General features: G+C 74.6%; 106 protein-coding genes and 2 pseudogenes (1 of these 108 cut by a window edge). 58 read left to right on the forward strand and 50 right to left on the reverse strand.

The features are described from left to right. Nucleotides 1-216 precede the first annotated feature (216 nt). From ACFU9E_RS15005 to modA, 3 genes are all read right to left on the reverse strand, one after another. Nucleotides 217-1338, reverse strand: a complete 1122-nt coding sequence (locus ACFU9E_RS15005) for an ABC transporter ATP-binding protein (protein WP_380686394.1) — start codon at nt 1336-1338, stop codon at nt 217-219. Nucleotides 1339-1432: 94 nt separating this feature from the next. After that, on the reverse strand, nt 1433-2299 hold the full coding sequence (locus ACFU9E_RS15010) for an ABC transporter permease (RefSeq protein WP_380686392.1): 867 nt from the start codon (nt 2297-2299) through the stop codon (nt 1433-1435). Continuing rightward, nucleotides 2296-3144, reverse strand: a complete 849-nt coding sequence (gene modA / locus ACFU9E_RS15015; protein WP_380686390.1) for a molybdate ABC transporter substrate-binding protein — start codon at nt 3142-3144, stop codon at nt 2296-2298. Before modA ends, ACFU9E_RS15010 begins: the two co-directional genes overlap by 4 nt. A gap of 414 nt (nt 3145-3558) precedes the next feature. Here modA and ACFU9E_RS15020 point away from each other — a divergent pair, with 414 nt between their 5' ends. The 3 genes from ACFU9E_RS15020 (at nt 3559) to ACFU9E_RS15030 (ending at nt 7059) form a co-directional block, all read left to right on the forward strand. Beyond that, nucleotides 3559-5016: a cytochrome P450 gene (locus tag ACFU9E_RS15020; protein ID WP_380686388.1), complete on the forward strand. Its 1458-nt coding sequence runs from the start codon at nt 3559-3561 to the stop codon at nt 5014-5016. 404 nt (nt 5017-5420) lie between these two features. Further along, complete coding sequence (locus ACFU9E_RS15025) at nt 5421-5933, forward strand: RNA polymerase sigma factor (RefSeq protein ID WP_380690126.1); 513 nt, start codon at nt 5421-5423, stop codon at nt 5931-5933. A 43-nt stretch (nt 5934-5976) separates the two neighbouring features. Next, entirely contained in the window at nt 5977-7059 is a 1083-nt protein-coding gene (locus ACFU9E_RS15030) for a hypothetical protein (RefSeq protein WP_380690128.1), read from the forward strand. A 120-nt stretch (nt 7060-7179) separates the two neighbouring features. On the opposite strand, the gene ACFU9E_RS15035 is transcribed toward ACFU9E_RS15030, so the two are convergent. Beyond that, nucleotides 7180-8613 (reverse strand): cation:dicarboxylate symporter family transporter, encoded by a 1434-nt coding sequence (locus ACFU9E_RS15035; RefSeq protein ID WP_380683954.1) that lies wholly within the window; start codon nt 8611-8613, stop codon nt 7180-7182. Nucleotides 8614-8902: 289 nt separating this feature from the next. Between ACFU9E_RS15035 and ACFU9E_RS15040 the strand changes: the two genes are divergently transcribed. The 4 genes from ACFU9E_RS15040 to ACFU9E_RS15055 all read left to right on the forward strand — a co-directional run bounded on the left by ACFU9E_RS15040 (nt 8903) and on the right by ACFU9E_RS15055 (nt 13606). After that, nucleotides 8903-10657: an ATP-binding protein gene (locus ACFU9E_RS15040; protein ID WP_380683952.1), complete on the forward strand. Its 1755-nt coding sequence runs from the start codon at nt 8903-8905 to the stop codon at nt 10655-10657. Continuing rightward, nucleotides 10654-11445, forward strand: coding sequence for a response regulator (locus ACFU9E_RS15045; protein ID WP_380683951.1), 792 nt, complete (start codon nt 10654-10656; stop codon nt 11443-11445). The genes ACFU9E_RS15040 and ACFU9E_RS15045 overlap by 4 nt, the downstream gene beginning before the upstream one ends. Before the next feature lie 132 nt (nt 11446-11577). Next, nucleotides 11578-12564 (forward strand): trypsin-like serine peptidase, encoded by a 987-nt coding sequence (locus tag ACFU9E_RS15050; protein WP_380683950.1) that lies wholly within the window; start codon nt 11578-11580, stop codon nt 12562-12564. 136 nt (nt 12565-12700) lie between these two features. Further along, nucleotides 12701-13606 carry an NADP-dependent oxidoreductase gene (locus ACFU9E_RS15055; protein ID WP_380683949.1) on the forward strand — a complete coding sequence of 302 codons (906 nt, stop codon included), beginning with the start codon at nt 12701-12703 and terminating at the stop codon, nt 13604-13606. A 10-nt stretch (nt 13607-13616) separates the two neighbouring features. Here ACFU9E_RS15055 and ACFU9E_RS15060 read toward each other — a convergent pair whose 3' ends face one another. Then, nucleotides 13617-13982, reverse strand: coding sequence for a PH domain-containing protein (locus ACFU9E_RS15060; protein WP_355365681.1), 366 nt, complete (start codon nt 13980-13982; stop codon nt 13617-13619). A gap of 64 nt (nt 13983-14046) precedes the next feature. Continuing rightward, entirely contained in the window at nt 14047-14844 is a 798-nt protein-coding gene (locus ACFU9E_RS15065; RefSeq protein WP_380683947.1) for a class I SAM-dependent methyltransferase, read from the reverse strand. Nucleotides 14845-15093: 249 nt separating this feature from the next. Between ACFU9E_RS15065 and ACFU9E_RS15070 the strand changes: the two genes are divergently transcribed. Then, complete coding sequence (locus tag ACFU9E_RS15070; protein ID WP_380683946.1) at nt 15094-16464, forward strand: diaminobutyrate--2-oxoglutarate transaminase family protein; 1371 nt, start codon at nt 15094-15096, stop codon at nt 16462-16464. Further along, nucleotides 16461-18077 (forward strand): pyridoxal phosphate-dependent decarboxylase family protein, encoded by a 1617-nt coding sequence (locus ACFU9E_RS15075; protein WP_380683945.1) that lies wholly within the window; start codon nt 16461-16463, stop codon nt 18075-18077. Before ACFU9E_RS15070 ends, ACFU9E_RS15075 begins: the two co-directional genes overlap by 4 nt. Nucleotides 18078-18463: 386 nt before the next feature. Here ACFU9E_RS15075 and ACFU9E_RS15080 read toward each other — a convergent pair whose 3' ends face one another. After that, nucleotides 18464-19261 (reverse strand): inositol monophosphatase family protein, encoded by a 798-nt coding sequence (locus tag ACFU9E_RS15080; RefSeq protein WP_380683955.1) that lies wholly within the window; start codon nt 19259-19261, stop codon nt 18464-18466. A gap of 311 nt (nt 19262-19572) precedes the next feature. On the opposite strand from ACFU9E_RS15080, the gene ACFU9E_RS15085 reads away from it, so the two are divergent. Next, nucleotides 19573-19974: a VOC family protein gene (locus ACFU9E_RS15085; protein ID WP_380683944.1), complete on the forward strand. Its 402-nt coding sequence runs from the start codon at nt 19573-19575 to the stop codon at nt 19972-19974. 99 nt (nt 19975-20073) lie between these two features. Here the strand turns inward: ACFU9E_RS15085 and ACFU9E_RS15090 are convergent, their stop codons facing one another. From ACFU9E_RS15090 to ACFU9E_RS15110, 5 genes are all read right to left on the reverse strand, one after another. Beyond that, nucleotides 20074-20781, reverse strand: a complete 708-nt coding sequence (locus ACFU9E_RS15090) for a bleomycin resistance protein (RefSeq protein WP_380683942.1) — start codon at nt 20779-20781, stop codon at nt 20074-20076. A gap of 349 nt (nt 20782-21130) precedes the next feature. After that, nucleotides 21131-21661 (reverse strand): GNAT family N-acetyltransferase, encoded by a 531-nt coding sequence (locus ACFU9E_RS15095; protein WP_380683941.1) that lies wholly within the window; start codon nt 21659-21661, stop codon nt 21131-21133. Between the two features lie 70 nt (nt 21662-21731). Beyond that, a complete protein-coding gene (locus tag ACFU9E_RS15100; protein ID WP_380683940.1) occupies nt 21732-22202 on the reverse strand; it encodes an NUDIX domain-containing protein in 471 nt (156 codons plus the stop codon). Between the two features lie 104 nt (nt 22203-22306). Further along, nucleotides 22307-23164 carry a hypothetical protein gene (locus ACFU9E_RS15105; protein WP_380682365.1) on the reverse strand — a complete coding sequence of 286 codons (858 nt, stop codon included), beginning with the start codon at nt 23162-23164 and terminating at the stop codon, nt 22307-22309. After that, nucleotides 23161-23574, reverse strand: coding sequence for a hypothetical protein (locus ACFU9E_RS15110; protein WP_380682364.1), 414 nt, complete (start codon nt 23572-23574; stop codon nt 23161-23163). Before ACFU9E_RS15110 ends, ACFU9E_RS15105 begins: the two co-directional genes overlap by 4 nt. A 176-nt stretch (nt 23575-23750) precedes the next feature. Here ACFU9E_RS15110 and ACFU9E_RS15115 point away from each other — a divergent pair, with 176 nt between their 5' ends. Continuing rightward, nucleotides 23751-25808, forward strand: a complete 2058-nt coding sequence (locus tag ACFU9E_RS15115) for an SMI1/KNR4 family protein (protein ID WP_380682363.1) — start codon at nt 23751-23753, stop codon at nt 25806-25808. 74 nt (nt 25809-25882) lie between these two features. Here the strand turns inward: ACFU9E_RS15115 and ACFU9E_RS15120 are convergent. The 3 genes and pseudogenes from ACFU9E_RS15120 to ACFU9E_RS15130 form a co-directional block, all read right to left on the reverse strand. Next, nucleotides 25883-26377 (reverse strand): annotated as a pseudogene (locus tag ACFU9E_RS15120) (GNAT family N-acetyltransferase); the annotation flags it as partial. Between the two features lie 24 nt (nt 26378-26401). Continuing rightward, nucleotides 26402-27391, reverse strand: coding sequence for an ABC transporter substrate-binding protein (locus tag ACFU9E_RS15125; RefSeq protein WP_380682362.1), 990 nt, complete (start codon nt 27389-27391; stop codon nt 26402-26404). A gap of 150 nt (nt 27392-27541) precedes the next feature. After that, a complete protein-coding gene (locus ACFU9E_RS15130) occupies nt 27542-28318 on the reverse strand; it encodes a MerR family transcriptional regulator (RefSeq protein WP_380682361.1) in 777 nt (258 codons plus the stop codon). Between the two features lie 180 nt (nt 28319-28498). Between ACFU9E_RS15130 and ACFU9E_RS15135 the strand changes: the two genes are divergently transcribed. From ACFU9E_RS15135 to ACFU9E_RS15145, 3 genes are read left to right on the forward strand one after another with little or no spacing between them, the layout of a single operon-like run. Beyond that, nucleotides 28499-30244, forward strand: coding sequence for a flavin-containing monooxygenase (locus ACFU9E_RS15135; RefSeq protein ID WP_380682360.1), 1746 nt, complete (start codon nt 28499-28501; stop codon nt 30242-30244). After that, the gene (locus ACFU9E_RS15140; RefSeq protein ID WP_380682359.1) at nt 30241-31284 is read left to right on the forward strand and encodes an alpha/beta fold hydrolase; all 1044 of its coding nucleotides are present in this window, start codon (nt 30241-30243) and stop codon (nt 31282-31284) included. Before ACFU9E_RS15135 ends, ACFU9E_RS15140 begins: the two co-directional genes overlap by 4 nt. Further along, nucleotides 31281-32174 carry an SDR family oxidoreductase gene (locus ACFU9E_RS15145; protein ID WP_380682358.1) on the forward strand — a complete coding sequence of 298 codons (894 nt, stop codon included), beginning with the start codon at nt 31281-31283 and terminating at the stop codon, nt 32172-32174. The genes ACFU9E_RS15140 and ACFU9E_RS15145 overlap by 4 nt, the downstream gene beginning before the upstream one ends. A 140-nt stretch (nt 32175-32314) precedes the next feature. Here the strand turns inward: ACFU9E_RS15145 and ACFU9E_RS15150 are convergent, their stop codons facing one another. The 4 genes from ACFU9E_RS15150 to ACFU9E_RS15165 form a co-directional block, all read right to left on the reverse strand. After that, on the reverse strand, nt 32315-33409 hold the full coding sequence (locus ACFU9E_RS15150) for a serine hydrolase domain-containing protein (protein ID WP_380682357.1): 1095 nt from the start codon (nt 33407-33409) through the stop codon (nt 32315-32317). Next, nucleotides 33410-34387: a DUF6895 family protein gene (locus ACFU9E_RS15155; RefSeq protein ID WP_380682355.1), complete on the reverse strand. Its 978-nt coding sequence runs from the start codon at nt 34385-34387 to the stop codon at nt 33410-33412. Next, nucleotides 34384-35280 (reverse strand): hypothetical protein, encoded by an 897-nt coding sequence (locus ACFU9E_RS15160; RefSeq protein ID WP_380682354.1) that lies wholly within the window; start codon nt 35278-35280, stop codon nt 34384-34386. The genes ACFU9E_RS15155 and ACFU9E_RS15160 overlap by 4 nt, the downstream gene beginning before the upstream one ends. Nucleotides 35281-35411: 131 nt before the next feature. Beyond that, entirely contained in the window at nt 35412-35612 is a 201-nt protein-coding gene (locus ACFU9E_RS15165; RefSeq protein ID WP_355365744.1) for a hypothetical protein, read from the reverse strand. A 187-nt stretch (nt 35613-35799) separates the two neighbouring features. Here ACFU9E_RS15165 and ACFU9E_RS15170 point away from each other — a divergent pair, with 187 nt between their 5' ends. Continuing rightward, nucleotides 35800-36573, forward strand: a complete 774-nt coding sequence (locus ACFU9E_RS15170; RefSeq protein ID WP_380682353.1) for an SDR family NAD(P)-dependent oxidoreductase — start codon at nt 35800-35802, stop codon at nt 36571-36573. 262 nt (nt 36574-36835) lie between these two features. Beyond that, nucleotides 36836-38650: an ABC transporter ATP-binding protein gene (locus ACFU9E_RS15175; RefSeq protein ID WP_380715047.1), complete on the forward strand. Its 1815-nt coding sequence runs from the start codon at nt 36836-36838 to the stop codon at nt 38648-38650. A gap of 124 nt (nt 38651-38774) precedes the next feature. Here ACFU9E_RS15175 and ACFU9E_RS15180 read toward each other — a convergent pair whose 3' ends face one another. Then, nucleotides 38775-39443 (reverse strand): lysophospholipid acyltransferase family protein, encoded by a 669-nt coding sequence (locus ACFU9E_RS15180; RefSeq protein WP_380682351.1) that lies wholly within the window; start codon nt 39441-39443, stop codon nt 38775-38777. 215 nt (nt 39444-39658) lie between these two features. On the opposite strand from ACFU9E_RS15180, the gene ACFU9E_RS15185 reads away from it, so the two are divergent. Then, nucleotides 39659-39871, forward strand: coding sequence for an EF-hand domain-containing protein (locus ACFU9E_RS15185; RefSeq protein WP_380682350.1), 213 nt, complete (start codon nt 39659-39661; stop codon nt 39869-39871). Nucleotides 39872-40016: 145 nt separating this feature from the next. Here ACFU9E_RS15185 and ACFU9E_RS15190 read toward each other — a convergent pair whose 3' ends face one another. After that, nucleotides 40017-42227, reverse strand: coding sequence for a CDP-glycerol glycerophosphotransferase family protein (locus ACFU9E_RS15190; protein ID WP_380682349.1), 2211 nt, complete (start codon nt 42225-42227; stop codon nt 40017-40019). 666 nt (nt 42228-42893) lie between these two features. Between ACFU9E_RS15190 and ACFU9E_RS15195 the strand changes: the two genes are divergently transcribed. Together ACFU9E_RS15195 and ACFU9E_RS15200 are read left to right on the forward strand one after the other, a co-directional pair. Beyond that, nucleotides 42894-43169, forward strand: a complete 276-nt coding sequence (locus ACFU9E_RS15195) for a hypothetical protein (protein WP_350542760.1) — start codon at nt 42894-42896, stop codon at nt 43167-43169. A 221-nt stretch (nt 43170-43390) separates the two neighbouring features. After that, entirely contained in the window at nt 43391-43840 is a 450-nt protein-coding gene (locus ACFU9E_RS15200) for a YjbQ family protein (RefSeq protein WP_355365762.1), read from the forward strand. Nucleotides 43841-43870: 30 nt separating this feature from the next. Here the strand turns inward: ACFU9E_RS15200 and ACFU9E_RS15205 are convergent, their stop codons facing one another. Then, nucleotides 43871-44608 carry a DUF1990 family protein gene (locus ACFU9E_RS15205; protein WP_380682348.1) on the reverse strand — a complete coding sequence of 246 codons (738 nt, stop codon included), beginning with the start codon at nt 44606-44608 and terminating at the stop codon, nt 43871-43873. 67 nt (nt 44609-44675) lie between these two features. On the opposite strand from ACFU9E_RS15205, the gene ACFU9E_RS15210 reads away from it, so the two are divergent. Continuing rightward, nucleotides 44676-44939, forward strand: a complete 264-nt coding sequence (locus ACFU9E_RS15210; protein WP_380682347.1) for a hypothetical protein — start codon at nt 44676-44678, stop codon at nt 44937-44939. Nucleotides 44940-45052: 113 nt separating this feature from the next. On the opposite strand, the gene ACFU9E_RS15215 is transcribed toward ACFU9E_RS15210, so the two are convergent. Beyond that, nucleotides 45053-48235 carry an AAA family ATPase gene (locus ACFU9E_RS15215; RefSeq protein WP_380686523.1) on the reverse strand — a complete coding sequence of 1061 codons (3183 nt, stop codon included), beginning with the start codon at nt 48233-48235 and terminating at the stop codon, nt 45053-45055. After that, nucleotides 48232-49401 (reverse strand): exonuclease SbcCD subunit D, encoded by a 1170-nt coding sequence (locus ACFU9E_RS15220; RefSeq protein WP_380686521.1) that lies wholly within the window; start codon nt 49399-49401, stop codon nt 48232-48234. The genes ACFU9E_RS15215 and ACFU9E_RS15220 overlap by 4 nt, the downstream gene beginning before the upstream one ends. Before the next feature lie 429 nt (nt 49402-49830). Here ACFU9E_RS15220 and ACFU9E_RS15225 point away from each other — a divergent pair, with 429 nt between their 5' ends. The 4 genes from ACFU9E_RS15225 to ACFU9E_RS15240 all read left to right on the forward strand — a co-directional run bounded on the left by ACFU9E_RS15225 (nt 49831) and on the right by ACFU9E_RS15240 (nt 53136). Further along, a complete protein-coding gene (locus ACFU9E_RS15225) occupies nt 49831-50679 on the forward strand; it encodes a hypothetical protein (RefSeq protein ID WP_380686519.1) in 849 nt (282 codons plus the stop codon). Nucleotides 50680-50896: 217 nt separating this feature from the next. Continuing rightward, nucleotides 50897-51712 (forward strand): hypothetical protein, encoded by an 816-nt coding sequence (locus ACFU9E_RS15230; RefSeq protein WP_380686517.1) that lies wholly within the window; start codon nt 50897-50899, stop codon nt 51710-51712. 41 nt (nt 51713-51753) lie between these two features. Further along, nucleotides 51754-52095: a glyoxalase gene (locus ACFU9E_RS15235; RefSeq protein WP_380686515.1), complete on the forward strand. Its 342-nt coding sequence runs from the start codon at nt 51754-51756 to the stop codon at nt 52093-52095. A 240-nt stretch (nt 52096-52335) separates the two neighbouring features. Then, entirely contained in the window at nt 52336-53136 is an 801-nt protein-coding gene (locus ACFU9E_RS15240; protein WP_380686513.1) for an SGNH/GDSL hydrolase family protein, read from the forward strand. Nucleotides 53137-53315: 179 nt separating this feature from the next. Here ACFU9E_RS15240 and ACFU9E_RS15245 read toward each other — a convergent pair whose 3' ends face one another. The 4 genes from ACFU9E_RS15245 to ACFU9E_RS15260 form a co-directional block, all read right to left on the reverse strand. Next, nucleotides 53316-54155 (reverse strand): protein phosphatase 2C domain-containing protein, encoded by an 840-nt coding sequence (locus ACFU9E_RS15245; protein ID WP_380679050.1) that lies wholly within the window; start codon nt 54153-54155, stop codon nt 53316-53318. Next, nucleotides 54149-54631: a hypothetical protein gene (locus ACFU9E_RS15250; RefSeq protein WP_380679053.1), complete on the reverse strand. Its 483-nt coding sequence runs from the start codon at nt 54629-54631 to the stop codon at nt 54149-54151. The genes ACFU9E_RS15245 and ACFU9E_RS15250 overlap by 7 nt, the downstream gene beginning before the upstream one ends. A 238-nt stretch (nt 54632-54869) precedes the next feature. After that, nucleotides 54870-56045 carry a polysaccharide deacetylase family protein gene (locus ACFU9E_RS15255; protein WP_380679056.1) on the reverse strand — a complete coding sequence of 392 codons (1176 nt, stop codon included), beginning with the start codon at nt 56043-56045 and terminating at the stop codon, nt 54870-54872. A 227-nt stretch (nt 56046-56272) separates the two neighbouring features. Then, nucleotides 56273-58117 (reverse strand): AMP-dependent synthetase/ligase, encoded by a 1845-nt coding sequence (locus ACFU9E_RS15260; protein WP_380679059.1) that lies wholly within the window; start codon nt 58115-58117, stop codon nt 56273-56275. 99 nt (nt 58118-58216) lie between these two features. On the opposite strand from ACFU9E_RS15260, the gene ACFU9E_RS15265 reads away from it, so the two are divergent. From ACFU9E_RS15265 to ACFU9E_RS15290, 6 genes are all read left to right on the forward strand, one after another. Beyond that, nucleotides 58217-58357, forward strand: coding sequence for a hypothetical protein (locus ACFU9E_RS15265; protein ID WP_380679062.1), 141 nt, complete (start codon nt 58217-58219; stop codon nt 58355-58357). Nucleotides 58358-58650: 293 nt separating this feature from the next. After that, nucleotides 58651-61602 (forward strand): nitrate- and nitrite sensing domain-containing protein, encoded by a 2952-nt coding sequence (locus ACFU9E_RS15270; protein ID WP_380679065.1) that lies wholly within the window; start codon nt 58651-58653, stop codon nt 61600-61602. An 81-nt stretch (nt 61603-61683) separates the two neighbouring features. Beyond that, nucleotides 61684-62103 (forward strand): roadblock/LC7 domain-containing protein, encoded by a 420-nt coding sequence (locus ACFU9E_RS15275; RefSeq protein ID WP_350542745.1) that lies wholly within the window; start codon nt 61684-61686, stop codon nt 62101-62103. Nucleotides 62104-62339: 236 nt separating this feature from the next. Continuing rightward, a complete protein-coding gene (locus tag ACFU9E_RS15280) occupies nt 62340-62669 on the forward strand; it encodes a DUF742 domain-containing protein (protein ID WP_380679224.1) in 330 nt (109 codons plus the stop codon). After that, complete coding sequence (locus ACFU9E_RS15285; RefSeq protein ID WP_380679068.1) at nt 62650-63327, forward strand: ATP/GTP-binding protein; 678 nt, start codon at nt 62650-62652, stop codon at nt 63325-63327. The genes ACFU9E_RS15280 and ACFU9E_RS15285 overlap by 20 nt, the downstream gene beginning before the upstream one ends. 960 nt (nt 63328-64287) lie before the next feature. Beyond that, nucleotides 64288-65166 (forward strand): winged helix-turn-helix domain-containing protein, encoded by an 879-nt coding sequence (locus tag ACFU9E_RS15290; RefSeq protein ID WP_380679071.1) that lies wholly within the window; start codon nt 64288-64290, stop codon nt 65164-65166. Nucleotides 65167-65230: 64 nt separating this feature from the next. Here the strand turns inward: ACFU9E_RS15290 and ACFU9E_RS15295 are convergent, their stop codons facing one another. Then, nucleotides 65231-66013, reverse strand: a complete 783-nt coding sequence (locus ACFU9E_RS15295; protein WP_380679074.1) for an IclR family transcriptional regulator — start codon at nt 66011-66013, stop codon at nt 65231-65233. Between the two features lie 397 nt (nt 66014-66410). On the opposite strand from ACFU9E_RS15295, the gene ACFU9E_RS15300 reads away from it, so the two are divergent. From ACFU9E_RS15300 to ACFU9E_RS15325, 6 genes are all read left to right on the forward strand, one after another. Next, nucleotides 66411-67472: an ABC transporter substrate-binding protein gene (locus tag ACFU9E_RS15300; protein WP_380679077.1), complete on the forward strand. Its 1062-nt coding sequence runs from the start codon at nt 66411-66413 to the stop codon at nt 67470-67472. Nucleotides 67473-67626: 154 nt separating this feature from the next. Then, on the forward strand, nt 67627-68646 hold the full coding sequence (locus ACFU9E_RS15305; RefSeq protein ID WP_380679080.1) for an NrtA/SsuA/CpmA family ABC transporter substrate-binding protein: 1020 nt from the start codon (nt 67627-67629) through the stop codon (nt 68644-68646). 17 nt (nt 68647-68663) lie between these two features. Next, nucleotides 68664-69533 (forward strand): ABC transporter permease, encoded by an 870-nt coding sequence (locus ACFU9E_RS15310; RefSeq protein WP_380679083.1) that lies wholly within the window; start codon nt 68664-68666, stop codon nt 69531-69533. Further along, a complete protein-coding gene (locus ACFU9E_RS15315; protein ID WP_380679086.1) occupies nt 69530-70330 on the forward strand; it encodes an ABC transporter ATP-binding protein in 801 nt (266 codons plus the stop codon). The genes ACFU9E_RS15310 and ACFU9E_RS15315 overlap by 4 nt, the downstream gene beginning before the upstream one ends. A 114-nt stretch (nt 70331-70444) precedes the next feature. Further along, nucleotides 70445-71383: an ABC transporter substrate-binding protein gene (locus ACFU9E_RS15320; protein ID WP_380679089.1), complete on the forward strand. Its 939-nt coding sequence runs from the start codon at nt 70445-70447 to the stop codon at nt 71381-71383. A gap of 3 nt (nt 71384-71386) precedes the next feature. Next, entirely contained in the window at nt 71387-72463 is a 1077-nt protein-coding gene (locus ACFU9E_RS15325; protein WP_380679092.1) for an LLM class flavin-dependent oxidoreductase, read from the forward strand. Here ACFU9E_RS15325 and ACFU9E_RS15330 read toward each other — a convergent pair. Together ACFU9E_RS15330 and ACFU9E_RS15335 are read right to left on the reverse strand one after the other, a co-directional pair. Continuing rightward, nucleotides 72434-72601: a hypothetical protein gene (locus ACFU9E_RS15330; protein ID WP_380679095.1), complete on the reverse strand. Its 168-nt coding sequence runs from the start codon at nt 72599-72601 to the stop codon at nt 72434-72436. The genes ACFU9E_RS15325 and ACFU9E_RS15330 overlap by 30 nt on opposite strands. A gap of 207 nt (nt 72602-72808) precedes the next feature. After that, the gene (locus tag ACFU9E_RS15335; RefSeq protein ID WP_380679098.1) at nt 72809-73801 is read right to left on the reverse strand and encodes an aldo/keto reductase; all 993 of its coding nucleotides are present in this window, start codon (nt 73799-73801) and stop codon (nt 72809-72811) included. 209 nt (nt 73802-74010) lie between these two features. Here ACFU9E_RS15335 and ACFU9E_RS15340 point away from each other — a divergent pair, with 209 nt between their 5' ends. The 4 genes from ACFU9E_RS15340 (at nt 74011) to ACFU9E_RS15355 (ending at nt 76748) form a co-directional block, all read left to right on the forward strand. After that, nucleotides 74011-74577: a TetR/AcrR family transcriptional regulator gene (locus tag ACFU9E_RS15340; protein WP_380679101.1), complete on the forward strand. Its 567-nt coding sequence runs from the start codon at nt 74011-74013 to the stop codon at nt 74575-74577. A 130-nt stretch (nt 74578-74707) separates the two neighbouring features. Further along, on the forward strand, nt 74708-75283 hold the full coding sequence (locus ACFU9E_RS15345) for a DUF4865 family protein (RefSeq protein ID WP_380679104.1): 576 nt from the start codon (nt 74708-74710) through the stop codon (nt 75281-75283). A gap of 17 nt (nt 75284-75300) precedes the next feature. Then, on the forward strand, nt 75301-75792 hold the full coding sequence (locus ACFU9E_RS15350) for a carboxymuconolactone decarboxylase family protein (protein ID WP_380679107.1): 492 nt from the start codon (nt 75301-75303) through the stop codon (nt 75790-75792). Further along, complete coding sequence (locus ACFU9E_RS15355) at nt 75789-76748, forward strand: phosphotriesterase (protein WP_380679110.1); 960 nt, start codon at nt 75789-75791, stop codon at nt 76746-76748. Before ACFU9E_RS15350 ends, ACFU9E_RS15355 begins: the two co-directional genes overlap by 4 nt. 235 nt (nt 76749-76983) lie before the next feature. Here ACFU9E_RS15355 and ACFU9E_RS15360 read toward each other — a convergent pair whose 3' ends face one another. After that, a complete protein-coding gene (locus ACFU9E_RS15360) occupies nt 76984-77748 on the reverse strand; it encodes an SDR family NAD(P)-dependent oxidoreductase (protein ID WP_380679113.1) in 765 nt (254 codons plus the stop codon). A gap of 126 nt (nt 77749-77874) precedes the next feature. Here ACFU9E_RS15360 and ACFU9E_RS15365 point away from each other — a divergent pair, with 126 nt between their 5' ends. Both ACFU9E_RS15365 and ACFU9E_RS15370 read left to right on the forward strand, forming a co-directional pair. Then, nucleotides 77875-78495, forward strand: a complete 621-nt coding sequence (locus ACFU9E_RS15365; protein ID WP_380679116.1) for a TetR/AcrR family transcriptional regulator — start codon at nt 77875-77877, stop codon at nt 78493-78495. Nucleotides 78496-78700: 205 nt separating this feature from the next. Then, nucleotides 78701-79849, forward strand: a complete 1149-nt coding sequence (locus ACFU9E_RS15370) for an alpha/beta hydrolase (RefSeq protein ID WP_380679119.1) — start codon at nt 78701-78703, stop codon at nt 79847-79849. Between the two features lie 124 nt (nt 79850-79973). On the opposite strand, the gene ACFU9E_RS15375 is transcribed toward ACFU9E_RS15370, so the two are convergent. Next, entirely contained in the window at nt 79974-80303 is a 330-nt protein-coding gene (locus ACFU9E_RS15375) for a hypothetical protein (RefSeq protein ID WP_344337676.1), read from the reverse strand. Nucleotides 80304-80608: 305 nt separating this feature from the next. Further along, nucleotides 80609-81406 (reverse strand): IclR family transcriptional regulator, encoded by a 798-nt coding sequence (locus ACFU9E_RS15380; protein WP_380679123.1) that lies wholly within the window; start codon nt 81404-81406, stop codon nt 80609-80611. Between the two features lie 130 nt (nt 81407-81536). Here ACFU9E_RS15380 and ACFU9E_RS15385 point away from each other — a divergent pair. Next, a pseudogene (locus tag ACFU9E_RS15385) lies at nt 81537-82444 on the forward strand (hypothetical protein). 78 nt (nt 82445-82522) lie between these two features. On the opposite strand, the gene ACFU9E_RS15390 reads toward ACFU9E_RS15385, so the two are convergent. The 7 genes from ACFU9E_RS15390 to ACFU9E_RS15420 all read right to left on the reverse strand — a co-directional run bounded on the left by ACFU9E_RS15390 (nt 82523) and on the right by ACFU9E_RS15420 (nt 86903). Beyond that, nucleotides 82523-82663, reverse strand: a complete 141-nt coding sequence (locus ACFU9E_RS15390; protein ID WP_380679125.1) for a hypothetical protein — start codon at nt 82661-82663, stop codon at nt 82523-82525. Between the two features lie 160 nt (nt 82664-82823). After that, nucleotides 82824-84209: an 8-oxoguanine deaminase gene (locus ACFU9E_RS15395; protein ID WP_380679128.1), complete on the reverse strand. Its 1386-nt coding sequence runs from the start codon at nt 84207-84209 to the stop codon at nt 82824-82826. A 44-nt stretch (nt 84210-84253) separates the two neighbouring features. Next, on the reverse strand, nt 84254-85189 hold the full coding sequence (pucL, locus tag ACFU9E_RS15400) for a factor-independent urate hydroxylase (protein WP_380679131.1): 936 nt from the start codon (nt 85187-85189) through the stop codon (nt 84254-84256). A 28-nt stretch (nt 85190-85217) separates the two neighbouring features. Next, entirely contained in the window at nt 85218-85553 is a 336-nt protein-coding gene (gene uraH / locus ACFU9E_RS15405; RefSeq protein WP_380679134.1) for a hydroxyisourate hydrolase, read from the reverse strand. Nucleotides 85554-85603: 50 nt separating this feature from the next. Continuing rightward, nucleotides 85604-86107, reverse strand: a complete 504-nt coding sequence (gene uraD / locus ACFU9E_RS15410) for a 2-oxo-4-hydroxy-4-carboxy-5-ureidoimidazoline decarboxylase (RefSeq protein WP_380679137.1) — start codon at nt 86105-86107, stop codon at nt 85604-85606. Nucleotides 86108-86247: 140 nt separating this feature from the next. Beyond that, nucleotides 86248-86628 (reverse strand): helix-turn-helix domain-containing protein, encoded by a 381-nt coding sequence (locus ACFU9E_RS15415; RefSeq protein ID WP_380679140.1) that lies wholly within the window; start codon nt 86626-86628, stop codon nt 86248-86250. Further along, nucleotides 86625-86903 carry a thiamine-binding protein gene (locus tag ACFU9E_RS15420; RefSeq protein ID WP_380679227.1) on the reverse strand — a complete coding sequence of 93 codons (279 nt, stop codon included), beginning with the start codon at nt 86901-86903 and terminating at the stop codon, nt 86625-86627. The genes ACFU9E_RS15415 and ACFU9E_RS15420 overlap by 4 nt, the downstream gene beginning before the upstream one ends. A gap of 232 nt (nt 86904-87135) precedes the next feature. Here ACFU9E_RS15420 and ACFU9E_RS15425 point away from each other — a divergent pair, with 232 nt between their 5' ends. From ACFU9E_RS15425 to ACFU9E_RS15460, 8 genes are all read left to right on the forward strand, one after another. Beyond that, the gene (locus ACFU9E_RS15425) at nt 87136-88281 is read left to right on the forward strand and encodes a glycerate kinase (protein ID WP_380679143.1); all 1146 of its coding nucleotides are present in this window, start codon (nt 87136-87138) and stop codon (nt 88279-88281) included. Nucleotides 88282-88416: 135 nt separating this feature from the next. Beyond that, a complete protein-coding gene (locus ACFU9E_RS15430; protein ID WP_380715058.1) occupies nt 88417-88854 on the forward strand; it encodes a DUF6882 domain-containing protein in 438 nt (145 codons plus the stop codon). A gap of 114 nt (nt 88855-88968) precedes the next feature. Then, nucleotides 88969-90345, forward strand: coding sequence for an allantoinase AllB (gene allB, locus ACFU9E_RS15435; protein ID WP_380679149.1), 1377 nt, complete (start codon nt 88969-88971; stop codon nt 90343-90345). Between the two features lie 528 nt (nt 90346-90873). Next, nucleotides 90874-91653, forward strand: coding sequence for an IclR family transcriptional regulator (locus tag ACFU9E_RS15440; RefSeq protein ID WP_380679152.1), 780 nt, complete (start codon nt 90874-90876; stop codon nt 91651-91653). Between the two features lie 208 nt (nt 91654-91861). Continuing rightward, nucleotides 91862-92776 carry a metal-dependent hydrolase gene (locus ACFU9E_RS15445; RefSeq protein ID WP_380679155.1) on the forward strand — a complete coding sequence of 305 codons (915 nt, stop codon included), beginning with the start codon at nt 91862-91864 and terminating at the stop codon, nt 92774-92776. A gap of 214 nt (nt 92777-92990) precedes the next feature. Next, nucleotides 92991-94079, forward strand: a complete 1089-nt coding sequence (locus ACFU9E_RS15450; protein ID WP_380679158.1) for a PDR/VanB family oxidoreductase — start codon at nt 92991-92993, stop codon at nt 94077-94079. A 14-nt stretch (nt 94080-94093) separates the two neighbouring features. After that, on the forward strand, nt 94094-95071 hold the full coding sequence (locus ACFU9E_RS15455) for a M24 family metallopeptidase (RefSeq protein WP_380679161.1): 978 nt from the start codon (nt 94094-94096) through the stop codon (nt 95069-95071). Next, complete coding sequence (locus ACFU9E_RS15460) at nt 95068-96822, forward strand: SDR family oxidoreductase (RefSeq protein ID WP_380679164.1); 1755 nt, start codon at nt 95068-95070, stop codon at nt 96820-96822. Before ACFU9E_RS15455 ends, ACFU9E_RS15460 begins: the two co-directional genes overlap by 4 nt. Before the next feature lie 63 nt (nt 96823-96885). Here ACFU9E_RS15460 and ACFU9E_RS15465 read toward each other — a convergent pair whose 3' ends face one another. Together ACFU9E_RS15465 and ACFU9E_RS15470 are read right to left on the reverse strand one after the other, a co-directional pair. Next, a complete protein-coding gene (locus tag ACFU9E_RS15465; RefSeq protein ID WP_380679167.1) occupies nt 96886-97326 on the reverse strand; it encodes a VapC toxin family PIN domain ribonuclease in 441 nt (146 codons plus the stop codon). Next, nucleotides 97323-97601, reverse strand: a complete 279-nt coding sequence (locus ACFU9E_RS15470) for a CopG family transcriptional regulator (protein WP_380679170.1) — start codon at nt 97599-97601, stop codon at nt 97323-97325. Before ACFU9E_RS15470 ends, ACFU9E_RS15465 begins: the two co-directional genes overlap by 4 nt. 144 nt (nt 97602-97745) lie before the next feature. Here ACFU9E_RS15470 and ACFU9E_RS15475 point away from each other — a divergent pair, with 144 nt between their 5' ends. Continuing rightward, nucleotides 97746-98663, forward strand: coding sequence for an SDR family oxidoreductase (locus tag ACFU9E_RS15475; protein WP_380679173.1), 918 nt, complete (start codon nt 97746-97748; stop codon nt 98661-98663). Here the strand turns inward: ACFU9E_RS15475 and ACFU9E_RS15480 are convergent. Beyond that, nucleotides 98654-99676 (reverse strand): helix-turn-helix transcriptional regulator, encoded by a 1023-nt coding sequence (locus tag ACFU9E_RS15480; protein ID WP_380679230.1) that lies wholly within the window; start codon nt 99674-99676, stop codon nt 98654-98656. The genes ACFU9E_RS15475 and ACFU9E_RS15480 overlap by 10 nt on opposite strands. Before the next feature lie 117 nt (nt 99677-99793). Between ACFU9E_RS15480 and ACFU9E_RS15485 the strand changes: the two genes are divergently transcribed. Both ACFU9E_RS15485 and ACFU9E_RS15490 read left to right on the forward strand, forming a co-directional pair. Continuing rightward, entirely contained in the window at nt 99794-100012 is a 219-nt protein-coding gene (locus ACFU9E_RS15485) for a cold-shock protein (RefSeq protein ID WP_380679176.1), read from the forward strand. A gap of 77 nt (nt 100013-100089) precedes the next feature. Further along, a complete protein-coding gene (locus ACFU9E_RS15490) occupies nt 100090-100746 on the forward strand; it encodes a LysE family translocator (RefSeq protein WP_380679179.1) in 657 nt (218 codons plus the stop codon). Between the two features lie 63 nt (nt 100747-100809). Here ACFU9E_RS15490 and ACFU9E_RS15495 read toward each other — a convergent pair whose 3' ends face one another. Continuing rightward, nucleotides 100810-101103 carry a hypothetical protein gene (locus ACFU9E_RS15495; RefSeq protein ID WP_380679182.1) on the reverse strand — a complete coding sequence of 98 codons (294 nt, stop codon included), beginning with the start codon at nt 101101-101103 and terminating at the stop codon, nt 100810-100812. A gap of 180 nt (nt 101104-101283) precedes the next feature. Between ACFU9E_RS15495 and ACFU9E_RS15500 the strand changes: the two genes are divergently transcribed. After that, complete coding sequence (locus ACFU9E_RS15500; RefSeq protein ID WP_380679185.1) at nt 101284-101580, forward strand: hypothetical protein; 297 nt, start codon at nt 101284-101286, stop codon at nt 101578-101580. An 11-nt stretch (nt 101581-101591) separates the two neighbouring features. On the opposite strand, the gene ACFU9E_RS15505 is transcribed toward ACFU9E_RS15500, so the two are convergent. From ACFU9E_RS15505 to ACFU9E_RS15520, 4 genes are all read right to left on the reverse strand, one after another. Beyond that, nucleotides 101592-102839, reverse strand: coding sequence for an XdhC family protein (locus ACFU9E_RS15505; protein WP_380679188.1), 1248 nt, complete (start codon nt 102837-102839; stop codon nt 101592-101594). A 245-nt stretch (nt 102840-103084) separates the two neighbouring features. Beyond that, complete coding sequence (pucD, locus tag ACFU9E_RS15510; RefSeq protein WP_380679191.1) at nt 103085-105457, reverse strand: xanthine dehydrogenase subunit D; 2373 nt, start codon at nt 105455-105457, stop codon at nt 103085-103087. Then, complete coding sequence (locus ACFU9E_RS15515; protein ID WP_380679233.1) at nt 105454-105987, reverse strand: (2Fe-2S)-binding protein; 534 nt, start codon at nt 105985-105987, stop codon at nt 105454-105456. The genes pucD and ACFU9E_RS15515 overlap by 4 nt, the downstream gene beginning before the upstream one ends. After that, nucleotides 105984-106877: an FAD binding domain-containing protein gene (locus ACFU9E_RS15520; RefSeq protein ID WP_380679194.1), complete on the reverse strand. Its 894-nt coding sequence runs from the start codon at nt 106875-106877 to the stop codon at nt 105984-105986. The genes ACFU9E_RS15515 and ACFU9E_RS15520 overlap by 4 nt, the downstream gene beginning before the upstream one ends. 423 nt (nt 106878-107300) lie before the next feature. Between ACFU9E_RS15520 and ACFU9E_RS15525 the strand changes: the two genes are divergently transcribed. Next, nucleotides 107301-108914 (forward strand): PucR family transcriptional regulator, encoded by a 1614-nt coding sequence (locus ACFU9E_RS15525; protein ID WP_380679197.1) that lies wholly within the window; start codon nt 107301-107303, stop codon nt 108912-108914. 105 nt (nt 108915-109019) lie between these two features. Here the strand turns inward: ACFU9E_RS15525 and ACFU9E_RS15530 are convergent, their stop codons facing one another. Continuing rightward, complete coding sequence (locus tag ACFU9E_RS15530) at nt 109020-110141, reverse strand: alpha/beta hydrolase (RefSeq protein WP_380679200.1); 1122 nt, start codon at nt 110139-110141, stop codon at nt 109020-109022. A 372-nt stretch (nt 110142-110513) separates the two neighbouring features. Here ACFU9E_RS15530 and ACFU9E_RS15535 point away from each other — a divergent pair, with 372 nt between their 5' ends. Together ACFU9E_RS15535 and ACFU9E_RS15540 are read left to right on the forward strand one after the other, a co-directional pair. Next, on the forward strand, nt 110514-111527 hold the full coding sequence (locus ACFU9E_RS15535; RefSeq protein ID WP_380679236.1) for a substrate-binding domain-containing protein: 1014 nt from the start codon (nt 110514-110516) through the stop codon (nt 111525-111527). Continuing rightward, on the forward strand, nt 111524-111897 hold the beginning of the coding sequence (locus ACFU9E_RS15540; protein WP_380679203.1) for an ABC transporter permease. It continues 667 nt past the right edge of the window; the window shows 374 of its 1041 coding nt (coding positions 1-374); it begins with the start codon at nt 111524-111526; its stop codon lies beyond the right edge, outside the window. Before ACFU9E_RS15535 ends, ACFU9E_RS15540 begins: the two co-directional genes overlap by 4 nt.

The following is a 111897-nucleotide window of genomic DNA, read 5'->3' on the forward strand; positions in this document are numbered from 1 at the left end:
GGATCGCGCGCGCGGCGCCCATGACGTCCCAGGCGTCGAGCAGCCGGATCGCATCTCCTGCTTGCCCGACTACCGCCCCCACACCGCCGGTCGACCGTTGATCGAGTGTCCGGCCGGTCCGGGGGCCCCATCGGCCGTCACAGCCCCCTCGGCCGTCATGGCCCGCGTCGTCCTCCACCCACCTCGACCTGTCCGCAGGCCCTCGGAAGCAGGTGGTCAGGCCGGGTAGGCGTGCGTCTGGGCGGCCTTGACGGCGGCCCAGACCGTCGAACCGGGGGCGAGCCCGAGCTCCGCGGCGGCCGCCGGTGTCAGGTCGGCGGCCATCGGGACGGCGCCGGCCAGGTCGGCCCGCACCTGGTCGCCGTGCAGGTCCAGGCCGTGCACCGTCAGCTCCCAGACGTTGCGCGCGCTGCCCTCCGGCCGTGACCGGTGCAGGGTGACGGCGGACGGGGGGAACGCGACGAACGCCGGGCCGGACAGGTCCTCGTCCGTCGTCAGCACGGCGCCCTGCGGCAGCGTCACCCGGTGCCCGTCCGCCGTGCCCCGGTAGAGGTTCAGCCCGACCAGCCGGGCGATGTAGTCGGTGCGCGGCCGGCGCGCGATCTCGGCCGGAGCGCCGGACTGCACCTCGCGCCCCTCCTCGATCACCACCAGCCGGTCGGCCAGCACCATCGCGTCCAGCGGGTCGTGCGTCACCAGCACCGCGACAGCCTCGAACGCGGCCAGGTGGCGGCGCAGCTGGGCCCGGACGTCGAGCCTGGTGCGGGCGTCCAGCGCGGCCAGCGGCTCGTCCAGCAGCAGCAGCCGGGGCCGGACGGCCAGCGCCCGGGCCAGCGCCACCCGCTGCGCCTGGCCGCCGGAGAGCCGACCCGGCCGGGCGTCGGCGTGCTCGGCCAGGCCCATCCGCTCCAGCCAGCCGGCCGCCTCGGCGCGCGCCTCGCGCTTGGAGCGCCCCTGGCAGCGCGGGCCGAACGCCACGTTGTCCAGCGCGCTCAGGTGCGGGAAGAGCAGGTAGTCCTGGAACACCACGCCGACCGGGCGCTCCTCGGCCGGGGTGTGCAGCCGTCGAGCCGGGTCCTCCAGGACGCGGCCGTCCAGGCGCAGATGGCCGCCGCCGAGCGGGAGCAGTCCGGCGAGCGCGCGCAGGGCGGTGGACTTGCCGGCGCCGTTGGGACCGAGCAGCGCAACCACCTCGCCGGGGGCGGCGGTGAGCGCGAGGTCCAGTGCGAAGGCGGCACGCTCGACCCGCAGCCGGGCGTCCAGGCCGGACGCGGCGACATCGGAAGCGCCGGCACCGGGCGCGGCGGCACCGGCAGCGGGGGGATCGGTGGGGGTCATCGGCGGGATCTTCCGGGATCGGGGCCCGGTCGGGCCGGCGGCAGGACAGAGGACGCGGCCGGCCCGACGGCGGGCATGACGGCGGGCACGGGCGTCACGGCGTGGACATCCAGCGCTCGCGCAGCCCGGCCAGGACCGCGATCGACACCACCAGCAGCACCAGCGAGAGCGCGATCGCCGCCTCCGGATCCGACTCCATCGCGAGGTAGACGGCCAGCGGCATGGTCTGGGTACGGCCGGGGAAGTTGCCCGCGAAGGTGATCGTCGCGCCGAACTCACCGAGCGCCCGCGCCCAGGCCAGCACCGCCCCGGCCCCGATCCCAGGGGCGATCAGCGGCAGCGTCACCCGGCGGAAGACGGTCAGCCGGGAGGCGCCCAGCGTCGCGGCGGCCTCCTCGTAGCGCGGGTCGGCGGCGCGCAGCGCGCTCTCGACGCTGATCACCAGGAACGGCATCGCGACGAACGCCTCGGCGATCACCACGCCCGTGGTCGTGAAGGGCAGGGTCAGGCCGAAGGCGGAGTCCAGCCAGGAGCCGACGATGCCGCGCCGGCCGAGCACGAGCAGCAGCGCCACGCCGCCGACCACCGGCGGCAGCACCAGTGGCAGCGTCACCAGGGCCCGGACCAGCCGCCGGCCCGGCAGCTCGGTCCGGGCCAGCAGCCAGGCCAGCGGTACGCCCAGCACCAGCGACACGCCCGTGGCGGCCGTCGCGCAGACGAGCGACAGCCGCAGCGCCTCCCACACCTGCGGGCTGGTGAGCTGCTCGGACAGCGTGCTCCACGGCGCCCGCACCAGCAGCCCGACCAGCGGGAGGACGAGGAACGCCAGGCCGAGCAGTGCCGGGAGCAGGAGGGTGACCGGCACCCGGTGCGCCCTCCGTCGGCCGAGGAGGCGGACGGGGCCGACGCGGCCGGGACCCCGGCGCTCCCCCGGAGCCGACCGGCCGGTGCGGCGGATCACGGGGCCTGGAAGCCCGCCGCAGTCAGCACCTGCTGGGCCTCGGGCGACCGGACGTAGGCGACGAAGGCGGCGGCGCCGTCCTTGTTCGGGGCCTTCGCCAGGGCGGCGATCGGGTAGTCGTTCACGGCCTGGGCGGCCTCGGGGAAGTCCACGCCGTCGATCTTCCCGGCATCGGCCCGCACATCGGTGCGGTACACGAGGGAGGCGTCGACCTCGCCCAGTTCGACCTTGGTCAGCGCGCCCTTGACGTCCTGTTCGAGGGTGACCGGGGTGAGGTTGACGCCGGCGGCCTTGAGCGCGGTCAGCGCGGCGGCGCCGCAGGGCACCTCCTTGGCGCAGAGCGCGACCTTCACCCCGGGGGCGGCGAGGTCGGCGAGCCCGGCGAGGTGCTTGGGGTTGCCCTTGGGGACGGCGATGGTGAGCGTGTTGCGCACGAAGGTCTTCGGCTCGCCGGCGGCGCCGCCCGCGTCGGTGACGGTCTTCATGGTGGCCGGGCTGGCGGCGGCGAAGACATCGGCCGGCGCGCCGGAGTTGATGCTGGTGGCGAGGGAGGAGCTGCCGCCGAAGTTGAAGGTGACCTTGGCGCCGGGGTTGGCGGCCTCGAACTTCTTGCCGAGGTCGGTGAAGGTCTCCTTGAGCGAGGCGGCCGCGAACACGGTGATCGAACCGGACGCCTTGGGGACGTCGGCCGACGGGGCCGGGGCCGATGCCGACGCCGGTGCCGCTGCCGACCCCGACGTCCCGCCGTCCTTGGTGCCCGAGCCGCCGTCGCTGCCGCAGGCGGTGGCGCCGAGGGCGAGCACGAGGGCCGCGGCGCCGGCGGCGGTGAGTCTGCGGATGGTCATTCCTTCGCTTCCCCTCCTGGTCGCGCCGGAAGGGCGCGGGGTGATGGACGCAGCTGCGGCCGATATGCCGATCATAGTGCCGCATATGCGGGCCGATTATCGTCTGTCCCATCGCACAGGCAAGGGACTCTCCGGGTGGCGCTCCGGCCCCGAGGGTGGCGCGAGGGGCCGTGCGGACGCGGGCGGGGACGCGGACGCGGGCGCCGACGCGGCCTGCCGTCCGAGCCGGGGAGGACCCGAGTCCGTCCGCGGCGCCTCTGTCACCCGCGAGGGTGGCACGGGCCACGGGCAGGGGGCGCGAACGGCTGGGCGAGCGCCGTATGGCGCCCGCCGGGTCGCCTCGTGCGCTCCTTCTGCTCTGATTACCACTCAGTTACGTTGGAGCGGTACGAGGGGCACGACCGAGGAGGGGACATGACGCAGACCGCCGCCGACGCCGCCACTGCCGGCGCCACCGCTGCCGCCGCCGCGAAGCGGATACCGGGACCGCTGGGGCTTCCCCTGGTGGGTTCGCTGTTCGATCTGACCCGCCGTCCGCTGCGGACCTACCTCGACGCCCGCCGCGACTACGGCGACGTCGTGCGCTTCACGGCCGGCCCGCCGGGGCTGCGCGCCGAGTTCTACGCCGTGTTCTCCCCGGAGGGCGCGCACCAGGTGCTCGGCAGCCAGGCCGCCAACTTCCGCAAGGACAACAGCTTCTACGACGAACTGCGGACCAGCCTCGGCAACGGTCTGCTGACCAGCCAGGACGGCGACTACCAGCGCCAGCGCCGGCTGATCCAGCCGCTGTTCACCCGCCGCCGGGTGGACGGCTACGCGCGGGCCGTCGGCCTGGAGTGCCGGGCGCTCGCCGACCGGTGGCGGGCGGTGCCCGACGGCGTGGTCGACGTGGCCGAGGAGATGTCCCGCTTCGCGCTGCGCACCGTGTCCAGGATCCTGTTCGGGTCGGACGTGGAGGCGGCGGTGGAAGTGGTGCACCGCAGCTTCCCGGTGATAGGCGAATTCGTCCTCGAACGCGGATTCGCGCCGGTCCGGGTGCCGCTCTCCTGGCCGACGCCGTCCAACCGGCGCGGCGCCGAGGCGCGCCAGGACCTGTACGCGGTGTGCGACCGGATCATCGCCGAGCGGGCCCGGCGGGCGGAACGGTCCGGCACGTCCGGCGGCGACGGCGACGGCGACGGCGCCGGGGGTGGTGTGGCGGGCCAGGACGACCTGCTGGAGCTGCTGACCCGGGCCCGCGGCGAGGACGGCGAGCGGCTCGACCCGGACGAGCTGCGCGACCAGGTGCTGATCTTCCTGCTCGCCGGGCACGAGACCACCGCGACCTCGCTCGCCTTCGCGCTGTTCCTGCTGGCCAAGCACCCCGAGCAGCGCCGCCTGGCGCGGGAGGAGGCGGACGCGGTGCTGGCCGGGCGCGAGCCCGAGGCCGCCGACCTGGAGTCGCTGCCCTACCTGACCCGGGTGCTGAAGGAGTCCATGCGGCTCTACCCGGCCGCCTCGCAGATGGGGCGCCGCTCGGTGGAGGAGGCGGTGGTCGACGGGTACGTGATCCCGGCCGGCGCCCAGGTGATCCTGGCGCCCTGGGTGACCCACCGGCACCCCGGCCACTGGGAGCAGCCCGACCGCTTCGACCCCGATCGCTTCCTGCCCGAGCGGGAGAAGGAGCGGCACCGGTACGCCTGGTACCCGTTCGGGGGCGGGCCGCGGGCGTGCATCGGCCAGCACTTCTCGATGCTGGAGTCGGTGCTGGCGCTGGGCTCGCTGCTGCGGGCGTTCGACCTGGAGGCGATCGACCGCGGGGTACGGCTCGGCCAGGGCATCACGCTCCAGGTGAAGAGCCCGATGCGGGTCCGGCTGACGCCGCGCGTGTGAGTGGGCGCGGGAATGCCCGAATGCTCGGACCCTCCGTCCCTCGAATGCGCGGACGCTCGAATGCGCGAATGCGCGAATGTGCGAAGGAACGCATGAGTGCATGCGTGAATGAGTGAATCGGCGGGTGGGGGAGCGGGAAGGGCGGTACGGCGTGCCGTACCGCCCTTCCGCGGTTCTCGCTTTTCCGTCTCTTTCGGCGGCGTCGACGCATCACCGGGACCCGCAGCGGGCAAAAGGACGGCGAACCGTGATGCGCGACGCGTCAGGGGAGTTCCGGCCGGTGCCGGCCGACCGGGATTCGGGGTGCCGATTTCCGAGGGGGCGGCATGGGGAGTGCGCCGGGTTGTCGGGGCGAAGGCGAAGCGGGTGGCTGTTCCGGGGCCGAATCGGCGGAATTCGACCGGGTGTTCACGGAATTGCTGCCCCGGCTGCACCGGGCGGCCGTCCGGCTGGTCGGAAATCCGTTCGGCGCGGGGGACGTCGTCCACGAGGCGTATGTGCGCATCGCCCGGCGGCCGGCCCGTTTCCTCGGCCATCCGCGGCCCTACGCCTACGCGTTCACCGTGATGGTCAACGTCGTGCGCGACGAGTGGCGCCGTGACCGCCGTCGGCTGGTGCCGTTCGAGGTGCTGGAGGACGTCGAGGCGCTCGGCGCGGAGGCCGGCGGGCAGGCCGAGCTGCAGGCGCACTGGGAGGTCGTCCGGCTGCTGGGCTGTCTGACGGTCAAGCAGGCGCGCGCCGTCCTGCTGGTCGACCTCGACGGGTACGGCCTGGAGGAGGCCGCCGCCCTGCTCGGTGTGCACCGCTCCACCCTGGCCCTCACTCGGCGGCGGGCGCTGGACCGGCTGCGGACCGTTCTCGAACGGGAGCGCGAGCGCGAAACCGCCGACGGGGCCGGTTCCGGCGCGCCGAACTGACGGACAGTCAGGTGAGGCGCCGGTTGCGCCCGTACGCTGAACCGTGATCACGTACGAGGAACTCCGGCTCCGCTCCCTGGCGGACGAGGGCCGTTGGATCGAACTGCTGGGCGCCTACCGGCAGGCCCGCGCCGCCGCCGTCGCGCTCGACCCCGCACGGACCGGCGCCGCGCGGGGCCGGGCCGCCGCCGCGACCGCCCCGCTCGGCCACCTGATCGCGTACGCGGCGCCGCCCGAGGTGGCGGCCCGGCTGTTCGACCCGGACGGCGGTCCCGGTACCGCCGCCGGTGTCGCCGACCACGACGCCGGACCGCTCTGGGAGGTGCTGGCGACCAGGCACCACTGGCGACGCCTCGCCCCGCTGCTCGGCCCGCCCCCGGTGCGGCGGCTGGTCGCGCAGACCCGGGTGCTGCTGGGCGAGGACCTCTCCCGGGACGCCGAGCCGGACCGGGAGGGCGTCCCGCTGCGGCTGGAGCCGTGGGAGGCGGCGGGCCGGTGCGAGGGCGCGCCGGTGCGCGAGTACCTGCGCGACGGCGGTTCGCGCAGCGCGCTGCTCACCCTGCCGGCCAGCCGGGAGGGTCTGGCCCCGGTGAAACTGCCCGAACCCGGCGCCCGGCTGCCCGGGCAGCCGGCCACCCGGGCGCTCGCCGAACTGGCCGGGTGGGCGCGGGCGGTCTGCGTGCGGGGGCCGGCACCGCTCGCCGCCGCGCAGCTCGCGCCCGGGCGGCTGGTCACCGGCGGGTACCTGCCGTTCGTGCTCGCCTGGCCGGCGCTGGTGCAGGCGGGCGTCGCGGACCGGGCGCACGGCGCGGCGCACGGGCGGTTCGCGCTGTGGCGGGCGCTGGCGGCGATGGCCGGTGCCGCGCGGCCGCCGGGGCCGGTAGGGCCGGTAGGGCCGGTAGGGCCGGTGAGGTCACCGGGATCGCCGAGGCCGCTGGGACTCCTGAGACCCCTGGGACCCCTGGGACCGGAGCGGGTGGACCGGGGGGAGGTGGGCGCGCTGGTCGCCAGGATGCGCTGCTTCACCTGGGAGGACCCGGCGGACCGGTTGCGGCATCTGCACCTGGCGCTGGAGGACCCGGCGACCGGCCTGAGCTGGGCGGTCAGCGGGTCCGAGGAGGTCTGAGCGGCGGGGCGGAGCCGTCGGCGCGGCGGGCCGCGCCGAAAGGGCGAAGCCCCCGGTCCGGCGCCGTTTCCGGGGGGTTGGACGGGGCGCCGGACCGGGGAGTCTGGGGGGTGGGACGGCTCAGGCGGCGGGCGCCGGGGCGGTGGCAGCGGCGGCGACGGCGACGGGCGCGGCGGCCGGAGTCGTGGTGGGGACCGGAGCCGTGGCGGGGACCGGAGCCGTGGCGCCGTGGGCGTCGGCGTCCAGCAGCGTCCGCTCGTCGAACGGCACCGCGCCCGCCAGCACCCGCCGGGCCCGCTCGCGGTCGAACTCGCCGGTCCACTGGCCGATCAGCACGGTGGCGACGGCGTTGCCCGCGAAGTTGGTCAGCGCCCGGGCCTCGGACATGAACCGGTCGATGCCGACGATCAGGCCGACCCCGTCCACCAGCGCCGGCTTGTGCGACTGCAGCCCGCCCGCCAGGGTGGCGAGTCCGGCGCCGGTGACGCCGGCCGCGCCCTTGCTGGCGATCACCATGAAGACCAGCAGCGACAGCTGCTCGCCCACCGACATCGGCTTGTCCATGGCCTCCGAGATGAAGATCGAGGCCATCGTGAGGTAGATCGCGGTCCCGTCCAGGTTGAAGCTGTAGCCGGTCGGGACGGTGATGCCGACCACCGGGCGGCTGACTCCCAGGTGCTCCATCTTGGCGATCAGCCGGGGCAGCGCGCTCTCCGAGGAGGAGGTGGAGAGGATGAGCAGGAACTCGCGGCCCAGGTAGCGAAGCAGGGCGAAGACGTTGACGCCCGCGACCAGGCGCAGCAGCGTGCCGAGCACCACGACCACGAACAGCGCGCAGGTGAGGTAGAAGCCGATCATGATGACGGCGAGGCTCTTCAGCGCGGCCGTGCCGGTGGCGCCGACCACCGCCGCCATCGCCCCGAACGCGCCGACCGGGGCCACCCACATGATCATCGCCATCACCCGGAAGACCAGCCGCTGCACGTGCTCGACGCCGCGCAGCACGGGCGCGCCGGCCGGGCCCATCGCCTGCAGGGCGAAGCCGACCAGCAGTGCGACCAGCAGGGTCTGCAGCACCTTGCCCTCGGTGAGGGCGGAGAGCAGGGAGGTCGGGATCATCCCGAGCAGGAAGTCGGTGGTGGACTGCGCGCCGCCGGCGGCGGCCTGGGCGTGGCCGGACTTGGCGAGCGCGGCGGTCAGGTGGAGGCCGCCGCCGGGCTCCAGCAGGTTGCCGACCAGCAGCCCGATGCCGAGGGCGACGGTCGACATGGCGAGGAAGTAGCCGAGCGCCAGGCCGCCGACCCGGCCGACCTTGGCGGCCTTGCTCACCGAGCCGATGCCGAGCACGATGGTGCAGAAGATGACCGGGCTGATCATCATCTTGATGAGGTTGACGAAGCCCGTGCCGACCGGCTTCAGCTCCACCGCGAAGCCCGGCGCGGCCAGGCCCACCACGACGCCCGCGACGACCGCCGCGATCACGGCGAGGTAGAGGTAGTGGGTGCGGTCCTTCGTCGCGGTGCCCGCGCGTGCGGCTCCTGCGGTGATCGACATCTGCGGCTCCTTCGCCACTGCTGTTGCGCGGTCGCACGTGCGCCGGTGTGCTCGCGGAGGCGCTCTCCTGGGGGTGAGCCCTGGGGGGTGAGCCCTGGGGGTGGGCTCGTGAGGGCGAGCTCGTGGGGGCGTGCGACCGTGCGGTCCTGGCGGCCCCGGGGGGAGGGCCGCTCCGACTATGCGGGCAGGCGTGACGCGGGTCACGCTTGCGTTCATAGAGTTCACGAGGCCGCCGCTCCCGCCCCGGGCCCGGACCGGTCGACCGGGCCCGTGGTGCACACTGACAGGCATGTCCGCGCGTACCCTCACCCCGCCGCGCCGGCTGGTGCGCAGCCTGGCCGGACAGCTCTTCGTCGTCCAAGTGGTCATCGTCGCCGCCGTGGTGGCCGGCGGGGCGGTGCTCGCGTACCTGTTCACCGCCGACCGCACCGAGGACGCCGCCCGCCGCCAGGTCACCGCCGTCGCCCGCGCCGTCGCCGACTCCCCGGCCGTCCTCGCCGCCGTCACCGCGCCAGACCCCACGGCTGTGCTCCAGCCGTACGCCGAGCGGGTGCGGGCCGACACCGGGGTCTCCTTCGTCACCGTGATGGACACCGAGGGCGTCCGCTGGACCCACCCGCTGCCCGAGCAGATCGGCCGCACCTTCCTCGGCCACATCGACTGGGCGCTCGCCGGCCGGACCCGCAGCGAGACGTACACCGGCACGCTCGGCCCCTCGGTGCGGGTGGTCACCCCGGTGCTGGACGAGCGGCACCGGGTGGTCGCCCTGGTCAGCGCGGGCATCACGGTGCAGTCCATCTCCGCCCAGCTGCGCGGGCCGCTGCTCGCCCTGGTCGGCGTCGCGGCGGGCGCGCTGGCGCTCGGCGGGATCGCTACCTACCTCGCCAACTCCCGTCTGCGGCGGCACACCCACGGCATGGGCCCGGACGAGCTCAGCCACCTCTACGAGTACCACCAGGCCACCCTGCACGCCGTCCGGGAGGGGCTGGTGCTGCTCGACCGCGAGCGCCGGGTGATTCTCTGCAACGACGCCGCGCGTGAACTCCTGGGCCTGGCAGGGGCGGTGGAGGGCCGGCCGGTCGCGGAGCTGGGCCTGCCGACGGCACTGGTGGCGGCCGTCTCGGGGGCCGACCCGGTCCGCGACGAGGTGCACCTGACCGCCGAGCGGGTGGTGGTGCTCAACACCTCCACCATCGGCACCGGGCTCGGCCGCGTCCTCACCCTCCGCGACCACACCGAACTCCAGTCGCTGAGCGGCGAACTGGACTCGGTGCGCGGCTTCACCGAGGCGCTCGGCGCGCAGGCGCACGAGGCCGCCAACCGGCTGCACGCGGTCGTCTCGCTGATCGAACTCGGCCGCCACCGCGAGGCGGTGGAGTTCGCCACCGCCGAACTCGCCCTCGCCCAGCGGCTCACCGACCGGGTGGTGGCCGCCGTCGGCGAACCCGTGCTGGCCGCCCTGCTGCTCGGCAAGGCCGCCCAGGCCGCCGAGCGGGGCGTGGAGTTGACGCTCACCCCGGACAGCTCCATCGACGACGGGGTGCTGCCGCCCCACCTCAGCGCGCGCGACCTCATCACCGTCCTCGGCAACCTGGTCGACAACGCCGTGGACGCCGCCATCGCCGGCGCGGCCGAGAGCCCCGATCCGCCGGAGGTCACCGTCACCGCACGAATCGACGGTGAGCACCTGCTGCTGCGGGTCGCCGACACCGGCACCGGCATCGACCCGGGCGCGGTGGAGGACGTGTTCCGGCGCGGCTGGAGTACCAAGCGGGACGGGACCGGGTGCGGGCACGGGCACGGGCTCGGGCCCGGCGGGGGCCACGGGCGCGGCATCGGGCTCGCGCTCGTCGCACAGACCGCCCGGCGCAACGGCGGCACCGTCGAGGTCGGCCGGGAACGCGGCGCCGTCCTCACCGTCCGGCTGCCGCTGGACCGGCCGACGCGCGAGGGCGCGGGGGAGCGCGGGCACGAACACGAACACGAACACGGACGCGGACGCGGAAGCGGGCACGCGCACGGGCACCTGGCGGTGGCCCCGTGAGCGGCGCGCCGTCGTCGCCGGGGCGGCCCGAGATCTCCGTCCTGGTCGTGGAGGACGACCCGGTGGCCGCCGCGGCCCACGCCCTCTACGTCGGGCGCGAACCCGGTTTCCGGACCGCCGGCACCGTGCACGGCTGCGCACAGGCGCTGCGCTTCCTGGAGCGCGAGCGCGCCGCCGGCCGGCCCGTCGACCTGCTGCTGCTCGACCTCTACCTGCCCGACGGGCACGGCCTGCAGCTCTGCGGCACGCTGCGCGCCGCCGGGCACACCACCGACGTCATCGCCGTCACCTCCGCCCGCGACCTCGCGATGGTGCGCCAGGCCGTCTCCGCGGGCGTCGTCCAGTACCTGCTGAAGCCCTTCGCCGCCGCCGCGCTGCACGACCGCCTGGAGCGCTACGCCCGCTACCGGGACACCCTCGGCCGGACCGGTCCGGCCACCGGGCAGGACGAGGTCGACCAGGCGCTCGCGCTGCTCCGCGCACCCGAACGCACCGCCCTGCCCAAGGGGTTGAGCGCGCCGACGCTGGACACCGTCGCCGGTGTGCTGCGCGCGGCCCGCACCGGCCTGTCCGCCGCCGCCGCGGGCACGGCGGCCGGGGTCTCGCGGATCACCGCCCGCCGCTACCTGGAACACCTGGTGGACACCGGGCTCGCCGCCCGCGAACCCCGGTACGGCACCGTCGGCCGCCCGGAGTTGTGCTACCGCTGGACGGGTGGTGACGGCGGTGACGGCGGTGATGGCGAGGGCGGCGACGGTGGCGACGGTGGCGGGCCGATGATCGGCTGAACGGGTGAACTGCCGTGCTTCCAGGGCCTGTTCGGATGCGGTGTTCTGAGTACCCGTACTCAGGCGGCGCGCCCGGGTGTGGTGTCACCCTGCCGATGGGGCGGTCACCGGGCCGTCCGACGGACACGGGAAGTGGGGGCGACGCGGATGAAGTGGCTGCGGGCGTTGTGCGGGGCCGTGATCGCGGTGACCGTGGGGTTGGGGCCGGTCGGGACGGCGGGCGCGGTGCCCCGGACCGACCCGGCCCCCGGCATGTCCACCGCCTCGGCGAGCGCGGCGGAGGACGCCGCGACCCTGGCGTACTGGACGCCGGAGCGGATGGCGGCCGCGCTGGCCGCGGACAAGGGGGCCGAGGGCGCGAGCGGGTCGGGGGAAGGGAAGCGGGGCGCCGCCGTCGAGGCGGCCGCCCGCTTCGCGGCCGACCGGTCGGTGAGCGGCGCGTCGGTGGACCGGACGGTGGGGCGCGTCTTCTACGTCAACCCCGCCACCCAACTGCCCGGGGTCTGCTCGGCCAGTGCCGTGAACAGCCCCTCGCGCATGATGGTGCTCACGTCGGCGCACTGCGCCGCGGTGGGCGGCAGCCGGATGAACGGTGAGAAGCCGCAGTGGTTCAAGGCCAACTGGGTCTACGTGCCGGGGTACAAAGGCTCCGACGCCGCCCCCTACGGGAGGTTCACCTGGAAGAACGGCCGGGTGTTCAACAACTGGCTGGACAACGAGAAGGCCGCCGAGTGGGACGTCGCGATGATCACCGTCAACCCCAACGCCGACGGGAAGCGGATCGTCGACGCCACCGGCGCGAACGGTCTGATCGTGAACCAGCGTGACGAGGTGACCGTCACCGCCGTCGGCTACCCGGTCAACCTCGACAAGGGCGAGTACCAGGTCACGTGCACCGGCACCCTGGAGCGGCTGATCCTCTACCCCAGCCTGCTGGAGCTGCCCTGCCGGCTGCTGGGCCACGGGGCCAGCGGCGGGCCCTGGTTGTGGACGGACCCGCAGACGGGGATCACCAAGATCAACGGTGTCACCCGGTCGCACGACGGCGTCGAGATCGACACCCCCTACTTCGACGAGGGCGTCTGGAGCATGTACCTCGAACAGGGCTCGGTGACCTGACCCGACTTGACCCGACCTGAACCGACTCGACCCGATCTGACCCCCGGCCGAGGCATCCGGCCGGGGGTCGGGAATTCCGGTGATCACCACAGCGGTTGACCCGGTGAACGCCACCGCCGTAGGAGAAGGGCTCCCCGTGCGCGCCATCCGGATCGACCGCTTCGGCACCCCCGACGTCCTGGGCGTCGTCGACGCCCCCGAACCCACGGCGGCGGCCGGGGAGGTGCTGATCCGGGCCACCGCGACCAGCATCAACCCCGTCGACGACAAGACCCGGGAGGGCGCCATCGGCCCGGGGACGCCGCCGCTGCCGATGACGCTCGGCTGGGACCTCGCCGGTACCGTGGTCGACGGCGGCCGGAGCGGGCTGCGCGCCGGGGAGCCCGTCGTGGCGATGTCGCACCAGCTCGGCTCCGGGCGCGGGACGTGGGCCGAACTGGTCGCGCTGCCGGCCGCGGCGGTGGCCCGCGCGCCCGGGACGGTCGAGCCGGCCGCCGCGGCGACGCTGCCGCTGCCCGGGCTGACGGCCTGGCAGACCCTCGACTGGCTCGGCGTGCGGGCCGGCCGGCGGCTGCTGATCGCCGGCGCCGCCGGGGCCGTCGGCGGGCTGGCCCTGCAGATCGCCCGGGCGCGCGGCGTCGAGGTCGACGCCCTGGTCTCCCGGGACGAGCAGGTCGCCTTCGCCCATGAGCACGGCGCCGGCCTGGCCACCACCGACCCCGACGAACTGCGCGAGGGCGGCTACGACGCCGTCTTCGACACCTTCGGGGCGTTCCTGACGCGGGCGGTGGCCGACGGCGGCCGCTACGCGTCGATCGCCACCCAGGCCGGCCCCGTCCCCGACCTGTCCGCCCGGGGCGTGCGCACCACCGTCCACCAGGTGCGCGAGGACGGCGCGGCGCTCGCCGAGCTGGTCGCGCTGGTCGACCGCGGCGCGCTGCGCCCCCGGGTGCACGAGGTGTTCGGCCTGGGCGAGGTCCGGGAGGCGCACGAACGGTTCCGGCGGGGCGGGCTGAACGGCAAGCTCGCCCTGGTGTTCTGAGCGGCCGGGGTCAGCGGGTGACGAACTCGCTGAGCAGGGCCTGCACCTCGTAGATGTCCACGCCCTTGGTGAAGTTCTTGGAGATCGGCAGCGCCGCGCCCGACAGCCAGATCTTCAGCTCGGCGTCCAGGTCGAAGTTCCCGGAGGTCTCCACGGCGAAGTGGGAGATCGAACGGTAGGGGATCGAGTGGTACTCGGTCTTCTTGCCGGTGATGCCCTGCTTGTCGACCAGGATCAGCCGGCGGTCGGTGAACAGGAAGGAGTCGCGTAGCAGTTGGTAGGCGGCCTGGAGCTGCTCGCCCTCGCCGAAGAGCTGGGCGAACTCCTTGTGGGCCTCGTCGTTGTCCACGCGGTGGGCGTTGCCGAAGAGCGCCATGCCGGTTCCTCTCGTCGGGCACCCGGTTCGGGTGCGGAGGGTTCCGAGTCTGGCATGCCGGTGATCACGGCTGGGTGGCGCTCCCGCTCGTGTCCCCGGCGCTCGTGCCGCCGTCGGTCGCGTCTCCGTCGGCGGCGTTCCCGCTGGTCGCGTTCCCGCCGGTCGCGTCCGGCGTCCGCTCGGCGAGGGCGAGGTAGCGGTCGTCGGCGTCGGTGTAGGAGGTCAGGCGCCAGCCGGCGGCGGTGAGCAGCGGGCGGAGGTTGGGCTCGGCCCGCAGGTCGTCCGGGGTGACGGCGCGGCCGTGGCGGGCGGCGAGGGCGGCGCGGCCGACGGGGTGGAACAGCGCGAGCCGGGCGCCGGGGCGGGAGACCCGGGCGAGTTCGCCGAGGGCGCGGGCCGGGTCGGGCAGGTGGGAGATCAGGCCGGCGGCGAAGACGGCGTCCAGCGTGGCGTCGGGCAGGGGGAGTCGGGCGCAGTCGGCGAGCAGCAACCCGGCGGTGCCGGGGTGGCGGGCGGCGGCCTCGTGCAGCATCTCCGGGGTCACGTCGGCGCCGAGCACCCGGCCCGCCGGGCCGACCGCCGCGCGCAGTGACGGCAGGGCACGGCCGGTGCCGCAGCCCGCGTCCAGCACGGACTCGCCCGGGTGCAGGGTGAGTTCGGCGACTGCGGCGGCGTAGCGCGGGCCGTCGTCGGGGAACTTGGCGTCCCAGTCGGCGGCGCGGACGGCGAAGAACTCGCGGGTGCGGGCCAGTTCGGCGGCGTACTCGGCGGCGTCCTGGGCAGCCTCGGCGGCGTCGGGGCCGGGGTCGGCGCTGGTGTCCGGGCTGGAAGGGGTGGACGGCGAGGGTGGGGTGGACGGCATGCGGTGAGGGTAGCGCGCGGTGCTGTCGCCCGGACCGTGACCTCCGGGCGGGTCGCTCGTTGGGGAAACGGGTCCGCTGTCACTCGCGCGGGTGGTTTCCGGAGGCCCGGGGCGAATCCGGGCGAGGCAGAGAAGTAAGGTTAGCCTCACCTAAATTCCTGGGAGCCCGTCTTGACGCTCGCCGCTGAGCCCGCCACCGGTCCGACCGTCCCCGTGCCGACCCCTGCGCCAACGGCCGCGCCAACGCCTGTGCCGACCGCCGTGCCGACTCCGGCCCCGGCCGAAGCCGTGCTGCGGCGCCAGCGCGTCCGCGAGTCCGCCGCCCGCACCTACGCGCGCTCCTTCCCGATCGTCCCGGTGCGCGCCAACGGCATGACCGTCGAGGGCGCCGACGGCCGCCGCTACCTCGACTGCCTCTCCGGCGCCGGCACCCTCGCCCTCGGCCACAACCACCCCGTCGTCCTGGAGGCGATCCGCCGCACCCTCGACAGCGGTGCCCCGCTCCACCTGCTCGACCTCGCCACCGCCGAGAAGGACGACTTCACCACCGCCCTGTTCGAGAGCCTGCCGCCGGCCTTCGCCGACGGCGCGCGCGTGCACTTCTGCGGCCCCGCCGGGACGGACGCCGTCGAGGCCGCGCTCAAGCTGATGCAGACCGCCACCGGCCGCTCCGGCGCCCTCGCCTTCACCGGCGCCTACCACGGGATGACCGCCGGTGCCCTCGCGCTCACCGGCAATGTCGCCGTCAAGGAGCCGCTGCCCGGCGGCGGCGAGGTGGTCCGGCTGCCCTACCCCTACGGCTACCGCTGCCCGTTCGGGGTCGGCGGGGAGGCCGGCGCCGACCTCTCCGCCACCTACGTGGAGCGGCTGCTCGACGACCCGTCCGGCGGCGTCGTCCCGCCCGCCGCGATGATCCTGGAGGCCGTCCAGGGCGAGGGCGGCGTCGTCCCGGCGCCCGACGACTGGCTGCGCGCGATGCGCCGGATCACCGCCGAGCGCGGCATCCCGCTCGTCGTCGACGAAGTGCAGACCGGCGTGGGCCGCACCGGTGCGATGTGGGCGGTCGAGCACAGCGGGATCCTGCCGGACGCGATGGTGCTGTCCAAGGCGATCGGCGGCAGCCTGCCGCTCGCCGTCGTCGTCTACCGCGAGGAGTACGACGGCTGGCGGCCCGGCGCGCACACCGGCACCTTCCGCGGCAACACGCTCGCCATGGCGGCCGGCGCCGCCACCCTGCGCCACGTCGCCGCGAACGGTCTCGCCGAACGGGCGGCGCTGGTCGGCGCGCGGATGACCGAATGGCTGCGGGCGCTGGCTCGGGAACTGCCGGTGATCGGAGACGTGCGCGGGCGCGGTCTGATGATCGGTGTGGAGCTCGTCGACCCGGCGGCGGAGCCGGACGCCTGCGGGGCCCGGCCGGCCGCCCCCGAGCTCGCCGTCCGGGTGCGCGAGGCGTGCCTCGCGCGCGGGCTGATCGTCGAACTCGGCGGGCGGCACGATGCCGTCCTGCGGCTGCTGCCCCCGCTCACCGTCACGGACGAGCAGGCGGCCGCGGTGCTGGACCGGCTCGCCGACGCCATCGCGGCGGCCGCGGCGGCCGGGCCGGCGGTGTCCGCGTGAGCCGGGACGACCCGGGCGGGGCGGGGGGCGGGATCGACGGCGCCGGCATGGGCGGGCCGGACGTCGGCGGGCCGCTCGGCGGGGCCGGACCGCTCGACGCGCTGTCCGGCGGGGTCGGCGGGCCCGCCGCGCTCGGTCCGCTGCTCGCCACGGTCCTCGACGCGCTGGAGACCGGCGCCACCCGGCGCGGCGGTCCGCTGCCCGCCGGCCGCCCCGCCGACCTCGCCGCCCGGACCGCCGAGGCACTCGCCGCCGCGCACGGCCGCGACGCCCTCGCCCGCCTCACCGAACTCCTCGCCCACGGCGCCGCCGACCCGGCCGACCCCCACTGCGCCGCCCACCTGCACTGCCCGCCGCTCGCCGTCGCCGTCGCCGCCGACCTCGCCGTCAGCGCCCTCAACCCCTCCCAGGACTCCTGGGACCAGGCCCCCGCCGCGACCGCGCTGGAGACCGGACTGCTCGCCGAACTCGCCGCCCTGGTCGGCTACGACCCGGAGCACGCCGCCGGGGTGCTCACCTCCGGCGGCACCGAGTCCAACCTCATGGGCCTCATGCTCGCCCGCGACCGGAAACTCGACGGCGTCGTCGAACTCGACGGTCTGCTCGGTCTGCCCGCCGGCACCCGGCCGCGGATCTTCGCCTCCCGGGCCGCGCACTTCTCCGTCCAGCGGGCGGCCGCCCTGCTTGGCCTCGGCGAACGGGCCGTCGTCCCCGTCGACGTCGACCGCGAGCTGCGGATGGACCCGGCTGCACTCCAAAGCGCCCTGGCGGAGGCCGACCGGGCCGGCGCCACCCCGCTCGCCGTCGTCGCCACCGCCGGCACCACCGACACCGGCGCCGTCGACCCGCTGCCCGCCGTCGCCGACCTCGCCGCCCGCTACGGTGCGTGGCTGCACGTCGACGCCGCGTACGGCGGCGGCGCGCTGCTCTCCGACCGGCTCGCTCCGCTGCTGACGGGCATCGAACGGGCCGACTCCGTCTCGCTGGACTGGCACAAGCTGGGCTGGCAGCCGGCCGCCGCCGGGGTCTTCCTGGTCCGCCGCGCCGAGACGTACGTCTCGCTCGCCCGCCGGGCCGCCTACCTCAACCCGGCCGACGACGAACAGGCCGGCTACCCGAGCCTGCTGGGCCTCTCGCTGCGCACCACCCGGCGCCCGGACGCCTTCAAGCTCGCCGTCACCCTGCGCGCCCTCGGCCGCGCCGGACTCGGCCGGCTCGTCGACGCCTGCCACGGCCTCGCCCGCGCCGCCGCCGACGCCGTCCGGGCGGAGCCGGAGCTGGAACTGCACGCCGAACCGGTCCTCACCGCGCTGCTGTTCCGCTACCGGCCGACGCAGGCCGGTCTCGCGGAGCCCGCGGTGCGCGACCTGGCCGGCGTCGACCCGGGCGATGTCGACCCGGCGGTGCTCGACCGGGTCAACGCCGAACTGCGCCGTGGGCTGCTGCGCTCCGGCCGGGCCGTGGTCGGGCGCACCGAACTGCCCGGCGAGGGTCCGGGGCGGGTCCGGCTCAAGCTGACCCTGCTCAACCCGCACACCACCGCCGAGGAGGTCACCGGGCTGCTCGCCGAGATCGTCCGGGCGGGCCGGGAGGCGTGGAGCGCGGCACGGTAGCTCGGACGGCCCCGGTGGGGGCAGGGGTGGCGACCCGCAGGTGGTGGTTTCACCCCGGTGGAGAGGTCGAGGGCGCCGGACTCGCCCCGGATCGTCAGTTCGTGGTTTCCGGGGGCCGGCGGGGCCAGTCGCACCCACAGGCCGCAGGACCAGGTGTCGCCGGCGTCCTCCGCGGCCTCGCCGAAGGCGTTGCCGGGGGTGCCGAAGAATCCGATCGGGGTCGCGCCGATCGGCTCGGCGGTCAGCGGGGCGCCGTCTGCAGGCCGGGGTCAGGAGGGGGCGCCGAGGACCAGCGCGACCAGTCGCCGTGACGTCATGATCGCGAAGTGTTGGAGCCCGGCTGCGGCCATCTGCTGCGGGATGGCCGTGGGGTGGCCGCGGGGTGCCTACGGTGCGAGGAGGAGCTCGCGGCAGCGCTCCCAGGTGGCCGGGTCGGCGGCGACCAGCAGGCCGTCCTCACCGCCGGGGGGCTCGGGGGCGTACGGGGTGCCGTCGAACCGGGCGGCACGGCCGCCGGCCTCGGTGAGGAGGAGGGAGCCGGGCGCGTGGTCCCAGGGGAGGGTGCGCCAGTAGAGGAGGAAGTCCATGGCGCCCTCGACGACGTCCGGGTACTCGACGCCGGCGGCGTGGCGGCCCGGGCCCAGCTCGCCGAAGGCGGCGCTGTTGGCCTCGATCAGGCGGCGGCGCGCGGGATCGAGGAAGCGGCTCTTCACCGAGCCGCGCCACTTGGCCGGGTCGGCGGCGGCGGGCGTGCGGGTCAGGCGGTGGCCGTCGCGCCAGGCGCCGGAGCCGAGCTCGGCGGTGTAGGTGGTGGCGGTGGCGGGGTGCCGGATCCAGGAGGCGACCGTCCGGCCGTCGCGCACCAGGGAGACCATGACGGCGTACTCGGGCCGGCCGGCGACGAAGTTGGCGGTGCCGTCGACGGGGTCGACGAGCCAGACGGCGGGTTCCGCGTGCAGCGCCCGGCCGAGGGCAGGGTCGGCGGCGACGGCCTCCTCGCCCACCACCGGGATGGGCAGCAGCTCGCGCAGCCGTCGGGCGATGATCACCTCGGCCTCCCGGTCGGCGACGGTGACCACCTCGCCGGGGACCTTCTCCATCACCTCCCCCGCCGCCAGCGCCCGGAACCGGGGCTCCACCGCCTCGGCCGAGGCCTCGGCGATGATCTCCGCCACCTTTTCCATCAGCACGCGCGCGCTCCCTTCGCCGGCTACCACTTTCGCACGTCAGTGCGGAGTCGGCGTGCGGCGGGGCGGAGGTCCGGGCGGAGGCCGGTGGCTGACAATTGACAGCTGACAGATATCAGCTGACAGATTTCAATATCTGTCAGCTGTCATCTGTCAATTGTCAGCCGTTCCCCGGCGCCGCCGACTTTCGGCCGCTGCGCGGTCGAGCCGGCCCGGGTCTGCGTCGCCTGCCCACGCGCCGGTGACGAGGAGCGGCTGCGCCGACTCTGCCGCCGCGTCCGGCGCGCACGGGGGTAGGCTCGGCGCCCGTGATCGACTCCACCACCCACATCCGGGTCGCGCGCCCCTCCCGGGACCTTGCCGCGGCCGAGCGCTTCTACGTCGAGGGCCTCGGCCTGTCCGTCCTGTGGCGCAGTACCGAACGCGTCTCCGGTGAGCACGACCTCCTGATGGTCGGCCCGTCCGGCGGTGGCTGGCACTTCGAGCTCACCCGCGACCCCGAGCGCCCGGTCGAGCCGACGCCCACCGTCGACGACCTCTTCGTCGTCTACCTGGGCGCGCCCGTCGACGACGCGCTGGTGCGGCGCCTGGAGGAGGTCGGCGGCACCCGGGTTCCCGCCCACAACCCGTACTGGGACGAGTACGGAGTCACCGTGGCCGACCCGGACGGCTATCGCCTGGTGCTCTGCACCCGCAGTTGGAGCTCCTGACCGCGCGCAGGGTCCTGGAGCAGCGCGCCGGCCGCGCCGTACGCGTCGTTCACGCCGCTCAAGGACCCTGGTGCGCTGGAGCCCGTCCCTGACGCCTGCTCAGAGCAGGACGTCCGCCAGTCGCTTGAGGTCGTCGCGGACGGACTCCCGCTCCTCCTCGGTCAGTTCGGTCGCCACCCGCTCGGCCCGCCGGGTGAACGCCTCGGCGCTCGCGCCGTCCGCGAGGCGGTGCGCCAGGTCGGCGCGCAGGGCCAGGATGCGGAACAGCAGTACCGGCGCGGGCGGCCCGTCCGGCAGGGCCAGTGCGCGGTCCAGCACCCGGGCGGCCGCGGCCGGGTCCTCCTTCGAGTCGGCGAACAGCGCCGCGTGGTGCAGCGCCTTGGCGAACGGCTCCTCGGGGGACGGCCGGTGGCGCTGGTCGACGCGGATCGGCTGGCCGATCCGCAGGCAGTTGCCGCCGGGGTCGGTCACCAGGAACTGCCGGACGCCGTGCGAGGTGTCGCCGACCGGGCCGATCCGGGGCAGGCCGCGGGTCGGCACTCGTCCGTAGGCGGAGCGCAGCCCCTCCTGGAACGCGGCGTGCAGCGCGTCCACGTCGTCCGTGCGGACCAGGCAGGTGCTGTACGAGGCGCCCGGGTCGTACTGCTTCATGCCGAAGAAGTGGAGTTGGATGCCGCCGCGCTGGACCACGGCGTACGGGCTGGGGCTCGTCTGATGGAGGGTCACCTCGAAGCCGAGCGCGGTGTAGAACTCGAGCACTGGCGGGAGGGCCTGACAGGGGAGGATCGGAACCGTCGATTCGACCATGCCCGCTGACTTTACCCCTGGTTGACCGCGAATCGGACGCTTCCGGTCAGATGTCGACCCCGGGAAAGTGGCGGCCGTAGGCGAGGAGCGGCAGTTCCTGGGCCGGACGGACGACCGTCCGACTGCCGCTCCCGTACGACCGGTCGAGGTCGGCGGTGCGTAGTTCGACGTCGTCCGGGCCGGACGGCGTCGGTCGGTTCCCGTCAACCCGTGTGGTCGGTGGGGGAGTTCCGGTGTTCGATCGGCAAGCTGTCCAGGAAGCCGAGGAGTTCGCGCCGCTCGGGGGTGCTGCGCGTGGCGGTGTCCCGTGCGACCACAAGGCGCGGCCACCGAGCGGCGGCCGGGCTGCTCAGACCGCGAGCCGCTTCACCATCACCCGCTCCGCCGCCCCGTTCGCCGGGTTTCCGCCCGCCTCCCCGCCCGCGTCGACGAATCCGTGCCGCCGGTAGAGCGCGACGGCGGCCGCGTTGCCCGGCAGCACGGCGAGCCGCAACGACGTGCTGCCCCGGCGCCGCGCCCACTCCTCGACGGCGCCGAGCAGGCCGTCCCCGATCCCGAGACCCCTCGCCCGCGGCCCGACCCACACCGACCGCAGCTCGCTCATCCCGCCCCCGCCGTCCGGCCCGTCGTTCCGCTTGCCGTCGGGCCCGGGGAGCCCGCCCGCAAGGCCGACCGGCCGCCCGTCCGCCGCCACCGCGACCACGTGCACGGCATCCACCCGCGCGAACCGGGCCCGCCACTGCTCCTCGCCGCCCGCCGGCCAGTCCGCCAGCCGCACCCTGAACGCGTACGGGGCATCGGCGAGCGACGCCAACCGCGCGTCCCGCCAGAGCGGCCAGTCGGCGGGATCGGCAGGCGTCAGAACACGGAGCTCGATCACCGGGCCAGTCTCGCCCGGCCCGCGCCGGCCGTCGAGACCGGCCCGCCGCCGGCCCCGTCCGCCCGCCTCCTCAGCGGACCACCGGCCCCGCGCCGGCGCGCCAGTCCGTGAGCCGCTTGCGCACACTCGCCACCATCGGCAGCCGGTCGCTCTCCTCCGCCGTGAACCAGCCGACCTCGTACGATTCGTCGGAGGTCCGCAACGCACCCCCGACCGGCCGCCCCAGCAGACAGATCGAGAACTCCTGCCGCACCTTGCCGTCGTCGTACGCCATGACGTGGCGCGGATCGGTGTAGGTGCCGACGATCCCGGTGACGACCACCTCGATCCCGGTCTCCTCGAACGTCTCCCGCACCGCGCACCCGCCGATCGACTCGCCCAACTCCATCGTTCCCCCGGGCAGCGCCCACATCCCGTTGTCCGTCCGCCGCTGCAACAGCACCCGGCCCGTCGCCTCGTCGACGACGACCATCGAAGCCGCCGGCACCAGACTGTTCGCCGTCGGCGCGTCCGGATCGTCCTCGTAGTCACGCCTGCCCACTTCGTTCCCCTTCCCTCACGCCGCGGCCCCGCGCCTGCGACGCCGCAAGTCCCGGAGCAGGAAGTCGGCGGGTCCGACTTCCTGCTCCGGGCCTCCACGGAACGTCAGCCGACGCCCTCCCAGATGAGGGCGTGGCCGTTGAAGGCGCCGCTGCCGAACGGGGCGGCGGCGTAGTCCTCGACGGTCATCAGGCCGATGCGGCCGTTGACGGTCCGGACGCAGAAGCGGGTGTTCGTCTCGATCACCAGGGAGTCCGTCGCCTGGGAGCGGAGGAGGTCGGAGCACCGCTTGCGGGTCGGGGTGGCGTCGTCCTTGTAGGGGGCGAGTCCCGGTCCGAAGTTCGGGAAGACACCGCTGCGGCCCGAGGCCATGGCGCCCTGGCCGCTGGTGTAGCTCGTGTAGAGCACGCCGAAGCCGCCGAGGACACCCGGTGCGTCGTCGCCGGTCAGCTGTGGCGGGTTCGCGTCGAGGTCGATCGAGCCGGACAGGCGGACCGGTCCGTTGTAGCGGACGGCGTCCTTGGCCGGGGCCGTCGTGGTCGGTGGCGGTGGCGTGGTGGCCACGGGTACGGGCGCGGGCGCGGGGGCGGTGGTGGTCGGCGCGAGCGTGAAACCGGGTTCGGCGGACGCGGGTGGCGGCGCAGTGGATGCCGGCGGCACCGTCGGCTGCGCCGGCGCCGCGGGGGAGGACTGCGGTGCCGCCGCGGTCCGGGTATCGGCGCTGACGGCGTCTCCCTCGGTCAGCTTCCGTTCGACCAGCGCGCCCGCCACCGCCGCGCAGACCAGGGCGAGGCAGACGGCGACGAGCCATCCCCGGGAGCGGCGCGGCGGCGGTGGTGGTGGGGGTGGCTGGATGATGTTGATGTTGTTTCCGGCGTTCAAGGAGTCGCCGCTGCCCGTCGTGTGCCCCCACTGACCGCCGGGCGGCGGGCCGATCGGCGGGCCGGTGTGTCCCGTGCTCACTTCGTGATCGTGATGTCGCGTCGTGCGTTGTACACGCTTCCGCCACCGCTCGCCTGCCCGTACTGGGCCTCCCCGCTGACGACGGTACCCGCCGACGGAGCCGATCGGTCGGCCGCCAGCAGGGCGCGCAGCCGGTCCGCCAGTTCGGGATTGTGGAGCAGCAGCCAGGTGAAGCGCTGCTCCCACTCGCGCCCGGTGCGCGTCGCGGTGGTCTCGTCCCCCTGGGCCTGCGCGGCGACGAGCAGCTCGTGCGCCGTGTCGAGCGCGGCGCCGATCTCCTCGCCCTGCTCCGGCGCGACCTGCTGCCACAGCGCGACGATCCCGTCGCGGATCCGGCGCCACGACGTGCCGAGCAGCATGCCGGTCACCGCCGGTCCCGCCGTCCGCGCGAGTTCCAGGACCTGTTCCATGTGCGAGGTTCCCCCCTCGGTCTCCGGGACGGGCGTGCGGTGCCGGTCCCTTCGGCGCACAGCATAGGGACCGCCGGTGGGTGTGCTGGGCCGCGACGCGCGATCGATGCCCGTTCGCGACCGAGGAGTTGACGGCCGGACAGGAATTGTCAGTAGTGCGTGCAAGGATCACCGCCATGACGGGACAGGCGTTCGACTGGCGGTCCTTCCTCGCCCGGTGGAGTGAGGAATGGGCCGGGGCGTGCACGGATCCGGGGGAGCTCCGGGAGGGTGACGAGGAGGCGTGGCGGGCGCAGTGGCTGGGGTTCGACGCGGCGCCGGCCGCGCGGGTCGCGGCGGCGCAGGCGGAGCTGGGGTGCGTGCTGCCGCCGTCGTACCGGGAGTTCCTCGCGGTGAGCGACGGGTGGCGGCACGCGGGCGGATTCGTGTACCGGCTCGCCGGGGCGGGCGACGCGCGATGGCACCGGGACGCCCGTGGGCTCAGCGAGTACTTCGACGAAGGAGAGACGGAGGGCCTGTGGCAGCGGGCCCTGCAGCTCGACGTCGAGTCCGACGCGACGCTCGTCCTGCTCGACCCGGGTGACGTCGACGCCGATGGGGAGTGGGCGGTGTACTGCTACGCCTCGTGGCGGGCCGCGCCGCCGGAGCGGTACCCGTCGTTCCGGGCGTTCATGGTCGCCATGCACCAGGAGTTCCACCGGCTGGCCGCCCACCGGTGCGGCGCGCCGTTCGTCAACGCCACCACCCGGGAGCAGGACGCGCGTGTCGAGGCCGCCCGGCTGGACGCTCTGACGGGGGCGTACGAAGGGGCGGCGGAGGTGTTGGCGGAAGCCGTCGCGTACGGACGGCCCCGGGCCGCCGGCATGCTCGACCAGCTGCGCGGGTTCGAGCAGCATCGGTCCGAGCCGACCTTCGGCGAGCTGCCGCGCGATCCCGCCTACCTCGGTGAGGTGATACCGGTGCTCGCGGCCCACCACGTGCGGAGGGGTCACGACGCGACGGTGTGGGGGTACAAGCTGCGGGTGGACACCGGTGAGCTGCGCGTCGCGGCCGACGAGGTGCTCCGGCAGGTGCGCGAGCGCGAGTACCGCTACACCGCGTCCGGTCCGTTCGGTGCGGCGGTCGAACGGGCACGGGAGCAGGCGCGCTGGGGCGGTACGGAGGCCGCCTGGCGGACGCTGCGCGCCGCGCTGCCGCGCTGGACACCGGTGGGGCCGGACCACCTCGCGCCCGTCGGGCTGCTCGCGGACCCGCTGCTCGGGCCGCTGTTCACGGCGGAGCGCGGGCTGGAACTGCTCGCCACTCCGCGTGGCCTGCCCGACGCGGAGGTGGGGGAGCGGGCGGCGGCGGAGCCGGAAGCCGTGGGCGACGGACTGGCCTGGCTCGCCCTGGAGCCGCGTTCCGGTCGGCCCCGGCCGTACCGCTTCGTGCTGGTGGAGGGGGTGGCCCCGGACGGGCTACCGGCCGTCCTCGCCGGGGAGGGGGCGGTGCTGGAGCCGCCCGCGACCCGCTGGGAGGCCGGGACGGACCGGCTCCGGGAGCGGACGGTCTTCTCCTCCGAGGACCCGCAGCCTGCCCTCGTCGGCCACGCGGGCGGCGACGGCGGGGCCGAGTGGAGCTTCGCCTTCGAGGCGCGGACAGCGCCCGGGGCGGTGGGGCTTGCGGCGTCGGTGGCTCCGCGTGTCGCGACCCCGGCCGTGACCGCCTCCGGCCGGACGGGCGGGCGCGCGCTCGCCGTGTTCGTCGAGCCGGAGGAGGGCTTCTTCCACCTGTCCGTGGCCGCGGGCGGCGAGGAGCGGTACGGGTTCACGGTGCGTGGACCGGAGATCGGGCGCCGTGGAACGACGGAGGTTCCGCCCGCTCTCGACCCGGACCGCCACTTCGGTCCGCACGCCCACGGCCGCCAGGGCGAGTACGGCCTGCTGACCGCGCTCGCCTCGGAGTTCGGGGTGGCACTGCCCCGGTTCGCGCTCACCGAGGGGAGGCTGTACACGTTCGCCGACCCGTCGTGGACGCCGCCCACACTGCCGGGTGAGGCCTATTCGACGGCGAGGATGGTGCTCACGGAGCCCCACCCGACGTCGGAGGCCCGGGAGGAGGCGCTCGCGGCGTTGCGGTCACGACTCGCCGGGGGCGTGTCGAGCGCGCCGGGCGTGTCGGGTGTTGCGGGCGGCGCTGTGGGGGTTTCGGGGGTGCCGGGCGGTCCGATGAAGGGGCCGCCGGGGGTGTCGTGAACGCTGTCGGGTGCGGTGAGGCCGTGCCGCTCCTCCCACTCCTGGCGGAGCATGCCGAACAGCAGCCGGTCGTAGCGGACGCCGGCCAGCAGCACGGCGGCCCGGCGGCGTCCCTCCTCGCGGAAGCCGAGACGGGTGAAGGCGCGGGCGGCACGGGCGTTGCCGCTCCAGGTGTCCAGCTCCAGCCGGTGCAGCGGGAAGGCGCCGAACAGGTGGTCCACCAGCAGGCCGAGGGCCTCGGAGCCGTAGCCGCGGTCCCAGAACCTCCGTTCGCCGATGGCGATCCCGACCTCCGCGACGCCCTTGTACGGGTCGAGGCCCCGGTAGTCGACCAGACCGATCGGACGGCCGCCGGACGTCTCCTCGACGGTCAGCATGCAGGCCTCGCGCGGGTGGAGTCGCAGGATCCGGTCGAACCGGTCCGCCAGGGCTTCGGCGGTGATCGGGCCGAAGTTCGGATCCCCGGCCGCCGCCTGCCGGATCACCTCGGGGTCGTTGCGCCAACGGAGCTGGTGCTTCGCGTCCTCGGCGCGCAGGGCGCGCAGCCGCACTTTCTTTCCTTCGATCATGATCGGATGGTAGGTCCGGTCGCGTCAGGCGGCGAGGTCGTGATGGATCCGATCGAGGATCAGACCGGCTCCGGTGTAACCGATTCCGAGCATCCAGAGGTTGTCGTCGACCTGGAAGACCTTGCCGTTGCGGACCGCGTCGAGGCTCTTCCACAGCGTGCCGCCGACGATCTTCGCCTGGTCGGACTTGGCCGCGTCGCCGTAGACCGAGTAGAAGATGACGTCGGCGGCGGCCTGGTCGACCTGCTCGGGGCTGATCTCGATCGAGAAACCGGGCTTGTCCTGGTTGGCGGGGCGGCCGACGCCGAGGTCGGCGAGGATCGAGCCGACGAAGGTGTCGTTGAGGTACAGGCGGGTGGGCGCGCCGGCCAGGAAGCGGGCCACCTCGACCTTGAGGGCCACCGCCTTCTGCGGCCCACCGAGCGCGGTGACCACCTCGGCGAGCTTCGCCCGGTACGCCTGTTCGGCGGCAGCCGCCTCGCTCTGACGGCCGAGGGCCTCGGCGTGCAGCCGGACGTTCTCCTTCCAGGCGGGGCCGGTGGTCTTGCTCAGCACGGTCGGCGCGATCTTGGAGAGCTCGTCGTAGCGTTTGTCGTCGCGGACCTGGTTGCTGAGGATGACGTCCGGACGGAGGGCGGCGACGGCCTCCAGATCGGGCGAGCCGATGGTGCCGACGGTCTTGATTCCGGCGAGGTGTTCGGCGGGGAGGTAGGCGGAGAGCGGCGCGCCGGCTGCGACGGTGGTGGCGCCGACCGGGGTGATGCCCAGGGAGACGGCGGAGTCCAGGGCGTCGGTGTCCAGGACGACGACCCGGCCGGCCCGCGCCGGGACGGTGCTCTCGCCGCGCGCGTGCCGTACGACGCGGCCGTCTGGGGCGTTCGCTCCGCCCGCCTTCGCCGGGCCGCCGGAGCCGCAGGCGGTGAGCGCGAGGCCGGAGGCCAGCCCGGCGGTCAGGGCGAGCAGTCGGCGGCGGGTCGGAGGTGCGGGCAGGGGGCGGTCGGCGGCATCGGGCATCGGGCGACTCCGTTCCGGTGGCAGACGGCGAGGCGTCCCATCCCTGCCCGGTGCCGCGGATCGCTACGCCTGCGGGCGGCCGCGGCGGCTGACGACTGACAGATGACAGCTGACAGATTTCAGCTGACAGATTTCGTCAGCTGTCAGCCGTCAGTCGTCCTCCCGGTGCTCCATGCGTTGGCGGAGCACCTCGTCGTACTCGGCGTGCACCCGGCGGTCCATCGCCAGGGCGAACTGGGCGTCGGTGACCGTCCGCGCGAGGGGTCGGATCCGCAGCACCTGCTCGGTCAGCCGGGCGGCCTCGCCGGGCGGCAGCGGGGTGTCGGCGGCCAGTGCGCCGAGCAGGTGGTCGCGCACCAGGGAGGTGAAGATCTCGGCGATCGCCGTCACGTGCTCCTGGGTCTGTCGGCTGGCCTCCAGCACCACCGAGAGCGGCACACCCTCCGCGACCAGCGCCGTGGTGGCGTCCATCAGTCGCCGACTGACGTGGGTGACCCCGTTCTCCTCGATCGTGACGAAGCCCTGGGCGACGGACTCGGCGGTGTTCTCCTCGGTGAGCTGGTCGCCGAGGGCCGCCTTCAGCTCGTCCCAGTCGAGGTGGACCGGCGTCTCGTCGGACCACGGCGCGACGATCGCCGCCTCCAGTCCGATCAGCTCGGCGACGTCCCGCCCGCTCTCGCCGGCGCCGATGAGCTCGGCGATGCCGCCGAGGGTGTGGCCGCGTTCCAGCAGTTCGGCGATCATCCGCAGCCGGGCCAGGTGGCCCTCGCCGTACCAGGCGATCCGTCCTTCCCTGCGGGGCGGCTGGAGCAGCTTCCGCTCGCGGTAGAAGCGCAGGGTGCGGGCGGTGATCCCGGCCGCCCGGGCCAGTTCCTCCACCCGGAACTCGCGGTGTCCGTCCTCGGCAGCAGCTTCGACCTTGTCCACGGCGCTCAGCATAGGACCGGCGATCGTCCGGTCGGGTCTGTCGGGCTTCTTCCATCAAGTGTCAACAAGGGCTAACCTGCCAATCATGCCAGTGATTGCTGGCATGGTTGGCGTGATCCGCGCCCCGCCGAGCAGCGGTGACGCGCGCCCCACGGCCCCCACCCTCCAGGAGGACGCCGCATGGCATCCAGCAGCAAGCGCCCCCGCCCCCGCGCGTCCGACGCGGACTCCGACGCCGCCGCCGGCGCCGGTGCTGGCGCGGGTGCGACCGTGCCCGGCCAGGCCGCGTCCGCCGAGGAGCAGGCCGTCAAGGAGCAGGCCGTCACGGAGCGGGCCGCCGAGGAGCGGCCCACCGGCGAACGGCCTGCCGACGAACAGCCCGTTGACGAACAGCCCGTTGACGAGCAGCCCGTCCCGCATGTCCGGGTGGCCGTCATCGGCGCCGGCTTCGGCGGCCTCGGCGCGGGCGTCCGGCTGCGCCGCGCCGGCATCACCGACTTCGTCATCCTCGAGCGCGCCGACTCGGTCGGCGGTACCTGGCGGGACAACAGCTATCCCGGCTGCGCCTGCGACGTCCCCTCCCACCTCTACTCCTTCTCCTTCGCCCCCAACCCGGACTGGCCGCGCAGCTTCTCCGGCCAGCCGGACATCCGCGCCTACCTGGAGAAGGTCACCGACGTCTTCGGCATCCGCCCCCACCTGCGGCTCAACACCGAGGTCGTCGAAGCCCGTTGGGACATCGAGCGGACCCGCTGGCGGATCACCACAACGGCCGGCCGCTGGACTGCGGACGCGATCGTCGCCGCCGCCGGACCGCTCGCCGACCCGCAGATCCCCGGCCTGCCCGGCCTGGACTCCTTCCCCGGCGCGGTGTTCCACTCCTCCCGCTGGGACCACGACTTCGACCTCGCCGGAAAGCGCGTCGCGATGGTCGGCACCGGGGCCTCCGCCGCCCAGATCATCCCGGCGATCCAGCCGCGGGTGGGAAAGCTGACGGTCTTCCAACGCACTCCGGCCTGGGTCCTGCCGCGCCGCGACCGGACCATCACCGAGCTGGAGAAGTGGCTGCACGGCCGACTCCCGTTCACCGCCAAGGTCCGCCGTGGCGCGCTGTTCGCGCTGCGCGAGCTCCAGGTGGACGCCTTCGTCCGGCGGCCCGGTCTGCTCAAGCTGGTCCAGCGGCTCGCCGAGCGGCACATCGCGGACGGCGTCGCCGACCCGGCCCTGCGCGCCCGGCTCACCCCCGACTACCGGATCGGCTGCAAGCGCATCCTGCTCAGCAACACCTACTACCCGGCGCTCGCCGCCGCCAACACCGAGGTGGTGTCCGGCGGTCTGCGCGAGGTGCGCGGCTCGACCCTGGTCGCCGCCGACGGCAGCGAGCACGAGGCGGACGCGATCGTCTTCGGGACCGGCTTCCACGTCACCGACATGCCCCTGGGTTCCAGGGTGTTCGGGGTCAACGGCACCAGCTTCACCGAGGAGTGGAAGGAGGGCATGGAGGCGCTGCGCGGCTCCACCGTGCACGGCTTCCCGAACTTCTTCTTCGTCATCGGCCCCAACACCGGCCTCGGCAACAGCTCGATGATCCTGATGATCGAGTCCCAACTCAACTACATGATCGATGCGTTGACCACGCTCGACCGGATCGGCGCGAGCGCGATGCAGCCCACCGCCCGGGCGCAGCGCCGCTGGAACCTCGAACTCCAGCACCGGATGGACCGCACCGTCTGGACCACCGGCGGCTGCCGCAGCTGGTACCTGGACAGGAGCGGCAAGAACACCGTGCTCTGGCCGGGATCGACCACCTCGTTCCGCCGTGCCACCCGGAAGGTCGATCTCACCGAATACGAACTGACCCTCCGTCGGGAGAGTCGCCCGGGCCTGCCCGGGATCGCCGCCGAGGCCGGGGAGGTCCTGGTATGAGTCGCCCGCCGATTCCCGCCGACTTCCTGCATCCCGTGCCCGCGGCGGAGTTGGACGTCCGCTCGGCCGACGGGACCAGGCTGCACGTCGAGGTCCACGGACAGCCCGGCGCCCCGACGGTCGTGCTCGCGCACGGCTGGACCTGCTCGACGCGGTTCTGGGCGCCGGTGATCCACCGGCTCGCCGACCGGTACCGGGTGGTGGCCTACGACCAGCGCGGTCACGGGCTCAGCGAGATCCCGCCGAGCCGGGTGCGCTACTCCACCCGCGCACTGGCCGAGGACCTCGCGGCGGTGCTCACCTGGGTCGTCCCGCAGGGTGAGCGGGCCGTGCTGGCCGGGCACAGCATGGGCGGCATGACCGTCATGGCGGGCGCCGCCCGGCCCGAGGTCGCCGAGCGCACGGCGGCGGCCGTTCTGGTCTCCACCGGACCGTCCGACCTGGTCGAGGAGTTGCGCGTGGTCCCGGGGGCGGTGCGTCCGCCGGGGGTGCGGCGTTTCCTGCACCGGCGGATCCTGCGCTCCCGGCTGCCGCTCGGCCCGGTCGGTCCGGTCACCCGGGCCGCGCTGGGGTACGCGATCACGGGGAGGGGCGTGCCCGCCGCCCAGGTCGAAGCGGCGGTCCGGATCGTGCACGCCTGTCCGGCCGGCGTCCGGGCCAACTGGGCCCAGGTGCTGGACCGGTTGGACGTCCGCGCGGGGCTGGCCCGACTCGCCGCGCCGACGTCCGTCGTGGTCGGCGCCGAGGACCGGCTCACGCCGCCGGTGCACGCGCACCGGATGGTCGCCGCGCTGGCGGACCCCCAGGGGCTGCTCCTGCTGCCCGGGGTCGGCCACATGGCGCCGATCGAGCGGCCGGCCGAGATCGCGGCCGAGATCGACCGGATGGCGACCGCCTACCTACCGGGCGTCCGCGCCGCCGCGCCCGCGACGGCCACCGCCGTCGCCTCGAACGCCGTTGCCGCCGTTGCCGCCGCCGACGCCACGACCGGCGCCGGCGCCACGACCGATACCGACCCCGAGAGGACCGCCGTCGCATGACCGCCGCCCCGCCGCTCTCCGCCCAGGTCGTCGTCGTCACCGGAGCCGCGCGCGGCGTCGGCGCCTCGCTGGCCCGTGCCCTCGCCCGCCGCGGTGCCAAGGTCGCCCTGCTCGGCCTGGAGCCGGAGGAGCTCAAGGCCGTGGCCGCCCAGTGCGGCCCGGATGCCACCGCCTGGGAGGTCGACGTCACCGACGTCGAGGTGCTCACCGAACTCGCCGGGCGGATCAAGGAGCACTACGGCCGGATCGACACCGTCGTCGCCAACGCGGGCATCGCGATCGGCGGCCCGCTGCTGCAGAACGACCACCGGGCGTTCAGCCGGGTGATCGAGGTCAACCTGCTCGGCAGTGTGGCGACCGCCCGTGCCTTCCTCCCGGTGCTCGCCGAGAGTCGTGGCTATCTGCTGCAGATCGCCTCGCTGGCCGCGCTCATCCCGGCGCCGCTGATGAGCGCGTACTGCGCGAGCAAGTCGGGGGTCGAGGCCTTCGCCCACGCGATCCGTGCCGAGGTCGCCCATGAGGGTGTCAAGGTCGGTGTGGGTTACCTGAGTTGGACCGACACCGACATGGTGCGCGGGGCCGACGAGGACACCGTGCTCAAGCAGATGCGCTCGCGACTGCCGTGGCCGGCGAACAAGACGTATCCGCTGGAGCCGGCGGTGGACCGCCTGGTCGCCGGGATCGCCCGGCGCTCCGCCCACGTCTACGCCCAGGCCTGGCTGCGCGGCATACAGCCGGTCCGCTGGGTCCTGCCGTCGCTGATCGCGGTGGTCGGCTCCCGCGACGTGGCCCGCCTCGCGCCCCAGCTCGCCGCCACCGCCGCCACCCGCCTGCGCGCCGTCGGCGCCGGCGGTGCCGCCGACACAGCCGCCCGCACCGAGCGGCGGTGACGGGCGAGGCTGACGGGCGGGACTGACGGGCGGCGGCTGACAACTGACAGCTGACAGATATCAGCTAACAGATGACAGCTGACAGATTTCAATATCTGTCAGCTGTCATCTGTCAGTCTCCCCCGCCTCACCCTCCGCCTTCACCCCTCGTCCGCCGGCCGGGCGAACTGCTTGAAGACGTCGTAGGCCGCCTGCGCGAAGTTGTCCCGCCGGCTCGGGCCGGCGTTGCAGAGGGCGGCGACGGCGGTGGCGGTCTGCGGGCAGAACGCGATGAGCGTGGTGCAGCCGCGGGTGCCGCCGGAGTGGAAGAAGAGGTCCCGGCCGTCCGGGGTGCGCCGGAGGTTCCAGACCAGGCAGAGCTGGTCGCCCGAGCGCGGCAGTCTCAGCCGCGGCCGCTGCACCTCCCGCAGGGCTTGCCCCAACGCCCCCGCGCCCGCCGGCCCGCCCTCGCCCGGCCGCAGGTGCGCGCGCAGATACCGCAGCAGGTCGGCGCCGCTGGCCCGGACGGCGCCCGCGCCCGGGAGGCCGGGGATGCGCCACGGCGGCAGCGGACGCCCGTGCCGGTGGCCGATCGCCCGGTGCGGCGAGTCGGGCGAGCAGGTGGTGGCCCACAGCCCGAGCGGGCGGCAGATCCGGTCGGCGAGCAGTTCCGCGTAGCCGGCGCCGCGTCCCGCCTCGGTGAGCAGCCGCCCGAGCAGCCCGACCCCGAAGTTGGAGTAGCCGAACCGTTCGCCCGGCCGGTGCCGCACGGTGGTCCGGGCGAGGCCCACCCGCAGTCGCCGGTCGCCGTACGCGGCGTACGGATTGCTGTTCCAGGCCGCGACGGCGCTGGTCATCAGTCCCGGCGGCAGCCTCGGCAGGCCGGAGGTGTGGGTGGCCAGGTGGAGCAGCCGGATCGGCCCGCCGTGCCGGACGTCGGCGGGCCGCCAGTCGGCCGGGAGGTGCCGCTCCACCGGGTCGTCGAGGGCGAGTTCGCCCCCCGCGGCCAGCTCGGCGAGCAGCAGGGCGGTGAACGTCTTGGTGATCGAGCCCAGTTCGAAGACGGTGTCGGGCGTGCAGGGCTCGCCGACGCCGTGGTCCACCCGTCCGGCGCACCGCACCGCCCGACGCTCGCCCTGTGCCACGGCGAGCGTCACGGCGCTGGATCCCGGTCCGGCGGCGCGGACGAGTTCGGCCAACTCGCGCTCGCCCCAAGGATCGTCCTGCTCCGGTGCGGCGCCGCCGAGGGGATCCACCTAGCTCTCCGGCGGCGCTCCGACCGCCACCGCCGGCGCGCCCGCCGAGGCCCCGGTCGTGCCGCCGAGAGCGCGGGCCAGGGTGGTGGTGGCGGCGACCACGGCGACCACGGCGGTGTGCCCGTGGTCGGTGAGCAGCTGGGTCGGATCCCCCTCCGTCGCCGTGTTGGCGTCCTTGGGCAGGAGCCCGTCGGGCAGTTGGGCGGCGGCCAGCGCGGCCCAGCCGGTCGTGCCCTGGTCGAGCTCGCCGATGCAGGCGGCGACGATGAGCAGTTCGCCCACGAGGTCCCAGTGGCCGACCTCCTGCCAGACGTCGAGCCAGGCCGGCAGCCAGTCGCGCAGGTAGTCGCGGATGTGCGCGGGCAGGCAGTCGGGGCGGGCGCCCCAGTCGGTGAGGTGGAAGACGGAGTGGGTGACGTAGTAGGCGGTGAGCCAGTCGATGATCCACGGTTCGGGCGTGGCGCCCAGCCAGGTGGCGGCGGCCAGTTCGTTCCAGTCCTCCAGCTGGTCCAGGCCGATCACGCGCCGAGCGTTGGCCGAGGCCAGGCGGCGGCTGGGAAGCTGCTCGGCGGCCCGGACGGAGTGCAGCCGGTTCAGCGTCGCCAGCTGGTCCTCCAGGGCCGGGTGGCGGAAGCCGGCCCGCGCGAAGTGGACGTAGACCTCCAGCGGGTCGGTCATCAGCGGGTAGCGCAGCTGCCGGTCGTACAGCAGGTCCCCTTCGCGCAGTTCGGCCCAGGCGAGGTCGATGACCTGGCGGGCGATCCGCGTGTCGTCGGCGCCGGCGACCCCCTCGCGCAGCAGCAGGCCGGTGGCCAGGGCGACTTCGCCGAGGGGCTTGTAGATCTCGTTGGGGTTGGCGAGGTCGGTGGTGACGTCCTCCTGGAAGCCGCCGAGGCCGCTCTCGTAGTAGGAGTGCAGCCAGCGCAGCGATTTCGATCCGACCTGCTGGGCGATGGCGATGATCTGACTGTCCGTCATGCTGCCGCTCCGTCCGGGGAGTCGCCGGAATGTCCGCCGGCATGTCCGCCGGAGTTCCCGCCTGTGCGCCCGCCGGAAGGTTCGCCGGCGCTCGACAGCTGCTCGGTGATGGCGAGTTCGAGCCACATCCGGGTGCTGCCGTCGCCGACCGCGCGGATCCGGTCCAGGACGGGGCCGAGTTCCAGGTGCACCGGGCCGCCGTCCGCCTCGTTCCAGGCCAGCCAGCGGGCGAGCCGGGCGGCGGTGCGGTAGTCGCGGCGGAGCATGGAGCGGGTGACGCCGCGCGCCAGCGTCAGCGAGTGGCGGCGGGCCAGTTCGTGCACGGGGCCGTCGAGCCGGGGGAGGGCGAGGGCGGAGAGCCGGGCCATGTCCACGGACCACCGCGGCCAGTCGCGCGGGGTCGGCTCCTGAGGGCGGACCGGGTCGGGGCCCAGGGCCGGGACGGGGCGGCCCGCCAGTGCGACGAGCTGCGCGGTGGCCCGGTCCCGCCAGGCGTTGGCGAGCGCGGCGCCCGTCGTGGCAGGGCCCGCGGCGGTGGCGGTGATACCGGGGGCGCCGGGTGCGGGGGAGGCCTCGCTCATCGGGAAGGTGCCGAGGGCCTCGGCCGCGGCGTCGGCGGTCGGTCCGTCGAGGCGCTGGCCGGCGAGCAGCTGGGCGGCGAAGAGGTCGGGCCCCAGGACTCGCACCGCGGCCAACTCGGCCCGGGAGAGGGGGCCTTCGGCGGGGAGGGGGCCCTCGGGCGTCGCGTGGGCGAGCCGGGCGGCGTCCGGGGCGGACCGGCGGGTGGGCGCGGCCGGGTCCCCGGCGCCCCGGAGGGCGTCGAGGACCCGGCCCGCCACTCGCTCGACGGCCGCCGCGTACTCGTCGCGGAGTGTGGTGTCGGCGAACGGCATGGAGTGGGATTCTCCTGTCTGGAGCGTGCTCAGGACCTTCGGGAACCGATCGGTGGCCCGGTCGGTTCGAGATCTCGGCCGGGCCGTCGGCCCGGCCGAGATCTCGACCGGGTCGACCGGATCCAGGGGGTCTACCGGGTCTTCTCCTTGGGCTGCTTCTGCGGCGAGAGCAGGAGGAGTCCGAGCAGCAGGAGCAGGCCTGCGGCTTCGGGCTGGTACGTGGGCGCGTCGCTGACGGCCGCCTCGTCCTCCGTGATCAACGTACCGAGGGTGTCGATCTCGGCCTGGGTGGCGAGCGGAGCCCGCGTGGTACGGGTGGTCTGAGCAAGCATCTGCGTGCCTCCTCATCGAAGTTCCACCGCCTGGTCCGGCGATGCCCCCTCGACCGACGATACGAGCACGAACCGAACGGCGCCACCCCTGTACGCTCCGTCACCGCCGTCACGAAGCGCCACCACCCCACGGCGCAGCGGCCCCACCGGGCTGTCGCGGGTACTCGGGAGTAGGTACGGTCGCTGCATGACCACTGCCTTGATCACCGGCGCGACCGCCGGCATCGGAGCCGCGTTCGCCCGCCGGCTCGCGCGGAGCGGCTACCGGCTCGTCCTGGTGGCCCGGGACACCGAACGGCTGGAACGTTCCGCCGAGGAGCTGCGGGGGAGGTTCGGCGTGGAGGTGGAGGTGCTCGGCGCCGACCTTGCCACCGACGAGGGCATCGCGGCCGTCGAGGCCCGACTGTCCGGGGTCGCCCGGCCGGTGGACCTGCTGGTGAACAATGCCGGCTTCGGGAACCGGGGCGCGTTCTCCACCGTGCCGCTGCAGGACGAGCTGGACATGCTGAAGGTGCACATCGAGGCGGTGCTGCGGCTGACCACGGCCGCCCTGCCGGGGATGCGCGAGCGCGGTCGCGGCGCGGTCGTCAACGTGGCCTCGGTGGCGGCCTTCCTGCCGCGCGGCACCTACGGCGCGAGCAAGGCCTGGGTGGTGAGCTTCACCCAGGGCGTGATGCGCGACCTCGGCGGCACCGGGGTGCGGATGATGGCGCTCTGCCCGGGCTTCACCCGCACCGAGTTCCACCAGCGGGCCGGCATGGGGACGGACAACATCCCGGCCTGGGGGTGGCTGTCGGCCGAGCGCGTGGTGGACGAGGCGATGCGCGATCTGGCCCGGGGCCGTTCGGTCTCGGTGCCGAGCAAGCGCTACAAGCTGGCGGTGGCGATCGCCCGGGTGCTGCCGTCCGGAAAGCTCGGCGGCGTCTCCTCCAAGGCGGCGCGCACGTACCGCACCAACTGACCCGCCCGAGGGCACACACCCGCCGTACCGGCCACGGCGCGGCGGGTGCGCGGCGTTGTGCGGTGCCTGGCGCTGTGCGGGGCGGCGTTGCGTGGGGCGGTCGGGCGTCCCGACCCGGCAACGCAGAGGGCATCTCACTATTAGCTTTGCTAACTATGAGCCTTTCTCGTTATGCTGGCGGCCGCCCGACCGCCCACCCCGCCGTCGGCGCGCGCCCCCGGGCGCCGCGCCCGTTCGGCCGTCCGAGGGAGGCTGCCCGCCCGTGCGCCCCGAAGGCATCCAGTGGACCCCGCCCGACCGCGCCGAGGACGACCCGCGCCCGCCGACCCAGTGGCGCCGCATCCTCGCGCTCTTCCGCCCCTACTCCGGCCGCCTGACCGTCGTCGGCCTGCTGGTCGCCGCCTCCGCCGTGGTCTCGGTGACCACGCCCTTCCTGCTGCGCGCCGTCCTCGACACCGCCATCCCGCAGGGCCGCACCGGGCTGCTGACCGCCCTGGTGCTGGGCATGGTCGCCGCCGCCGTGGTCAACAGCATCTTCAGCGTGCTGCAGACGCTGATCTCCACCACCGTGGGCCAGCAGGTCATGCACGACCTGCGCACCGCCGTCTACGGCCACCTCCAGCGGATGTCGCTGGCGTTCTTCACCCGCACCCGCACCGGCGAGGTGCAGTCCCGGATCGCCAACGACATCGGCGGCATGCAGTCCACGGTGACCTCCACCGCCACCTCCCTGGTCTCCAACTTCACCGCCGTGATCGCCTCGGTGGTCGCCATGGTGGCGCTGGACTGGCGGCTGACCGTGGTCTCGTTGCTGCTCCTTCCGCTGTTCGTCTGGATCAGCCGCCGGGTCGGCAACGAACGCAAGAAGATCACCGGTGAGCGGCAGAAGCAGCTCGCCGCGATGAGCTCGGCGGTCCAGGAGTCGCTCTCGGTCAGCGGCATCCTGCTCGGCCGCACGATGGGCCGCTCCGACTCGCTGTCGCGGGAGTTCACCGGCCAGTCCGACCGGCTGGCCGAGCTGGAGGTGCGTGCCTCGATGGCCGGCCGCTGGCGGATGAACACCATCCAGATCGTGATGGCCGCGATGCCCGCGGTGATCTACTGGGCGGCCGGCATGACGGCGGCCGGCGGCGCCCCGATCGTCTCGGTCGGCACCCTGGTCGCCTTCGTCTCGCTGCAGCAGGGCCTGTTCCGCCCGACCGTCAGCCTGCTCGCCACCGGCGTCCAGGTGCAGACCTCGCTCGCGCTCTTCCAGCGGATCTTCGAGTACCTCGACCTGACCGTGGAGATCGACGAGCCCGAGCACCCCGTCACCCTGGACACCGTTCGCGGCGAGGTCCGCTTCGAGGGCGTCGACTTCCGCTACGACCCGGAGCAGGAACGGCCCACCCTGGCCGGGGTGGACCTGCGGATCCCGGCCGGCGGCTCGCTCGCGGTGGTCGGCGGGACCGGCTCGGGGAAGACCACGCTCAGCTACCTGGTGCCCCGGCTCTACGACGTCACCGGCGGCCGGGTCACCATCGACGGCGTCGACGTCCGCGAGCTGTCCTTCGACACGCTCGCCCGAGCAGTGGGCGTGGTCTCCCAGGAGACCTACCTCTTCCACGCCTCGGTCGCCGACAACCTGCGCTTCGCCAAGCCGGACGCCACCGACGGCGAACTCGTCGCCGCCGCCCGGGCCGCGCGGATCCACGACACCGTCGCCGCCCTGCCGGACGGCTACGACACCCTGGTCGGCGAGCGCGGCTACCGCTTCTCGGGAGGGGAGAAACAGCGCCTCGCGCTCGCCCGCACCATCCTGCGCAACCCGCCGGTGCTGATCCTCGACGAGGCCACCAGCGCGCTGGACAACAGCACCGAACGCGCCGTCCAGGAGGCCATCGACACCCTCGCGGTCGGACGCACCACCATCACCATCGCGCACCGGCTCTCCACCGTGCGCGCGGCCGACCAGATCGCCGTCCTGGAGCACGGCGAGGTCGCCGAACTCGGTACCCACGAGGAGCTGCTGGCGGCGGACGGCCGCTACGCCGCGTTGCTCCGGCGGGAGTCCCCGGCCGTGGCCGTCGCGCCCTGACCCGGGCGGACGGCCGCTGCGCCGCTCCCGCCGCCGGATTGCCGCGGACCGCTCGGCGCCGTCCGCTTGCCGCCGTCCGCTCGGCGTCGACCGCTCGGCGCCGCTCGGTTGCCGTCGCTCGGGGTCAGGCGGCCTTGGGGACCTCGTTGTACGTCTCCACGACCTCCTGGCCGGAGAGCCGCTGGATCGCCGCCATCACCTCGTCGGTGACCTGGCGGCGGGCCTTGAGCGAACGGGCCTGGCCGTGCAGCTCGTCGAAGTGCAGCGGCTCGCCGAAACGGACCGTCACCTTCTTGAGTCGCGGCACCCGCTTGCCGACCGGCAGGATCCCCTCCGGGCCCTCCAGCGCCACCGGCACCACCGGGACACCGGCGGTCAGTGCCAGCCAGGCCACGCCGGTCTTGCCGCGGTAGAGCCGGCCGTCCAGCGAGCGGGTGCCCTCCGGGTAGATGCCGAAGGCCTTGCCGTCCTCCAGGATCTCCAGCGCCCGCTCCAGCGAGGCCTGCGCCGAGCGGTAGGTGCCGCGCTCGACCGGCACCGCGCCGATGCCCTGGAAGAAGCCGCGGGACAGCGCGCCCTTGAGTCCGGTGCCGGTGAAGTACTCGGCCTTGGCCAGGAAGTGCACCCGGCGCGGCGCCGTGAGCGGGATCACCACGCTGTCGATGAACGAGAGGTGATTGCTGGCCAGGATGACGCCGCCCTTGCGCGGCACGTTCTCGATGCCCTCGATGGTGGGCCGCCAGATCCCCCGGGCGAGCGGTTTCAGTACCAGCCTGGTGACGAGATCGAGCATGGTCCCTCCCTGGACGAGCATGCCCGAGAGATGCCCGGGCCTGGGGTTGCAACGAGCGGCGTGCGCCGGCCCGGCCGGGCCGGGATCAGAACCGCAGACTACGACACCCACCCCGGCGGCCGTCCACTCCCGGCGGCCGTGGCGCTCACCACGGCCGGGTAGGGTACGGCCGTCGGAAATACACATCAGCAGCTGATCACCCCAGGGAGGGACCCATGGCAGACGTCGACGACATCCGCGCGGCGTTCGACAAGTACGACGTGAACGGCGACGGCCGGATCACCGCCACCGAGTACGCGCTGGTCGCGCGCGAGCTCGGCGACCTGACCACCTCGATCGCCGTGGCGGAGGCCGTCATCAAGACGATGGACACCAACCACGACGGCGAGCTGACCTTCGAGGAGTTCCTGGCCGCGCGCCAGGGCTGACGCGGCTCCGCACGGGTCCGGAGGGTCCGGGACGGCGCTGAAACGGATCCGGACGGTTGCGAAGAGGTTCCGAATCGGATCCGGACGGTTGCGAACGGGCCCCGGGGAACTCCCCGGGGCCCCGTCGCCGCGTCGCCGCGTGCGCTCAGCCGATGGTCGGGAACACCCGGCGGACCACCCGCTCCGCCGCCCCGCCGTCGTCCCACGGGCAGAACCGCTCGCGGAACTCCGCCCGCGCCGCCGGCTCCGGGTCCCCGGCCAGCAGCGCCGCCACCAGTCCCCGCGGATCCGTCGTCAGCGCGCCCGGCGGCTGCTCGAACAGGTCGAAGTAGACGCCCCGGTCCCGCTTGTACTCCTCCCAGTCCGGCGCGAAGATCACGATCGGCCGGTCCAGCACGGCGTAGTCGAACATCATCGACGAGTAGTCCGTGACCAGCACGTCCGCCGCCAGGTAGAGGTCCTCCACGGTCGGGTGCGCCGACACGTCCAGGATCCGCGCCGCGCCCTCCTGCTCCGTCAGGTCGCCCGCGCCGCCGGTGTGGAAGTAGTGGGTGCGCACCAGCAGCGTGAACTCCGGTCCCAGCTGCCGGGCCAGCTCCCGCACGTCCAGCAGCGGGACGTACCCGCCGCGCGCCTCCCGGTGGGTGGGGGCGTACAGCACGGCGGTGCTCCCGGGTGCCAGCCCGAACCGCTCGCGCATCGCCGCGGTCGCCTCCGGCGTCGCGGTGGCCAGGCGGTCGTTGCGCGGGTAGCCGGTGTCCAGCATCTCGTAGCGGCCGGGGAAGGCGCGGGCGAAGTGCTCGCTGGTGTGCGGGTTGGAGGAGACCAGGAAGTCCCAGCGGTCGACGGCCTCCTGGAGCCGGTCGAAGTCCATGCCGTCGGCGGCCACCGGGTGGTCCCTGAGGTCCATGCCCATCGCCTTGAGCGGTGTGCCGTGCTGGGTCTGGACGTGCACCGTGCCGGGGCGCTTCGCCATCGTGCGCGGGAAGTTGACGTTGTTCACGAAGTACTTGGCCGTGGCCATCGTCTTCAGGTAGGCCGGGGTGTTGACGATGACGTACGGCACGCCGTCCGGCAGCGTCGCCGCCTGGGCGCGGTTCTCCACCACCCAGACCCCGCGGATCTCCGGCGCCAGTTCCTTCGCCTTCTCGTAGATCGCGGCCGGGCTGCACGCGTAACCCCGGTGCCAGTACGCGGCGTACACCGCGAGACGGGGGTTGAGCGGCATCCGGCGGAAGGCGTTGTACGCGGTGAACCGGGCGCTGCCGCGCACCCCCTTCTTCAGGGCCGGCGCCACCGCCCGGGCCCCGCGCTTGAGTTCGCGCGGCAGCCGTCCGGTACGGCGCAGTTCCGCGTACGCGCGCCGGGCACCGCGCGCCGCGAGCCGGTACTGCACCCCGCGCACGCCCCCGGGGAAGCGGTAGCCCGCCGGACGGTGCCGGGCGAAGTGCTCGGCGATCCGGCGGAAGAACTCGGGCCGCAGCCCGACCGGGACCAGCCCCGGGGTGTCGTAGACCGTGAGTGCCTGCTGCACGGTCCGCTCGAAGACCAGCGTGCGCAGCGCCTCCGGGACGGGCCGGCCGGGGCGGTCGGGCCGGTCCAGGAACGCGAAGATCGCGTCGTACTGGGCGAAGGCGTCGGCGTGCTTGGCGGAGGCGGTGCTGGTGATCGCCCCGGCCCGGCCGCGCCGGTAGAAGTAGCAGGGGCGGTCGAGGTAACGCAGCCGCTCGGCGGCGAGCAGCGCGGGGTAGGTGACGGAGATGTCCTCGTAGTAGCCGCGGCCGAAGGAGACGCCGAGGCCGAGCAGGAACTCCCGGCGGAACACCTTGTTCCAGACCGCCATCACGGTCCTGAACAGCGCCGGGTGCTCGGCCAGCGTGCACCCCGCGACGAGCGGGGAGCCGGTCAGCACGTGCCGCCAGGGGTTGGGCTCGGTGTCGCCGTCGGGGTAGACGTGGCTGAAGTCGGTCAGCAGCACGTCGGCGGGAGCCTCGCCGCGCTCGGCGCGCCCGGTCTCCGCGGTGAGCTCGTCGAGCAGGGCGGTCACCGTTCCCTCGGGCACCCAGTCGTCGCTGTCGACGAACCAGACGTAGGTGCCCCGGGTCTCGGGGAGGGCGGCGGTCCGGGCGCCGCCGAGGCCCTGGTTCTCGGCGAGGTGGAGGACGCGCAGGCGCGGATCGCGGGCCGCGTACTCGTCCAGGATCGCGCCGCAGCGGTCGGGGGAGCGGTCGTCGACCGCGATCACCTCGAAGCGGGACTCGCTGGAGGGGGTGTCCGCCAGGAGGGAGTCGAGGCAGCGGGGCAGGAAGCGCTCCACCCCGTGGACCGGGAGCACGATGCTGAGGAGGACTGGCACGCTGGCCGAGTCTACCGAGGTGGCGCAAGGGCGGAATGCGCAGGTCCGCGACACAGGGACCGCCGGTGCCGGGCCCCGTACGGGGTGGCACCGGCAGCCTGGTGGCGGCCCGGCCGACCCTCTACGGCCGGCCGCCGGTCCGGGCACCGCCCGAGCCTGGCCGCCGCAGCGTCGAGGCGGCCTGGCAGTAGGCACGGGGGAGCCGGAATCTTCATCAGTCGAACACGGTGGTGGGCGCGGCTCGCGCCCGCGCGACCGGTTCGGCTGTCGCTTGGAGCCGGTACAGATATTGCTTGGAGACGGCCCCCGCGTCAATCCCTCATCTGTGTTCACTTCCTAAACAGATAGTCCTACCGTGCGGAAGGGGAGTCGTTGTGTCGGACGGTCGCCGGGCGGGTGCGGAGGGCGAGGGTCGGGTGGTGGAGTGCGCCCGGCGTGCACCTTCGTCGGCGGGCGCCGGGTGCGCGCTCCGTCGAACCCGCTGACGAACCGCCGGTCGTGCACCATCATTGATGCCTAGTCGTGACCGCCCGGGCCGCCCCTGGTGCGGTGTCAGTTGACGCCGCACGGTACGGTGGCAGAACACCGGGACGGTTGCGCGAAGACCGTCTGTCGCGGATAGTCTTCGCCTCACGGCCCTGGCGCCTCGTAGGGGTGGGAAATCAGATGGAACACATGCAAGTGCGGACTCGGCCCCGCGTGCCGGCGATCCAGTGCGGCGTCGGCACCACCGGCCGCCGGATCGACCGGCACCTGGCTGTGCTCGGCGCGCCCGCACTCCCGGCGGTGGACACCGCCGAGGCGCTCGGGTTGATAAGGGAGCTGACGCCGCGCGGTGTCGGCGCCCCGACCGCGCCGCCGCGCCGCCACGCGCGGGTCAGGCTGCTGGCGCCGCTGCGCCGGCTGCGCCGCGGTCTCTTCGGCGGGCGCGGCCGCGGCTGAGAGGCCGGCCGGCCTCGGGGCGCACCGCAGCCCCTCCCGCACGCATCCGCACCGGCCCGACGGATTCCCGTGACCGTCGGGCCTTCGGCATGCCCGGAACCGGGCCCTCCCGCGGCGCCTGGATTGGTCTGAACCTCTCAGCGTACGCCGACTTGCCCCACCGGCACGGGAAGTCGGCGAGGCTGGTCGGACCGCCCCCGGACGTGGGTGAGGATGGCGCCATGGCGGACCACAAGCACACCACCCCCCACTCCCCGTCCTTCCGGACCGAGACCTTCGAGATCACCACCGGCAGCCGCGAGGTCGCACTCGACATCACCGACCGCTGCGCCCGGTTCCTCGACGGGCACGCCCCAGGCCGGGACGGCCTGCTCAACGTCTTCGTCCCGCACGCGACGGCCGGGATCGCCGTCCTGGAGACCGGCTCCGGCAGCGACGCCGACCTGCTCGCGAGCCTGCGCGACCTGCTGCCCGCCGACGACCGCTGGCAGCACCGGCACGGTAGCGCGGGCCACGGCCGCGACCACGTCGTCCCCGGCCTGGTCGCCCCGCACGCCACCCTGCCGGTGATCGGCGGGCGGCTCGCGCTGGGCGTCTGGCAGTCGGTCGTCCTCGTCGACACCAACGGCGACAACCCACGGCGGACGGTCCGGCTCTCCTTCCTCGGCTGACCGGCGCCCGGGGGCGGTCCGGGGCCGCCCCTACCGGCCTCGCGCCGGCCCGCCCCCGGGAGCCTCTCCGGCATCGGCGGCTCCCGCGGCTCCGGTGGCTCCCGCGGCTCCGGTGGCCGGGGCCTCGGTGACCGCCGGCCCGGCGACGGCCGCATCGGTGGCTGCCGTCCCGATGACGCTCGCCTCGGCGACGGCCGCGAGGTACCGCTCGATCGCCAGGTACTGGCAGAGCGCGGCGACCGGGCGGCCGAGCCGGGCGTACCAGGAGGCGATCCGGGCGAAGGCGCTCACCTCGAACCACACCTCGCCCGCCGCGTCCATGGACACCGTGAACGCCTCCTCGCCGCGCTCCGGGTGCCCCGGCAGCGTTCCGTAGGCGAAGCCGATCCGGTCCGGCTCGTCCACCGTCCACACCACCCGGCACGGGATCACCAGCCGCGGCCACCGGGTACCGGGCAGCGCGATGCGCAGCAGCACGGTCGCCCCCGTCTCGACGGGCGCGTGCGGGTACACGGCGAAGCCCGTCCCCAGCTGGCAGCCCCAGCCGAGGACGAACCGCCCGGCCCGGGCCAGGACGTCCGGGCCGTGCCCGAGGTGCACGCGCCGCCGCAGGTGGGCGTAGCCCTCCGGCAGCCGGGCGTTCCGGGTGGCGCCCACCTCGGGGTAGCTGGGCGCGGCGGCCCGGGCGGCCGACAGCCGCCGCGCCAGGGCGGACGACGGCCGGGCGGTGCGCCGCGTACGGGCGTCGGGGCCGGGCGAGTCGGTCATGCGGCCACCGTATCCGCCGTCCGGGAGCGCCTTGCACGGGGCCCGGCCGAGGAGTAGAGAGGGCCCCATGAGCGAAACAGCCGTGAACGACAGGGTCCCCACCGGCACGCCGGACAGCGACGGCACCGCGGCGGCCGACCAGGTCTGCGCCCTCGCCCCGGCCGACGGCGACGCCGTCGCGGCCCTGCTGCCCGACCCGGACCTCACCGGCCCGCGCGCGGACTGCGTGCTGTGCGGCGAGCCGACCGAACTGCCCGCCGACCACCCGGGCAGCACCCTCTGCCCCGTCTGCACCTGGCAGCAGGCCCAGCGGATCGCCTGCTCCGGCTGAAGCGGTCCAGGTCGGCCGGGCCCGTCCGGCCCGGACCTGTCACGGCTGCGACCGGCGCCGGTCGCCGGGCGTCAGACGTCAGACGCCGGGCGACCGGCGTTCGGCGTTCGGCGTCAGGCGTCCTCCCGCCCCGCCAGGGCCAGGGTCGAGCCGTGCCGGCCCTTGCGGACCAAGAGCTGGGCCGGGATCCGGCTGCGAAGATCGGCGACGTGGCTGACGATGCCGACCGCGCGGTCCCGCTCGCGCAGACCGTCGAGGACATCCATCACCTCCTCCAGGGTGTGCTCGTCCAGGCTGCCGAAGCCCTCGTCGATGAACAGCGTGTCCAGCGGCATGCCCCCGGCCTCGTCGGTGACCACGTCGGCCAGACCGAGTGCCAGGGCCAGCGAGGCGAAGAAGCTCTCGCCGCCGGAGAGCGTGGCGGTGTCGCGCTCGGTGCCGGTCCAGGCGTCCACCACTCGCAGGGCCAGCCCCGAGCGCTTGTTGCCCGCGCCCCGGTCGTCGCTGTGGACGAGGGTGTAGCGGCCGCCGGACATCCGGACCAGCCGGTCGCTGGCCGCCGCCGCCACCTGCTCCAGCCGCGCCGCCAGGACGTACGACTCCAGGCGCATCCGGAGCCGGTTGTCGGCCGAGGTGCCGGCCGCCAGCGCGGCCAGCCGGCTGATCCGCGCGTACCCGTCCAGCTCCGGGGCGAGCGAGCGGGCCAGCTCGGCCAGCTGCCGCCCGATCGCCGCGAGCGCCTCGCACCGCGCCCGGGCCGCGTCCCGCGCGGCGTGCGCGGCCCGCAGCCGGTCGGTGGCGGCGCCGAGCGCGGCCCGGGTGCTCGGCAGGTCGGCGGGCGGCAGGGCCGCCGCCGCGGCCGACTCCGGTTCGGCGAGCCGCCGCTCGGCTGCCGCCAGCTCCGCCCGGTGCCGGTCCAGCCGCTGCTCCAGCCGCTCGCGCTCCGGCCGGGGCAGCAGGACGGCAGCGGCGTCCTGCGGACTCGCGAACCCGGCCGCCACCGCGGCGTCGGCCAGTTCGTCGTCGGCCCGCTTGAGCTGGTCCGCCGCCTCGGTGGTGGCCCGTGCCGCGCCCGCCAGCTCCGCCACGGCCGAGGCGAGCCGGTCCAGGGCGGCCGAGCGCGCCGCCACCGACGGCGCGTCACCCCGGGCCGCCGCCACCCGGGCGCTCAGCTTCTCCCGCTCGGCGTGCAGGGTCCGCGCCTGGGCGGCCAGCTCGGCGCTCCGCTCACGGGCCTCGGCCAACGCCGTGCGCCGGACGGCCTGCTCGGCGGTGAGCCGCTCGATCGCCCGGCCCGCCGGGCCGAGCCCCTCCGCGGACCGCAGCGCCTCGCGGTGCTCGCGCTCCAGCCCGGTGAGCGCTCCGGCGAGGGCGTCGGCGGGCTCCTCACCCGCCGCGCCGGCCGCCGCCGCCCGGCGCACCTGGAGACCGGACAGCTTGCGCTCCGCCGCGTCGGCGGCCTGCTCGGCGGCCGTCTGGGCCTGCCGGGCGCGCTCCTCGTCCTCGGCCCGGACCGGTTCGCCGACCGCGCGGGCGGGGTCGGGATGCTCCGGTGAGCCGCAGACCCGGCACGGCTCCCCGGCGCTCAGCTGCGCGGCCAGCTCGGCGGCCATCCCGGCCAGCCGGCGCTCGCGCAGGTCCAGGCCGTACTGCCGGGCGTCCAGCGCCTCGGCGCGCAGCGCGAGGACGCGCGGCCGGGCGTGGTCGATCTCCAGGTCCAGCGCGTCCCGGTCGCGGGCGGCGGCCAGCCGGGCGGCCAGCTCGGTGCGCCGGGCGTCCAGCCGCTCGACGCGACCGGCGGCGTCCCGCGCGGCGGACTCCTCCGCCTGGAGCGCGGCCAGCCGGGCCTCGAAGTCGGCCAGCCAGTCGCCCGCCTCCTCGGCGAGGTCCTCGGCGCTCCGAAGGTCGGCGCTCAGGGCCGCCCGTGCGCCGGCCAGCTCGGCGCACTGCCGCTCGTCCTCGCGGGCCGCCTCCAGCCGGACGACCTCCGCCCGCAGCCGCTGTTCGGCCGCGGCCAGCTCCGCGGCCTCGGCGTGTGCCAGTGCCGGCCCGCCGCCCGCAGCGCCCGCGCCCGCCGTGGCCCCGTCCGCCGTGCCCCCGCCCGTCGTGCGCGTTCCCGCCGCGCCCGCGGTGTCCTCGGGCGCCAGGACGTCGCGTCCCGCCGGGCCGTCGGCGACCTCGGCCAGCGCCGCGCGGCGCCGGTGCTCCGCCTCCCGGGCCCGCCGGTACGCCTGCGCCGCGCGCTCGCGCAGGTGCAGCACCGACTCGACGCCGACCGCCGCCTGCGCCGCCACCAGCCGCCGCCGGTCCGCCGCCCGGGCCGGCTCGTCCTCGGCCAGCCGGGCCGCCTCCCGCACCGCCTGCCGGTGCCGCTCCTGCCGGTCGGCCAACTGCTCGGCGGCCTCCCGCGCCCGCTGCGCCGCCCGGTGCGACTCCTCCGCGCCCGCCAGTGCCGCCCCGGCGACCGTCAACTGCTCGGCCGCGCCGACCCGCAGCACGGCCGCCCAGCCCAGCACGCCGGCGGTGAAGTCGGAGCCCCCCGGAGCACCCGCGGGACCGGACTCCTCCTCGACGGGCACCGGGCCCGCGGCCGGTTCGGCGCCCGGACCGGCCGCCTGCTCCGCCTTGCTCGCCAGGTCCCGCAGTCGGCGGCGCCCCGCCTGGACGGCGGCCTCGTGGGCCCGGCGCTGCTCGGCCAGCCAGGCCTCGACGGACTGGAACCGCTCGGTGTCGAACAGCCGGCGCAGCAGCTTGCCGCGCTCCTCCGAGTCCGCCCGCAGGAACCGCGCGAAGTCGCCCTGCGGCAGCAGCACCACCTGGCAGAACTGGTCCCGGCTCATCCCGATCAGCCGGTGGATCTCCTCCCCGGCCTCCTGGTGCGACTTGCTGACCGCCCGCCAGCCCGGCGCGCCGTCGCCGGTCCCCGCGCCGTCGGCCGACCACTCGCGCAGCAGGGTCTGCGCGCGCTCGGTCGTCATGCCGCGGCCGACCTTCTTCGGCCGCGGCTGCTCCGGGATACGGGTGACCTCAAGCCGCCGCCCGCCCAGCGTCAGCTCCAGCCGGACGGTGGTCAGCCGGTCCGGCTCGGCGTGGTCGCTGCGCAGCCGGTTGGCCCGGCGGGTGCCGGGCACCTCGCCGTAGAGGGCGTAGCAGACCGCGTCCAGCACGCTGCTCTTGCCCGCGCCGGTGGCGCCGCGCAGCAGGAACAGCCCGCCGGCGGCCAGCGCGTCGAAGTCGACCGTCTCGGTCGCCGCGAACGGGCCGAACGCGGTCACGGTCAGCCGGTGGAGTCTCATCGGGGCAGCTCCGCCTTCCGGTCGGTGGTCTCCCGGACGCGCTCGAAGCCCTCGCGCAGCCAGTCCAGCTCGTCGGCGTCCGGCTCGGCGCCGGGGCGGACGTGCCGCAGGAATCCCTCGGCGATCTCCAGGTCCGTCCGACCGCCGACCCGGGCGGCGTAGGAGACGGAGGCTTCGGCGGTCGTCTCCTCGGGATCGAACAGCAGCTGGAGGGTGTGCGGGAAGCGCCGGCGCAGCCGCTCCATCGGCTCGCTCGGGCGGCTCGGGTCGGTGAGGGTGGCCTGCACCCACGACTGCTCGTCGGCGGTGTACTGCACGTCGGTGAGCAGTTCCTCCAGCCGGCCGCGCAGCCGGGCCAGCGGGCGCGGCACCGGGCACGGGACCCGCTCGGCGGCGACCGCGCCGTCGGCGGCGAGGTCGACCAGCCACATGCTCTTGTGGTGCTCGTGCTCGGAGAAGGAGTAGGCGAGCGGTGAGCCGCTGTAGCGCAGGTGCGGGGCGAGCGTCTGGCTGCCGTGCAGATGGCCGAGCGCGGCGTAGTGCACGCCGTCGAAGACGGCGGCGGGGACGGCCGCGACCCCGCCGACCGCGATGTCGCGCTCGCTGTCGCTCGGCTCGCCGCCGGTGACGAAGGCGTGGGCCAGCACCACCGCGCGGGTACCGGCCGGCCGGGCCGCGAGGTCGGCTCGGACCTGGTCCATCGCCGCGCCGAGCACCGCGGCGTGGCCGCCGCGCGCCAGCCCGAACCGCTCCCGGACCAGCGTCGGCTCCAGGTAGGGCAGCCCGTAGACGGCGACCGGACCGTGCTCGTCGGCGAGCAGCACGGGCTCGGCGCACTCGCCCGGGTCGGTCCGCAGATGGACGCCGGCCCGGCCGATGAGTCCCGCGCCCACGCCGAGGCGGCGGGCGGAGTCGTGGTTGCCGCTGATGAAGACCGTCGGCACGCCGAGGTCGGCCAGCCGGTGCAGCACGTCGTCGAAGAGTGCCACCGCCTCCAGGCCGGGCAGCGCGCGGTCGTACACGTCACCGGCGACCAGCACGGCGTCCACGCCTCGGTCCCGGACCACCGCCACCAGGTGGTCCAGGAACGCGCGCTGGGCGTCGTGCAGGCTCTCCCGGTGGAACGATCGCCCGAGGTGCCAGTCGGAGGTATGCAGCAGTCGCATGGTCCCCGACCATAACGGGCGGCACCGACAACCCGGCGTGGAACGGACCTCCCCGCCCGTCCCGCCGGTCCTCCGGGCCCCTTCCCGTCGGTCGCGCTGGGTGGATTGTCAGTGACCGTGTGTATGTTCGCGCTTGCCGGGAGCCGAGGGGCTCGTGGGGCCGGTGCGCCAGGTGTGACAGGTGCGGCAGGTCCGGACAGCGGGAGGAAGGGGAGCATGGCCGTGCGGGACGGGATGAGTGGTGGGAGCGGGCACGCGGGTCGGCGGCGGCCCGGGCCGGGCGGGCCGGGGGCGCCGGGGGCGCGGGGCCGGGGTGGACGGCCCCCGGGCGGCGGGCCGGGCGGACCGGGTGGCCCGGGTGGCCCGGGTGGGCCCGGCGCGCGCGGGTGGCGGTGGGGGCGGCCGCGTGGGGCGCCGCCGCCGCAGCCGGTGGCGCTCGCGGTGGTGGTGCGCGCCGCCGACTTCGCCGAGCTCGCGGGGTACGGGCTGTTCGGCGGGTTGTCGTACCGGGCCTACCTCCGGCGGCTGGCGCTCCAGCTCCGGGCGCTGGGCGGGCACGGTTTCGAGGTCCACCTGCGGGTGCTGGACCCGGCGGACTACGAGGAGTACTGCGAGGCGTTCGGCTTCGACCCCGGGGACGCGGCGGCCGGGGTCGCGTACGCGGCCGACCCCGAGCTGGCCGGGGAGCCGTTCGTCTACACCGGGCAGCGGCCGGCGGTGCTGCTGCCGCGGTTGGCCGACGACCACCGGGCCAGGGTGCGGATCTCGATCGCGACGGCGGCGCTGCTGGCGGCGGTCGGCGAGGGGCCGCCGGGGGAGCGGCGGCTGGTGGCGGTGATGCGGCACGCGATCGAGGTCCGGTCGGTGGTGGCGGCGGGCGCCGGTGACGGGTTCCACCTGCTGACCCTGCGCTGCCACGGCCCCGAGGACGGCGAGGAGCTGACCACGGCGGTCGACGTCCTGGTGGAGCGGGGGCGGTCCGCGGTGGGCAGCCGGGACGGGGAGGCGTTCTGCGTGACGCTGGCGGCGGGGCTGGCCGTCGGCGGCGCCGGGGCGATGGTGCTGCACGGGGATCCGGCGGCGCCCGGCGGTCACACCGTGCGGGGCTGGGCGCTGCGCGGCGGGCGGCTTCGGCCGATGACCGCCCGGGAGGTGCTGGACGAGCTGGCCGACGACGTCGGCCGCGGCCTGCCGTTCCCGCCGGCGGCCGTCCCGCTGCCGGGTTTCCCCCTCCCGGTGCCGCCCGCGCCGGAGGAGGGTGGTGAGCCCCTGGACTGACCGCGGCTGACCAGGGCGTTCGGCTTCCGGTGTCCACCAAGCGGCGCTGGGGACTGTTCATCGACCGCCTGTTCGGGGAAGATTTCGGGGAAGATCAACAGTGGGAACGGCCGGTGCCCCACGCCGCCGTGCCCGTCCGATCGGCCCCGAACCGCGCACCGCGAACCGTCCCCGCGCACCGTCGGTCCGGCGAGCCCGACACCGAAAGGGGGGACGCATGAGCCGGATCGAGTACAGCGCGGAGATCGCCGAACTGCTCGGCAGGGTACGGCGGCGTCCCACCGCGGGGTGGCCGTGGCGGCCGGGCGAGCGGGTGCCTCCCGGGCTTCCGGTCAAGCAGTCGTGGGGGTGGCTGTTCGCCCCCGACGGACGGGTGCTGACGCTGGTCAATCCCAGGGACGGCATCGTTTCGCTGCCCGGCGGTTCGCTGGAGCCGGAGGACGCCGGCGATCCCGGCTCGGCGCTGGCCCGGGAGGCGGGCGAGGAGGCACAGGCGCTGATTGGCGCGGCGTACTACCTCGGGTACCTCTACGACCGGGTCGGGTCGGCCAACGGCGGGCACGAGTGCGCCCGGGTCCGGATGGCCGCCGCGCTGCGGGCGGTCGGTCCGAGCGTGCCGGACCCGGCGTCCGGGCGGCACTACCGGCGGCTGCTGGTGGCGCCGGGCCTCGCCGTCGAGCTGCTCGGCTGGGGCACGCCCGGCCTGCGCCAGGCCCGGGCGGCGGTGACGACCGCCGTCCGGTGGCTCGGCGTGCCCGCTGCGGCCAACGAGACGATCGAGGAGCTGCCCCTCGGCGGCTGCGAGGTCTTCCCCGGTGTCGGACCCTGCGACGGCCCCGGTTCCGGACCCGGCGCCGGCCGGGGTGCCGCCCTCGGCGCCGTCCAGGATGTGGTCCGGGGCACGGCCCAGGGCGCCCCCGCCGACCCGGGCCGCCCGTCGGACCGTCCCTCGGAGCTTCCGTCGAACAGCTCGTCAGTCCACCCGCGGAACGATCCGCTGGACCGTCCGTCGAACCGGGCCGGTGGCAGCTGAGCGCCTTCGGCCGGCCCCGCCCCAGGGGCCTGTTCCACCATGTGGAGCTGTGGACGGACGACCTGGCGGTCGCGACGGAGCAGTGGGGCCCGGTGCTGCTCGCGCTCGGGTGCGAGCCGTTCCAGCACTGGCCGAGCGGTCGCAGCTGGCGCCTCGGGGACGCCTACTTGGTGATCGAGCAGTCGCCGGCGCTGCTGCCGGGCGGTCACCAGCGGCTGCGCGCCGGCCTCAACCACCTCGCCGTGCACGGCGACCGGGCGGCGGTGGCCGCCGCCCTCGCCGCCGGCTGGACGGTCCGGGTGGACACCGGTGAGACGGTCCATCTGATCGACCGCCAGGGCTTCGAGCTGGAGATCGTCGTCCACGACGGCGAGTCCGAGTAGCCGCCACCCCGTCCCACCCCACCCCGCTTCACCCCGCTTCACCCCACCCCACCCCCTCCTCGGTCGGATGACGCGCCGTCCGATCACCACCGGCGTACGCCCCGTCGCCGGTAGTGAGAAACAGGCGCGTTCACTCCGCCGTTGTCAGACTGTTCGTCAATTGACTTGGCATGACAACTTCACATGAAAGCTACTGCCTGGTATCAAATTCCGTGACACACGTCACTACCAGGAGACCTCATGTCGCGCCCTGCCCGAGTCATGTCCGTCGCCATCACGGCGGCCCTCCTCACCCTCACCACGCTGGCGACGGCCGGCACGGCCCACGCCGCCGGTGTCAACTACGTCGCCCTGGGCGACTCCTACTCCGCCGGTGTCGGTGCCGGCAGCTACACGAGCGAGAGCGGGAGCTGCAAGCGCAGCACCAACGCGTACGCGTACCTGTGGAAGAACGCCCACGCACCGACGTCCTTCAAGTTCGTCGCCTGCTCCGGAGCCAGAACCGGCGACGTGCTCAACAGTCAGATCTCCGCCCTGAGCTCGACCACCACGCTGGTCAGCATCACCATCGGCGGCAACGACGCGGGCTTCGCGGACACGATGCAGACGTGCGTCCTGGACTCCGAGAGCGCCTGCCTCAACGCCGTCGCCACCGCGAAGAACTACGCGACCAGCACCCTGCCCGGCCAGCTCGACAAGGTCTACTCGACGATCCGCGCCAAGGCGCCGAACGCCCGCGTCGTCGTGCTCGGCTACCCGCACATGTACAAGGTCGGCGGCAGCTGCATCCTCGGCATCGGCGACACCAAGCGGGCCGCCATCAACGGCGCCGCCGACACGCTCGACGACGTCCTCGCCAAGCGGGCGGCCAACGCGGGCTTCGCCTTCGGCGACGTCCGCACGATCTTCCGCGAGCACGAGATCTGCGGCTCCAGCACCACCTGGCTGAACAGCACCACCCTGCCGGTCGACGAGAGCTACCACCCCAAGGCCGCCGGCCAGTCGGGCGGCTACCTCCCGGTCTTCTCCGCCCAGGTCTGAGCGGAGACGCGCAGGGTCTGAACAGGCCCGGGCCCGCCGGTCCCTCACAGGGGGAGGGACCGGCGGGCCCGTCCGTTCGGCGGCGAGCGATCCGCAGCACCCCGCCCGCAGCACCCCGCCCGCAGCACCCCGCCCGGAGCACCTCGCCCAGCCCCCGCCCCTGCCCTGCCGACCAGGGGTCAGCCGGCCGCCGGCCGGGGCAGGAGCAGGACGGCCGTCGCGTCGTCGTGGCACTTGGCGCGCGGCCAGCGGCGGCAGTCGGGGTCGGAGCGCTCCAACTCCCGGGTGCGGGCGATGAGGTGGCGCGGCCCGTGGGTTTCGAGGTCCTCCAGCAGTTCGGGCCAGCCGCGGACGCCGAAGTCGTCGACCGCCCGCGCCGCCCCGTCGGTGAGCAGCGCCGCAGCCCGCACCTCGGCGAGCGGCACCGAGCCGGTCAGGGCCTCTCCGGCCGCGGCCGGGTCGGCCGCCGCCGCCCAGTAGCCCCGGGCGGTGTTCATCACCCGGCGCTGGGCGCGGGCGAGCGCGGCCGCCCGTTCCGCGGGGGCGAGCCGGTCCACCTCGGCGGCCATGGCCGTCCGTTGGACGGTGGTGACGTGCGAGACGCGGTGGTCCGAGACGGTGCGCAGGCCGCCCGGGGCGAGCCGCAGGACGAGCGTGGAGTCGGCGAGGACCAGCCACTCCAGCAGGTCGGCGTTGGTCCGGACCGCCGCGACCGTGGCCGAGGGAGTGAGCGGACTGTCCAGGTCGCAGCCGGCCGCGTGGGCCCGCGCGGTCTGGCGGATCGCCCCGGCCAGGCACGCGGCCAGGTCGGTGCGCCGGTCGGCGGCCCGGCGGTGGAGCGCGGTTCCGAGCGTCCGCACGAACCACGGCACCCCGTGCGCGCAGCCGCTGTCCAGGGCGGCGGGCAGGCCCGCGCCGTCCAGGACGACCACCACGTCGGCGGCGGCCAGGACGAAGTCCTCGTTGCGCGCGCCGGGGCGGGCCTGTGTCGCGACCCGGGCGTCCAGGGCGGTCAGCATGCGGTGCGCGCGTAGGAGTCGAACTCCTCCAGGGTCCAGACCCGGGCGTGCGCCCACACCTGGCCGGGGGAGAGGCGGGCGAGGTCGTCGGTGCCGAAGGAGACGCGGGAGGCGGCGGGTTCGGTGGTTCGGACGTCGACGCCGTAGCTGCGCGGGCCGTCGCCGGCCGGCGGGAGCGGGCCGCCGTCGGAGGTCCAGCCGGCGGGCGGGTGGTGCAGCGGGAAGGAGCGCGGCCCGCCGGTGCCGGGCGGTGGCCGCAGCGCGACCCAGGTGCGGCCGACGGCCTCGTAGATCTCGATGAGGTCGTAGTCGGCGCGGTGGCAGGCGCGCAGCAGCACCACCGGCTCGCCGTTCTCGACCTGCACGCCGGTGATGTGGCGGCGCGGTCCCGAGCAGCCGCCGAGCGCCGGCAGTAGCACGGCCGTCAGGACGGCGACGGCGACGGCGACGCGCGGTGTGAGGCGGCTGTGCGGCACCCGGCAACGGGTTCGTACCCCCGGTCTCCCCATGGGCACGAGTCTGACGGCGGAGGGTCTCGTCCCGGCCACGGGCAGGGCGCGGAACGGGCGCACCGCCGGCCCGTGCGGGGACCGGCGGTGCGTGGCGGTGCGGCGATCGGTGCGTGGTGCACGGTGGCGCGTGGCGGTGCAGGGTGGTGCGTGGCGGTGTGACGGCGGGCGCGGGCCCGGGCCCGCCGTCAGGGCCGCCGCCCCGTCAGCGCAGGTAGGAGGTCAGCCCGGCGGGCTTGAGACCGGCCGTCTCGGCGGCGGCCAGGGCGCGCTGGAGGTCACCGGCGAGGGTGTCGCTCCAGTGCATCAGCACGACGTCCCCGGGCGACAGGGTCCCCTCGTGCCAGATGTTGGAGGCGCCCCAGCTGAAGTCCGCGTCGGCGGTGAGCACGGTGCGCATCCCGCAGTTGGCGGCGGCCTGCAGGGTGTCGGCGTTCCAGCTGAAGAACGGCGGGCGGAAGACGGTCGGCGCGGTGCCGAAGAGACGGGTCAGCGAGTCCCGGGCGTCGCAGATCTCCACCTGCTGCTCGGCGGGCGACAGCTTGGTGAGGTCCGGGTGGGAGACGCTGTGGTCCTGGACGGAGGAGCCGGGCACGGCGGTGACCCGCTGGAAGTAGCCGGGGTTGGCGGCGGCGGCCATCGGCAGCGGGAAGGCGGTGATCGGCAGCCGGTGGTCGGCGATGAAGCGCTCCGCCTCCGGGCTGGTCTGCCAGCCGTCGTCGATGGTGAAGAAGACCACCTTGTCGCTGGTCGGCACCGACGGGGCGGCCACGGCGGGGGTGGGTGCGGGGCCGTCCACCCGGACGTCGTCGACCGCGAACGGACCCTGCTGGTACCAGCCGTGGACGGCGAGGCGGACGGTGTTGGCGGTGGGCCCGGCGGTGAAGCGGGTGGTGAGCCTCTGCCAGCCGCCATGGGTGTCCTCGGTCCAGGCGGGCGCGGTCGGGCGGTCGGTGCCGTCGGTGGCGCCGAGGAAGACGAACTTCCCGCGGACCCAGGCGGAGGCGGTGTAGGTGGTGCCGGGCTGCACCGAGACGGTCTGCGCGCACTCGCCGGTGGACTCGTCGCCGGCCGGGGTGACGGCCAGCGCGGAGCCGCCCGAGTGCGGGGCGGCGGTGGTCACGGAGGCCTCGGCGGGCCCGCCGGAACAGCGCCAGCCGGGCACGCTGCCCCAGTCGGCGAGCGAGGAGGCGGGGATCTCGAACCCGGGGTTGGTGGCCAGGTTGACGGTGGCCGGGTTGGCGGTGGTTGCGGCGCCGGCAGCGGCGTCGGACGCGGCGGCCGCGGCGGGGCCGGCGAGGCCGGCGAGGCCGGCCGCCAGCAGCGCCGCGCAGGCGCCCAGGGCCGACAGGCGTGCGGACATGCGCGAGGAGATGGACACGTGGGGACTCCTGCGTGGGGACGCGCCCGTTGGGGCGGGCGCGCGGAGACATGGATGTGGGGATGTGGGGATGTCTGGATGTGGGGTGCTCCCGGAGGGGGCGGGAGCGGTCGGCGCGCCGCACTCGGACCGGGAGCAAAACAATGGACTGGACCACTCGGATCGTCAAGGACCGGAGGCCGACCGGCCGGTCACCGTACCTGCGGCAAAAGGGACAAGACGAGCCGTCAGGGGGAGTAGAGCTCCTCGATGTCCGCCGCGTAGTAGTCCGTGATCGCCGTCCGCCGCAGCTTCAGCGAGGGCGTCAGGAACCCCTGCTCGACGCCGAACTCCCGGGGCAGCAGCCGGAACGCGCGGATCGACTCGGCGCGCGAGACCGCGGTGTTGGCCGCCGCGACGGCGCGCTGGATCTCGGCGTGCAGCTCCTCGTCGGAGAGCACCGCCCAGGGGTCCGCCTGGCCGCGCCCGCGCCGTTTGAGCCAGTGCTCCAGCGCCCCCGGGTCGAGGGTGATCAGCGCGGCCACGTACGGGCGGTCGTCGCCCACCACCAGGCACTGCGAGACCAGCGGATGCGTCTCGACCCGGAGCTCCAGGGCGGCGGGGGCGAGGTTCTTGCCGCTGCTGGTGACGATGACGTCCTTCTTGCGGCCGGTGATGGTGAGGTAGCCGTCCTCGTCCAGGCTGCCGAGGTCGCCGGTGCCGAACCAGCCGTCGAACAGCGACTCGGCGGTGCAGCGCGGATGGTTGAGGTAGCCGCCGAAGACGCCGGGCCCGCGCACCCACACCTCGCCGTCGTCGGCGATGGCCACGGTGGCGCCGGGCACCGGCCGCCCGACCGTGCCGATCTTCGCGCGCCCGGGCGGGTTGCCGGTGATCGCCGCCGAGGTCTCGGTGAGCCCGTAGCCCTCGTACAGCTGGATGCCGGTCCCGGCGAAGAAGAGGCCGAGTTCGCGCTCCAGCGTCGAGCCGCCGCACATCAGCGTCCGCAGCCGGCCGCCGAACACGGCCCGCAGCCGCTGGTAGACCGTCCGCTCGTAGGCCAGGTGGCGCAGCCGCAGCGCGGGGCCCGGACCGGGGCCGCGCCCGAGGCCGCGCTTCTCCCGGCAGGCCGCCCAGTCGACCGCCACCTGCCGGGCCTGGTCGAACAGTTCGCCGCGCCCGGCCTCCTCGGCGGCCCGCCGGGCCTGCTGGAACACCTTGTCGAGCAGGTACGGGACGACGAGCAGGAAGGTGGGCCGCAGCGCGGCGAGCACGGGCAGCAGGGCGTCGGTGGACATCTCGGACACGTGACCGAGCCGGAAGCCGCCGCGCACCGCCGCGATCTGCACCATCCGCCCGTAGACGTGCGCCAGCGGCAGGAACAGCACGGTGGAGGGCTGGTGGCCGCCGGTGTCGCGCAGGGCCTCGTCCCAGCAGGCGAGCAGCGCGTCGGCCGCGTCGGCGAGGGCGCCGTGGGTGATCAGGCAGCCCTTGGGGCGGCCGGTGGCGCCGGAGGTGTAGACGACGGTGGCGACGGTGTCGGCGCCGACACCGAGCCGTTGGCGGTGCACCAGCGAGTCGGGGACCCCGCGCCCGTCCTCGACGATCGCGGCGACGCAGCCCCGGTCCAGCTGCCAGATGCCGGTCAGGTCGGGTAACGCGTCGCAGACCGCGCCGACGGTCATGGCGTGGTCCTCGTCCTCGACCAGGCAGGCCACCGCCTGGGTCTCGGCGAGGATCCAGCGGACCTGCTCGGCCGCGGCGGTGGGGTAGACGGGGACGGGGATCGCGCCGATGGACCAGAGCGCGTAGTCGAACAGCGTCCACTCGTAGCGGGTGCGGGACATCAGGGCGACCCGGTCGCCGTAGCGCACGCCCCGGGTGAGCAGGCCCTTGGCGAGGGCGAGCACCTCGTCGCGGAAGCCGGCCGCGGTGACGTCCCGCCAGCCGCCGTCGGGGGCGCACCGGGTGCGTTCGCCGCGGCGGGCCAACTGGACCAGTCCGGGGGAGCGCTCGGCGGTGTCGTAGAGCGAGTCGGCCAGCCCGCCGGCGGCCGGACCGCCGGCCGGGGCGGGGGTGGTGAACTCGCGCACGATCCCCCCGATCCGTCCTGCAGGTGGAGCGAAACTATCGGATAGCGTGCCGACTGCCCAGGGGTTGTGACCGGGACGCGACGAGATCGGCACCGGCTCGTGCGGAAAGTGCCGTGCGCGTCGGAGCCGCTGCTCGCGCCGCTGCGCCTGCCCCTGTTCGCGCCCCTGTTCGCGCCCCTGTCCGTGCCCCTGTTCGTGCCGCTGCTCGCGGTGGCGATCACCGCGGTGACCGGGTCGTGACGGAGTGTGCGACGGAGGCCCGGCGGCGGGGTGAAAGCGGTGATCTTGGTGCCGATCCGGACACGATCCGGGCCGGGGCGAAGAGAGGCCGGGTTCGACCCTCGAACGAGTGGTCAGGGCGTAGTAGAGTCTCGCAGACCCGCGGCCGGGGCATCCCGGTCCGTCCCGAGATCCACCCCCCGGACCGGGGCCTGGTCCGTACCAACCCGCCGTCCGTCCGTGCCGCCCCACGCCCCCACCGACCCCGCCGCCCGCACCCCGTCCGCGCCTGGCACTTCCCGACCGAGGACTCCATGCGTCTGCGCAGCAGCTCGATCCGCGCGAAGATCATCGCGCTGCTCCTGGTGCCCATCGTCGCCCTCGCCGCCCTCTGGGCGTACGCGACGCTCACCACCGCCGGAGACGTCTGGAGCCGACTGGACCTGAGCAGGACGTACCAGGAGTTCGGCACCCCTGTCGACCAGTACGCGCACGACCTGCAGAACGAACGCCGGGCCGCCGTCAAGCGGCTGGCCGACCCGACCTCGGGCACCGCGCGCGAGGCCTTCGAGCAGGCCCAGGCCGCCACCGACCGGGACCTCGCCCAGCTGCGGCAGAAGAAGGACAGCGCCGGCGGCCGGCTCGACGAGTCCCAGCGCGGCCGGCTGCTGCAGATCCTCGCCGCCGCCGACCAGTTGCCCCCGCTGCGCGCGCAGGTCGGCCGCGCCGCGCTCAACTGGGAGTTCGCGCTCGGCCAGTACACCGACCTGGTCAAGCCCACCTTCGCCTTCCGGTCGGCCTTCGTCGCCCGGCAGAGCGGCCAGCTCCCGCGGCAGGGGACCATCCTGACCGAGCTGGTGCGCGCCCGCGAGTACCTCTCGCAGGAGGACGCGGCGATGGAGGGCCTGCGCACCGCGACCTCCCGGCCCACCCCCGAGCAGTACCAGGTCGCGCTCGACGCCCTGCACAACCAGCAGGCCCTGTTCACCGTCTACATCGCCGAGCTGGACCCGGTCGACCAGGCCGACTACATCGCCCTGCGTGGCGGCGAGGCCTGGGCCTCGCTGGCCCGGGCCGAGGCGGACTTCGTCGGCGCGGGCGGCCCCGAGCGGGTGGTCCAGGCGATCAACGGCGGCGACTGGCGCAAGACCGCCGACCACGCGCTCGGCGACCTCGCGGCGATCAACGCCCGGCTGGCCGGCACCATCGACGACCGCGACCACTCGTACGCGATCGGCCTGCTCTGGCGCGGCGGCATCGCCGGTGTGATCGGCCTGGTCGCGGTGGTGCTCTCGATCCTCATCTCCTACCGGATCGGCCGCGGCCTGGTCCGCGAGCTGATCGGCCTGCGCAACGCCGCCAACGAGCTGGCCGGCACCCGCCTGCCCTCGGTGATGCTGCGGCTGCGCAAGGGCGAAGCGGTGGACGTCGCCACCGAGGCGCCCGAGCTGGAGTTCGGCCCGGCCGAGATCGGCCAGGTCGGACAGGCCATCAACGCGGTGCAGCGGGCCGCCGTCGAGGCCGCCGTCGAACAGGCCGAACTGCGGCGCGGCGTCTCCGCGGTCTTCGTCAACCTGGCGCGGCGCAGCCAGGTGCTGCTGCACCGCCAGCTGACCCTGCTCGACACCATGGAGCGGCGCACCGAGGACCCGGCGGAGCTGGAGGACCTCTTCAAGGTCGACCACCTCACCACCCGCATGCGCCGGCACGCCGAGGGCCTGATCATCCTGGCCGGCGGCTCGCCGGGCCGGGCCTGGCGCAAGCCGGTGCGGATGGTGGACGTGGTCCGCGCGGCGGTCGGCGAGGTCGAGGACTACGCCCGGGTGATCGTCCGGCCGTTCCCCGGCACCGGACTGCTCGGCAGCGCGGTCGCGGACGTCACCCACCTGGTCGCCGAACTGGTCGAGAACGCGGCGGTGTACTCGCCGCCGGCCACCCAGGTCACCGTCCAGGGCGAGGTGGTGGCGCACGGCTTCGCGCTGGAGATCGACGACCGCGGGCTCGGGCTGAGCGAGCAGGCGCTCGCCGGGATCAACGAACGCCTCACCGTGGAACAGGAGTTCGACCTCGCCGACACCGACCGGCTGGGCCTGTTCGTGGTCAGCCGGCTGGCCCGGCGGCACGGCATCCGGGTGCACCTGCGGCCCTCGCCGTACGGCGGGACCACGGCGGTGGTGCTGATACCGCGCGAGCTGCTGGCGGAGGCGCCGGACGGGCTGCCGGAGCCGCCGCCCGCGGGGGGTACGGGCGTCGGGGCCGCTTCCGGTGCGCGTGCGGGTGCGGGTTCCGGTGCGGGCGCGGCCGGTGGACGGCGGGCGGCGGCGGGTCGGCGCGACCTCGTCGCGGTGCCGGCGTTCGGCGCGGACGGGGCGGCGGGTGCCGGCGGTCCGGGCGCCGCGCGGGCCTCCGGCGGGGCCGACGGAACGAGTGGGTCGAACGGCTCCAACGGCTCCAACGGCTCGACGGGTCCCGACGGCGAGGGCGGGCGGCACCGGGGCAGCGGGGGGCCGCGTCCCTCGGCGCCCGAACCGGCGCGCACCCCCGGTGGACTGCCGCGCCGGTCGCGGGGCGGCGGCGGGCCGGTGCTCGTCCCGGCACCGGCCGGCGAGCCCTCCGGGCCCGGCACCGGGCGGCACCGGCGCGCCGAGGCGCGGGGCACGGCGGTGGCGGACGCCGCCGCGGAGGCCTCGGCGCCGCGTGACGGCTCCTCGTCCTCGTTCGCTCCCGCTCCCTCGCCCTCGTTCGCTCCCTCGCCCTCGCCCGCGTCTGACGCCGCGCCGGGTACCGGTGGCTCGCGTGCCGGCGCCTCGTCGGGCGGCCTGCCGCGCCGGGTCCGGCAGGCGAGCCTCGCCCCGCAGCTGCGCGAGCGGGCGGCCGAGGCCCGTCCGGACGGCGGCGCCGAGGCGGCGCGCGAGCGTTCGCCGGAGGAGGCCCGGGCCACCTTCGCCTCGTTCCAGCGCGGTTTCACCCGAGGCCGGGGTGCGACCGGCGCCCAGCCGGCTCCCCGGCCGTCGCGGGCGCCGCGGCCCGTCCCCGGCTGGCAGCCGCCGGACCCGGGGCGCCGCGCGATCAGTCCGGCACCCGCCCCGGCGGCGCTGCCCGGCCCCTCCGGGGGCGAACCGGCGCCGCTGGCCCGCCGCGCGCCCGTCCCGCCGCCGACCAGGTTCGTCCGCGCTCCGCGCGTCACGGCGGAACCGGGCGCACCCGCCGGTCCGTTGTCCGACGGGCCGTCCGAAGGCACGGCACCACCCGCACCACCGGTCTGACCCGCTCGACCCCGTCGGCCGAGTCCGACCCGCACCACCGGCACGACCCGCACCACCCGCTCCAGCGGAAGGAACAGACTCATGACCACTTCGACGCAGTCGCCCGGAGACCTCAACTGGCTCCTGGACGACCTGGTCGGACGCGTCGCCGCGCTGCGGCACGCGGTGATCCTCTCCAGCGACGGCCTGGCCACCGGCGCCTCCCGTGACCTCGACCGGGAGGACGCCGAGCACCTGGCCGCCGTCGCGGCCGGTTTCCACAGCCTGGCGAAGGGCGCCGGCGGGCACTTCAAGGTCGGCGGCGTGCGCCAGACCATGGTCGAGCTGGACGAGGCCTTCCTGTTCATCACCGCGGCCGGCGACGGCAGCTGCCTGGCGGTGCTGAGCGAGGCCGAGGCGGACATCGGCCAGATCGCCTACGAGATGGCCCTGCTGGTCAAGCGGGTCGGCGAGCACCTGGCCGCCGAGCCGCGCGCCGACGTGGCCCCGCCCGGCAGATGAGCGGTCCGATGGCGGACGAGGAGCCGATACCGGTGCCTCGGGATCCGGGACCGGGACCGGGACCGGAGGGCCGGGGACCGGACGACCGCGCGCCGGACGACGCCTCCGCCGGGGCCGCCTCCGGCGCGAACGGGCCCGGCGCGGACGGGCCCGAGGTCGACCTGTTCCGGGCGCGGACCCCGGTCGACGACCGCTGGTTCGACGACGACGCCGGCCCGGTGGTGCGGCTGTACTCGATGACCCGCGGCCGCACCCGGCCGGTCGAGGACGGCCTGTTCGACCTGATCTCGCTGATCACCGCCAAGGACCCCGGGCCGGTCACGGGAGCCGTGCCCGCCCACGTGCTCGACCCGGAGCACCAGACCATCCTGGCCTGGTGCCGCCGGGAGCCGATCTCCGTGGCCGAGCTCGGCTCCTACACCGACCTGCCGGTCAGCGTCGTACGCGTCCTGCTCGGCGACCTCTACGACGCCGATCTGATCAGCGTCACCCGACCCGTTCCGCTCGCCGAGCTGCCGGACGAGCGCCTGCTGCGAGACGTGATCAATGGACTCCGTGCGCTCTGACCCGACCGCGACCGCCGCCGCCCCGGTGCCGCCCGCCCACGACCGGGCCGGCGGCGGGGCCGGCGACCGGGCCAACGACCCGCGCTGGCGGGGCGGCCCGGCCGTCGCGGTGAAGATCCTGGTGGCCGGCGGCTTCGGCGCGGGCAAGACCACCCTGGTCGGCGCGGTCAGCGAGATCCGCCCGCTGCGCACCGAGGAGGAGCTCAGCGAGCTGGGCCGGCCGGTGGACGACACGGCGGGCGTGGAGGCCAAGCGCACCACCACGGTGGCGATGGACTTCGGCCGGATCGACGTGCGGCCCGGCCTCGCCCTCTACCTGTTCGGCACGCCCGGCCAGGACCGGTTCTGGTTCGTCTGGGACGAGCTGGCCCGGGGCGCGCTCGGCGCGGTGGTGCTGGCCGACACCCGGCGGCTGGCGGACTGCTTCCCCTCGGTGGACTTCTTCGAGCAGCGGGGCATCCCCTTCCTGGTGGCCGTGAACTGCTTCGACGGCAGCGAGGTCTTCTCCCCGGAGGAGGTCCGGGACGCGCTCGACCTGGACCCGGGCATCCCGGTGATCCTCTGCGACGCCCGGCTGCGCGAGGACGGCAAGGAGCTGCTGGTGGCGCTGGTCGAGCACGCCGCCGACCGCCGCCGGGGAGCGCCGGCCGCGGTCTGAGCCGACGGCTCGGCCGGCCGCCGGGAGTGGGCTCCGGTCCCCGCCACGGTGGGTGGCGCCGCGTCAGCGTCTCATTTCCGTGTTCACATGCCGGACGATCCGTGTCGGGCAGGTTGCCTTGACCGGCCCGGCGTGGAAGGCTCTGTGGACGGAGGCCGCCCGGCCCGTTGCCGGGGTGCCTCCGACGTGCCGCGCACCGAGTGCGTCGGGCACGAGCGCCGCGGCACGACACAGGGACGTGCCGGCGCACCGAGACCAGTGGGGGGAGGACCGTACCGTGACCGTCGAGCAGCGACGTGCCGTGTCCGTGTCCGCCTCCCTGGTTCTCCCCGTCCCGGTCACCCCGGCGCTGACCGTTCGGCGGTACATCGACCACGCGCTCATCTGCAGCGCCTGCTGTCGCTGACGTCGCCACCCTTCGCCGTCCACGTCACCGTCGCCGCCGCCCACCGCCCGGGGAGCCCTCCCGGCCGGTACGGTCCGTCCGGATCGCCCGTCCGGGCCCGGCGGAAACCGGCGGCCCCTCGCACCGTCGACCCGGCAGCACCGGACAGCCGTCCAGTGAGCCGCCGTCGTCCCTGCCCGCTTCGCGGAGAGCACCAGTGAACCTCGCCAGCACCACCCGTCACCCGGCCGCCACCACCACCACCGCCACCGTCGGCGTCGCAGCCCGCGCCGCCACCGGGACGGCAGGGACGGTCGGGGCGACCGGCGGCGGCGCGGGGTCCACCCGGTCGGATCGGCGCGGGAAGCACGCCGCGGACGGAGGAAGAGGTCGGTACGTCGACCTCGAGCCGTTCTGGCCGTCCCGGCAGCCGCACCTGTTCGATCAGACATGTCCCGGTTCGCCCAGCGCGTCCCGGCACTCCCTCCGCTGACCCAGGGTCAGTCCTCGGCAGTACGCCCGGTCGACGCGCAGACGACTCCACCCCGTCCGTCACGCGCGAAATGAGCGGCATCATGTCCACCCCTTCCACCGCCACCCTCCACCTCCCCTCCGCGACCCCGCACCTGCGCGCGGTCCGCTCCGTCCCCTCGAACCCCGAACGCCGGCACGGCGGGCCCGGCCCGCAGCGCCCGGCGGCCGGCCAGCCCGGAGCCGTCCCGCCCGCCGCGGCGGGTCCGGCCGTCTCCCCGGTGCTGCCCGGCGCGACCCAGGCCGTGCCGGCGCTCCCGCCGCAGACGCTGCTCGCGGCGCTCCCGGAGGGCGCGGCGGTCGTCGCCGCGCTGCCGCAGGGCTCGCTGCCGCAGGCCCTGCTCGCCCAGTACGGGGCGCAGTTCGGCGCCTCGGCGGGGCAGCCGATGGTCGGCTACCTGGTGCTGGTCCCGGCCCAGGCCGGCGCCGCTCCGACGGGCGGGACGGCGCCGACCGGCTTCCCGGTCGCGTCGATCGCGACCCCGGCCTCGGCTTCGGCTGCGGCCCCGGTTTCGACCCCGACCCCGGTCCCGGCCGCCGCGACCGGCCCGTCCGTCCCCGGCCCGTCCGCCCCGGGTCCGCTCGGCGCCGCTCCGTTCGGCGCGGGGGCTCCGGTCCGTCCGGTGCGGCCCGCCGGCCGCGGCATCGCGGTCGACGTGGAACGCCGCAACGCCTACGTGGACGGGCGGCTGCTCGATCTCACCTACCTGGAGTTCGAGCTGCTCGCCCACCTGACCGAGCACCCGCAGCGGGTGCACACCCGCGACCACCTGGTCTCCGCCGTCTGGGGCTACGGCCACGTCGGCGACGGCCGCACCGTCGACGTGCACGTGGCCCGGCTGCGCCGCAAGCTCGGAGTGGCCTACCGCGACAGCATCGTGACGGTCCGTCGGGTCGGCTACAAGTACACCCCGGTCGCCTGATCCTCGCCCACGGGGCCGGGTGTTCTTCTGAACACCCGGCCCTTCGCGCGTGTCTGGCTGACCGTCATATCCGCTGGTCCGGCGGCAGCAGGAGGACGGCGAGCGCGCCGGCGCAGGACCGCGCGTGCCCGAGGAACCAGTCCAGCCGCTCGTCGGTGAGGCGGGCGGGCGTGGAGCGGACGGCGAGCGCGAAACGGGCCTGCCCGGCGCCGTCCAGCACCGGCACCGCCACCGTGCGCACGCCGGCCGCCGACTCGCCGTCGTTCAGCGCGTGGCCGGCCGTCCTGACCCGCTCCAACTCCTCGTCCAGGAGCTCCGGTTCGGTGATGGTCCGGTCGGTGAACGGTGGCAGCGGACCCAGTGTCGAGACCCCGGCGTCACCCGGGCGCGGCCAGGCCAGCAGCACCTTGCCGAGCGCCGTCGAGTGCAGCGGGCGGCGCAGCCCCAGCCCGGTGTCCGGGCGGACGGAGGCGCCGACCAGGATCACCGCGTGCGGGCCGCTGCGGATCGCCAGGTCGGCCGAGGCACCGGTGCGGCGCGACAGCAGGTCGAGCTCGGGCGCTGCCAGATGCAGGCCCCGCTGGTGGAAGCTCAGTTGGCCCAGCTCGGCGACGGCGGGGCCGAGCCGGTAGCGGGCCGTGTGCTCGTCCTGCTCCAGGAACCCGGCGCTGACCAGGGTGCGGGCCAGCCGGTGCGCGGTGGAGACCGACAGGCCCATCCGGCGGGCCAGGTCCGAGGCGCTCAGATCGGGGCCGTTGTCGTGGAAGCAGTGCAGCAACCCGAGGGCCCGCTGAACGGCCTGGGCGCCGGCCGGCGGGCTCTGGACGGCGGTGACGGCCTCGGCCATGGCACCTCTCGTTCTGTCCTTGGCTCCGGCCGGTTCACCGGAGTCGCTCCCAGACTATGGCAGCGCGTGCTGCCGGAATGTGTCAACGGCGTTGCAAAAGGATGCCGTTCATGAACAACCGATCCCATGATGTGGCAAACCCTTGTCCGTCGCCGGTCCGCCGTGGAACGCTCGGACCAGCGCATCGGACGAGCCCCGTCCATCGCGCCCCGACCGCAGGAAGGAGCAGCGCCGTGACAAATCGCCGGTGCCCCGCCCCCTGCGTCTGTTGTCGCTGACGCGCCGCTTCCGTCCGCGCCGACCACCCCCGGACTCCCCGCCCCACCACGACTGGTGACCCGTGCCGCGCCGCGCCCGCCGCGTTCGCCCGCACCCTGCCGCAGAGGACCAGCCCACCGTGCCCAGCCACGACAGCCCCACCGCCGCCGCGCCGACCACGTCCGCCCCCGAGGCGCCCGACACCCTCTGGTTCACCCGCTGCCCGGTCCCCACCGCGACCGGCATCGCGGCCGACCGGGGCTGGCTCGGCCGGGAGTTCGCCGCCGACGGCATCGCCGTCCGCTCGCTCCAGGACGTTCCGCCGGAGGTGGCGGCCGACCACCACTACACCCACGCCCTGACCGGGCTGTTCCGCGAGGGCGGCAACGTTCCGGCGCTCTGGGCCCGTTCGCGCGGCGAGCGGACCAGGCTGATCGGGCTCACCTGGATCGAGGAGCGCCAGGTCGTCCTGGTTCGGGCGGGCAGCGGTATCACCGGCGCCGCACAGCTGCGCGGCCGCAGGCTCGCCGTCCCACGACATGGGATCGCGATCGACTTCTGGCGGGCGATGGCCCTGGCCGGCCTGCACGGCGCGCTCTCGCTCGCCGGACTCACGCTCGACGACGCCGAGTTGGTGGACGTGCCGGCCGTGCCGGACGGCGGTCAGTGGGCCGCGGAGCTGGCGGCGCTGCGCGACGGCGTCGTGGACGCGGTCTATGTCAAGGGCGCGCTCGCGGTCGAGGCGGCCCGCCGGATCAGCGCGGAGATCGCCGTCGACCTGGACGAGGCGCCGGACCGGCGGGCCAGGGTGAACAACGGCACGCCCCGGCCGATCACCGTCCACCAGCAGTTGCTCGACGAGCACCCGGAGCTGGTGGCCCGCTTCCTGGCCGTCCTGCTGGAGGCCGCCGACTGGGCCGCCGGGCGCCCGGCGGAGGTCGCGCGCATCCTCAGCGCCGAGACCGGTGCGGGGGAGGAGGGCGTCGCCGGCGCGTACGCCCGGGGCGGCCACCGGACTCTGCACCTCGATCTCTCCGCGGAGCGGCTTGCCCTCCTGGAGCAGCAGGAACGCTTCCTTGAGCGGCACGGATTCCTGGCCGGTCCGGTCGACGTCCACGCCTGGACCGACCCCGAACCCCTGCGTGCCGCCCGCGCCCTGCTCGCCGCCCGCCGCGCCGAAGGGCGGACGCACGGCGGCTGACAAATGACGGCTGACAGATAACAGCTGACAGATTTCATCATCTGTTATCTGTCAGCTGAAATCTGTCAGCCGTCAGCCGTCAGCCGTCAGCCGTCAGCCGTCACCCGCCCGCCCCGCGCCCACCCCCGTCCCGCCGTCCTCAGGAGTCGACCCCGTGAACCCCTCCCGCCTCGTCCTCGCCGCCACCGCACTGCTCGCCACCACCGCCCTGGCCGCCTGCGGCTCGTCCGCCGACGGGGCCAAGGCCTCCGCCGACGGTGGCAAGGCCGAGGTGGTGCTCCGGGTGCCCGATCCCGGCAACAACGGCTTCCTCGCCCTCGGCAAGAAGGACGGCTCGCTGGACCGGGCACTGGCCACCGTCCACGCCAAGGTCGCCTGGACCGGCAGCGCCGGCCCGTTCGCGCCCGCCGCCCAGGCGCTCTCCGCCGACCAGCTCGACGTCGCCCAGGGCTCGATCACCTCCGCCGTCGCCGCGCTCGCCCAGAAGCCCGGCTTCAAGCTGTTCGCCCAGACCACCCCCGACGGCGTCGGCGAGGGCATCCTGGTGAAGAACGACTCGCCGATCAAGAGCGTGCAGGACCTCGTCGGCCGCAAGGTCGCCGTCAGCCAGGGCGGCACCAGCGAGTACCTGCTGCTCAAGGCCCTGGAGAAGAACGGCGTCCCGGCGGACAAGGTCGAGCGGGTCTACCTGCGGGCCGACCAGACCTCGGGCGTGTTCAACTCCGGCCAGGTCGACGCCTGGGCGACCTGGAACACCTTCTCCACCCCGTCGATCGCCAACTCCGGCGCCCACTTCCTGGTCAACGGCAAGGAGGTCGGCTCCGACAACTACGCCGTCTGGGCCGTGCGCAACGCCTTCGCCGACAAGCACCCCGAGGTGGTCAGGGCCTTCTACGACTACCTGCGCGAGAACGGCCTCAAGGAGAAGGCCGACCCGGCCGCCTACCTGAACGTCTTCACCGACTCCGGCCCGACCGCCGTCACGCCGGCCGAGAAGGGCGTAGCGATCGAGGTCTCCCGGCAGGGCGCCGCCGCCGGCCCCATCGGCGAGGCCGACATCGCCCGGTTCGGCACCGTCGCCGCCTTCTTCGCCGACCAGAAGGTCACCAAGCAGCTGGTCGACGTCAAGCCCTACCTGATCGACGTCGACAAGCTCGGGACCGGTGCCAAGTGAGCACCACCACCGAATCCTTGAGCAGCACGGCCGCCGGGGAGGAGGCCGACCGCGGCACCGCCGCCGCCCACGCGGCCGGCCTGGTCGAACCCCGTACCCGCCTCCAGGCCCCGCGCCCCAGGGCGCTCGCCCTCACCCTGCGCACCCTCGGTCCGCTCGCCCTGCTCGGCGGCTGGGCCCTCGCCTCCGCGACCGGCGCCCTCACCCAGGACGTGCTGGCCTCGCCCACCCAGGTCGCCGAGGCGGTCGGCGAACTGTGGGGCAACGGCCAACTCGCCGACGCCCTCGCCGTCTCGCTCACCCGGGCCGGCCTCGGCCTGCTGATCGGTGCCACCGCCGGCCTGGTGCTCGGGGTCGTGACCGGCTTCTTCCGCCTCGGCGAGGAATTGCTGGACTCCGCCGTGCAGGTGCTGCGCACCGTTCCCTTCCTCGCGCTCGTCCCGCTGTTCATGGTCTGGTTCGGCATCACCGAGACCGCCAAGGTCGCGCTGATCGGCGTCGCCACCAGCTTCCCGATGTACGTGTCGACCTCCGGCGGCGTCCGGAACACCGACCGCAAGCTCATCGAGGCGATGCGCAGCTTCGGCCTCGGCCGCTGGGCGATCGTGCGCACCGTGGTCCTGCCCGGCGCCCTGCCGGCGCTGCTCTCCGGGCTGCGGCTGTCCATGACCCTCAGCGTGATCGCGCTGATCGCCGCCGAGGAGATCAACTCCACGGAAGGCATCGGGTACTTGATGGCCCAGGCGCAGAACTACTCCCGCACCGACGTCCTCGCCGTCTGCATCCTGATCTACGGACTGCTGGGACTCACCGCCGACGGCGTCGTCCGCCTCCTCGAGCGCTTCCTGATGCCCTGGCGCAAGGCCGTCCACGGAGGCGCCCGATGAACACCGCACCCGTCACCGCATCCACCGCCGTGCCCGTCACCGCACCCGTCGCCACCTCGGCGCCCGGTGCCCCGGAAACGTCCGGGAGCCCCGTGCCCGCACCCGTACCCGCCGTCCATCTGCGCGGCCTGCGCCGGGTGTTCGGCACCCGGGCCGTCCTCGACGGCGTCGACCTCTCCATCGACCGGGGCGAGTTCGTCGCCCTGCTCGGCGCCAGCGGCACCGGCAAGACCACCCTGCTGCGCATCCTCGGCGCCCTGGACCGGGCCGACGCGGGCACCGTCCTGGTGCCGCCGGTGCGTACCGTCGTCTTCCAGGAGCCCCGGCTGGTCCCCTCGAAGCGGGTGCTCGCCAACGTCACGGTCGGCCTGCCGCGCGGCGCCGCCACCCGGGAGACCGGGCTCAAGGCACTCGCCGAGGTCGGCCTCGACCGGCACGCCGACGCCTGGCCGGCGACCCTGTCCGGCGGCGAGGCGCAGCGGGCGGCGCTCGCCCGGGCACTCGTCCGCGAGCCCCAACTGCTCCTGCTGGACGAGCCGTTCGCCGCACTGGACGCGCTCACCCGGCTGCGCATGCAGGACCTCGTGGGCGACCTGGTCCGCCGCCACCGGCCGGCCGTCCTGCTGGTCACCCATGACGTGGACGAGGCCGTGCGGCTCGCCGACCGGGTCGCCGTGCTCCGGGACGGCGCCCTGGTGCGCGACGAACACGTCACGGTCGAACGCCCGCGCGACCCGGCCGATCCGGCCTTCGCCGAGCTGCGCCGCCGCCTGCTCGCCGACCTCGGCGTCCACTGACCCCTCCGACCGGCCACCCCGCGAACCGCCCGAGCCCCGCGAACCGACCGAAGCCCCACTGACCAGCCGACCCCCCGATTCGTCCGACCGCCCGCACCACAGGAGTTGATCCCCATGGCCATCACCCTCGGCGTCCACGCCAGCAACCCCTCGCTCTACTACCTCTCCCGACTCGACTACCTGGCCGAGGAGTTGGCCCCGCTCGGCGAGACCGGAGCGTTCCACCACTACAGCGACGGCACCCGCACCGGCGAGCTCCTCGCCGACGGCACCATCGACTTCGGCGGCACCGGCTCCACCCCTCCGGTCACCGCCCAGGCCGCCGGCCACGACCTCGTCTACGCGGCGGTCTCCGCGCCCCGCCCGGACCACGGAGCCCTGCTGGTGCGCGCCGACGGCCCGGTGCGGACGGTCGCCGACCTCAAGGGCGGCACCGTCGTCCTCGCCATCGGCTCCTGGCAGACCCACCTGCTCGCCAAGGCCCTGCACGCCGAGGGACTCTCCTACGCCACCGACGTCACCGCCGTCCGCCCGGCTGCCGGCGAGGACCAGGCGCGGCGGCTGCGCGAGGGCGAGATCGTCGGCTGGATCGCCCAGGGGGCCGAGCTGGCCGCCGCCCGGCGGGAGGGCGGGTTCCGCGAACTCGTCCGCACCGGTGACGTGATCACCGACCGCTCGGTCTTCTTCACCCGCCGGGGCTTCGCGGCCGACCGACCCGAGGTCGTCGCCGCGATCGCCACCGCCCTGCGCCGCGCGGACGCCTGGGTGGCCGGGCACCTGTCGGAGGCCGCCGCGATCGCCGCCGACGACCTGGGCGGCAGCGCCGAGGACTGGCGGACGGCGCTGGCCGGGCTGCCGTGGCGGCTGGAACCGGCGACCGCCGCGTTTGTCGCCGAGCAGCAGGAGGCGGCCGACATCTTCCACCGGGTCGGGTTCATCGACCGCGCGGTGACAGTCGCCGACGCCCACCTGCCCGCGCTGGAGGCGCCGGTGGCCACTGCCGTGGCTGTGGCCGTCGCCGCTCCGGCCGGCACCGTCACCGAGGCGGTCTGACCGATGGCCTCCGAAGTCCTCTGGTACATCATCCCGCGCGAGGGCCACTACCCCTGGGAGCCGGCCGGACGCCGCCCGGTCGACATCCGCTACCTGCAGCAACTCGCCGGCAGCGTCGAGCGCCTGGGCTACACCGGCGCGCTGCTGGCGACCGACCTCTACGACGTGTGGGACCTCGGCAACGCCCTGGCGGCCGCCACCACCCCGGCGTTCAAGCCGCTGCTGGCCGTCCACCCCGGGCTGATCGCGCCCACCCTGCTGGCCAAGATGGCGCTCAGCTTCGACCACCTGCACGGCGGACGGCTGCGCTTCAACGTCGTCAACGGCTCCACCGAGCAGCTGCGCGAGTACGGCCTGCACGTCGAGCACGACGACCGCTACCGTCTCAGCGCCGAGTACTGGTCGATCGTCAAACGCCTCACGGCCGGTGAAGTCTTCGACCACAAGGGCGAGTTCTACGATCTGCGGAACGCCGGGGCGAGCCTGCGCGAACTCGCGCCGGTGCAGCCGGGCGGCATCCCGCTCTGGTTCGGCGGCAGTTCGGCGGCCGGCATCGAGATGGCCGCCGAGCACGTCGACGTCTACCTCACCTGGGGCGAGCCGCCGCACCAGCTGAAGGAGAAGCTCGACCTGGTCCGTGAGCGGGCCGCCGCGCACGGCCGCAGCCTGCGGATCGGACTGCGGCTGCACCTGATCGTCCGCGACACCGAGGACGAGGCCTGGGCCGCTGCCGACCGGCTGCTCGACGTCACCAGCGAGGCCACCTACGCCCGTCAGCTCGGCGGCGTGCGCGGGGAGGACGGGGTCGGCTGGCAGCGGCAGTTCCGCCAGCACGGCGGCAAGGTGCCCGCCCGGGCGCGGGAGTTGGAGGCGTACCCCAACCTCTGGCCCGGGATGAGCCTGTTCCGTCCCGGCCCGGGCACCGCCGTGGTCGGCTCGACGGCCCAGGTGATCGAGCGGCTCCAGGAGTTCGAGTCGCTCGGCGTGGACACCTTCATCCTCTCCGGCAACCCCCTGCTGGAGGAGGCCCACCGGGTCGCCGAGACGGTGCTACCGGCGCTGGGCGTCACCCGGCGGTAGGACACCCGGCACCACACCCGGCAGGGCGCCCGCGAGAACACTCGGCAGGGCGCCCGGCAGGACGGGGAACGGCAGCGGCGAGGTCAGCGCCAGCTGCCGGGCGAAACGGGCGACGGCCCGGAGGAGGTACGTCCGCACGACGGGCTCCCGAGGTCTCGAAGGACGCGTACGGACGGTCCCGTACGCGCGGTCCAACGAGCGCGGTGCCCGACCGGTCACGCGTCGACCGGCCGGGCACCGTGGCACGCCCTGCCCGAGCCCCGGCCCCAACCCTCGCTCGAACCCTCGCCCGAAGCGGAGCCCGAACCGCCGTCCGAACCGTCGTCGGTAGCGTCGCCCCAGGGCTCAGCGGCTCAGAACGTCGATCTCGGCCAGCTCCTCGGCGGTCAGCGGAGCGCCCGCCAGCGCGTCGAGGTTCTGGTCCAGCTGCGCCACACTGCTGGCCCCGATGATCACCGACACCACCCGCGGGTCCCGCAGCACCCAGCTCAGCGCCAGCTGCGCCAGGCTCTGTCCGCGCCGCTCCGCCACCTTGTTCAGCGCCCGCAGCTGCTCCAGCTTCGCCTCGGTGAGCGCCTCCTCGCGCAGGAACTTGCCGATCGACATCCGCGACCCGGCCGGCACCTGCCCGGACAGGTAGCGGTCGGTCAGCAGGCCCTGGGCCAGCGGCGAATAGGCGATCAGGCTGGTCTGCGTGTCGGCTACCGCGTCCAGCACGCCCTCGTCCTCGACGTAGCGGTTGAGGACGGAGTACGCGCACTGGTTCATCAGGATCGGCGTGCCCAGCTCGCGCAGGAGCGCCACCGCCTCCCGGTGCTGCTCCGCAGGGTAGTTCGAGATGCCCGCGTACAGCGCCTTGCCCGCGCGGACCGCCGAGTCCAGCGCACCCATGGTCTCCTCGAGCGGGGTGTCCGGGTCGTAGCGGTGCGAGTAGAAGACGTCCACGTAGTCGAGGCCCATCCGGCCCAGCGACTGGTCCAGGCTGGCCAGCAGGTACTTGCGGCTGCCGCCCACGCCGTACGGGCCGGGCCACATGTCGTAGCCGGCCTTGGAGGCGATGAACAGCTCGTCCCGGTACGGGCGGAAGTCCTGCGCGAAGAGGTAGCCGAAGTTGCGCTCCGCGCTGCCGTACGGCGGGCCGTAGTTGTTGGCCAGGTCGAAGTGGGTGACACCCCGGTCGAAGGCGCGGCGCAGCACCGCTCGCTGGACGTCGAGCGGCTGGGCGTCACCGAAGTTGTGCCACAGGCCCAGCGAGACGGCGGGGAGCAGCACACCACTGCGGCCGGCCCGGCGGTAGGTCATCGAGGTGTAGCGGTCATCCGCGGCGAGGTAGGTCATGGCGGCCATCCTGCCAGGCGGTGGGCGTCCGGGGTGATCTGTGCCACCGTCCGTCGAGGAATGCCGCGCGGGGCGGGCGGGGACGACGATCACACGAGGCCGTGGACCGCCGGGGGGCGGCCCACGGCCTCGTGGCCTTCCCGGGCTCGCCGCGACGACTGTACCTACTGGTATGTACATCTGCTGTACCAGTAGGTACAGTCTTTGCCATGGCAACCCAGGACCGTCTCATCGAGAGCACCCAGGAACTGCTGTGGGATCGGGGCTACGTCGGCACCAGCCCGAAGGCCATCCAGCAGCGCGCCGGCGTCGGCCAGGGCAGCATGTACCACCACTTCGACGGGAAGCCGGACCTCGCCGCCGCCGCCCTGCGCCGCAGCGCCGAGCAGATGCGCGCCGTCGCCGAGGCCGACCTCGCCGGCCCCGGCACCGCCCACGACCGGGTCGCCGCCTATCTGCGGCGCGAGCGCGACGTGCTGCGCGGCTGCCGGATCGGGCGGATGGCCCAGGACCCGGAGGTGGTCGCCGATCCCCGGCTGCGGGCGCCCGTCGAGGAGACCTTCGACTGGCTGCGCGGCCGGCTCGCCGGGGTGATCGCCGAGGGGCAGATGGCCGGCGACCTGCGGCCGGGTGCCGAGCCCGCCGACCTCGCCGCCGCCGTGGTCGCCGTGGTGCAGGGCGGCTACGTGCTCGCCCGCGCCGCCGACAGCGCCGAACCGTTCGAGCAGGCCGTCCGTGGCGCCCTCGCCCTGCTCGCCGCCCACCGCACCGACTGAGCGATCGCCGGCCGGGCCCGCGCCGTCCGAGTCGCCGTACCGTCCGAGTCGCTGTACCGGCCGAGCCGTCGGACCGGCCGAGCCGTCGTGCGGACCGGGCCGTCGGCCCAACCCCCTTCCGGAGCCCGCCGTGCACGCCATGCAGTACGAGATCACGCTTCCCGCCGATTACGACATGGGCATCATCCACCGGCGGATCGCCACCCGGGGCCACCTGCTCGACGGCCACCCCGGCCTCGGCCTCAAGGCCTACCTGGTGCGCGAACGCGGTCTCGACGGGTCGCCCGTCAACCAGTACGCCCCCTTCTACCTCTGGCGCACCGCCGAGGGCATGAACGCCTTCCTCTGGGGGCCGGGCTTCCGCGGGGTCGGCGCGGACTTCGGCCGTCCCGTCGTGCGCCACTGGCTCGGTGCGGGTCTGCGCCGCGGTCCTGCCGCGGGCGCACCGGCCATCGCCACCCGTCAGGCCGTCCTCCTCCCGGAGGGCACCGACCCCGCCGAGGCCGTCGAACACGCCCTCGCCGAACTGCCCGACCACCCCGACCTGCACACCGCCGCCGTCGCCGTTGACCCGGACCGCTGGGAACTGCTGCGCTTCGCCCTCTGGCGCGAGGCCGCCCCGGCCGCGGTGCCCGGCACCCGGTACCGCGTGCACCACCTCTCCAGTCCCGAACTCGACCGGCTTCCCGCCGGCCGCCACTGGTGAAAGGACCGCCCCGACCCATGAACCCGGCCGCAACCCCCGGACCCGGCAGGAACGCCGACGCGAGCCCCGTCGACGCGGGCCCCAACGACGAGGGCCCCGGCGTCGCAGGTCCCGATGCCGCGAGCCTTGCCCCCGCCCCGCTCGACCGGGCCGCGGGTTACGCCCTGCTCGCCGAACTCGCCGGGCCGGGGACCCGGGCCGACACCCTGGGCCCCCTCGACGAACTCGCCCCCGGATTCGCCGACTGGATCGTCACCGCGCTCTTCGGCGGTACCTACCAGCGGCCCGGACTCGCCCTGCGCGACCGCCAGGTGGCCAACCTGGCCGCGCTCACCGCGCTCGGCGGGGTGGAACCGCAACTCGCCGACCACGTCCGCAACAGCCTGCGGATCGGCCTGACCAGGGAGGAGATCACCGAGGTGCTGGTCCACCTCGCGCCCTATGTCGGCGTCCCCAAGGCGCTGGCCGGGCTCCGGATCGCCGCCGCGACCTTCGCGGAGAGTGCATGAGCACCCACACCGCCACGGGCGCCGTCCGGACCGTCCTCGGCGATCTCGACCCCGCCGAACTCGGCGTCTGCGACGCCCACGACCACCTCTTCCTGCGCAGCCCCAGGCTGCCGGGCGAGGAACTCGACGACCCGGCCGCTGCCGAGGAGGTGCTGCGCGCCTTCGCGGCGGCCGGCGGCGGGGCTTTCGTCCAGTGGACGCCCGCCGGGATGGGGCGGTGGGCCGACGCGCTGCCGGCGTTGTCCCGCGCCACCGGGGTCCACCTGATCGCCGCCACCGGGCTCCACCAGGCCGTCCACTACGATCCGGCGGACCTCGATCGGCGCTACGCCGGACTCGCCGGGTTCTTCACCGCCGAGCTCACCACCGCGCTGCACGGCGCACCTGAGGGCGTGCGAGCCGGACTGATCAAGGTGGCCGGCGACTACCACGGCCTGGACGCCCACACCCGGTGGGTCATGGCGGCCGCCGCCGAGGCGCACCACGCCACCGGCGCGCCGATCGCCGTCCACCACGAGCTCGGCACCGCCGCGCCGGACGTCCTCGACCTGCTCTGCGAGCGGCACGGCGTCCCGCCGCGGCGGGTGATCCTCGGGCACCTCAACCGGCACCCGGATCTCCGCCTGCACCGCGAACTCGCCGCCACTGGTGCCTTCCTGGCCCTGGACGGCCCCTCCCGCGCGCACCACGCGACCGACCACCACCTCTTCGACACGGTGGCCGCTCTTGTCGAGGCCGGGCACGCCGACCGCCTGCTTCTCGGCGGCGACACCACCACTCGCACCGCCCGCCACGCCCCCGGCCCCACCCATCTCCTCACCGCCCTCGGCCCCCGCTTGGCCCGTGAGTTCGGCCCCGACCTCCCGCACCGCCTCCTCACCACCAACCCGGCCCGGGCCTTCGCGACCGAGTGGCGGGCGGCGTCCGACGGCGCGCGGTCGTCGACCGACGGCTGACAATTGACAGATGACAGCTAACAGATTTCAGATGACAGAATCTGAAATCTGTTAGCTGTCATCTGAAATCTGTCATTTGTCAGCTGTCAGCAGTCAGTCCCGGCCGGGTCTTCGCCGCCGCCCGGCCCGGCGGTCCGGGCGGCGACTACCAGATTCGGCGAAGACCAGATCCGGCGACTGCCGGACCCGGTGAGGGCCGGACCCGACGAAGACCAGGTCCGGCGAAGCGCGGGCCTCACATGTGGGTGCCGCCGTCGATCCGCAGCTCGGTCCCGGTGACGAACGCGCCGTCGTCCGAGGCGAGCATGGCGATCACACCGGCCACGGTCTCCGGTCCGGCGAAGCCCTGCCCGATCGCGGGGGAGAGCTTGGCGAGCAGGCTGAAGTCGGCGTCCGCCGGCAGGCCCGGGTTGCTGGTCATGCCGCTGTCGATGCTGCCCGGCGCGACGCAGACCGCGCGCAGCCCCTGCTTGGCGTACTCGGCGGCGATCGCGTGCGTGAACGACTGGATGCCGCCCTTGGTCGCGGCGTACGCGGCCATGTAGGGGTGGGCGAAGGTCGCGGAGGTGGAGCTGAAGTTCACCACCACGCCCTTGCCGCCCGCGAGCAGCGCGGGCAGCGCCTCGCGGGTCATCAGGAAGGTGCCGGTCAGGTTGACCGCGATCACCTTGTTCCAGAAGTCCAGGCTGGTCTCGTGGGTGTGCGCGGAGCGCAGGATGCCGGCCGCGTTGACCAGCACGTCCAGGCCGCCGAGCCCGGCCACGGCCTCGGCGACGCCGGCCCGGACGGCGGCCTCGTCCGACACGTCCAGCACCGTCGTGGTGAGGCGGTCGGCGGTGCCGTCGGCGGTGGCGCGGTCCAGGGTGGCCTTCAGGCCGTCCTCGCTGACGTCGACGGCGACGACCCGCCCGCCCTCGGCGAGGATCCGGTGGACGGTGGCCTGGCCGATGCCCGAGCCGCCGCCGGTGATCAGGACGTTGCGTCCGGTGAAGCGCTCCATGGTGGTGCTCCGTTTCGTTCGTGGTCGAGGTCTCGTTCGTGGTCCAGCAACCTCACTGGCACGGTACGCCTAAGTGGCACGTTGTGCCAAAAAGTCTCGACGTGTCGACTCGCGTACGCTGAGCCCGTGACCGGACGCCCGACCCTGACCCAGCGCCGCCGCGAGAGCACCCGGCTGGAGATCGCCCGGGCGGCGGCGGAACTGTTCGCCGCGCGCGGGGCCGAGGCCACCACCGCCGAAGAGATCGCCAACGCCTCGGGCATCTCGTTGCGCACCTTCTACCGCTACTTCTCGGAGAAGGAGGACGCCGTCGCCCCGCTGCTCGCGGCCGGCGGCGAGCGCTGGGTGCGACTGTTCGCCGAGAGCGCGTCCGACCTGCCGGTCCGCGAGGCGCTGGAGCGCTCGGCGGCCGAGTCGCTGAGCCCGGCCGACGCGCAGGACGGCGAGGCCATGCGCTGGACCCGCGAACTGCTGCGGGACCCCCGCCTCGCTTCGGTCTGGCAGCGCGTGCACGCCGACTCCGAGGAGCGCCTGCGGGCGGCGATCGCCGACCGCTGCCCGCCCGGCACCGACGCCCTGGAGATCCGGCTCGCCGCTGCCGCCGCCACCGCCGCCATCCGGGTCGCCCTGGAGGAGTGGGCGTTCTCCGGTGCCCCGCCCACCGGACCGGGTTCGCCCCGCGAGCTCGGCGCCCGCTGCGTGCACGAACTCACCGGGGGTCTCGGCCTCTGGAGCCGCCTCGGCTGACGGGGCGGCCGGCCGGCGCGGGGCTTCGTCCTCCGGGCCGAGCCCGTCACCGCTGGTCGGCGGGGGCGACGGGGTCCGCGCGGGCGTTAGGCTGAGTGGTCGCGCCCGGGCGACGAACCTGCTGCGGACGGGGGAACCGGGGCGGCCCTCCCGGGTGTCCTTCCCCCGGGGGTGGGGGAGTACGAGGCGTGGGAGCAAACAAGACATGGGTCTGACGAGCCACAAGGTGCTGGCGTTGACCGTCCTGATCGCCGTCGCGGCGATGGCCGGGACGGTCTGGCTGTGGCCGAGACTGTCGAAGCGCAGCTGGCAGGCGGTCCTCGGCCGGATCGGCGCGCTGCTCGCCACCCAGCTGACGGTACTCGCCGCGCTCGGCCTGGTGGCCAACAACTACTTCGCGTTCTACAGCAGTTGGGACGACCTGCTGGGCACCGGCGACAGCGGACCGGTGGTCATCCAGAACAAGGTGGACGCCTCCGGCCGGCTGCGCGTCGAGACCATCGGCCACGCCGAGGTGCAGGGCGGCGGAGCGCTCGGCCGTGACCCCGGGAAGTCCGGCGAGATCCGCGAGGTCCGGATCGACGGCGCCACCACCCGGCTCTCCACCGAGGGCTACGTCTACCTGCCACCGCAGTACTTCCAGCCGGAGTACGCGCAGAAGCAGTTCCCGGTGCTGATCGTCAGCACCGGCTTCCCGGGCCTCGCGAAGAACCTCGTCACCCGGCTCAACTACCCGGGCGCGGCGCTCAAGCTGCTCCAGGAGGGCCGCATGCAGCCGACCGTGATGGTGCTGGTGCGCCCCTCGCCGGCGCTGCCGCAGGACACCGAGTGCGAGGACATCCCGGGCGGCGCGCAGTCCGAGACCTACTTCACCAAGGACGTGCCCTCGGCGGTCCAGGCGAGCTTCCGGGTGGCGGCCGACCCGCAGGCCTGGGCGTTCATGGGCAACTCGACCGGCGGCTACTGCGCCCTCAAGCTGGCGATGCGCCACCCCGAGGTCTTCCCGACCGCCGTCTCGCTCTCCGGCTACTACCGGGCCGCCGAGGACCCGACCACCGGTGACCTCTTCAAGGGCAGCGCCCAGCGGCGCGACGAGGCCGACCTCATGTGGCGGCTCAAGAACCTCCCGCAGCCGAAGATCGCGGTGCTGCTGGCCGGCACCAAGGAGGGCGACGGCGACTACCGGCGCGAGACCGAGGCGTTCGTGGCCGCCGCGCACAGCCCGATGAAGGTCTCCTACAGCATGCTGGAGACCGGTGGCCACAACTTCGAGACCTGGAGCAGGCTGCTCCCGTCCTCACTGGAGTGGATCTCCCAGCACCTGTCCGTCCCGGCCACCGGCCAGTCGGCCTGACCGGCCTGGGCCGGTCCCGGTACCGGCCCAGGACTGGCAAGGAAGCACCTCGGAGGCACCGCGGGACCGCCGCGGGACCGCCGGGGGACCGGAACCGAACCGGTCCCGGCACACGGCCGAGGGCTCAGGCCACCTGCTCCAGCGTGCCGGTGTGCAGCTCGCCGACCCGGCCGCCCTCGCCCTCGTAGGTCCAGAACGCGCGGACCGTCATCCGGGCCAGGTCCATGACGTGGCTGACGGTGATGCCGCTCACCTCGGTCCAGCTCACGAAGTACAGCTGCGGGCCGACCTCGGCGACGTGCAGGGTCACGTCCTCCCACTGGCCCGCCGACTCGCCGAGCCCCTCCCAGCGCAGCCGCTTGCCGTCGGCCGAGTAGGCGTTGCGGAAGGCCGCGCCGTTGTCGACCCGGAACAGGTAGGTGCGGCCGGCGAAGGCGGGCAGGGACGCGGTCATGGTGGGGCGGATCTCCTTGTCGGGCGGCGCGGACGGAGCTCCAACCTATCCGACCACCCCGCCCCCGCGGCGCACTTTCCCCGCCGGACCCGCCACGCCGGACACCCCCGCGGCCCCGTTCCCCCGGCCGGCCCGGCGCCCGCCGGGGCGTGCGGCGGATCAACTGATCCATCCCGCCCGACCGTTGACCGACAGTTGTCCGTCCGTGGGCGAAGCGGTGCGAGTCGCGCGACGGCTGCCACGGCCCGCCCGGCCCGCCCGGCCCACCGGGGCCTCCGAGCAGTCGCAGGGCCGTCGCAGGGCCGTCAGGGCGCCAGGACCTGCCCGAGCCGGGTCGCGATCCCCTGCATCACCGGCACCAGGGGCGCCGCCCCGGCCTGCTCCTCCAGGGCCCGGACGCGGGCCTCGGGGCCGGAGACCGACAGCGCCGTCGGGGTGGGCGCGCCCGGGACGGCGAGCGCGATGCAGCGCACCCCGATCTCCTGCTCCTGGTCGTCGACGACGTAGCCGCGCTCGCGCGCCTCGGCGAGCTGGCGCATCAGCTCCCGCGGGTCGGTCACCGTGTGCGGGGTGAGCGCGGGCAGCGGGTCGGGGCCGAGGACGGCGCGCGCCTCCTCCTCCGGCAGCTGCGCCAGCAACGCCTTGCCGACGCCGGTGCAGTGCGGCTGCACCCGCCGGCCGACCTCGGTGAACATCCGCATCGAACGCCGTGACTGCACCTGGCCGACGTACACCACCTCGCCGCCCTCCAGCACCGCCAGGTTGGCGGTCTCGCCGGTGGCCTCCATCAGCTCCGCGAGGTAGGGGCGGGCCCAGCTGCCGAGCAGCCGGCCGGCGGTCTCGCCGAGCCGGATCAGCCGGGGGCCGAGGGTGTAGCGGCGGGCGGTGTCCTGGCGGACATAGCCCTGCTGGAGGAGGGTGCGAACGAGGCGGTGGATGGTCGGCATCGGCAGGCCGGAGGAGGTGGAGAGTTCGCTGAGCGTCGCCACGCCGCCGGAGTCGGCGAGCGCCTCCAGCAGCTGGAAGGCCCGCTCGACGGACTGTACGCCGCCGCTCGCGCGGTCCGGGGTCGTTCTCTCGATGCTGTCGGAGGTCGGGGCCACCGGCGGTTCCCTTCGCTGTGGGGGAGGAGTACGGTCCCGGCGATCCTCTCAACACACCCGTTGGAATTCTGTATCGCGGAAACTAGTCTCCACCTTACAGAATCGATCCCTCCATCGAGGAGTCCTACCGATGGCCGAAGAGCACGGATCCGCAGCCCCCGCAGCCGCTCCGGCCGTCACAGCCAGGGGTCCGCATGTCGAGCGGGCCGAGGAGGTGCTCACGTCGGAGGCGGTCGCGTTCGCGGCCGGTCTGCACCGTGCCTTCGACGGCCGGCGCCGCGAACTGCTCGCCCGCCGCCGCGAGCGTCGTGCCGAGATCGCCCGGACCGGCACCCTGGACTTCCTGGCGGAGACGGCCGCCGTGCGGGCCGGGGACTGTCGGGTCGCCGAGGCGCCGAGGGCGCTGCGGGACCGGCGGGTGGAGATCGCCGGTCCCACGGACCGGAAGACGGTGATCAACGCCCTCAACTCCGGTGCCCGGGTGTGGCTCGCCGACTTCGAGGACGCCACCTCCCCGACCTGGGAGTCACCCACCCGGACCTGGTCCCGGTCGCCCATGCCTGCTTCGACGCCGTTCTCGGCGAGCGTCCGCACCAGAAGGACAATGCCGGGCCGGCCGGAGCGGTCACCGCCGGGCAGCTGCTCGACGTCGCGGGGCCCGGCGGAAGCTGCACCCGCGCCGGGCTGCACAACGCCGTCCAGGTCGGTGTGCGCTACGTCGAGGCCTGGCTGCGCGGTCTCGGCGCGGTCGCGATCTTCCACATGATGGAGGACGCGGCCACCGCCGAGATCTCCCGCTCGCAGGTCTGGCAGTGGGTGCGCAACGACGTCGTCCTCGCCGACACCGGGGAGAAGGTGACCGCCGAACTGGTCCGCCGACTGGTCGCCGAGGAGCTGACCTCGCTGTGGGCCGAACTCGGGGACCGGGCCTACGCCGCCGGGCGCTGGGAGGAGGCCGCGCGGCTCTTCGAACAGGTCGCCCTGGGCGAGGAGTTCGAGGACTTCCTGACCGTGCCCGCGCTGCCGCTGCTGGGTTGACCAGCCCGGGCGCGCGCCGGACGGCGCTGCGGGACCGGCGGTATCTGCGGTCACCGCGCTGCACGCCGTCCTGGAGCTTCAATTTGCCGTGCTGACGGTGGGGTTGCCGCTGTGGACCGTGCTCGGCACCGAGGCTCCGGCGGTGACGGTGGCGGCGGTGAACGTGGTCAACTGCCCGCTGGTGGCGCTGTTCCGGGTACGGGCGAGCCGGGGCGTCACGGACGTCCCTCGGCGGCGCGGGCCTGTGCACGCGGGGCGCTGCTGCTGGCGGCCGGCTGCCTGGGGTGGGCGCGCACGTGATCGGGCCGCTGGTGGCCACACTCACGGCGGTGGATCACGGGGCGGTCGGCTGGGTGGTGCTGGCGGGCCTGTTCGCCCGTCAGTTCCTGCGCGCGGCGAGATCCCTGGCGGCGCGGGCGCAGGCCCGCGCGATCCGGTCCTCGTCCACCGTGGTCAGATGCCCCCGTTCGACGACGGACTTGCCGTCGACCAGCAGCAGCGCCAGCGGCGGCAGCGCGCCGAGGGCGAGCGCGGCGACCGGGTCGGCGATCGAGGAGTGCATCAGGCCGTCGACCTTCCACAGCGCGAGGTCGGCGAGCTTGCCGGCCTCGATCGAGCCGATCTCCTCCTGCCGTCCGAGCACCCGGGCGCCGCCCATGGTGCCCAGCCGCAGCACCCGGCGGGCGGTGAGCGCCCGCGGCGAGCCGTGCAGGCGGTTGATCAGCAGGGCGTTGCGCAGTTCGGTGCCCAGTTCGCCGGACTCGTTGGAGGCGGTGCCGTCGACGCCGAGGCCGACCGGGACGCCGGCCGCCAGCATGGCGGGCACCCGCGCCATCCCGGCGGCCAGCCGGGCGTTGGAGGACGGGCAGTGCGCCACGCCGGTCCCGGTCTCGGCGAACTTGGCGATGTCGGCGTCGTTCATGTGGACGCCGTGTGCCATCCAGACGTCCTCGCCGAGCCAGCCGACCGACTCGAAGTAGTCGGTGGGGCCCATGCCGAACAGCTCCCGGCAGAAGGCCTCCTCCTGGGCCGTCTCGGAGCCGTGGGTGTGTAGCCGAACGCCCTTGCGGCGGGCGAGTTCGGCAGACTCCCGCATCAGCCGGGTGGAGGCCGAGAACGGGGAGCAGGGGGCGAGGGCGATCCGCAGCATCGAGTCGGGGGAGGCGTCGTGGTGGCGGTCGACGGCCTCCTCGGAGGCGGCGAGGATGGCGTCGAGCTCCTCGACGGCGTGGTCCGGGGGCAGGCCGCCGTCCCTCTCGCCGCGGTCCATCGAACCGCGCAGCGCGGTGAAGCGCAGGCCGAGTTCGCGGACGGCCTCGATCTCGGCGCCGAGGATGTCGCCGCCCTGCCGGGGGAAGACGTAGTGGTGGTCGGCGGCGGTGGTGCAGCCGGACTTGAGCAGCGCGGCGGCGGAGCCCTGGGCGGCGGCGTGCACCAACCGGTCGTCGATCCGGGCCCAGGTCGGGTAGAGGGCGACCAGCCAGTCGAAGAGGTTGGCGTCCTGGGCGAGGCCGCGGGTGATCCACTGGTAGAAGTGGTGGTGGGTGTTGACCAGGCCGGGGGTGAGGAGGTGGCCCTCGGCGTCGATCCGGCGCGCCACGCCGTCCGGCCGGGCCGGGGCGGGGCCGTCGCCGACCGACTCGATCCGGTTGCCGCGGACGACCACGTGTCCGCGGGAGTGCTCGGTGTCGTGGGCGTCGACGGTGGCGATCGCCGCGTTCTCGATGACGATCCGTCGGCCGGCGGGCGGGTGCTGGACTGCCATGGTGACTCCAGAGGGAGGCCGGGCGGGCACGGGGCGTCCGCGGGTCAGGCGACCGGGATGACCGGGACGACGCCCTCGCGGTGCACGGTGCCCTCGATGAGGCCGTACATGCGGTCGGCGGCGTAGTAGACCTCGTTGTCGTTGTCGAGGCCGAACGGCTTCAGGTCAACCAGGAAGTGGTGCCTGTTGGGGAGTTCGAGGCGGATCTCGTCGACCTCGGCGCGGTGGTCGAGGACACGGGTGCCCATGGCGTGCAGGGTCTGCTGCAGCGAGTAGGAGTAGGTGCCGGCGAAGGCCTCCAGCAGGTGCCGTCTCACCTGGGCGTAACAGTCGTCCCACGGGGGCTGGGACTCGCCGCCCTGACCGGTGAAGCCGTACTTCCAGCGGGCGGTGATCCGGGTGGCGAGGATCCGGTCGTACGCCTCCTGGAGGGTGGTGTACCCGTCCTTGAGGTAGCCCCGGAACTCGGAGTCGGTGGAGTTCAGCACGACCAGGTCCTTGAGGCCGGTGACCACCTGGACGGAGCGGCCGTCGTAGACGATCTCGCTGGTGCGGACCTCCTGGCCGGTGCGGACGAAGGAGTGGTCGTGGCCTTCGTGGCCTTTGTGACCGGCTTGCTCGGGGCCGGAGCCGGAGCCGGGGCCGGGGATCCGTTCCCAGACGTACTCCTCGATCCGGATCCGGGCCCGGTGGACGACGCCGCGTTCGATGTCCTCCACGAAGTGCCGGGCCAGCAGGATGCCGAAGGCCTCGGCGGATCCGATGCCGTACTGCTTGGCGAAGGCGTAGACGGTGTTCTTGGCGGAGTCGGTGGGCAGACAGTTGGCGTTGGACCCGGTGCGGTGGACGTCCTCGAACTCGCCGGAGAGGGAGATCGAGACGTTCAGGTCCTTGATCTCGTGGCGGCCGGAGCCCCGCTGGACGCGGACGATGCGGTTCTCCGCCTTGCCGTACTGGTTCTGACCGAGCACGTGGGCCATGACCCGGTTCCCCTGTCAATCGATCGGTCTAGCTTCCGCGGTAGACCGAGTAGCCGAACGGGTTCAGCAGCAGTGGCACGTGGTAGTGGTGCTGTGCGGGAGCGACCGTGAAGACGATCGAGACCTCGGGGAAGAACGGCGGGTCCTCGGTGGTCCGCGCGAAGTACGCGGCGGTGTCGAAGACCAGCCGGACGACCGAGCCCGCCTCGACGGACGGCAGACCCGCGGTCCGGCCGTCGGCGTCCGTGGCGGACGTGCCGAGCACCGTCCAGCCGCCCTCGGTGCGCAGTGCGAGCTCGACCGGGACGCCCCGGGCCGGGCGGCCGAGGCTGGTGTCGAGCACGTGGGTGGAGATGCCGGTCATGGGGGACGTGGCCTAACTGGTGGCAGCGGTACGTCGGAGATGATGGAGCGTCAGTCGCCGTCGAGCAGACGGGTGATACGGATGTCGTTGATCTTCCGCAGCTCACCCCGGGCGATCTCCGTCTCGGTGGCGGGTTCGTTGGGGTGGCGCTCGCGCAGGGCGGCGAGCATGGCGGCCGAGGTGCGGCCGGTCGCGCAGATCAGGAACACGTGGCCGAACTTGGCCTCGTACGCGGCGTTCGCCCGGCGCAGCTCGTCGAGCAGGGCCTCGTCGGCCCCGCGGACCGCGGCCTGCTCCCGCCGGGAGGCGTCATGGCCCGGCTCCGGTGCGCCGATCCGGGGGTGGCCGGTCATCGCCTCGTGCAGATCGGCGATGGAGAGGGCCGCCATCGCCTCGGCGTTGGCGTCCAGCAGGGCCCGGCGGTCCCGCCAGGGGCGGGCCGCCGCGACGGCGTCGGCCCAGGCGGGGCTGGCGCAGACGTCCAGCAGGATCCTCCGCAGTTCGCCGGCGTCGGTGGCCGCCAGGGAGTCAAACGTGAGGGGACGGTCGGTCACGGATGGACCTCCGGGGAGTGGTGCCACCCGCACAAGCTAGATCCGGGGGATCGGGTCGTCAACACTCTGTTGAACAGTTGGTGGTGCGTGTCGCGGCGCGCACCCGTTCGCGGCGACGTGCGGACCGGATCGGCTCCGGGTCAGCCCGATTTCGAACTGTCCTGGCGGTTGAGGTAGTTGTAGACGGTGAAGCGGCTGACACCGAGCGCGGTGGCGACCGTTTCCACGCCGTGGCGGACGGTGAACGCGCCGTGCTCCTCCAACTGGGCGACCACGCGCTGCTTCTCCGCACGGTCCAGTTCGGCCAGCGGCCGGCCGTCGAACCGGCGGGTCATCTCGGCCAGCAGGCGGTCCAGTGCGTTGCTGAGGTGCGGAAGCCGGACGGCCAGCGCCCGCTCGCCCTCCCACTCCAGGACGATGTCCTCGGGCTTCGCCTCGCCCAGCGGGACGGGCGTCGCGCCGACCGCGTCCAGCAGCGGCTTGAGTGCTGCGGCAAGCGGGTGTTGCGGCTGCTCGGTCACGGCTTGCCGCCGGAGGCCGCGTCGTCGTCGGGCCGGCGGCCGTCGGGCCGGCCGAGGACGCTGACCTGGAGCGAGATCCGGGTCGCGCCGGCGTCCAGGCTCTCCCGGAGCAGCGCGGTCACGGCGGCCAGGACCTGCTCGGCCCCGCCCTCGGCGCCGGTGCCGAACGGGCCGACCGAGACGGCCAGTCCGGCCTCGTCGACCGCCCGGCGGGCCGCCACGGCGTGTGGCGGGAACGTGTCCAGTTGGAACGGTTCTGTTGTGAACTCCACCATCAATCGCACCCGCTCACTCTAGCGATCACGGGCCGGGGCGGTGCTTCGCTTCACGGGGGCTCGGGCGTTGGGCGGCCCGGAGGGCACGCGGTGACAGCTGACAGAATCTGTTATCTGTTATCTGAAATCTGTCAGCCGTCAGCCGTCAGCCGCCCCAAGGCGTCGACCGGGGCTGCCGGGGCTCATGCTTGGTGAACCATCGCCGGACCGGTTCGGAAGTGAGGCCCACACCATGCCCGCCACCCCCCATCAGGGCCATGTGGTCGTCGCTCCCGACAAGTTCAAGGGAACCCTGGAGGGCGCCGAGGCGGCCGCCCGGATCGCCGCCGGCATCCGTCGCGCGGTGCCCGGTACCGAGGTGCGCGAACTGCCCGTCGCCGATGGCGGCGAGGGCACCCTGGCCGCCGCTCTCGCGGCCGGCTTCGCCCGGGTCCCCGTCGAGGTGGCCGGCCCGACCGGCCTGCCGGTGGACGCCGCGCTCGCCGTCCGTGGTACCACCGCCGTCGTCGAACTCGCCCAGGCCGCGGGCCTGGCCCGGCTCCCCGGCGGCCGGACCGCCCCGCTGACGGCCGGCTCCTACGGGGTCGGCCAGCTGATCGCCCGGGTCGTCGGTGATGGGGCCCGGCGGGTCGTGCTCGGTCTCGGCGGCAGCGCGAGCACCGACGGCGGGGCCGGTCTGCTCCAGGCGCTGGGCGTCTCCCTGCTGGACGCCGACGGCGCCGAACTTCCGTCCGGAGGCGCCGCGTTGCGCCGGTTGGCGCGAATCGACCCCGGCCCGCTGGCCCGCACCCTGGCGGGCGTCGAGGTCGTCGTGGCCTGCGACGTCGACAATCCGCTGCTCGGCCCGCGCGGCGCCGCGGCCGTCTACGGACCGCAGAAGGGCGCGAGCCGCGAGGACCTGGTGGTGCTGGAGGACGGCCTGACCCGGTTCGCCGAGGTGGTCGGCACCACGGTCGGCCGGGACGTCCGCGACGCCCCCGGTGCCGGCGCCGCGGGCGGGGTCGGATTCGCCGCGCTGGCCCTGCTCGGCGCCACCGTGCGACCCGGCATCGAGTTCCTGCTCGACCTGCTCGGTTTCGACGAGGCGGTGCGCGGGGCGCGCCTCGTCGTCACCGGCGAGGGCTGCCTGGACGCGCAGACGCTCCACGGCAAGGCCCCCGCCGGAGTCGCGGCGGCAGCGGCCAGGGCAGGGGTGCCGGTGGCCGCCGTGGCGGGGCGGGTGGAGCTGTCCGAGCGCGAGTGGCGGGCGGCCGGCTTCGTCGCCGTCTACGCGCTGAGCGAGATGGGTGACGGCCCCGCCGACAGCCTGACCAGGGCCGGGGAGCTGGCCGAGGTCGCGGGGGAGCGACTGGCGGCGGCCCTGCTGCTGCGCGCCTAGCTCGGCGTTCGACATCCGGGCCCGCCGACCTGGGCCGTCGGTCCGAATGGGAGGATCTGGCCGACCGTTCTGGCGCGAGGGGACACCACAGTGGACGACCGACCGAATCACGACCACTCCGCATGGGAGGAGGTCGTGCTAGCGGCTCGCGAACGCGCCCGCACTCGGCAGGCCGTCATGATCGAACGCTTCGGACTGTCGGGTGACGTGCGGTACGAGTGGTCGATGGATGACGCACGGATCACGTGGTCGCGCGCCGGCAAGGTCTTCCTCGCCGGCCGGCTCACGGTGATCGGCAGCGTCAGCATCCCCCGGCAGTCGTGGCTGTGGTCGTGGGCGAACGAGTCGCTTCCGCCGGCGGCCCTGGGGGAGATCGAGCGGGTTCGGCGGTTCGGGGAGGAGAACGGTCACCCCGTCCTGCCGTGGCCCGGCTTCGACTACCACCCCGAACTCGTCGCCGAGGCCCGGATGGTCGCGGCATCCGTACTCGACGCGGAAGGGCTGTGGGCGGATTCCACCGACGACGTGCAACTCCACTTCCTGGTCCATGACTTGGATCCCGTCGCCGGATGACGGCACTGAAGTCGCGGAACCGCCGCCCGGTCCATTGACGGTCTGCCGAAGGCGGGCCTAGGCTCCGGGCCGTCCTTCGATCCACCCGCCCTCGTCCAGGCTTCGGAGGTCCCCGTGCCCCTGGGTGAAACCGTGGTGATCCGCTCCCGTCGGGTGGTCCTGCCGGACGGCGAACGCCCTGCGGACGTGCTGGTCCGCGACGGGAGGATCGCGCGGATCGCCGCACACGGCTCCGTCCCGGCCGATGGCGCCCCGACGGCCGACCTGGGCGGGACCGCCCTGCTGCCCGGCCTGGTCGACACCCACGTGCACGTCAACGAGCCCGGTCGCACCGAGTGGGAGGGCTTCGCCACCGCCACCCGGGCCGCCGCGGCCGGCGGCGTCACCACGCTCGTCGACATGCCGCTCAACGCGGTTCCCCCCACCACCACGACCGCCGGCCTGGTGGCCAAGCGGAAGGCCGCCGAGGGTCGGGCCTGGGTGGACCTCGGCTTCTGGGGCGGGGCCGTCCCCGGCAATCTGGCCGATCTCGAACCCCTGCACCGCGCGGGCGTGTTCGGCTTCAAGTCCTTCCTCGCGCCGAGCGGCGTCGAGGAGTTCCTGCACCTGGACGCGGCCGGACTGGAGGCCGCGCTCGCCGAGCAGGCCCGGCTCGGCGCGCTGGCGGTCGTCCACGCCGAGGACCCGGCCGTGCTGGCCGCGGCACCGTTACAACCCGGTGTCCGCTACCGGGACTTCCTCGCCTCCCGCCCCGCCGCCGCGGAGACCGCCGCCGTCGCCCGGCTGCTGGCGGCGGCCCGCCGTACCGGCGCCCGGGTGCACGTCCTGCACGTCTCCTCGGCGGCGGTGCTGCCACTGTTGCGCCGGGCCCGCGCGGAGGGCGTCGAGGTTTCCGCCGAGACCTGCCCGCACTATCTGACCCTGGCCGCCGAAGCGGTCCCGGACGGCGGCACCGCGTTCAAGTGCTGCCCGCCGATCCGCGACGAGGCCAACCGCGAGGCGCTCTGGGCGGCTCTGGCGGCGGGGGAGCTCGCCGCGGTGGTGTCCGACCACTCGCCGTCCACGCCCGGCCTCAAGTTACTTCCCGCGCACGGCGGCAGCGGGGACTTCGCGGCGGCCTGGGGCGGCATCGCCTCGCTCCAACTGGGCCTGCGGGCCGTCTGGACCGAGGCCCGGCGGCGCGGCCACACCCTCGCCGACGTGGTCCGCTGGATGTCCGCAGGACCGGCCCGGCTGGCCGGCCTCGACGGGCGGAAGGGCGCCATAGCGGTCGGGCACGACGCCGATCTGGTCGCCTTCGACCCGGACGGAGAGTTCGCGGTCCGTGCCGCCGAGTTGCACCACCGCCACCCGGTGACCCCGTACGCGGGCCGCACGCTCGCCGGTGCCGTGCGCACCACCTGGCTGCGCGGCCGCGTGGTGGACGTCGCCGGCGAGCCCTTCGGCGTCCAGCTCCAACGCCCCGGTTCCGCCCCGGTCCCGTGCGGGTGACCGCGACCGTGGCCGGGGCGAGTCGGCTCGGGTGCTGTCGGCGACGATCGTCCGCACCGGCTGGGGTGGCGGTCATGGGCCACCTGCGGTCGGCTTCTGCGGCGGGCGCCTGGAGGTTGCCTGGTCCGGCAGGCACTTGACGGCCTTCCCGTACAACACCGGGCTGTCGGTCAGCTTCCGGCCCGGCGGCCCGGCGGTCGACGGGCGATAGGGCGTCGGCGCGATCTGGGACACGGTGGCGTTCTACGAGTGGCCGGGCGGCGCTCCGGCGGGTCGGGCTTCGGCTTCCGCGACCTCGCGGGTTCGGACGCCCGGACCGGTACGGGCGGCAACGACCCGGTGGTGCCGCGCTGCTGATCACCCGTGACCGCAAGGGGGTACGAGGGGGCGCGGTGGGGCATATGCCAGTCAAGTGTTCCACCGGGCCTGCCCGAATATCCCGCGAGGAGGCGATGGCGGCGTCCGCCGGTCGATAGGCTGGACCCTACCCGCCGGTCACGCCGCGGGGGGACATCGGAAGGGGACGACATGTCGACACCAGCCCCGGGCCGTCACGCCGTACCGGAGCAGGGCGTGCCCGGTTCGTTCGCCTCCCTGCAGCACGCCCTCAGACTGTTGGAGGCGGTCGACCGGCACCCCGGCGGTGCCACCCTGGTCACCCTGGCGAGGGAGACGTCCCTGGGTCTGCCGACGGTTCGCCGGCTCGCGGAGATCCTGGAGATCGAGGGCTACCTGGCCTGCCAGGACGGCGGTTGGGTGCTCGGCGGGACGTTCGCCCTTCTCGGCCAGCACAACCGGGAGCAGTTGGTCCGCGCCCGGCTGGACAGCAAACTCGCGGAGCTGCGGGACGAGTTGGGTGCCGCAGTGTACTTCAGTCGGTACCACGAGGGGGAGTTGTCGGTCGAGGCGGTCTCGGCGTCGGACGGCGCACCGGCGGTGCAGGAGTGGGTGGACTTCCGTGCCACCGCGCACGCGAGCGCGATCGGCAAGTGTCTGCTCAGCCAGCTCGACCACGACGCGCGCCGCGACCACCTGTCCCGCCACCCGGTGGCCCGGCTCACCTCGCGGACGGTCACCGACGCCGACCAGCTGATGCACCGGCTGGAGCGCCAGCCGGCCACCGTGCCGGTGCTGGACATTCAGGAGTACGCCCTCGGCACGGTCTGCGCGGCCGTGCCGGTGACCGCCGGCAGCACGGTCGGCTGCCTCGCCACCTCGATGCCGGTGGACAACGTGCACCGGCTGAAGGCGGCGGCCGAACTGCTCGCCGCCCGCGCCGCGCCGCTGATGCTCGCGATGGCGGTCTGACCGGACCGCGTGCCCAGGGACCCCGCTCCGGCGGGGTCCTCGTGTTTCCGGGGGGTCGGTTCGCCGGGCGGCCGGGTGAGGCTCCGTGTTGGGCGGAACTTATTAGACTCGATGTCGATAAGGCGCGCCGAAACCCTTGTGGCGATGGCTACCCGCGAGTACGTTGTGCCGGGTCGAGCCGCCACCCGCAGGTCAGGAGGGCCCTCCCATGCCCAGCCCCACCCCCGTCCCGGCCCTCGCCGCACCCGCCGCCCGGGTGCACGAGGGCCTCGTCCTGGAACCGCGCGACGTCCGCTTCGACTGGGCCGGTCTGCCGTTGCACTGGATCCCCGACGAGCCGATGGCCACCCACGTCATCAACGTCCTGCACCTGCTCCTGCCCGAGGGTGAGCGCTGGTTCGTCAAGGTCTTCAAGGAAGCCCTGCCGATGGTCCGCGACGAGCAACTGCGGGACGAGGTCCTGGGGTTCATCGGCCAGGAGGCCATCCATGCCGAGGCGCACCAGGAGGTCCTCGACCACCTGCTCGGCCAGGGCCTCGACCCGCGCCCCTATGTGCGCCAGATCGCCTGGCTGTTCCAGCGGGTGCTCGGCGACAAGCCCGGCCTGTCCGCCGCGCGGCAGCGCGAGAACCTCATCGAGCGGGTCGCCTTTGTCGCGGCGATCGAGCACTTCACCGCCTTCCTCGGCAACTGGGCGCTCAACTCGCCGGGCCTGGACCGCGCCAAGGCCGACCCGACCATGCTCGACCTGCTGCGCTGGCACGGCGCCGAGGAGGTCGAGCACCGCAGCGTGGCCTTCGACCTGATGGTCCACCTCGACCCGGGCTACGCGCGCCGGATCCGCGGCATGCTCGTCTCCGGGCCGCTGCTGGTCCACCTCTGGGTGCGCGGTGCCCGCTTCCTGCTCGCCGCCGACCCCACCCTCGACGGCCGGCTCAAGCCCACCTGGCGAGAGGCCGGCCGGATCGCCAGGCGCGGCCTGCTGCCCGACCCGGTCCGGTCGCTCCGCTCCGGCCTGCGCTACCTGCGCCCCGGCTACCACCCCACCCAGGAGGGCTCCTCCAGTCAGGCCCTCGGCTACCTCGCGACCTCCCCGGCCGCCCGAGCCGCCGCCGGCCGCTGAGCGCCGGAGCCGACGGTCGAGCTCCGACGGAGAACGGCTGACGACTGACGGATAACAGCTGACAGCTGACAGATAACAGCTGACGTTATCTGTCAGCTGAAATCTGTCAGCTGTCAGTCGTCAGCCGTCAACTGTCAGGCCCCCAAGCCCCAGCCCCCACCCCCAGCCCCAGGACCCGAGCCCGTACCACCCGAGCCCCCAAGGACCCCGCCGGATGGACCTGCGCACCCCGCCCCCCGACCTCTACGGCCGTCCCCGGGCCGACACCTTCTTCCGCTTCCTCACCGCGTTCGGCGACCGCTACAGCCCCGCCCTCGGCGGCCCGCTCCTGCGCCGCAACCCCCGACGCCCCCTCGGCCGCCCGGCCCCGGCGCTCCACCTGGTCGTCACCGCCCGCCGGGCCGTCGCTGCCGACGCCGTCGAGCTGACCCTCGCCGACCCCTCCGGCGGCCTCCTCCCGGCCTGGCAGCCCGGCGCCCACCTGGGCCTCACGCTCCCCTCCGGCCGCCAGCGCCACTACTCGCTCTGCGGCGACCCCGCCGACCGCTCCGCCTACCGGATCGCCGTGCGCCGCCTGCCCGACGGCGGCGGCGGCTCCGTCGAGATCCACGACAGCGTGCACCCCGGCACCCGGCTCACCGCCCGCCGCCCGCGCAACGGCTTCGCCTTCTGCGCCGAGCCGGCCGTGCTGCTGCTGGCTGGCGGCATCGGCGTCACCCCGCTGCTCCCGATGGCCCGCGAGGCCCAGCGGCACGGCCTGGAGTGGCAGTTGGTCCACACCGGCCGCAGTGCCGACACCCTCCCGTTCGCCGCCGACCTGCGCGCCCTCGACCCCCGCCGGGTCCACCTGCGCACCGACGAGGAACACGGCGCCCCGCCCACCGGCGCGGAACTGCTCTCCCACGCGCCGCGCGGCGCCGCCGTCTACTGCTGCGGCCCGGCCCCGATGCTCGCCGCCGTGCAGCAGGCCCTCGACGCCTCGCCCGCAGCCTCCCTGCACTTCGAACGCTTCGGCGCCGCCCCGGTCATCGGCGGCGAGCCGTTCACCGTCCGCCTCGGCACCGACGGCCCCGAGCTTGCCGTCCCCGCCGACCGTTCCGCCCTGGACGTGCTCCGCGAGGTCCGCCCCGACCTCGCCTACTCCTGCAAGCAGGGCTTCTGCGGCACCTGCGAGGTCCGCCTGCTGGCCGGCACCCCCGACCACCGCGACCGCCGCCTCACCCCCGACCAGCGCGCCGCCGGTGCCCTGCTGCCCTGCGTCTCCCGCGCAGCCGGGGGCGAGACCCTCGTGCTCGACGTCTAGAAGGGAACCCCGCCGTGCCGCGCACCCCCGCCACCCCCGCCTTCCCGTTCACCGAGCGCGACCTCGCCCGCTTCCGCGAGACCCAGCAGCTCGCCTACGACTGCGCCGAGCAGGTCGCCACCTGGATCGAACCCGGCGTCACCGAACGCCAGGCCACCGCCGAACTGCGCCGCCGTCTGGTCGTCGCCGGGGTCCAGGACTTCTTCCACGTCCCGTTCGCCTGGTTCGGCGACCGGACGGCGTTCCGCCACTTCCACACCCCGCTGCAGTTCTTCGCCGGCAACCGCCGCCTCCAGGAAGGCATGCCGTACGTGCTGGACTGCGCGCCCGTCGTCGACGGCTACACCGCCGACATCGGCTACGGCGGCAAGGTCGGCGAGAACCGCGTCTGGGACCGCCTCGCCGCCGACCTCCGGGTCTACCGCGAGCTGATCCTCGCCGAGGTCCGCGCCCGCAGGCCGCTCGCCGAGGTGTACGCGGCCGTCGACGCGCAGATCGAGGCGCACGGCTACGACAACCGCCACCGCGTCTACCCGGGCCGGGTGATCGGCCACCAGGTCACCCGGACCACGGCCCGCGGCCCGGCCGGGGTGAACGTCCTCGGCTTCGGCGTGCGCACCCTCCAGACGCTCGGCCGCGAACTCGTCAGCGAGCGCCTGCACGGCCGTTCGCCGCTCTGGGCGGACGGCCGCTCCTCCCGGCACGCGCCCACCCCGGGCCTGTGGGCGGTGGAGCCGCACATCGGTTTCCGCGAGGTCGGCATCAAGTTCGAGGAGCTGCTGGTGGTGATGGAGGACGACGCCTACTGGCTCGACGACGACCTCCCGCACGTCCGCCGCTGGAATACTGCCCCCACCGCGACCGGGACCGGACCGACCGGGACCACCGGCCCGACCGGCACCGGAACGATCGCGACCGACCCGGCCGGGACCGGCCCGACCGGCACCGACCCGACCGAGCCCACCGCCGCCCCCGAGGGAGCCGTCCGATGAGCACGCCCACCCGCCGCCGCACGGTCCACTCCGGAGGCCTGCCGCTCGCCGTCCACGAGCAGGGCGACCCGGCCGCGCCCACCGTCCTGCTGGTCCACGGCTACCCCGACACCCACGCCGTCTGGGACGACGTCGCCGCCGACCTCGCCCGCGACCACCACGTGGTCCGCTACGACGTGCGCGGCGCCGGCGCCTCCGGCGTCCCCGCCGACCGGGCCGGCTACCGCCTCGAACAGCTGGCCGCCGACCTGTTCGCCGTCGCCGACGCCGTCAGCCCCGACCGCCCGGTGCACCTCGTCGCCCACGACTGGGGCTCGCTGCAGTCCTGGGAGGCCGTCACCGCCCCCGGCGCCGAACGCCGCCTCGCCTCCTACACCACCATGTCCGGCCCCTGCCTGGACCACACGGGCTTCTGGCTGCGCGAGCGCCTGCGCCGCCCCACCCCGCGCCACCTGAGGCAACTGCTCGCCCAGGGCGCCCACTCCTGGTACATCACCGCCTTCCACCTGCCCTTCCTCGCCCCCGGCGTCTGGCGGCTCGGCCTCGCCCGCGCCTGGCCGCGGGTGCTGCGCGACCTGGAGGGCGTCACCCCGCGCCCCGGTCACCCGCAGCCCACCCTGCGGCGCGACGCGGTGCGCGGCATCGAGCTCTACCGGGCCAACATGCGCCCCACCCTGCGCAACCCGCGCGAACGCCCCACCGAGGTGCCGGTCCAGCTGATCACCCTCACCGAGGACCACTACGTCGGCGGTTGTCTCTTCGAGGGCCTGGAGCGCTGGGTGCCCAGGCTCACCCGCCGCACCCTGCGCGCCACCCACTGGTCCGCGCTGCTGGAGAAGGGAGGCACCGTGGCCGCCATGGTCCGCGAGCACGTCACCCGCACCGAGGCCGGCGACACGGCCGCGTCCACCGCGTCCACCGCACCCGCCGCGCCCACCGCCGAGGACGGCCGGCTGGTCGTCATCACCGGAGGCGGCAGTGGCATCGGCCGGGCCACCGCGCTCGCCTTCGCCGAGGAGGGAGCCCGCGTGGTGGTCTGCGACCTCGACCTCGACGCGGCCCGCCGCACCGCCGAACTCGCCGACCTGCTCGGCCCGACCGCGCACGCCTACCGCGTCGACGTCAGCGACGGCGCCGCCGTCGACGCCTTCGCCCAGCAGGTGGCCGCCGAGCACGGCGTGCCCGACGTGGTCGTCAACAACGCGGGCATCGGTCACTCCGGCACCTTCCTGGAGACCACCGAGAAGGAGTGGCAGCGGGTCCTGGACGTCAACCTCTGGGGCGTCATCCACGGCTGCCGCGCCTTCGGCACCCTGATGGCCGAACGCGACGAGGGCGGCCACATCGTCAACCTCGCCTCGGCCGCCGCCTACCTGCCGTCCAAGGCGCTCACCGCCTACGCGACCAGCAAGGCCGCCGTCTTCATGCTCTCCGACTGCCTGCGCGCCGAACTCGCCGGCCACGGCATCGGCGTCTCCACCATCTGCCCCGGCATCGTCAACACCAACATCACCCGCACCTCCACCTTCTCCGCCACCACCGCCGACGAACAGGCCGCCAAGCAGGCCCGCGCCGCCCGCCTCTACGCCCGCCGGGGCTTCCCGCCCGAGAAGGTCGCCGCCGCCGTCCTCGCCGCCGTCCGCTCCGGCAAGGCCGTCGTCCCCGTCACCCCCGAGGCCAAGGCCGCCCGCTTCCTCAGCCGCCTCGCCCCGGGCCTGCTGCGCCTCGCCGCCCGCCTCAACGTCACCTGAGCGGGGGTGACGAGCCCCGGGGCGCGGCGTGACACCGCGCGCCCCGGGGCGGCGAAGGGCGACTCACAGGTCGAAGGGCAGGATCCGGAAGGCTCTGTGCTCGGTGGTCAGGGGGCTGAGGGCCCGGAAGTCCCGTTGATCGAGCGTCAGGATCGCATCCGTCCGGAATGCCGCGGCCAGGGCGACGTTGACGGCGTCCGTCAGGTCGAGGCGGAGGCCGAGGTGTCGGGCCCGAACGGCCTGCGCCGCTTCCAGGATCTCGGCGGTGATCCCGGGCATCACCGCTCGTCCGGACCGAACCCGTCGCAGGACGTCGTTCACCGAGCCGAGTGCGGCGCCGACTCCCAGGATCCGCCGGGCGAGATGATCGAGTTCGCTCAGCAGCACGGGGGAATCGACCAGGAGGCCCGAGCGGTCCAGGACCTCGCGTGCGGCGGGGCCGGTCGGGTGGCTTTCGTCGAGGGCGGCGAGCAGGCCCGACGTGTCCGCCACCACGACGATCACGCAGCGCCCCGCTCTTGCCCGGGCGGGACGGGGGCCTGCTTCGTCCGCTCGTAGGCTGCCGCCTTGTCCGCCCAGACGTCGTCCTCGGTGGCCTCACCGATCGGCTGGTGGGTCCGGCTGAAGAACGGTTCGTCCCAGGTGCGCCTGGACATCGCCGCGAGGTGGATCCCCTCCCGGATGATCTCGGCCTCCGCTATCCCCTCCCGGGCCGCCGCCTCCTTGATCACGGCGAGATCCTCGGCTTCGACGTAGACGGTCGTGCGCTTGAGAGCCATATGCCTATGGTGCCGCTGCCATACGTCCCGGGGCTTCGGTGGATCGTGGATCACTCCAGGAATCCCGACAGGAGGTGTCGGGATTCCGGGGGAGCATCGGTGGTGACGGGTGGAGACACCACCGGCCGCGAGGAAGGGCGAGGGATGACGGAGCAGCCGCTGAAGGGCAAGGTCGCGTTGGTGGCGGGGGCCACCCGGGGGGCCGGGCGGGGGATCGCGGTGGCGCTGGGGGCCGCCGGGGCGACGGTGTACGGGACGGGGCGCAGCGCAGGCGGGCACCGGGGCGAGTACGGGCGCGCGGAGACCCTGGAGGAGACGGCCGAGCTGGTCACGGCGGCCGGCGGGCACGGCATCGCGGTGCGCGCCGACCACCTGGTGCCCGCCGACGTCGCGGCGGTGGCCGCGCGGATCGAGGCCGAGCAGGGCGGGCTGGACGTCCTGGTGAACGACATCTGGGGCGGCGAGCACCTGTTCGGGTGGGAGGAGCCGGTCTGGGAGCACGACCTGGACAAGGGGCTGCGGCTGCTGCGGCTGGCCGTCGAGACGCACGCGATCACCAGCCACCACCTGCTGCCCCTGCTGCTGCGCCGCCCCGGCGGGCTGGTGGTGGAGATGACCGACGGCACCGCCGAGTACAACGCGACCCGCTACCGGAACTCCTTCTTCTACGACGTCGCCAAGGCGGCCGTGCTGCGGATGGCCTTCGCGCTGGGGCACGAGCTGGGCCCGCGCGGGGCGACGGCGGTGGCGCTGACACCGGGGTGGATGCGTTCGGAGATGATGCTGGAGCACTTCGGCGTCACCGAGGCGACCTGGCGCGAGGCGACGGCGGCCGAGCCGCAGTTCGGCATCTCGGAGTCCCCGGCGTACGTCGGGCGCGCGGTGGTGGCGCTGGCCGCCGACCCGGGGGTGGCGCGGTTCAACGGTGGTTCGTTCTCCAGCGGCGGGCTGGCGCTGGAGTACGGCTTCACCGATCTGGACGGCAGCCGGCCGGATTCCTGGCGCTACCTGGTGGACGTGGAGGCGGCGGACGGCCCCGTCGACCCGGCCGGCTACCGCTGAGGCGGGCCGTAGCGGGCGGCGGTGCGGGCCGCGGCCTCGGCCAGCCGCCGCCGCAGCTCCGGCGGTTCGAGGACCTCGGCCTCCGGTCCGAGCCGCAGCAGTTCCTCGTAGCCGACGTCCAGCGACTCCACGGGCAGCCGGACCGTCACCCAGCCGTGCGCGTCCGGTGGTCCGGCGGTGGCCAGCGCCTCCTGGACGGCGACCGGTTCGAGCAGGTGCGGCAGCCGGTCGAGGCCGTGCGGGCTGAGCCGGACGGTCACCCGCTCGCGCAGCAGTGAGCGGGCGAACTCGGCGGCCTTGGCGTCCCAGAACGCGGCGAGGTCGAACGCCTCGTCGCGCCGGAACCGCCGGTCGGCCAGCGCTTCGGCGGCGGCCAGCCGGTCGACCCGGTAGACCCGGTGGGCGGCGGCCTCGTCGTCGTCGGGCCGGGCGACCAGGTACCAGGTGCCCGCCTTCAGCACCAGCCCGTACGGCCGCAGCACCCGCAGCCGCTCGACCGTGATCGCCTCCACAGCCGGGCCGGGCCCGGATCCGACCCCGGAACGCCGCGGGTAGCCCACCCGCAGCAGCCGCCCGCCCCACACCGCCCGCGCGACCTCGGCCAGCAGCGACGGAACGGGCGCGTCGCGGAACCACCCGGGCGCGTCCAGGTGGAACCGCCGGGCCCCGGCGGCCGGTGCCTCGCCGAGTTCGCCGGCCACCTTGAGCCGGGCGGCCAGCGCCGGATCGGCGAGGCCCATGTCCCCGAGCGGCCCGGGCAGTCCGGCCAGCAGCAGCACCTCCGCCTCGGCGCGGTCGAGGCCGGTCAGCCGGGTGCGGTAGCCGTCGAGCAGCCGGTAGCCGCCGGCCCGCCCGCGGTCGGCGTACACCGGGACGCCGGCCTCGGCCAGGGCCAGCACGTCGCGCTGCACGGTGCGCTCGGAGACCTCCAGTTCGGCGGCGAGTTCGGCGCCGGTCATGCTGCGGCGCGCCTGGAGCAGCAGGAGCAGCGAGATCGCCCGGGCGGTGCGCATCGGCGGGCCGTCCTCCCGTTCGGGGCCGGGGCGCGCGCCCGGCCGGTTCAGCACCGATCATGGATGGCCGGGGGGTGTGCGGGCCCACGCGCCCAGCACCGGACCCGAGGAGACCCGATGGCCACCGGCACCGTGCAGTCCTACCACGCGAACCACGGGTACGGTCTGATCACCCCCGACGACGACGGCCCGCCGCTGTACGTGTACTTCGACTCGATCCTGACGGCCGGCGGCGGTGACGGTGACCGGGTGCTGACCGAGGGCCAGCGGGTGGAGTACGACCCGACCGAGCAGGAGGGTCGCCGGGTCGCCGAGCGGGTCCGCCGGTCGGCCTGATCGACCCCCGTTTCTGGGAATCCGCAGGTCAAAAACCGGTGCGGCCGACGATCCGTTCCCCCGTACGATGAGGGTCCATGGAAATGACGACTGCTCTCTGGTCCTTCGCCCTCGTCGTGGGGCTGCTGACGCTCACCCCGGGGCTGGACACCGCCCTGATCCTGCGGACGTCGGCCCTGGGCCACCGGCGGCAGGCCTGGGGCGTGGTGCTGGGCATCCAGACCGGCACGCTGCTCTGGGGGACGCTCACCTCCGCCGGGGTGACGGCGCTGCTCACCGCCTCCCGGGTCGGCTACGAGGTGCTGCGCTGGGTGGGCGCCGCGTACCTGGTGTGGATGGGGATCGGGATGATCCGCGCCCGGGCCAAGGACGGTGACGGGGACGCGGACGGGGACGCGCAGGCGCAGGGGGAGGCCGAGGAGAAGGCCCCGGCGGGCGGACTGGCGTCCGGCTGGCGGCGCGGCCTGCTCACCAATCTGCTGAACCCCAAGGTGGGCGTCTTCTACGTGGCCGTGCTGCCGCAGTTCATTCCGGCGGGGGTCCCGCACTTCGCCGCCGGGGTGGCGCTGACCTGCGTGCACGTGGTGGAGGGACTGCTCTGGTCGCTGGTGCTGGTGGGCTTCGCCCGGGTGCTGCGCGGCTGGCTGCGCCGTCCGGCGGCGCGCCGGGCGATGGACCGGGTGACCGGTGTGGTGGTGGTCGGGTTCGGCGTGAAGCTCGCGGTCTCCGACTGACGCGACGGGACGCGACGGGACGCGACGGGACGGGCTCCTGCAACGGACGGGAGCCCGCGGCGCTCAGCGGCCCAGTCGCCGCAGGCCCTCGGTCAACTGCTCCGGGTCCATGCAGATGTGCATGTCGACATGGGCGTTGAACTCCAGCCAGAAGGGCTCGCAGACCGCCACCACGGCGGCCTCGTCGGGCACGTCCACGACGATGATCTGACAGCGCCGGCCGTGGCGGGGGAAGGCGTAGGCGGCCTCGGGCTTGAGGTCGGACATGATCCGGCCGAACTTCTCCGCGACGGCGCCGTCGGCGACGGCCCGGTTGGCGGTCTGGGTGTCGAGTTCGATCTCCAGCAGCACGCGCATGGCGGTGCCCCTTCCCGGGCTCGGGTGAGTCCTCGTTTCCAGCCTCCCGCCGCCGCGCGGGGCCCGCAATTCACCCGTTCGGCGGTACCGGGTTGGCCGACGCGGCGGCGGGCGGGCTGCACTGGGAGGCACCGAGCGGCGACGGACCGTCGGGCCGCCGGCAGGAACAGGAGCCGCCCCATGGCGATCATCGCGGTGCTCGACCTCCCCGGGGTGACCCTGGAGCAGTACGAGGAGGCGGTGGACCGGCTGACCGGCGGCGCCGGCCTGAACCGGCCCGAGGACTGGCCGGTGCGCGGCCTGCTGCTGCACGCGGCCGGTCCGACGGAGGACGGCGAGGGCTGGCACGTCACCGACGTCTGGGAGTCGCGGGAGGCGTACGAGCACTTCGCGGCGGTGCTGATGCCGATCCTTCGCGAGGTCGGTGTGCCGACGACCGCGCCGCTGATCTGCGAGGCCTACAACATCGTGAGCTGACGCCGCACCGCTCAGGCGGCGTGCGGCTCACCGGGGCCCTCCGCCCGGCTCTCAGCCCGGCCCTCCGCCCGACTCTCCACCCGACCCTCAGCCCGGTCCTCCGCCGGACCGCCCACCACCACCCGCCGGTCGTGGTGGATCGGCCCGTTCCCGGCGCTGAGCGGCAGGCAGCCGCCGCCCCGCCGGTGCGCGACGATCTCGGCGGCGACCGAGACGGCCGTCTCCTCGGGGGTACGGGCGCCGAGGTCGAGGCCGATGGGGGAGTGCAGCCGGGCGAGTTCGGCGTCGGTCAGCCCGGCCTCGCGCAGTTTCGCCTCCCGCTCGCGGTGGGTGCGGCGCGAGCCCATCGCCCCGACGAAGCCGAGCGGCAGCCGCAGCGCGCGCTCCAGCAGCGGGAGGTCGAACTTGGCGTCGTGGGTGAGCACGCAGAGCACCGTGCGGCCGTCCAGCCGGTCCAGCTGGGAGTCCAGGTAGCGGTGCGGCCAGTCGACGACGACCCGGTCGGCCTCGGGGAAGCGACGTTCGGTGGCGAAGACGGGCCGGGCGTCGCAGACGGTGACGTGGTAGCCGAGGAACCGGCCGATCCGCACCACCGCCGCGGCGAAGTCGATCGCGCCGAACACCAGCATCCGCGGCGCGGGCACGTAGGACTCGACGAACAGGGTGACGGTGCCCGGCCCGCGTTCGTCGCAGGGGCGCCCGTCGAGGCCGAGGACGAGCCGTCCGGTGCGACCGGCGTCGAGCAGGGCGCGCGCCTCGGTGACGGCGGCCCGCTCCAGCGTCGTCGACACCGCGGGGGCGGGCGCGAGGGCGCCGTGGTGGCCGTCGGCGGTGACGGCGAGGGTGGCGCCGAGCAGTCCGGCCGGCCCGGCGACGACCCGGGCGAGTGCCACGGGGGTGCCGGCGGCGATGAGCGCGATGCCGGTGTCCAGCGCCGGGTCCGCGCCGGGCACGACCGGCTGGACGAAGACGTCCAGGGCGCCGCCGCAGGTCAGGCCGACGGCGAAGGCGTCCTCGTCGCTGTAGCCGAACCGTTCCAGCACCGGTTCGCCGGAGGCGAGGGCGGCCCGGCACAGCTCGTAGACGGCCCCCTCGACGCAGCCGCCGGAGACGCTGCCGACGGCCTCGCCGTGCGTGTCGACGGCGAGCGCGGCGCCCGGGTCGCGCGGGGCGCTGCCGGTGATCCCGACGACGGTGGCCACGGCGAAGGAGCGGCCGGCCGCGTGCCAGGCCAGCAACTGCTCGGCGATGTCCTGCATGACGGGAGCTCCTTCGCGCTGTCGAGGGTGGGCGGACCGGGCCACCGGGGGCACCGACGCCGTACGGGAGAACGATCCCGTACGGCGGCGGGCACCCGGGCGGCCAGGTCGCACCGTCCCGGCACCGGCCGTCCTGGCGCCCACGGCCTCCCCGCGCCTGCGCCGGCCTCCCCGGAGCCCGCAGCCTCCCCGGAGCCCGCAGCCTCTCCGCGCCCGCAGCCTCTCCGCGCTTGCGCCGGCCCGGCCTACGCCGTCCCGGGCCGTTCGGTGGTCAGGTGCTCGGGCCGCACCGGGATCCGGTTCAGCGCCAGCCCGGTGGCCGCGCGCACGGCCGCCACGATCGACGGCGTGGCCGAGACGGTCGGCGCCTCGCCCACCCCGCGCAGCCCGTACGGGGCGTGCGGGTCGGGCAGTTCGAGGATCTCGACCGGGATCGGCGGGGTGTCCAGGATGGTCGGGACGAGGTAGTCGGTGAAGGAGGCGTTGCGCACCTTCCCGTCCCGCACGACGATCTCCTCCATCACCGCGAGCCCGAGCGCCTGGGTGCAGGCGCCCTGGATCTGGCCGACCACCGCGAGCGGGTTGACCGCCCGCCCGACGTCCTGGACGGCGCTCAGTTCGACCACCTTGACCAGCCCCAGTTCGACGTCCACGTCGACCACCGCGCGGTTGGCGCAGAAGGAGTACTGGACGTGGCCGAAGCCCTGCCCGGTCTGCGGGTCGAACGGGGCGGTGGGGCGGTGGCGGTGCTCGCGGGTCAGGTCGATCGCCTCGTCGCCGAGCAGGTCGGCGATGGCGGCCAGCGGCCCGGCCGACGCGGAGACGACCTTGCCGTCGGCGAGCGTGAGGTCGTCCCCGGTCCAGCCGTAGCGGCGCCGGCCCCGCTCGATCAGCTCCCGACGCACGGCCTCGGCGGCCAGCTTGACCGCGCCGCCGGTCATGTAGGTCTGCCGGGAGGCGGAGGTGGAGCCGGCCGAGCCGATCCGGGTGTCGGCGGGCTGGATGGTCACCTGCTCGACGCCCAGCTCGGTGCGGGCGATCTGCGCGTGCACGGTGACACCGCCCTGGCCGACCTCGGCCATCGCGGTGTGCACCAGGGCGACCGGCTCGCCGCCGATCACCTCCAGCCGCACCCGCGCGGTGGAGTAGTCGTCGAAGCCCTCGGAGAAGCCGACGTTCTTGATGCCGACCGAGTAGCCGACGCCTCGCACGACGCCCTCGCCGTGCGAGGTGTTGGACAGCCCGCCGGGCAGTTGCCGCAGGTCGGGGTCGCGCGTCTCCAGCGGCCGGGGCAGCGGCATCTCCTTGACCCGCCGCAGCAGTTCGGCGACCGGCGCGGGTGCGTCGATCTCCTGGCCGGTGGGCATCCGGTCGCCCTGCCGCACGGCGTTGAGCTGCCGGAACTCGACCGGGTCCATGCCCAGTTCGGCGGCCAGCCGGTCCATCTGGCTCTCGTAGCCGAACGCCGCCTGCACCGCGCCGAAGCCGCGCATCGCCCCGCAGGACGGGTTGTTGCTGTACAGCGCGAGCGCGTGCATCCGCACGTTCGGGATCACGTACGGGCCGTTGCCCAGCGAGGCCGCGTTGCCGACCACGGCGGGCGAGGTGGAGGCGTACGCGCCGCCGTCCAGCACGATCCGGGCGTCGGAGTAGACCAGCCTGCCGTCCCGGGTGGCGCCGTGCTCGTAGGTCATCCGCGCGGGGTGGCGGTGGACGTGGCCGAGGAACGACTCGTCCCGGGAGTAGACGATCTTGACCGGTCGGCCGGTGCGCAGCGCCAGCAGGCACGCGTGGATCTGCATCGAGAGGTCCTCGCGGCCGCCGAACGCCCCGCCGACGCCGGCCAGGGTGAGTCGGACCTTCTCCTCGGGCAGCCCGAGCACCGGCGCCATCTGCCGGCGGTCCGCGTGCAGCCACTGGGTGGCGACGTAGAGGTCGACGCCGCCGTCCTCGGCCGGCACCGCCAGCCCGGACTCCGGGCCGAGGAAGGCCTGGTCCTGCATGCCGACCTCGTAGCTGCCGCGGACCACCACGTCGGCCAGCGCCCGCACCTCGTCGGTGACGCCCAGGCCGTGGACCAGCCGCTGCTCGTGGCAGATGTTGCCGTGGGCGTGCGAGCGGTACTCGTGCGGCTCGTGCACATAGCCGTACGTCCGCGGGTCGAGGCACTGCTCCTCGGTGACGATCGGGGTGAGCACCTCGTAGTCGACCCTGATGTTCCGGGCCGCGCGCCGGGCGGTCTCCGGGTGGTCGGCGGCGACCAGTGCGACGGGCTCGCCGTGGTAGCGGATCCGGTCGATCGCCAGGGCCGGCTGGTCGGGGACGTCCAGCCCGTAGTACTTCTCGCCGGGGATGTCCTCGTGGGTGAGCACCGCGAACACGCCGGGCACGGCGAGCGCCCCGGAGACGTCGACGGAGCGGACGTTCGCCCGGGCGTGCGGCGAGCGCAGCGTCGTGCCCCAGAGCATCGACTCGTGCCACAGGTCGGAGGAGTACGCGAACTCGCCGCGGACCTTCAGCGTGCCGTCCGGGCGCAGCGGTGAGCCGCCGACACCGTGCGGGCTGCTCTGCCGGATGTCCTGGAGGTTCTTCTCGCCCTGCACGGTCCGCGCGCTCATCCGGTCACCGTCCCGTCTGCCGCATCGGCCGCGTCCGCCCCGGCCGCCCCGGCCCCCCGGCCCGCGCGGGTGCGGGCGGCGGCCAGCCGCACCGCGTCCATGATCTTCTCGTAGCCGGTGCACCGGCACAGGTTGCCCGACAGCGCCTCGCGGATGTCCGCGTCGCAGGGCCGCGGGTCCCGGGCCAGCAGCGCGTCGGTCTGCACCAGCAGGCCGGGTGTGCAGAAGCCGCACTGGACGGCGCCGGCGTCCAGGAACGCCTGCTGGACGACGCCCAGCCCGCCGTCCGGCGTGCCGAGGCCCTCGACGGTGCGTACCTCGCGGTCCTGGGCCTGGCCGGCCGCGACCAGGCAGGCGCAGACCGGCAGGCCGTCCAGGTAGACCGTGCAGGAGCCGCACTCGCCCTGCTCGCAGGCGTTCTTCGAGCCGGGCAGGCCGAGCCGCTCGCGCAGCACGTGGAGCAGGCTCTCGCCCTCCCACACGTCGTCGGCCTCGACCGGCCTGCCGTTGGCGGTGAACGTGACCCTCATGCCCATGCCGCGCTCCCGATCTGTTCGCGGTAGTCGTTCCAGGCCCAGGTGAGCGTGCGCCGCGCCATCACGGCGAGCGCGTGGCGCCGGTAGTCGGCGCTGCCCCGGACGTCGTCGATCGGGGCGGCGGCGGCGCCCACCAGCTCGCCGAACCGCCGCAGCTCCTCGGCGCCCGGCGGCTCGCCGCTGTCCCACCGGCCGCGCTCGGCGAGCACCTCCCGCAGGTACTCCTCGGCCTCGACGGCGCGTCGCGGGGTGGGGGCGGCCGAGCCGAGGCCGGTGCCGATGGTGCGGGTGCGCGGATGCAGCGCGAGGCCGAACGCGCAGACCGCGATCACCATCGCGTTGCGGGTGCCGACCTTGGAGAACTGCTGCGGGCCGTCGGCGACCGGGATCCGCACGGCGCGGATCAGCTCGTCGGGCTCCAGGGCGTTGCGCTTCACCCCGAGGTAGAAGTCGTCGATCGGGATCAGCCGGGTGCCGCGCACCGAGGCCGCCTCGACGAGCACGTCCCGTCCGGCCGCCAGCAGCGGCGGGTGCGCGTCGCCGGCCGGCGACGCGGCGCCCAGGTTGCCGCCGACGCTGCCCCGGTTGCGGATCTGCGGGGAGCCGACGGTGCGGGCGGCCAGCGCCAGGCCGGGCAGCGGCCCGGACAGCTCGCCGATGATCCGGCTGTACGGGACGGCGGCGCCGAGCCGGACCACCGCGCCGTCCCGTGACCACTCGGCGAGCTCGGCGACGCGGTTCAGGTCGAGGACCGCGGGCGGCCGGCGCAGGCCGAAGTTCAGCTCGACCATGACGTCGGTGCCGCCGGCGACGGGCAGCGCGGCCGGGTGCTCGGCCTTCGCCGCGAGCGCCCCGGCCCAGTCGGAGGGGCGAAGGAACTCCATCCGGATGCCTCCTCACGTCGTCCCGCCCCGTCCGGTCCCGGCTCGTCCCGTCCCGGCTCGTCCCGTCCAGGCCCGGCCGGGACCCGGTCGCGGGGCGTCTCCGGCACTTCGCGGCACTGTCCGGCCAGTGAACCCGGTGACCTCCGCCGGGGGCAGTCACCGATGGCATGAATCCCCGGCGGCCGCGCCCTCCGGCATCCTGTACGTTCCTCCAAGGGGCCCGTGCGCGGGACGGCGCCGCGGCCGGGCCGCTCCCGCGGTCCCACCTACGACCGTGATCCGCCCGTGATTCCCCGGCCACGGCCCGCGACCCGGGCACTACGCGGACGTCACGCCGAGCACGGATGTTCGGGCAGACTGTGACCGCGGACCGAGCGCTCGGACCACCCCCCACCCCACCCCCTTGCCCTAAGGAGCCCGCGGATGCGCGTCCGTGACCTGCTCGCCCCCGGCGCCCCGCGCCTGCGCCTGCTCGCGGCCGAGGAAGAGCTGGACCGGCAGGTCAGCGGTGTGATGACGACCGACCTGCACGACCCCGGGCGGTACCTGCACGGCGGCGAGCTGGTCCTCACCGGCATGCTCTGGCGCACCGCCCCGGCGGACTCCGAGCGCTTCGTGCGCACCCTGGCCGCCGGCGGCGCGGTCGCCCTGGCGGCCGGCGAGGCGGAGGTCGGGCCGGTGCCCGAGGACCTCGTCGAGGCCTGCCGCCGGCACCGGATGCCGCTGCTCGCCGTGCCCGACGACATCGCCTTCGGCACCGTCACCGAGTTCGTCGGCCGCCAGGTCTCCGCGGACCGGGCCGCCGACCTGGCCGCCCTGGTCGACCGGCACCGGCTGCTGGTCTCGGCGGCCGGCGGCGGGGGCCTGGACGCCGTGCTCGACCTGCTCGGCGGCGACCTCGACCTCGACTGCTGGGTGCTCGGTCCGACCGGCGCGGTGATCGCCGGCCCCGCCGACCGACTGCCCGCCGGGGACCGCGACCAGCTGGTGCGCGCCCACCTCACCGCCCGGCGCCAGCACCGCCGCCCCCCGCACCGGGTGCGCCTGGCGGCCGGCACCTACTCGCTGCTGCCCGCGCCCGCCGCCGCGCCGGCGCCGTCCACGCCGGCCCCGTCCCCGCTCGCCGACTGGGTGCTCGTGGTCGCCGGCGACGTCACCGAGTGGACCGCCAAGCGCCAGCAGCTCGCCGAGAACCTCGCCCGGCTGGTCGCCGCCGAGCGCCACCGCCGCGACGAGGGCCGCCGGCTGCGCCGCCGTCTCGCCGACGAGCTGCTCGCCCTGCTGCGGCGCGACGCCGAGCCGGCCGAGATCGGCCGCGCCCTGTTCGCGTCCTCGGCGATGACCGCCCGCGACGAGGGCCCCGGCTCCGGGGCGACGGCGGCGGCCGGCGCCTGGCTGGTGCTCAGCGCCGAGGGCACCGGCCTGCCCGAGGGCGCGGTGCGGGCCGTCCTGGAGGAGGCGCTGGACGGTGCCGCCGACCACGCTTTGGTCGCCGGCGCCGGGACCGGCGCGGTGGTGGTGATGCCCGCGCCGCAGGACGGCCCGGTGGCCGCCGAGGCGCTGCGCGAGCTGCTGGCCCCGCTGGAGGCCGGGCTCGGCGCGGAGGGCCGGATCACCCTCGGCGTCTCCGCCCCCGCCCGCGAGGCGGCCGGTCTGCGCGGCGCGCTGGAGGAGGCCCGGCACGCCGGCCGGATCGCCGCCTCCCGGGTCGGCCGGGTCCGGGTGGCCGGGCCGGAGGAGCTGGCCTCGCACGTGCTGCTGCTGGCGGCCGTGCCGGACGAGGTCCGCCGGGCCTTCCGCAGCCGGCTGCTGGACACCGTGATCGCCTACGACCTGGAGCACCAGGGGGACCTCGTCCGCACCCTGGAGGCGTTCCTGCGCTCGGACGGCTCGTGGACCAGGTGCGCCGCCCAGCTGCACGTCCACGTCAACACGCTGCGCTACCGGATCGGCCGCATCGAGGAGTTGACCGGCCGCGACCTGTCCCGTCTGGAGGACCGGGTGGACTTCTACCTGGCACTGGAACTGGCCCAGTAGGCCCGCGGCCGGTGGACGGCCGGGGCGGGAACGACGGCGGCCCCGGAGCGCGAGGACGCTTCGGGGCCGCTTCGGGGCCGCTACGTGTCGAACGCGTCGACCGGGCTACTGGACCGGGATGACGCCGGTCAGCCACTCGAAGACGCCCGGCACCATGTCCTTCCACACGTCGCTGGAGTGCGGGCCGGTGGTCTCGACCACCTGCACGGTGGTGGGCGCCTTGGCGGCGGCGGCGATCGCCTGGCCGTCCTCGTAGCCGTCGCCCTTGTTGCCGGAGACGTACAGCGAGACCTTCGGCGGCTGGGCGGAGCCCTTCAGGATGTTGACCGGGTTGTTGGCCTCGCGCAGCTTGGCGTCCTTGCCGACCAGCGAGTCCTTCTCGGTCGCCGGGTCGTTGTAGCCGGAGAGGCTGACGCCGGCCCGGTAGCGGTTCGGGTGGGCCAGCGAGAGCTTGGCGGCGCAGTGGGCCCCCGCCGAGTAGCCGGCGATGCCCCAGCGGTCGGCGGACGGGTCGGCCCGGAAGTTGTCCAGGATCATCTGCGGCACGTCCCGGGTCAGCCAGGTGTCCGCGTTGACCTTGCCCGGCACGTCGGTGCAGCCCGCGTCGGTGTGGTTGCCCAGCAGCAGGGTGCGCGGGGAGACCAGGATGAACGGCGCCACCTTGCCCTGCTGCATCAGCGGCTTCAGCTGCTCGGAGACCTTGAGCGTGCCGTACCAGGTGGAGGAGGAGCCCGGGTAGCCGGGGATCAGCTCGACCACCGGGAACTTCTTGTCCTTGAACGCCGGGTCGTTGTACTGCGGCGGCAGCCAGACCAGCACCTCGCCGTCGACGCCGGACAGCTGGCCCTTGAGGTCGGTCTTCTGGACGTCGCCCGGCACCTTCGGGTCGTCCACGCCGCGGAAGGACTGCTGGACCTTGTTGGCCGCCGGGTGGGCCGCGTCGCCCGCCGGCGCACCGCCGCCGCCGCCCGCCGGGGCCGCGCCCTGGCCGGCCGCGGCCGGCTCCTGCGGCGGGACGGAGGGCACCGCCCGCACGTGGTTGCCGGTGCCGAGCAGGTCGTCCCAGTTGCCGTAGATGAGGTTGGCGTTGTTGACCATGACGAACACCATGATCACCGCGGTGACCTGGCAGAACACCAGCATGGCGAGCCTGGACAGGACGCGCACCGGCTCGGGGCCCTTGACGCGGCCCCAGAACCACATCGCCACCGCGATGGAGATCGGCACGAGAACGACCGTGCAGATGAAGAATGGCGTACCTGTCAGTTGCATGAAGTTCTCGTATCCGGGTTCGAAGCCGCCCGGGCCCCACTCGCCCGGACCGCCACCTCAATGGCATCAGACGGCCAGAAACGGGGATCGGTTGCCGTCGGAATCTGTGCGGAACCTGAGAGGAACATCACGTTCACGCGAAGCCCCCCTTTTCGGGTCCGCCCTAGTCTGCCATCCTGACGGGCTCCACCCGGACGCCGTACTCAGCGGACTCCCAGGAATCCCCCCGCGGGGCACGATACCGTCCGGACGGATCGGCCCGCCGGGCGAGGCGGTGCGAACGCGCGTCCGCGGGGAAGCGAGACTATGGGGATGAGCACAACCCGCATGAGTCCCGTCCGCCGGCTGAGGCCCGCCGCCGCCGCGCTGGCCGTCCTGGCCCTCACGGTCGCCGTCGCCGGCTGCAGCAGCACCGGAGGCAGACGCGCCGAGGAGGCCCGCGCCAAGGCCGCGGCCGCCGCCGGCGGCGCCGTCACCACCCCCCGCTGGAAGGTCGCGATGGTGACCCACGCGGGCGCCGGCGACGCCTTCTGGGACACCGTGCGCAAGGGCGCCGAGCAGGCCGCCGCCAAGGACAACATCACCTTCCTGTACTCCAACGACGCGCAGACCCAGAACCAGGTCCAGCTCGTCCAGGCCGCCATCGACCAGAAGGTCGACGGCCTGCTGGTCACCCTCGCCAAGGGCGACGCGATGGCCGACGTGCTGGCCAAGGCCAAGGCCGCCGGCATCCCGGTGATCACCATCAACTCCGGCCAGGAGTTCTCCGCGAAGTTCGGCGCGCTCACCCACATCGGCCAGGACGAGGCCACCGCCGGCCGGGCCGCCGGCGGCGCGCTGTCCGAGCGCGGCCGCAAGAACGTGCTCTGCGTGATCCACGAGCAGGGCAACGTCGGCCAGGAGCAGCGCTGCTCCGGCGCGCAGAGCACCGCCGGCGGCGCCTTCCAGGTGCTGTACGTCGACGGCGTCAACATGCCCGACGCCCGCGCGGCGATCTCCGCCAAGCTGCAGGCCGACCCGGCGATCGACACCGTGCTGACCCTCTCCGGCCCGATGGCCGCCACCGGTCTGCAGGCGATCCAGGACGCCCGCCGCCCGGTCGAGCTCGACACCTTCGACCTGGGCACCCAGGTGGTGGCCGGCCTGAAGGCGGGCACCGTCGGCTTCGCCGTCGACCAGCAGCCCTACCTCCAGGGCTACGAGGGCGTCGACCTGATCTGGCTCTACCGCTTCAACCTCAACATGCTCGGCGGCGGCCAGCCGGTGGCCACCGGCCCGCAGATCCTCACCAAGGAGAACGCGGACGCCCTCGCCGAGTACGTCGCGAGGGGGACCAGGTGAGCAGCACCGACGTCCTGGCCGCCGAGCGCCGGGAGCGCCCGGCCGCGCTGCGCCGACTGGCCGGCCGGCCGGAACTGGGCGCGCTGATCGCCGCTGCCGCGGTCTTCCTGGTCTTCGCCGCCGTCGCCGAGCCGTTCCTGCGGGTCTCCTCGCTGGGCACCGTGCTGTACGCGGCCTCCACCATCGGGATCATGGCCGTGCCGGTGGCGCTGCTGATGATCGGCGGCGAGTTCGACCTGTCGGCCGGCGTGCTGGTCACCACCGCCGCGCTGACCTCCTCGATGGTCTCCTACCAGCTCACCGCGGTGACCTGGGTGGGCGTGCTGGTCTCGCTGGCCGTCACGCTGGCGGTCGGCCTGTTCAACGGCTG

It is taken from the genome of Kitasatospora sp. NPDC057595, from assembly GCF_042800875.1.
Taxonomy (GTDB): Bacteria; Actinomycetota; Actinomycetes; order Streptomycetales; family Streptomycetaceae; genus Kitasatospora.

What these genes read in the sequence shown, in the direction of transcription:
- uraH (WP_380679134.1), bottom strand. Translation starts at nt 85,553, where the DNA reads ATGACCGGCATCTCCACCCACGTGCTCGACACCAGCCTCGGCCGCCCG.
- ACFU9E_RS15160 (WP_380682354.1), bottom strand. Translation starts at nt 35,280, where the DNA reads ATGCCGTTCGCCGACACCACACTCCGCGACGAGTACGCGGCGGCCGTC.
- ACFU9E_RS15275 (WP_350542745.1), top strand. Translation starts at nt 61,684, where the DNA reads ATGACCACTTCGACGCAGTCGCCCGGAGACCTCAACTGGCTCCTGGAC.
- ACFU9E_RS15485 (WP_380679176.1), top strand. Translation starts at nt 99,794, where the DNA reads ATGGCCACCGGCACCGTGCAGTCCTACCACGCGAACCACGGGTACGGT.
- ACFU9E_RS15060 (WP_355365681.1), bottom strand. Translation starts at nt 13,982, where the DNA reads ATGGCGCTCTTCGGCAACGCCCACCGCGTGGACAACGACGAGGCCCAC.
- ACFU9E_RS15450 (WP_380679158.1), top strand. Translation starts at nt 92,991, where the DNA reads ATGGACCTGCGCACCCCGCCCCCCGACCTCTACGGCCGTCCCCGGGCC.
- ACFU9E_RS15290 (WP_380679071.1), top strand. Translation starts at nt 64,288, where the DNA reads ATGTCCACCCCTTCCACCGCCACCCTCCACCTCCCCTCCGCGACCCCG.
- ACFU9E_RS15315 (WP_380679086.1), top strand. Translation starts at nt 69,530, where the DNA reads ATGAACACCGCACCCGTCACCGCATCCACCGCCGTGCCCGTCACCGCA.
- ACFU9E_RS15470 (WP_380679170.1), bottom strand. Translation starts at nt 97,601, where the DNA reads ATGGCTCTCAAGCGCACGACCGTCTACGTCGAAGCCGAGGATCTCGCC.
- ACFU9E_RS15180 (WP_380682351.1), bottom strand. Translation starts at nt 39,443, where the DNA reads ATGCTCGATCTCGTCACCAGGCTGGTACTGAAACCGCTCGCCCGGGGG.
- ACFU9E_RS15280 (WP_380679224.1), top strand. Translation starts at nt 62,340, where the DNA reads ATGACCCGCGGCCGCACCCGGCCGGTCGAGGACGGCCTGTTCGACCTG.
- ACFU9E_RS15110 (WP_380682364.1), bottom strand. Translation starts at nt 23,574, where the DNA reads ATGGAACAGGTCCTGGAACTCGCGCGGACGGCGGGACCGGCGGTGACC.
- ACFU9E_RS15155 (WP_380682355.1), bottom strand. Translation starts at nt 34,387, where the DNA reads ATGACGGACAGTCAGATCATCGCCATCGCCCAGCAGGTCGGATCGAAA.
- ACFU9E_RS15355 (WP_380679110.1), top strand. Translation starts at nt 75,789, where the DNA reads ATGAGCACCCACACCGCCACGGGCGCCGTCCGGACCGTCCTCGGCGAT.
- ACFU9E_RS15005 (WP_380686394.1), bottom strand. Translation starts at nt 1,338, where the DNA reads ATGACCCCCACCGATCCCCCCGCTGCCGGTGCCGCCGCGCCCGGTGCC.
- ACFU9E_RS15090 (WP_380683942.1), bottom strand. Translation starts at nt 20,781, where the DNA reads ATGGTCGAATCGACGGTTCCGATCCTCCCCTGTCAGGCCCTCCCGCCA.
- ACFU9E_RS15230 (WP_380686517.1), top strand. Translation starts at nt 50,897, where the DNA reads ATGAGCCGGATCGAGTACAGCGCGGAGATCGCCGAACTGCTCGGCAGG.
- ACFU9E_RS15500 (WP_380679185.1), top strand. Translation starts at nt 101,284, where the DNA reads ATGGCGATCATCGCGGTGCTCGACCTCCCCGGGGTGACCCTGGAGCAG.
- ACFU9E_RS15480 (WP_380679230.1), bottom strand. Translation starts at nt 99,676, where the DNA reads ATGCGCACCGCCCGGGCGATCTCGCTGCTCCTGCTGCTCCAGGCGCGC.
- ACFU9E_RS15170 (WP_380682353.1), top strand. Translation starts at nt 35,800, where the DNA reads ATGACCACTGCCTTGATCACCGGCGCGACCGCCGGCATCGGAGCCGCG.
- ACFU9E_RS15420 (WP_380679227.1), bottom strand. Translation starts at nt 86,903, where the DNA reads ATGGTGGAGTTCACAACAGAACCGTTCCAACTGGACACGTTCCCGCCA.
- ACFU9E_RS15125 (WP_380682362.1), bottom strand. Translation starts at nt 27,391, where the DNA reads ATGCCCGATGCCGCCGACCGCCCCCTGCCCGCACCTCCGACCCGCCGC.
- ACFU9E_RS15425 (WP_380679143.1), top strand. Translation starts at nt 87,136, where the DNA reads ATGCCCGCCACCCCCCATCAGGGCCATGTGGTCGTCGCTCCCGACAAG.
- pucD (WP_380679191.1), bottom strand. Translation starts at nt 105,457, where the DNA reads ATGAGCGCGCGGACCGTGCAGGGCGAGAAGAACCTCCAGGACATCCGG.
- ACFU9E_RS15165 (WP_355365744.1), bottom strand. Translation starts at nt 35,612, where the DNA reads ATGCTTGCTCAGACCACCCGTACCACGCGGGCTCCGCTCGCCACCCAG.
- ACFU9E_RS15205 (WP_380682348.1), bottom strand. Translation starts at nt 44,608, where the DNA reads ATGACCGACTCGCCCGGCCCCGACGCCCGTACGCGGCGCACCGCCCGG.
- ACFU9E_RS15525 (WP_380679197.1), top strand. Translation starts at nt 107,301, where the DNA reads ATGCGCGTCCGTGACCTGCTCGCCCCCGGCGCCCCGCGCCTGCGCCTG.
- ACFU9E_RS15490 (WP_380679179.1), top strand. Translation starts at nt 100,090, where the DNA reads ATGGAAATGACGACTGCTCTCTGGTCCTTCGCCCTCGTCGTGGGGCTG.
- ACFU9E_RS15210 (WP_380682347.1), top strand. Translation starts at nt 44,676, where the DNA reads ATGAGCGAAACAGCCGTGAACGACAGGGTCCCCACCGGCACGCCGGAC.
- ACFU9E_RS15350 (WP_380679107.1), top strand. Translation starts at nt 75,301, where the DNA reads ATGAACCCGGCCGCAACCCCCGGACCCGGCAGGAACGCCGACGCGAGC.
- ACFU9E_RS15215 (WP_380686523.1), bottom strand. Translation starts at nt 48,235, where the DNA reads ATGAGACTCCACCGGCTGACCGTGACCGCGTTCGGCCCGTTCGCGGCG.
- ACFU9E_RS15220 (WP_380686521.1), bottom strand. Translation starts at nt 49,401, where the DNA reads ATGCGACTGCTGCATACCTCCGACTGGCACCTCGGGCGATCGTTCCAC.
- ACFU9E_RS15040 (WP_380683952.1), top strand. Translation starts at nt 8,903, where the DNA reads ATGTCCGCGCGTACCCTCACCCCGCCGCGCCGGCTGGTGCGCAGCCTG.
- ACFU9E_RS15035 (WP_380683954.1), bottom strand. Translation starts at nt 8,613, where the DNA reads ATGTCGATCACCGCAGGAGCCGCACGCGCGGGCACCGCGACGAAGGAC.
- ACFU9E_RS15295 (WP_380679074.1), bottom strand. Translation starts at nt 66,013, where the DNA reads ATGGCCGAGGCCGTCACCGCCGTCCAGAGCCCGCCGGCCGGCGCCCAG.
- ACFU9E_RS15285 (WP_380679068.1), top strand. Translation starts at nt 62,650, where the DNA reads ATGGACTCCGTGCGCTCTGACCCGACCGCGACCGCCGCCGCCCCGGTG.
- ACFU9E_RS15245 (WP_380679050.1), bottom strand. Translation starts at nt 54,155, where the DNA reads ATGCTGACCGCCCTGGACGCCCGGGTCGCGACACAGGCCCGCCCCGGC.
- ACFU9E_RS15395 (WP_380679128.1), bottom strand. Translation starts at nt 84,209, where the DNA reads ATGGCAGTCCAGCACCCGCCCGCCGGCCGACGGATCGTCATCGAGAAC.
- ACFU9E_RS15520 (WP_380679194.1), bottom strand. Translation starts at nt 106,877, where the DNA reads ATGGAGTTCCTTCGCCCCTCCGACTGGGCCGGGGCGCTCGCGGCGAAG.
- ACFU9E_RS15200 (WP_355365762.1), top strand. Translation starts at nt 43,391, where the DNA reads ATGGCGGACCACAAGCACACCACCCCCCACTCCCCGTCCTTCCGGACC.
- ACFU9E_RS15240 (WP_380686513.1), top strand. Translation starts at nt 52,336, where the DNA reads ATGTCGCGCCCTGCCCGAGTCATGTCCGTCGCCATCACGGCGGCCCTC.
- ACFU9E_RS15195 (WP_350542760.1), top strand. Translation starts at nt 42,894, where the DNA reads ATGGAACACATGCAAGTGCGGACTCGGCCCCGCGTGCCGGCGATCCAG.
- ACFU9E_RS15065 (WP_380683947.1), bottom strand. Translation starts at nt 14,844, where the DNA reads ATGCCGTCCACCCCACCCTCGCCGTCCACCCCTTCCAGCCCGGACACC.
- ACFU9E_RS15475 (WP_380679173.1), top strand. Translation starts at nt 97,746, where the DNA reads ATGACGGAGCAGCCGCTGAAGGGCAAGGTCGCGTTGGTGGCGGGGGCC.
- ACFU9E_RS15020 (WP_380686388.1), top strand. Translation starts at nt 3,559, where the DNA reads ATGACGCAGACCGCCGCCGACGCCGCCACTGCCGGCGCCACCGCTGCC.
- ACFU9E_RS15320 (WP_380679089.1), top strand. Translation starts at nt 70,445, where the DNA reads ATGGCCATCACCCTCGGCGTCCACGCCAGCAACCCCTCGCTCTACTAC.
- ACFU9E_RS15460 (WP_380679164.1), top strand. Translation starts at nt 95,068, where the DNA reads ATGAGCACGCCCACCCGCCGCCGCACGGTCCACTCCGGAGGCCTGCCG.
- ACFU9E_RS15080 (WP_380683955.1), bottom strand. Translation starts at nt 19,261, where the DNA reads ATGGAAAAGGTGGCGGAGATCATCGCCGAGGCCTCGGCCGAGGCGGTG.
- ACFU9E_RS15375 (WP_344337676.1), bottom strand. Translation starts at nt 80,303, where the DNA reads ATGACCGCGTCCCTGCCCGCCTTCGCCGGCCGCACCTACCTGTTCCGG.
- ACFU9E_RS15535 (WP_380679236.1), top strand. Translation starts at nt 110,514, where the DNA reads ATGAGTCCCGTCCGCCGGCTGAGGCCCGCCGCCGCCGCGCTGGCCGTC.
- ACFU9E_RS15445 (WP_380679155.1), top strand. Translation starts at nt 91,862, where the DNA reads ATGCCCAGCCCCACCCCCGTCCCGGCCCTCGCCGCACCCGCCGCCCGG.
- ACFU9E_RS15145 (WP_380682358.1), top strand. Translation starts at nt 31,281, where the DNA reads ATGACCGCCGCCCCGCCGCTCTCCGCCCAGGTCGTCGTCGTCACCGGA.
- ACFU9E_RS15335 (WP_380679098.1), bottom strand. Translation starts at nt 73,801, where the DNA reads ATGACCTACCTCGCCGCGGATGACCGCTACACCTCGATGACCTACCGC.
- ACFU9E_RS15440 (WP_380679152.1), top strand. Translation starts at nt 90,874, where the DNA reads ATGTCGACACCAGCCCCGGGCCGTCACGCCGTACCGGAGCAGGGCGTG.
- ACFU9E_RS15370 (WP_380679119.1), top strand. Translation starts at nt 78,701, where the DNA reads ATGGGTCTGACGAGCCACAAGGTGCTGGCGTTGACCGTCCTGATCGCC.
- ACFU9E_RS15505 (WP_380679188.1), bottom strand. Translation starts at nt 102,839, where the DNA reads ATGCAGGACATCGCCGAGCAGTTGCTGGCCTGGCACGCGGCCGGCCGC.
- ACFU9E_RS15135 (WP_380682360.1), top strand. Translation starts at nt 28,499, where the DNA reads ATGGCATCCAGCAGCAAGCGCCCCCGCCCCCGCGCGTCCGACGCGGAC.
- modA (WP_380686390.1), bottom strand. Translation starts at nt 3,144, where the DNA reads ATGACCATCCGCAGACTCACCGCCGCCGGCGCCGCGGCCCTCGTGCTC.
- ACFU9E_RS15115 (WP_380682363.1), top strand. Translation starts at nt 23,751, where the DNA reads ATGACGGGACAGGCGTTCGACTGGCGGTCCTTCCTCGCCCGGTGGAGT.
- ACFU9E_RS15325 (WP_380679092.1), top strand. Translation starts at nt 71,387, where the DNA reads ATGGCCTCCGAAGTCCTCTGGTACATCATCCCGCGCGAGGGCCACTAC.
- ACFU9E_RS15495 (WP_380679182.1), bottom strand. Translation starts at nt 101,103, where the DNA reads ATGCGCGTGCTGCTGGAGATCGAACTCGACACCCAGACCGCCAACCGG.
- ACFU9E_RS15515 (WP_380679233.1), bottom strand. Translation starts at nt 105,987, where the DNA reads ATGAGGGTCACGTTCACCGCCAACGGCAGGCCGGTCGAGGCCGACGAC.
- ACFU9E_RS15360 (WP_380679113.1), bottom strand. Translation starts at nt 77,748, where the DNA reads ATGGAGCGCTTCACCGGACGCAACGTCCTGATCACCGGCGGCGGCTCG.
- ACFU9E_RS15340 (WP_380679101.1), top strand. Translation starts at nt 74,011, where the DNA reads ATGGCAACCCAGGACCGTCTCATCGAGAGCACCCAGGAACTGCTGTGG.
- pucL (WP_380679131.1), bottom strand. Translation starts at nt 85,189, where the DNA reads ATGGCCCACGTGCTCGGTCAGAACCAGTACGGCAAGGCGGAGAACCGC.
- ACFU9E_RS15270 (WP_380679065.1), top strand. Translation starts at nt 58,651, where the DNA reads ATGCGTCTGCGCAGCAGCTCGATCCGCGCGAAGATCATCGCGCTGCTC.
- ACFU9E_RS15140 (WP_380682359.1), top strand. Translation starts at nt 30,241, where the DNA reads ATGAGTCGCCCGCCGATTCCCGCCGACTTCCTGCATCCCGTGCCCGCG.
- ACFU9E_RS15185 (WP_380682350.1), top strand. Translation starts at nt 39,659, where the DNA reads ATGGCAGACGTCGACGACATCCGCGCGGCGTTCGACAAGTACGACGTG.